An 84,144-nucleotide genomic window follows, 5' to 3' on the forward strand; every position below is an offset into this window, starting at 1 on the left:
TTTATCATCGGGATACGTTCAACATATCTAACAAAGATAGAAATAATCATGGCGGCATAGTTCAACTCTTCAGGTGCACCAAGTCGGGACTTTTTCGTTACTGCATGATAAATTTTATCCAAATTTATCGTAGAAATAATGGCATCATATTTTTGGGGAGGTGCCATGTCATATAATTCCTGGATGCCAAATAAGCTTGGTTGTCGTATAATGGTCATAAGAAGCACTCCTTCAGTCTTTTTATGGTTTGTTCGTCAACTACCATTATACAAGATTTGGGGAGGTGCTTCTTTTTTTAACTCTCAAAACTGTTGGGAGACATGGGGTTAGAATTATGAAATTCATTCAATTAAATAAATTTATCGTTCAATTATATTAGCTAATTGAAAATGTACATTATCCCAGTCTTTCGTAAAATCAATGGTACTAATATCAACAACTAATTCAGGCTTTAGGTTTTTGAATGATTCTTCTCTGTAAAATACTTTTATAAATGTTTGAATAAATTCCTTTAATTTTTCTGGTGACTCTTCTAAATCCAAAAAGTTACTCTTACCATATGCCTCTGAGATATTAAGCTCACACCATATAAATTCACATAACTTCAACACATATTCATATGACTTATTGTATTTATGCATAATCAACCCATCAAAAATAGCTTCGTTGTCAATTTTCACATAACTTACTTCTCTTAGATGGTTGTAAATTTTTACCAAAGCCCATTCATATTCATCCTTGAGATTTTTATAGTTTATTAGTAAATTTATTGTTCGTTTTATAATTTGGTTATAAATATTATCATAAGTCAAAAAGTCATTCATATATGAAAAGTGAGGGTTTATATCTTTCGATTGCTGTATCACTTCAAAGTCAATTATTTTAGTTTGCATATCATCATTTTCTATAAGATCTTTTAGGTAATTATCAGAAGCGCTTCTTTTAATTTGGGTATCTAGTTTTTGAATTATAACTTTACTCAGCAGATTAATAAAATCTCCATCATAATTTTTGGCTATCTCTATCTTATGAATTTGATTTGGAAAACCTGTGACATAGGTGAGCATGTAATATAAATTTCTTGGTGGTATATCCGAAAGATATTCGTTTTTCTCCATACCTTTTCCTCTTTTCTAGAAATTTTATATAATTACAGTACGATCCCCTATCTCAAAGTTGAATACTCATATTTTTAGAAAATAAATATAATAAATTAAAAGATCAGGCCATATAGCTTTTTGAAAAATACATGTTAAGTAAGACTCTCAAAATACCTAAATATCCCGTACTCAACAGGATTTTCCAATATAAAGTTCATCTTTGCTACTTTATCTCTATTGTTTCCTATTCCATCTTTAACATTTTCAGCTGAGTTTAGATCAATTTCAACTTCGCCCAAATAATAATGTTCCACTTCTTCTTCATCTTTCTTCACAAAAAGATATAATGTCACGTCGTCATTTTTATAATCCCGTATGATCTCTCTGTTAATTTTAGAATTTAAATCAGTGCCTTTCCTCGTAAACCACTGAAATACATGTGAATCCAAAAATTTGTCATTATATTTAACTGATTCATCGATATTCTTACTCTTATTGTAATTAATAAAAATCGGAACTGTATTATGCTTATTTTTATATCCATACATCGTACTCGACTCATCTTTCTCCCAGTTCATCACCCGGCAAACATCTTTCCTGCTGTACTTCTCATTTAATGTCAGAGGTTTCTGCTGATTATATTGCTCTGATTGAAGCTCTGCTAAATTCAATAGATCATTTATAAACATTTCATAATAATCATCTTTCAGAGCATCTTTGAATTCTTTACTTAAAGATATTTGGGAATCTTCTACTTCAATTAATGGGTACTTATATTTCTTAACTGAGGCACTTGTATAGAACTCCAATGTCATCATTCTTAAAATAGAATCCATTGTCTCATCAGTCATATAATAACCTTTTTCGTATATATCCAATTGGAAGTCAGGTTTATTTACAGTACCTTTCGAAAGTAATTCTTTTAATAAAAATACTTCCTGCACTCTTTTTCCATCGACTATTTCTTTCGACAGGAAAGTTAATATTCTATCCTGTCCATTTGTCAGTGAGTCGATCTCTTCCTTCATCTTGCCAAGAAATTCTGGATAGTGATTAAACTTATTCAGCACCAGCATCGGACTCATGGCATCCTGGTCATTATGTAAATCCACTAATGACGGAATATGCCCCAGCTTATCTTTTGTATAGAAATACATTCTTCTTAAATTGACCAGATCACTCGCACGATTATTAGAAATCGATTTAAAAATACGATCTTGTGCAATACGTTCAAAATTAATTGTGGATTCTCCGGAAATCATATTCCGATTCATCATATTACGTCGCATTATATCTTTATTGAAAGATTTATCTCCGGTCAAAGCGACAGGAATCAAATAGTTATTTTTATAATTACCGATAAAATCGATAACTGTTAAGAATTCTTTCCCTGGATGTTTCCTGAGTCCTCTGCCAAGCTGCTGTACAAAAATAATACTCGATTCTGTCTGCCGCAGCATCACAACTTGATTTACAGAAGGAATATCCACACCTTCGTTAAAAATATCTACGGTAATCAGATAATCTAATCTGTTATTTTCAAGCTGTCTGACCGCTTCTTCTCTATCTTCTTGAGCGTCCAGGCCAGTAAGTGATTTTGTTTTATAACCTTTATCGTTTAACAGATCAGATAACTTTTTTGCTTCTTTTCTGTTTGATACAAACATCAACCCACGAACCTTTTCACCTGCATGTGAGTAATAATAGAGTTTGTCTATTATATGATCAATTCTGTCTTCATGGATCAACTCAGTCAGCACACTATCTTCAGAAATTGTCTTTCCGTTATGTTCCAGATCAGTCACACCAAAATAATGAAATGGAGACAAAATTTCTGCTTCCAAAGCCTTTTGTAGTCTGATTTCATAAGCAATGTTGTAATCAAATAAACTGAATATCTCAGTATTATCTGTTCTCTCCGGAGTTGCAGTCATACCCAGCATAAAGTCCGGATTAAAATAATTCATGATTTTATTATAAGTTTCTGCTCCACTTCTATGGGCTTCATCGATAATAATATAATCAAAATCATCATGGTTAAACTGATAGAGATGATTTTGCCTGGATAAGGTCTGTACTGTGGCAAATAAAAATTTGGCGTTCCTATCTTTCGCTCTGCCACTATAAATTCCAAACTGTTCTGGAGGTAAATCTATTAAATCACGATAATCTTGAAGTGATTTATGTAATATCTGTTCACGGTGAGCGATGAATAAAACTCTTTTTGGTTCAGCTTGCTTAACATCAAACGCTGAAAGATAAGTTTTCCCCGTACCTGTTGCAGATACCACAAGACCCTTCTTCTCTCCGGTTAATCGTAAGTTTTTTAAAGATTCCAGTGCTTCCTGCTGCATTATATTTGGTGTTATTTCTTTAGGATTATTATTGGTGTAACGATACGGCCGCTTATTTTCGATAAGATGCAGCACTTTATTGTCATGATCCAGTTCTACATACAATGACTCATACTCTCTGACCCACTCTTCTGAAAGCTTAGTTGAATTCTCCCAAAGAGAATCGAACTGCTCTTTAAAATTTTGAATGACTTCACCGTTATCCAATGATGTCAGCTTTAAGTTATATTCATAATTTTTCTTCAGAGCTGCATCGGTTAAATTGGAACTGCCGATAAACATCGTTGAGTAACTTTTATTATCAAATATATAACCTTTGGCATGAAAACCAGCCTGATCTGTTATCTTCACATCCAGATTAGGTATCTTCAAAAGTTCTTTGAAAACTTTAGGTTTATTAAAATTTAAATAAGTAGAAGTAATAATCTTACCTCGTACTCCGCGCTTGTTTAATTCATAGAGTGCAGTTTTCAATGAAGCAATTCCGCCCTCAGTAATAAAAGCAACAGAAATGACAAAAGACTCACATGATTCCAATGCGTCCAGCATTGGTGCGAGTACATTTTCGTCTTTTGAATTTATAATCAGTTCAGGTGGATGATGAGATACTTTACCAGTGTATCGATCTATAAATCCACGTTCGTATGCGTTCAATAAATTATCCTGTAAATGCTCCATAGATTCACACCTAATAAAAATGATATTTACAATATTTTACCATATAAGTTAACAGAATTTTATATAAATATCTTTTCAATCAAACTTTTTCAAATTTTTATAATTCCCCACAGCAAGTATTCCTTTCCACTGCTGTCTTGCTACATAATAATCTTCCATATACTGTCCCCACTCCCAGGTGATATCCCATACTCCTTCGGAATTCACGGTTTCCTTCAAATACCGGACATTCTTTTCAATCAGATCTTCATACTTCCCGTACAGCTCATCTTCTTTACTGAATATCATATTAAGCGACAGTGGTTTATAGCTCTTACCCCATGATTTGGGATCTGTGTCCATGGAATCTTCTATCAATTCGTTCAGTTTCACCCTGACTTCTTTCGGCGCATCTCCTGTGATTTCATACGCTTTTTGAAAATTATTCACTTCATGAAAATCCATCTCTGAACTGTTTAACAAATGAATAGTCGCCCGTTCCATAACTTCAAGTCCCAACTCATATGCCTCACTGTCCGCTTCGCACCAGTGGATGAGATAGCTGGCGAGCTCGACAGTCGGATTGTACATCCAGTTTTCCTGTGCATCTTCTGAGTAATGCCACCACGGGGCATGAGGGTAATTGTTATGTTCAGGAACGACCGTCTTCCATAGTGCATTCCCACGGTCATAGGACTGCATTAAATAATCCATTGCAGCCCGGACGATTGGATCATCGCCGTACGCATCCACTTCCATCAAAATTTGGCACGCTGCCCACGTATCGATTGCATTCGATTCCGGCAGCATAGAGTCTGGTTCTAAGCCATGTGCGAAACCACCGTCGCTGTTTTGAAATGCACTCAGATTATCGATTACTTTTTCTTTGGAACCTCCTTCAAACAAATACGCCCATCTTGCATATTCCAGCGGTCTTGTATTTCTTTTCATCCAGCCTGCTGTTTTGTGAAATAACTCGTTTTTCATCGTTGCACCCCTTTTACTTTAATTATACATCTTTAACCGCTCCAAACCTTATACTAAAGTCGGATGTAATTATATTTTTCTTCTATATTAATTCAGTATTTTACATATTTTTGGTATGATTAAAGTGAAAATTGTTTCTTTAGGGGGATGTTCATAATGTCTGAAAACCAGGAACAGAAACAAAAAGAGGATAAAGGAAACGAAGAACAAACCGGAGGGGATGAAAAGCTCGCGACGGATATTGCCCTCGGCATATCGTTCGGACCGGTTTTCGGCATAATCATCGGCATGCTGCTTTTCGATAATATCGGCCTCGGGGTTGCATTCGGCATCTCGTTCGGGGTGCTTGCAGGTGTCATCATCAACCAGCTCAGACAGCATAGCAGCAATGAAGATTCCGGGGGTGGAAAAAATGGCTGAAAAGAAGGATAAGAAGAAAAATTCTTCGAACATGGGCAGCGGAATCGCGATTGGAATGGGCGTCGGCGTCACTTTCGGTGTGGCCATGGACAATATCGCCATCGGACTAGCCATCGGTGCGGCAATCGGTGTGGCGCTCGGAGCAGCCGGTGAAAATAAGAAATAATGCCGATTTCCGGCAACCTTACAAAAAGGATCTGATAATATGTGGATACTGATCATCGTCCTCGCCGGCATCCTGGCCGGTGTCATTAACAACTATATGCATCATAAGCGGAAGATGGAAAAGATAAAACTCGATCACATCGACAAGGAGATTGAGCTGGAACGGCTGCGACAGGAAAATTATCTGCTTGAAAATGAAGAGATGCAGGTGGTCCTGGACCGTATCAAAGCAGACAATAAACGGCTCGAAGAACAGAAGAACAGCAAGTGGCTGATCCAGGAGACTCGTGAACGTCAGGTGGAGCATCGTGATGAATGACCAGTTCCATAAGTTGAAATAATTCACTTTTTCATATATCATTATAGATTGCCTTTTATATATTACATAAGAAAGAGTGGATATTTTGCTGGAATTTTTAAAGCGCCAGTCCCGCCATCTGTTTCCGGGCTATTTTGCGATGGTCATGGCAACCGGCGCCCTGTCACTGTCATTGTGGTATGTGGGTCTCGGGATCGCTGCTGAACTGCTTATTTACTTGAACATTTTCATATATATCATTCTGCTCTCACTGAATGTCATCCGGCTTTTATTGAATACGGATGAATTCATCCGGGATATCGCCGATCACGGCAAAGGACCCGGATTTTTCACTTTGATCGCGGGCACTGAAGTGCTCGGTACACAGCTCGTGGTCATCAAAGGCTTGATCGTGTGGGGCTTTTTCTTCTGGAGCATCGCATTTCTGCTCTGGATCATACTGATGTACACCTTTTTCACACTGATCATCGTCAAAAAGGTCAAGCCGATGATTGACGAATCCATAAACGGCGGCTGGCTGCTGGTCGTGGTGTCGACTCAGTCGATTGCTGTCCTCGGAACACTGATTGCACCGGGTATGGGCATGTTCGGTGAGATTATTCTCTTTATCTCATTGTGTCATTTCCTGCTCGGATGTATGCTGTATCTGAATATCATCGCCTTTATAATTTACAGGCTGATGTTCGTCCATATTGAAGAGACATCATTAAAACCGCCGTACTGGATCAATATGGGGGCACTTGCGATTACGACACTCGCCGGCTCGATACTTTTGATTCACGGCATGGGGTCCGGCATCATCATGGACCTTGAAATCTTCATTAAAGGATTCACTTTATTTTTCTGGGTGCTCGGCACTTGGTGGGTGCCGCTGCTGATCACGCTCGGCATCTGGCGCCATATCGTGCGCCGCTACCCGCTCTCCTACACACCTGAAATGTGGGCGATGGCCTTTCCTGTCGCAATGTACACCGTAGGCACAATCCACCTGTCCATCATGCTGGAAATGGAATTTTTAATGCTGATTCCATACATTACAATATTCGCAGCCGCGGGTGTATGGCTGGCTGTCATGACAGGTATGGCCGTCCACCTTGGTAAAAGACACCTGGCATACATTAAAAACCTCGTCGGTGTGGGGCATTCGAACAACGAGCGTATCGGCTGATGCAAAATGCCCAAAGTTGCTTTGTTCACTCAAAGTTAACATTTCATACAAACAAGATGCATTATTTTATATGAATGATATTGTATAATAACATTAAAAGCATGAGCAGGAGGACTGTAAATGAGCAAGTTTGAAGTGTTTGATGATGAACAGCAGTTGTCCAGACGTATCGATCAGCTGCGTCTTGATGATATAAAAGATGAAGATATCACAGTCGTTGCAAACGACCGTCCGGACAAACACTCCATCATCTACTACACGTCTGTCAACTTCATAATATCCCATGGTACATTATGGGACCGTTTCGCTTCAAAATTCGGTGATGAAGACACAAGCGACCGTGTCATGGACAAACTCGATCTATCCGGAGCAGATAAAGCCAAATATGACAAAGCTCTGGATGATGGCAGTATTTTATTGTTCGTCAAAGGTCTGTCACATGCCGAAGAAGTAGAAGAGGCAAGTGAAGACGATACGAACACTGCCATGGAAGAATCCAGTGAAACGGCCGAAGACACAGAAAATAACACTGACAATATTTCAGATGATGAAGAAAAGGGGTCGGATGAAATGATAGTAACCACAGAAGGTCCTACACTGACAAAAGAGTATGACGGTATCACCGTGACTACGGAAGCAGTGGAGAATAAAGAGACGCCCGTCAATGAAATCAGAACAGACGGTGACACTCACCGCATTGATATGAGCACTTATGTCACACAGTATGATGAAACGCTCGATCTCGAAGAAGAAGAAATTCAGCATGCCAAAGTGGAAGAAGTCATCGAAGAGGAACAGGAAGAGCAGGAAGAGGAAGAACAGTATCATACAGTCAAAGATAATGTCGTAAATATGAGTCCTGAAGCAGACGAAGAAGGAATCAGGCAGGGCTGATCACAAAACCGTTCCCCGGATAGATGTACCGGGGAATTTTTTTATATCATCAAAGTTTATGCGTTGTGAAAATGGGTAAAAAGATACAACGGTATCACTATATTAATTAACCTGGAGGGTTGATAATGAGCCGCTTTGAAAAATTTGCCACGGAACAGGATGTAATGGAAAGAATTGAACAGCTGCGTACGGAAGGCTTTGAAGAATCAGATATTACAGTGATATCCAGTCAGAAACTTGAAGATGCCTATTTGAAGTACAGAAGTGTGAACTTTAAAAATTCCGAAGGAACGACATGGGATAAATTCATTTCAATGTTTTCCTATGATGATCCGAAAGACAAAGTTCTCGGCGCGTTCGACATCACCGACAGTGAAAAAGAGCATTTCAAACATGCCCTGGACAGACGGGAAATTTTATTGCTTAAGGAAAATCATGCGGTGGATGAAAAAAGAGATGTCCAGAATGAACCCCGTGAATATCATGAAACCCAGCAGCAGGACACCCAGGCGATGGAGGATGAAGCCGCTCAGAATGAAAGGCTCGATGCCCGGAACACGGCATCTGCAGGCCGAAAATCATATGACCACGGTTCGGATGCTGAAAGTGCCAGACTGCATACGGCGGACGAAGATGACAGATTCGATTCCATCCATTCTTCCAAAGCTTCCGCTAAAGCAGCAGGCGGCAGCAGACCCGGCGGCCCGACCTACGCAGAGCAGGCAGACCGTGCCATCCGGGACGACATCACCCTGGACTCGGAACGTGATGATGTCGAAGCCGATAATGACATCACCCTTAAAGATACAGAGAACGCTGATGAATATGATTATACCGCTTCAAAGAATGATAAAGACAAAGATACGGCGGGCAATGGCCCCGCTGTAAGTGAATACGATTATGAATCCGAGAAAGAAGAGTATGGCTATAAATCATGAATGTAAAAGCACCGCGTGCCGGTGCTTTTATTTTTAATACATATGTTTTTTCAAGGGTGTGATGAATTTGAAACTGGATGCGGTCGATGTGCTGTACATGCATTACATCACGGACAGGACCACAGAAGAAGTGGACACATACGATTTCTGGGTCCGTCAATATGACAGGAATCCTGTGCAGCTGCTCCGCCACCTTCTGGATGAAGGTGTGATCTATGAAGATGACAGTCTGCATGTGACATTATGGAAGCTGAGGGTATTCGAGCTGAAAATCATTCTGAAGTCTGCCGGTCTGAAGGTTTCAGGCAATAAGCCGTCACTTGTCGAGCGGATCATCCTGAACGAAGAAGATATTGATTTTACATCCGTACCTTTGAAGAATGTATACAAAGTGAATGCCGGGCATGAGGATTTTTATCAGCAGACACATTTCATCGACTTCTTCCACTTCAACGGCAATATCGATCTGCATGAAGTATATGACTTTTATCTGTCACATGATCATTTGGCCAATCATGATATCGCTGTTAAGTTTTTAGAGAAAAAAGCCCGTGACCATATCCACCATGAAAACAAATATACAGCAGTCAAATGCTATTATCTGCTTGCGAATTACGCACAGGATGAAATGGGAGACCCGTTACTGTCCATCTATTACCTGAACCATTTCACCATGCTTGTCGTCCTTCAGTCAGCTCATCACCGTGGTGCGGTCCACTTCGATCTGGACGGCTATACAAAAGACAGGTACAGGGCGTTCATAGAATCTGAAAATATGGGTTTGGATGCATTCGCAGGCTGTTTGGCTGAATCGGTAAAACAACTGCCCTATTCCTCTCACGAACTGAAATCCGCTGCGGCATTCATCATAAAACTGATAAACGAAAAGGCTTAAATCCTCTCAATGGGATATAAGCCTTTATTTTTAGTGGGCGTGACCGTGGTGGTGACCGGATTCCGTCTGGAAAGCCATGTCACAGATGACTTCCTCATCGTGACTGTGGTCTTTACATTCTACCTGGATCGTCACGTGTCCGATATTGTTCTCTTCCAGTTCTTCTTCAATTTCATGCAGCAGTGCCTGACTTTCATGCACTGTCATTTTGCCGTCAACGACGACATGTGCCGACAGGGCGTTCATACCGCTTGTGATTGTCCATGCATGGAGGTCATGTATGCCTTTCACTTCATCAAATGACTTTATCCTGCTGACGATATCTTCGAGGTCTACATTGACCGGTGTCCCTTCCATCAGGACATGGAGCGCATCTTTCGTCACCCGCCATCCGCTGATCAGGATGAGTACGGCGACGATGACACTGGCAAGCGGATCGGCGATGCCCCAGTTAAAGAATATCATCAGGAGCGCCGCAACGATGGCACCGACGGAGCCGAGCAGGTCGCCGAGCACGTGAAGGAATGCCGCTCTGATATTCAGGTTATCCTGGGTGCTGCCGCTTCTCATCAGCATCCATGCGACAACGATATTGACAACGAGACCGATCGCTGCAATGCCCAGCATGCCGAATGATGCGACTTCCGGTGGATTCTGGAATCTGCCGATCGCTTCATAAAATATGAACCCTGAAATGAGTATTAAAGTGACACCGTTAAAGACGGCGGCGAGTATTTCAAACCGCTTGTATCCGTATGTCTTACTGTAGTTCGCGACCCTTTCCCCGAGCGTCAGGGCGACGACCGCGACACCGAGTGATATCGCATCGCTCAGCATATGCCCGGCATCCGCGAGCAGTGCCAGACTGTTCGTCAGAAAACCGCCGACGGCTTCTACAATCATAAAGAATGTAATGATGATAAATGCGATGAAAAGCGTCTTTTTATTCGTATTATGCGAGTGATCGTGGCTCATAGCCTCACCTCCTGAAAATTAGTGGTTAATCGTGTTTTATATGACTGATCATCTGATCCAGCATCAGCATGACGTGCGCGTCATCGTGGGAATAGTAGATCGTCGTTCCGTCCCTGCGGGATTTGACCAGCCTTAAGTTTTTAAGCGTCTTCAGCTGGTGGGAAACCGTCGACTGCTTGATATCGAGTGTATCCGAAATATCGCCGACTGAATGTTCATTGTTGAACAGATAGGTCAGTATACGTATCCTTGTCGGATCCCCGAGCGCTTTGAACGTCCGGGTGACCGTATCTATCGTCTCTGCATCCAATTTTTTATAATCCATATGCCCACCTCTTATTTTTCATTCATCTATATATTAACATCTGTTCATATATTAATCTAATGGAATAAAAAACTGCAGACCGTTTGAGATCTGCAGCCTGTTTGACAGTTACCTACTCTCCGCTCAACATCCAGTTGACGCCGTACTTGTCCCTGAATGATGCGAACATCGATGTCCACTCGGTTTCATCCCTCGGCATCTGTACGTCCACTCCGGATGCGACCGCCTGTTCATAAAATGAGACCATCTGTTCCTTTTCGGTTTCCAGATCGAAGACGAACGCCATCATCGCCCCTTCGTTATTGATGGATTTTCCGTTCCAAGTATCACTGATGAAGAAACCGTGCCCTAAAATCTCGATTTCGGCATTCATGACGAAATTCTCTTTGACTTCGGCCGGAACATCCTTGAATTCTGATGTGTCCTCAAACATCGCATCGTCCATCATCTGGATGGACACCAGGGACGCATTGAAGTTGTCCTTGTAATAGTCGATCGCTTCACGTGCATTCTGGAAATTAAAATACTGATAATGCTTGACCATATGATTCCCCCTTAACTGTTGACTCTTAAAATCGTACCCGCCGGATCTGAAATCCAGTAGCCGTCCGAATTTTCACGAACCTCCACTTCATCTCTCCGGCTGACACCATGTGTTTCGAAATACTCTGCTGCTTCCGTCACGTCGTCCACTTTAAGCTCCAGCCACACATCCTGCTGTGAATAGTTGTCCATGCAGTCCAGCCACAACGTCATCTCTCCGAACTGAAATGCATGGGAATCGGACATGAAACCCAGATAAGGCAATTTGAGCGTTTTCTTGTAAAAATGAACGGTGTCATCATACTTGTACTTCGGAATCTTGATCGCAATATTGCCGCTGCCGGTTATTTTACCTTCCAAGTGTCCCACCAACTCTCCTGTGAATTTTATTCAACTCGATTATATAATCATCCGCGGTTGATTTATTATTCTAATCCGCCCTGTATTCACTTTTGCTTTCTTTTAAAATATTGATGAATAACAGGGGCAGGTTCAGAGTGATCGGGGGATCTTCGGGTAACGGGAGCCGTAAATTTAAATGTTTCTTGTATTTCCCGGGAAAAGTCATTTTGCCTTCCACTTTGCCTCTTAAATTATCTTTATGGACAAAGATTTTGAGCGGGTTGTAAGTCTTATGAATGACACATGCCAGACAGTAATACCCGCCCGGCGGCACATCATTAAAATACACATCCCGCTCTTTATCAAATTTCAATATCGCTTTGCCCACGACGGGAGACTGGTTCGGTATCGGCTTTTTGAACAGCCCGATGAATATGATGCCTTCAAATTGTTCTTCACATGTCAGATGGACGGTAAGGTCCGCTTCTTCGCAGGATTCTTCTATCAGCTCATCATCTTCATGCAGTTTATAGTCGCTGTAAATCTTATTGTACTGCGTCGTCAGCTGTTTCGGGGACAGTATCATCGATTTTTTGATTCTGTTTGTAAAAGTGCCTTCGCTCAAGTAACCGGATTTCAACTGGATATTGAGCACGGAAGCGTTCGTCTTCAAAAGTTCTTCTACACTGTTCTGTACTTTCAGGCTCACCAGATAGTCCTGCGGCGTCACACCGGTCTCCTTTTTGAAAACACGGTAAAAATGCGACTCACTGTATCCGAAATAGTGAGCCGCTTCTTTTACAGTCGTATGGTTGTAATGGGTTTTGAAGTACTCGAGCACTTTATTGATATCCATGGTTATCACCACCAGTTATTTATCATACTTCCTTTTCATCTTATTCAAGTATTGTTCCGACTGCCCTTTCGGTATCGTCAAAGTATCAAAATCGTCGCCTTTGATCTGCTTGCCGATATAGACAATCTGTCCTATGTGATAGGAATAGTGGGACATCTGTCTTTCAATTGCTTCAATGACAACATGCTCTTCACTTCTGATACGGACGGTTTTTCGAAGGTCTTCCCCTTCAAGATTTGATAATGTGCCGAGAAGCGTTTCCCAGCCGAGCTCCCAATGTTCAAGCATTTCCTGTCTGGATGCACCGTCATCTGTGAATTCCGAATCTCTGTCCCTCGATTCTTTTTCTCCGTCTGAAGTTAAAAAATCCGACCATCTTGAAATCATATTGCCGCTCAAATGTTTCATGATGACTGCAATGCTGTTTGACTCCTCATTCATTGACCACTGCAGTTCTGACTCAGTCAATTGTTCAATCGTCCTGTCACCGAGATTTTTAACATCTTTAAATTTTTCAATGACTGTATTTAAATATCTTTCTTCAATATTCATTCTGAAATCACCTTGATTTGATATTTGACGGGTGTCTCCCGCCATGATCGTTTGATTGCCCTTCGGTCATTGTTTCACTCGTCTTTCCGGATACTCTTCCATCGCTGAATACCTGATTTCCACACGTTTTCCCTTGCAATCCATACTTTTATATCCCCTTCCAGTTTAACGAATATTGTGACTATTTTCCACTTTAAAATGTAAGCCTTTTCTTTTGCATAATCCTGGTTTTTTAGGGTAGAATAGTCATATGCGTTTTCCCGCAATAATTTTATTTTTTAGGAGGAATTTTTAATGGTATTGCCTTACAAAGCAGAGGCTGCGACTGATTTTACACAAGAATCAAACAAGCAGGCATTCAAACAAGCATTGGAGCAGGTAAAGGAAGACTTTGGTGTTGAACGTCCACTCGTCATCGGTGGCAAACAAGTGATGACAGATGATAAGACAACTGTCATCAATCCTGCGGATAAAGAGCAGATTCTTGGTCGTGTTTCAAAAGCGAAACCTGAACACATCGAGCAGGCTTTCGAAGCTGCCGAAGAGGCATTTGAATCATGGAGTGCGTGGACTGCAAAAGAACGTGCAGACTTACTTTTAAAAGTTTCAGCAATCATCCGCCGGAGAAAACATGAGTTCTCCGCACTGATGGTATACGAAGCAGGTAAACCTTGGAATGAAGCTGATGGAGATACTAATGAAGCAATCGACTTCATCGAATACTATGCACGCTCAATGGTGGAATTGGCAGACGGTAAACCGACACTTGACCGTGAAGGTGAAACGAACAGCTACTTCTATCAGCCAATGGGTGTCGGTGTAACGATTTCACCTTGGAATTTCCCATTCGCGATCATGGCAGGTACGACACTTGCACCGGTTGTTGCAGGTAACACAGTACTGTTAAAACCATCAGGAGACACTCCTCTGATTGCATATAAACTGATGGAAGTCCTTGAAGAAGCAGGACTCCCTGCAGGTGTAGTCAACTTTGTCCCTGGTTCATCAAGAGATATCGGTGACTACATGGTAGACCACCACAAGACACACTTCATCACATTTACAGGTTCTAAAGGCGTTGGACTCCGCATCACTGAAAGAGCGGCGGTTGTTCAAGAAGGACAGCACTTCCTTAAACGCACAATTACTGAAATGGGCGGTAAAGATACAATTATCGTAGATAAAGATGCCGACCTTGATGTGGCGGCTGAATCCATCGTCACTTCAGCTTTCGGATTCTCAGGACAGAAATGTTCAGCATGTTCACGTGCTGTTGTTCACGAAGATGTTCATGATGAAGTACTTGCAAGATCAATCGAACTTGCTAAAAAACTGACTGTAGGCAACACAGTGGATAACACTGATATGGGGCCTGTTGTCAGCCAGAAACAGTTCAACAACATTAAAGAATATATCGAAACAGGTAAAAAAGAAGGTAAACTGGAATTTGGCGGAGAGACAGACGACTCCACCGGATTCTTTGTACACCCTACAATCTTCTCAGACCTTGATCCTGAAGCTGTAATCATGCAGGAAGAAATCTTCGGACCTGTTGTCGGCTTCACTAAAGTCAAAGACTTCGACGAAGGTCTTAAAGTTGCAAACAACACTGAATACGGCCTGACTGGCGCAGTAATCACGAATACACGTGAAAACTGGCACCTGGCAGTACGCAAATTCGATGTCGGCAACCTTTACCTGAACCGCGGCTGTACTGCAGCTGTAGTTGGCTACCACCCATTCGGCGGTTTCAAACTTTCAGGTACAGACCAGAAGACAGGCAGCCCGGACTACCTGCTGAACTTCTTAAACCAAAAAGTCGCTTCAGAAATGTTTTAATTGATAATACAAAATGCCTCCCGCATCAACTGATGTGGGAGGCATTTTGTTATTTGAAAAGTTCTTCCAGAGAATATGCAGTTTCTCTTTCAGGCAAAAATACTTTATGACCTTTTTCTTTTAATATACTGCCCTGTAATTCAGGCTTAAAAGTATGCCAGGGGATGACTGTCCCAGGGTTGATATCATTCACAATATCGATAATATCGTCGGGAGACGCATGGCCTCCCACCCCGATATTGATATATTTGATTTCATGCTTTTCCAAAATTTTCTGCAAGTGTGTGAATCTCGGGTCATAATCACCCAGAGGCACACCATTCATATGAAGATATATGCCGCCTTTGTATTCCTCCGCCAGATCAAGGTTCTCATGATCCAAATGCACGATATGCGGCAGTTTTTCATTATACCCGCTGATTTTATATACTTGACGATTCGTATACGCGGATAACAATACTGCTGTATCATGCTGCCAAAGTATCGGTACTCCTTGCTCCAGTGCCATATTGTTAATCTGGATCAATCTTTCGATGTTTCTTGGGTAGGGGTTGATGATCACCGCACCTTTTTTCTGCTCTATTTCTTTTTTTAAATCCAAAAGCAGATTGATTTCTTTTCTCTGAGGTGCTGCGCCGGCATCCAGTCCGTCCATAAAGCTGAATTCCGTACCTTCGATCAACAGCAAATCTACAGGGGCAGATTTTTTTATTACCCGGGTGACATTATTCGGATGATAGCCGTTTTTCCTGATATCTCCGCTGTGCAGTATGCGTCTTTCCCCGGTGTCGATCAGAATGCTGGCCGAACCCTTTATATCGTGGTCGTTTTCAATGAATACCACTTTATAATCACCGACTGATACCGGCTGTTCAAAAGGTATGCCGATTATTTCGGCTTCGATGGATACTTCCATTCCGGCATGCACCAGATTATCAAACAATACCTTCGATTCCATTGACATGTAGACTGGAAAATCTTTCGGCAGATACTTCAGGCCGCCTATATGATCGATATGCAGATGGCTGATGAACACTGCATCATCATAAGGACTTTCTCCATCGTATAAAAATGGAATATCCGGCAGTTTTTTTTGGCGTATAAAATACTCAATCTCTGTAATTTTTATGCCTTCCGGAACATGTTCATCCGGCATTCCGAAATCCATGATGACTCTGTTCCTGCCATCATCAAGCGAAAAGACGTTGGAGCCGATGGTATCGAGTCCACTCCAAAAAGTGATTTGCTCCATGAAATCAGCCCCCTGTACAATATCAGTTGTTTTCTTCAATAATCTGAACTGTCTCTTCTTCAAGTGTCTGCATCGTGTCCTGGACATCCTCACCATCGATCAGCATGTTGTCCTGGGCCTGCGTCATCAGATCCCAGTATTCACCCGAACCGACAAACAGCGGTGAAGCTGTTGCATATTCAGTTTCAAGTGCAGCCGCTTCGGCTCTTGGATTTTCTTCAAGATATTCCTGGTAATCTTCTGATTCAACCCCTGCATTCGTCACAGGAACATATCCTGTGTCCATTGCCCATTTCGCAGTATTTTCAGGCTGCAGCAGAAATTCCATGAATGCCATTGCACCCTGCTGCTCTTCATCAGATGCCGACGAGAACACTGTCAAGTCATTTCCTGCCAGCAATGTCAACGGGTCTCCACCGCCATACACCGGAAGTTCAGCAGTGGACCATGATACATCATTTTCTTCGGCTGCCGGTGCAACGTGTGCAAGACCTGCGGATGAACCGATATAGAATAAAATTTCTCCCTGACTGAACGGGCCGGACATGAAGCCATCTTCACCTGCTGTACGCATCCAGCCTTCTTCCACACCATCCGCGATGAACTGCATGGGTTCCACTGCTGCTTCGCCTCCGATATCCACAGTCGACAAGTCATCGGATATCCATTCCGCGCCATTTTGACGCGCCATGGTTTCAAGCTCCATATGAACAGTGGCTTCAAGACCCATTGCGAATCTTTCATCACCATCTTCAGACATCTGACTGCCGATTTCCTGGATTTCCTCCCATGTTTCAGGAACTTCCACGCCAAGTTCTTCAACAATATCATCATTTACATAAAGTACACGTACAGACTTGGAAAACGGCATTGCCATAATTTCATCCTGGTATGTTGCACCTTCAAGAAAGCCCTGGAAAATATCTTCCTGGATTTCCGGGTCAAAGTGTTCGGATAAAAGGTCATCAAGGGGTACAATCAGGTCATTCGACGCCCAGTCCGGTATATTGGATGACGTTGCCTGGGCAAGAGTCGGAAGATCATCGGAAACGCCTGAAGCCATGATGCTCTGATTCAATGTTTCATAGTCACCCTGGTTTTGTTCAACAACTGTATAATCATCCTGTGACTCGTTGAACGCATCCGTCAGTTCCGTAATTGCGTCCTGGTGAGGTCCGCTCATCGCATGCCAAAAAGTAATTTCCGTTCCGTCATCTGACGCTTCGCCATCTTCACTGCCTTCCGTATCTCCTGAAGAAGCTTCACCTGTGTCTCCATTTTCTTCTCCCGCTCCGTCTGAATTTCCGGAATCCCCATTACATGCTGCGAGTACGACAGTGACAACGATCAACATCAAAAATGATAATAGTTTTTTATTCATTAAATACTATCCTTTCGTTCCTGTATTTGTAATGCCCCGAATGATATATTTCTGGAATATCAGGTAGAAAATGACCATTGGTATAATGACGAATGTCGAGGCGGCCATTAATAATTCAAAGCGTGTGCCTGCTTCTGTGGTGAATGCCTGGAGTCCGACCGGCAAAGTGCGCATCGATGTATCGTTCGTTACAAGGAGCGGCCATAAAAATGCATTCCATGATCCGACTGCTTTCAATACGACCATTGTGATAATGGCTGACATACTCATCGGAACAAGGATCCTCCACAAAAACATGAAGTCCGAACATCCATCCACCTTCGCCGCGTAATAATAATCATCTGAAACAGATTGAAACTGCTGTTTGACTATAAATACCGAGAATACACTTGCCAGCCACGGGACGATCAGTGCCATATATGTATTGATCCACTCCAGATTTGCAAGTGTCACAAAGTTCGGAATGATGAACAGTTCCCCGGGCACCATCATAGTCGCCAGTAAGACAGCGAATATTACATCTTTTCCATAAAAATTTAACCTCGCAAATGCAAATGCTGCCAAAATTGCTGTGATTGCTTCACCGAATGTGCTTAAACCGGTGACTATGACACTGTTGAATAAATACTGTCCAAACGGAGTCACTTCAAAAGCTTCCAAATAGTTGCCGAACTGAAATGGGTCTGGAATCCAGGCCGGCGGCATTGCTACAGCCTGTCCGGCAGTTTTCAGCGATGTTGCGATCATCCAGTAGAATGGAATAATCATGGTGACCGCTCCGATGGCGAGCAGTATGTATGTGGCCGTTTTTCCTGTCAGATACTTCATGATTCCCTCCTATCTGTAATGGACAAAACGCTTATTCAGCCATAACTGGGCGAGCGTAAATATCAGAATAATAACAAATAATACAATACCCGAAGCTGCAGCGACGCTGTAGTCAAATTCTGTATAGAACTTTTTATATAAATAGTATACGACTGTAATTGTCGAGTTCGACGGCCCCGGCTGTCCATTGAATAATGCATAGATTTCATCGAATACTTTAAAGTTGTTGATGAAAGATATGATTGACACGAGAAATATTGTCGGACTGAGTAAGGGGACAGTTATATTTCTGAACCGCTGCCACGTTGATGCACCGTCTATTTTTGCTGCATTGTAGTAAGTCTTACTGATTGTACCGAGACCGACCAGGAACAACAGTATGTTAAATCCAAGACTTTTCCAGATTGACATGATAATCGCCGCCGGCATTGCCCAGTCGGGGCTGGTCAGCCAGTTGATCGATTCTATACCGAAAAGACCCAGAAAATAATTGATCAGTCCGTAATTCGAATGATACAGCCATCTCCAGACAATCGATATTGCGACTGTACTCGTTACAAACGGCAAAAAGTATATCGATTGGAAAACCGGTCTTAAAAACTTTATGTTATTCAGCATGATCGCGATGAATAACGAAATGATAATTGAAATCGGCGTGACAAACAGTACATAAACAAACGTGTTCGTCAGTGCTTCATGAAACTCTTCATCTGAAAACAATATGTTGAAGTTCTCCAGAGTATAGCCGTCATTTTCACCAGAAAACATATTGTAGTTTTCATAAAAAGCCATAGCAAATGACTTAAATATCGGATAGATATTAAAAACGCCTATGATGATAAGCATCGGCAGAAGATACAGAAATGCTCTGAAGGTCACCTTCCAGGTTTTCTTATTCTGCATCGGAGATCACCATGCGAATCCCTTCGCTGTCAAAGTAAAACAAGCTGGCAGGTTTCGAACCGAATGATACTTGGTCACCTACATCGAACACCACCGGAATATCCGCGATGATAACTTCTGTACCGTCAGCGGTCTTCACCTTGACTGTGCGTTCTTTCCCGACAATCTCGATATGTGTAACTTCACCGGTGAAGAGACCTGCTCCAGGTTCTGTCTGTGTGAGCGACTCCGGCCGGATGCCGATGGTCTCGACGTCTTTCTTTTTAAGTTGTGCCACCAGACGCTCCGGCAATGCATCAGCTATCTGGTCCAGTGAAAATGTGTTAATCGACGGGCTGCCCAGAAATTTCGCCACAAAAAGATTTTGGGGATTTTCATATAAATCCATTGGTGTACTGCTCTGCTGTATAACCCCCTGATCGAGAACCATCACTTTATCGGAGATGCTGAGTGCTTCTGCCTGATCATGAGTGACAAATACTGTCGTCACACCAGTCTGCTGCTGAATCCTTCTGATTTCCTCCCGCATGACTGTACGTAATTTGGCATCCAGATTGGACAGTGGTTCGTCCATCAGGAGAATGGACGGTTTTTTCGCCAGTGCACGTGCGATTGCCACACGCTGCTGCTGTCCGCCTGATAACTGATTCGGTTTTTTATTCAAATGATCAGAAATCTGGACAAGATCCGCAAACTCACGTGCCGTCTCCATACGCTCTTTTTTGGATACTTTCGCCATTTTCAGCGGGAAAGCAATATTGTCGATCACGGATAAATGGGGGTAAAGTGCATAATTTTGAAACACCATGCCCACTTTACGTGAGACTGCATCCAATCTCGTAACATCCCTATCATTAAATGTGATCTTTCCGCCACTTGGAAAAAGCAAGCCGGAAATCAGCATCAGAGTCGTAGATTTACCACATCCCGAAGGTCCAAGAATGGAGACTAGAGAATGATCTTCTATAGTGAAACTCATATCATTCAGTACAGTCCTGCTGCTGCCATCGTACGTCATCGAAACATCATTGAATTGAACTTCCATTTACAACCTCCTCACCCCGTGCAGTCTCAGGGTAATTTCAGTCTATCAATCCATTTTTAATTGTTTGTTAATATTCAAATAAATTATTGTGTAATTCATATTATTGTAGTACTGTAGAGTACTGGAAAATTATATTCATGGATACGCACCGTCCGAAAACATCTCAGTTCAAAGGCTCTGTATGCCGTAATATATATTTAATCATCTTATTATTCTGTGTATTTTGTTAAAATTGTGTAAAAGATAAAAAAGAGTCACCAGAAAATAAATTCCGGTGACTCTTTTAGTGTGGTTTTTAATTTGTATTCAGCATCCGGATGGAAACCATGAATGAGCTGTTTCTGTCCGGATAAAAACTCGAATTCCGGATGGAATTCAAATTTGGTCACTTTCCATCCGGATTTTCACTGATATTCCGGATAGAAAACTGATTTCTCTTAACCTGTCCGATTTCCGAGTAGGAATCCGGATAGAATTGTGATTGCAGCCAAATCTGTCAGGTTCCAGCAGAGATTCTTCGTAAGCTCTCACTAATTCTGACAGAAGCTTACGTTTCCAACAGCCGGCACGCTTCTCCAAAGGCTTGACCAACCTTTATTTTCCTACGATCAGCTCGTTATGGTCCTTGGTAAACGGCGTTAAATATTCGAAGCCGTCTTTTGTTACCAGTATGCTGTCGCCGACCTGGGTGCGGTAGTCATCTGAGTCGGCGCCGCCGTCGACGGCGAAGGTCATGCCTTCTTCGAGTACTGCCTTGCTGCCCTTTTCAAGCGCAGGGTACGCATTGTATGAGAATCCGATTGAACGGCCTGCTCTGAATGGAATCGGATAGCCATTTTCTTCAATCACTTCTGCATATGCTTTGAATACGTCTTCAGCCATTGCTCCCGGCTTAATCTGCGACAATGCAGCTTTCTGTGCTTCTTCTGCAACGTTAAGCATTTCAGCCACTTTGTCATTCATGTCTCCGACAAATAAAATACGGTCGAAGCCGACAAAGAAGTTCTTGAACTCCGCAGTACCGCAGTGGCAGATGAATAATGGCTCACCTTCGATGAGTTTGTTCATACTGCTTCTGTGGTGGCACATCGTAATATCCGGGCCGGAAGCCATGACCTGCTTGTTTCCGATGCCGGGGTAGTTGAACACCTGCCAGTCCTTATAATGTTCTTCCATAAGTTTCGCAGCGTGACGTGTGCCCGCTTCTTTGGAAGCGAGTTCCACTTCATATTCATAAACGCCCGGTGCAGCGACATCCATCGCACCTTTCAGCATTTCGACGGCCACTTCTCCGGCATGTCTTGCAATTTGAATTTCCTGAGGGTCTTTAACACTTCTCAGTTTGTCAATTTCCCCGCCGATATCTGAAATACGATCTTTCGGAATCACATCTCCGATGAAATCCCAGATCATTCTTGGAATCCACATATAGTCTACACTGACTTTGTAATCTTTGTACTTATCAAGGTATCCCTGCAACGGAGGACGCCATTCTTCATCAATACCGTCCGTCCACGGCACCACTTTCGTCACATCTGTCTGCCTGTTTGCCATTTCCTCTTCCATGACCGGCACAATCAGTACAGAGTCACCATCCACTGTCTGGACAAATATATTCGGCCTGCCCCATTCTATACCAAGCGCACCGTGGTAGCCCGTCAGATAATAAACATAATCTGGATTTGTAATAATCGCTACTGCATCGTCCTGTTCCCGCAATTTGTCCATGACGAGTGATCTTCTTGATTTGAAATCAAACACTGTATCCCTGCTTTCATATAGATTATAAGTCTTCCCCTGTCAGACCTTTGACAGAGTCCACCAATATTTCCTTACCGTCTATCTGCGAGAAGAAAAATGCTTTGTATACTTCCTGCTGCTGTACAATTTCTATTTCCGGGTTTCTGAATGCATGAAATTTATGCATCACCCACCTGATCACCAGTTTACGTGCCTTATTGACAGCTTCTTCCGAGGTCAGTACCGGCGGCACCAATGCTGATGCATCAATATCGATCTCATTCGTTTCAGGGAACATATTTGAACGGAGCGGCACACCTTTTACAAGATCCACCGTAATGACCGTCCATGCCGTTCTCGGCTTCATCAATATCCGCGGCATCGTCACTTTGCATAAGACGATCAAATACGGATAACCGACCAGCTCTCTATCGTTTAAATCCATTGGTGTATTTATGATGGAGACCTGTTTGTTCTGAACGTCATCCATATACTTTCATCCCTTTATCCATTCGCTTCGCTCGATCTTGTCAGTCTGAATGTACCCGCCGATTTATACTCGCGGTCAACCAGGTCCATGATGATCTCTTTTTCAGTCTTATTGTCCAGATTGCTCGCTTTCAGATTTTCAATGACATGTTCATCCGAAGGCAGGAATGTGAATCTGCCAAGTTCGTTCTTCTCGGTGAAATCATCCCATAATTGATCAAAGTCATCGTCTTCAGGCGGTCTTGTGAACAGGCTGACCACTACGATTGCAACCAATGCTGCAATAAATGCCGGTCCGCCTTCATAAATATCAACCGGCGGCCAGAAGTACCATACTACAGTAACAACCGGTCCGACGATCATACCTGTGATCGCGCCGATTTTAGTCACACCCTTCCAGAAAATTGAAAGGATCATCGGCGGTCCGAAACATGTCGCAAGACCCGCCCAAGCAAATACTGCAAGCCAGAAGACCGAATCCAGCGGATTCAGAGCGATGGTGATTGCGAACGCACCGAGTACAGCCGTTGCAACACGTGAGATGAGAATCGTCTTATCTTCTCTGAGTTCACCTTTATTGAAAATTTTATTCCACATATCTTCAGCAATTGTTGAAGATGCGATTAAAAGCATGGAGTCGATGGATGACATCATTGCTGACAATGCTGCCGACACAATGATACCTGCAAGCCACCAAGGCAACAGTTCAACAGTCATTGTCGGGAAAATATGTTCCGGATTATCAATGCCCGGAAATAATGCAAGACCGGACATACCGATCAGTACAGCACCGTAGTATGCAATCATCATCCAGACGATACCGATCAGTGCAATACGTTTTACATCACGCGTATTTCTAAGTGCCATATAACGCACTAAAACGTGCGGGGAACCGTTGAATCCGATTCCGATGAATAAGTAACTGATGATCGCAATCAGGCCGGCAACAGTCAGTGCAGAGTTACCAAAGAATGGTGCCAGGAATTCCTCGCCCATCATGTCTGACAGCTGGTAGCCCATTTCCGTGAAACCGCCAATTTCTATAATACCGAGAATCGGCAGTACGAAAAATGCAAATGCCATAAGTAAACCTTGTATAAAGTCGGTCAGGGACACCGCTAGGAAACCGCCCATCAACGTATAGATGATCGTAACGATACCGCCGACGATGACACCCGTTGAAAAGCTGACCCCGAGTACGACTTCAAATAAAACACCGAATGCCACGAACTGAGCCGTAACGTATACAGTCATGAAGACTGTCATGACAACGATGGATACCCATCTCATCACATGTGTGTCATCTTTGAAACGTGCGGACAGAAAGTCCGGCACTGTAATTGAATTTTGCAGCTCTGATAAACGGCGTATTCTCTTTGCGAAGAACAGCCAGTTGAAGATTGAGAACACACTTGATACTGCGTTCCATGCTGCACTCATACCTGTCGAGTATGCCTCACCAGGCAGACCGACCGTCATAAAACCACTTGATTCCGATGCTTTTTCACTCATGGATAAAACCCATGGTCCAAGATTCCTTCCTCCTAAAAAGTACTCGGAAGAACCCTTGCTGCTCAGTCTGGCAGACCACATACCGAGGCCCAACAGAAATACGAGATAAAGGATTACGATTAATAATATACCAGTACCACCCATTGGTTAGACCTCCTCATTTCTTTTTTGTTTATAAAAAAGTTCGTTTTCCAATTTTTCCATTTTAACTTCCCGGATATACCAGATGACGACTGAACCGATGAAAAGTATAGGCGGCAATATTAAAATCAGCCACCCTGATATTGGAAATGCGTCCATATTGAAAATCTCCTTCCCGTCAGAATTTTTTATGAAAAAATTACTTGAACGTCGAGCGAAATTATTCAGATAATTATAAAAAGCTTAGCATAGTAAAATTGGATAGTAAACCGAGTTGGCGCGGTTTTACGGATGAAAAAACGCTTACCCCGTATATATAAGGGATAAACGTTTTTAAATAATTTTATTCTTCCCCGGCTCTGTATGCATCCTGGATGTCTGCAAATTTCTGTGCCGAGTATTCACTCATGCCACGGTCTTCCACATCGTCGGCATAGAGACTCAAAACCATATCTTTAGAATCCTGGTCATAGCCGATGAACCATCCCGTTTCAGAACCGCGGGTGTCCTGGGACATTTTATTCTCACTGGTGCCGGTCTTGCCTGCAAAAGATGCATAATCCCTCTCCATGTCGTCTGCATGATAGTCGGTGACTACACTTCTCATTGCACTTTCAAGATAGTCCAGGTCATCCTCGCCTGCGATATTCCCCACCTGGACTTCATCTTCCGAGTCTGCGAGTATGTGCGGTACGTAAATATCACCGCCGTTTATCACACCTGCATAGATCGAAGTGATCTGTATCGGTGAAATCAGCAGCTCGCCCTGGCCGTATGCACTGTCGGCAAGGAGCACTTCATTTTCAATCGGTTCTTCATTTGCAACCTGGCTCGTGTATATCGGATAGTCGGTATCATACTCTTCGCCGATACCGAGCGCCTGCATGCCTTCAGTGAACCGTTCGCCGCCAAGTTCCAGCATGGTCTGTGCAAAGTAGATGTTGTCGGAACTTGTAATGGCACGGTCGAGGTCGAATTCACCATCTTCCACATGATAGCGGTTGACGTTGTAGCCGCCCCATGAATCGTCCTTCTGCCAGCTTTTTCCTGTAATTTCACGGGTGGCATCACGTTCAAAACCATCGGTGTTCAGTGCCACCAGCGCGGACAGGATCTTCTGTGTCGAACCCGGTGAAGTCGTCCGGTTGAATTTACCGACCAGTGGATTTTCATCATCATTCTGGAGTTCTTCCAGGTCATTCTGGCTGATGCCGAACATGAAATCGTACGGGCTCGGGCTCGGATAGCTGACCGTAGCAAGCATATCTCCATTGTCAGGATCCAGTGCCACGCTTGAGCCAGAATCTTCTTCCATCTCGCTGTAGATGATCTCCTGCAGTTCGCTGTCTATCGTCAGGACGATATCCGAGCCGTCCTTCGCCTCTTCGCTGAATAACGTTTCGACGACATTGCCATTGTTATCCGTAATCGCGATTTCATAACCGCTTTTCGGCTGCAGACGCTCATCGTATAACTGTTCCAGACCACGCTTACCGGTCATGTCACCCTCACTCAAATAATCGGATGCTTCAAGTTCTTCCGCATTCACGCCGCCGACATAGCCGAGGAGGTGGAATGCCGCTTCATCGAGGACATATTCACGGGCAGGCTGCTCGCGGACCTGCAGATTATGCTCTTCAAAGTCCGATTTGTCCTCTTCGGAAAAACGATGGGTTTCCTTTACAGGTACAAACATCCCTTCACCGATCCAGTCCTGATTGAAAGTGCTCTCCAGTGATTCTTCGCTGATTCCAAGTTCATCGCTTAGGGCGGTCAAGTCATCTTCATCCACTTCGCCCGCAACAAATCCGACCACTTCCTTATGCCCGTTGAATGCCAGCGGTTCACCCGACTGATCCTGAATTTCGCCGCGTTCTCCGTTAGTAAAATTAAAGTCCAGAACATGACTGCCAAGCCCCGGGATGATCATGTCAGGGGTCCACTCCAAATGCCAGTCATTTTCATCTTCATCATAGAGCAGACTGAGTTCAATATCACGGTTCAGTTCACCATAGCCTGTAGCGAGTGACCAGTCACCTTCATAAATTTTATGGAAGTCGGTGGAACTTTCCTCATTCAGTTCAAGATTGCTGATTTCCCGTGATTCCACACCGAGATCTTCATATAGATTTTCATAGCGCTCCGTGACATCTTCAGCACTGTATTCCGCCTGCGTCTCTTCGCTTAAACTTTCATAAATCTCTGCGTATTCCCCGGATTCATACTGTGAAACATAATTATTGAGTGATTCATCTTCACCCGCCTGAAAAACATTTGTAAAGTTGAACAATACAAATACTGCAATGCCTAATAGAGCTAACACACTGATACTTATTCCTATCCATTTTTTCATCTTTACACCTGCAATTCCATGATTTAAAAAGAATAAACGAACAGATCATTGACAAAGAGCGTCAACAAATCGTCCGTTCATTCAGATTTTATTATTCCATATTCAATCTTGAATCTGTACGTTCAAGTGAGCGGTCGAGACGTTCCAATATACTGTCCGGCAGGTTTTCGTCATCCTGGAAATCCTCAACAGGAAGTATCTCGTAGTCAAACGGCCGCTCGCCGGTTTCACTGTGGCGGTACACCCATGTCGGTGTGTAATGTATGTCTGCCACTGTCGTTTCGCCGGACGCCGTATCCTTTTCAATGTCGAAGTTCATGATCACACCGTCTTCATTCGGCTGGAAGTCCTCACCGATTGTTTCAAGCCGCTGGTTGGAGACGAAATTCCCCAATGAATAAGCGACGAATGCTTCATGTTCACCATCGCTGGATTCAATACTTTCCCCGCGCTGAAGCACGTGCGGGTGTGAACCGATGATGAGGTCCACGCCCTGATCCGCTAAAAACTGTGCGTAATGTTTCTGGCTGTCACCCGGCTCCTCTACATATTCAGGGCCCCAGTGCATGTATGTGAGAATGATGTCCGGATCGTCCTCTTTAGCCGCATCGATAGCCTCCGTCAAATTCTCTTCAGACATGACATCGATCATATTGTATATTTCTTCGTCGGTATACGGTTCTCCCATACCATTCATGCTTTCAGTAAATGCCAGCAACGCCACTTTGACACCGTTGACATCCTTAATGACATGGCGCTCCTCCGGTGCTTCCTCATATGTACCGATAACATCCATACCTGCCCCCTCAATCATCCGGACCGTCCGTTCGACGCCCTCGGCGCCCATATCCAGGCTGTGGTTGTTCGAAGTCACCAATGCATCAAACCCCGCATAATCCACATCTTCTACAATTTCATCCGGTGTATTGAACAGTGGAAAGCCTGCATACCCCCGGTCTTCTCCCGCAACTGTCGTCTCGAAGTTGCCGATCGCAAGGTCCGCTTCTTCAAGATATGGCTTCACGTGCTCGAAGACCGGTTTAAAATCGTATGAATCCGTCTCTTCGACGTAGGCTCCCCAATACTGCTCATCGTGCGCCATGATATCACCGACTGTCGAGATTGAAATCTCCGTCGTTTCAGGTTCTGTTGCTGCTTCGCCATTCTCTTCCGATTCGTCATCTTCCGAACCGTCACTTTCCGAATCACCTTCGGTTGCATCTTCAGTATTTTCACCACTTTCCGATTCTTCACCCTGTTCATTGTCATCGCTTAAAAAAGTGAAAGTGCCGTATGCCGCACCGATGACAATAATGAGCAACAATACAGGAACCAGTATTTTAAATAAGATTGAATTGTTTTTATTCCGCTCGGTTCTCTTCAATGTCTATCCCACTCTCCAAAATATATTCTTCATAAGTCAGACCGCTTTCTTTTATATCATGAGCCAGCTCTTTACCGACATATCTCAAGTGCCAAGGTTCATACATGTAGCCGGTAATATCTTCCTTGCCTTCATGATAGCGGATGATGAATCCGTAGACGTGAGCATTGTTTTTTACCCACCCGCCTTCAGCCGTTTCACCGAAAGATTCCAGCAGTTCATAACCGACACTTTCACTCGTCACATCCATTGCGAGACCGGTCTGATGTTCACTGGCCCCCGGAGGTGCGCTGAAGCGGCTCGCCGCCTCCTCACCGTGCGTTTCAACAAAACTGCCGTATTGTATCTCCTGTGTACCGTATGAACGGTAGCCGGACCTTGCATGTAAATAGATGTCTTCTTCCTCTGCCGAATCGAACATTTCTTTCAGTGCCTCAGCTGCCGGCGCCCGGAGCTGGTTGATTTCCGGATGGTCCGGGAATATGAGCGGTACTTCGACACGCACCAGATCATCCGGTACATAATCTTCACTCAGCAGGTACTGCCTGTTTACCAGCGCTTCAATGCTGCTTTCATCAAACACTTCCTCCTCAGTTACAATCTCATATTTATGTGACTCGGCCTCTTCATTTTCAGGTGTCGTTTCTGCAGAATCTTCCTCTTCCTCAGAGTTTTCCCCGTCTACATCCGGTTCCTCTGTCACTTCAGATGTTTCCGATTCTTCAGGCTCTGCCTCCGGTTCAGAATTGCATGCTGTGAGTACCACTGCCGCAAACAACAGACAAATGAACTTTCCCTCTATAATATGTTTCATTGCATTCACCTTAAATATATATGTATTTTTCTTAGTTTAATTTAACCACAGTACGGCTTTCTATACCATCACTTAGGTAAAAAAAGACCCGGTTTTTTTCGGGCCTTCATAAAAATTCTATTCATCAAAATCATACATCCTGCCGTCGTAATCCTGAATATGCCAGCCTTTTTCATAGTTCCATTCTGCATAATAAATATCGCCAATCTGTTTGCCAATGCCGGCTAAAGCACTTTCCAGCCAGTTTTTGTCCCTATCCAGTTCCTCCAGCTGATAACCGATGACTTTGCCGTCACCGATCAGTGTGTAAGAAGGTGTATCGAGCGGCTGATTCTGCTCCGACTGTTTTTTAAGTACAGTGAGCTGACCGCTGTTTTCAAACATTACATAGTTGACTTCCCTGAGAGAAAATATACCTTCCACTCTGAGCAGCTGACCGAGCTCTTCTATTTCCAGGTTGAGATTCTCCATTTTATGATAGAGCAGTTTTCCCTCTTTAATGAGCGTTACCGGTTTGCCTTTGACCACATGCCGGATAGCGCCTGACTTCTGTGTGACTTTTTCGAAAAGATAGATCAGCACACTCCAGATGGCGAGAACAAAAATCATATTCGGAATTGTCACCGTCGGGTCATACATCGCATCCTTGATAACACCGCCGAGCACCAGTGCATAAACAAAGTCAAGCAGCGTCACCTGGGCCATCTCTTTTTTACCCAGCAGTCTGATGACGATGATGACACCAATCAGGCCGACGATCAGTTTTGAAGCCATATGAAGATACTCTGTCACTACATCCATTACATTCATTCCTTTACCTGATATGATTGTTCAAATACACCGGAGCTACTCTTTGACCCAGCTCCAGCCGGCATCAATATCCGGTTTGTTAAACTGTTTTACATTTATGCCCGGCAGGATATCAGCCAGTGACGCACTTTTCTTCAGCACTTCATCATCCGCGACAAGCGCAATTTTCCCATACTGATTCCAATGCTTCGCATCGATGAACATGCCTTTCATCACAGCACCGGCATCCACATCATCGAGCTTTTTCAAATAGACCAGTGCATTGATTTCATCACTGTCACCGTAATGATCGTTTAAAAAGGCGTCTGCCTTTTCCATATCCTCTTTTGTAATTCCGCCGTCAACTTCCATGTAGACCACATTCTGATAATCACTTTCATTTATTTTCAGCATATTATGTGCATTCCTCCTTAAATGGATATACAGTCATCCGCTATCCTTAATCGCATGTCAAAAACATGATTTACATGAAAAATGAATATAAAAAAAGAAACCCTGCAGGGTTTCTTCTGAATAGAGCCGGTTTCACGACCCTTCATAGGCCGCTTCCAATTCAGCAACATCAAACTTTTTCATCTTTAAGAATGCTTCGGTCACCCGTTTCAGCTGTTCGGGTGTCCCTTTTTCAACCATGTCATCCATCATCTTAGGTATTATCTGCCACGATACACCGTATTTATCTTTCAGCCAGCCGCACTCTTCAGCTTCCGGTACATGTGAAAGTTTATCCCAGTAATAATCAATTTCAGCCTGATCTTCACATTTGACCATCAGCGAAACACCCTCGCTGAAGTTGAATTCATGATTCATCGCGGAATCCATCAGTGCAAAACATTGATTTTCCAGTTCAAACTGTCCCTGGGCGATATGCGTCGTTAAATTCGGTTCCATATTTCCCGGGTAATAATAAACACCGTCCACTTTTGAATCCTTGAAAATATCAATATAGAAATTCATTGCTTCTTCCGCTTTTCCGAGGTTGTCATTGATGAACATCAGAGCGGGTATGACTCTGTTATCAATTTCTTCTGCAGCTTCTTCCGTCTGGTACAGCTGCCACGAAGTGCCATACTTATCTTCGACCCAGCCGTACAGTTCACTGAAATCATATTTCTGAAACGGCATCACGGCCCTGCCTTCTCCGGCAAGCGTTTCCCATATTTTCTTAAATTCATTCTGTTCATCTTTGGTGAAAACGAGCATAAATGAGATGGATGGATTTTTAGTGGCGTAAGGGCCCGCACTGATACCCATAAAACGGTATCCCATCACTTCAAAGTCAACCTGTTCGGCATCGCCGGAAGGTGTTCCTTCAAAAACATCCGAATAGAGCACTTTGGAATCTGGAAATAAATCTGCGTAAAATTCTGCTGCCTCCATAGCTTCTGTATCAAACCATAAATGCGGTACGATTTTTTGATATGACAAAATGATTCACCCCTTAGATTTGTTACTCCATTTTACAATGGAACCGGTTTTTATTTTTATTCTAATCTGTCATGTTCATAAAAAAGACGGCACATCATCGTGAACCGCCTTTCATCATCAATTATTCCACATTTTGAACATCTGCAATCATCTGCGCTACATCGTGTTCTTCAATGTTTGTGATCTGATTGTTCTCATCCATGAAAACGACTTTCGGTTTCAAGTCCTGAATCTCTTCTTCGGACATTTCTGCCATGCTCAAAATTATCACAAGATCACCTTTTGAGAACAGGTGGGCAGGCGGGCCGTTCAGACAGATCTTTCCGCCGCCAGCTTCAGCAGGCAAAGCATACGTCTTCCACCTTGCCGCATTACTCAAATTTGTAATCTGAACCATTTCGTATGGGTGGATATTTGCCTCTTTCATCAGTTTCGCATCGATCGTAATACTGCCTACATAATCCAGGTCAGCCTCCGTTACTGTCGCGCGGTGCAGCTTACCTTTACACATCATTCTTTTCATTTGAAATTCTCCTCCCGGCCCCGGCTCATGACTGATCAGCCGGATTGAATACCATATCTTTTATTTAAGATTACACTAACATAAAACATCTGGGAAATAAAAACATAAAAAAGCGCCTGTGACCGAGTCACAGACGCTTTACACACATTTTATATTAAACATCCACACACATTGGATGCTTATTTGATTACACACACAGTTCACACACGTAATACGAAATTATTTCTATACTTTGATTAATTATGGTTAAATCTTAAAACGGTAAGTCATCATCACTGATATCTACCGGGCCATCTGCGTTTGCGAATGGATTTTCCTCAGTTCTATCCTGTTTAGGTGATGATTGAGCAGGTCTGGAGCCAGTTGACTGGTTGCCAGCGCCTCCACCGTACGCATTTGCATAATTATCTGCTGAGTTATAATTATTTTGAGATTGATTACTACCTTGTTGTCCTTTTGGCTCTAAAAACTGAACACTGTCACATACAACCTCGGTCACGTAAACTCTCTGGCCATCTTTATTCTCATAGTTTCTGGTCTGAATTCTGCCATCAATACCTACAAGACTGCCTTTTTGTACATACTGGTTAACGTTTTCCGCCTGTTTACGGAAAGTAACACAGTTTATAAAATCCGCACCACGTTCACCATTTTGTCCTGTAAAAGGACGATTGACTGCCAGGTTGAAAGTTGTAACAGATATATTGTTCTGACTGACTCTAAGTTCCGGGTCACGCGTCAGGCGACCGACCAATACAACACGGTTTATCATGCAATCAACTCCATGTCATTATTTGACTAAATTATTTGCTTGCTTTTTCTTCTGCCTGCTCATCACGGACAATGATATGACGAATGATATCATTGTTGATCTTAGCAAGACGCTCGAATTCTTGAGTAGCTGTGCCATCATCATTAACTTTGATGATTTGATAATATCCATCTGTGAAATCATTGATTTCATAAGCTAAACGACGTTTACCCCACTCTTTTGATTCGACGATTTCCGCACCGTTTGTAGTTAAAAGGTTATCAAAACGCTCTACTAAAGCTGTTTTTTCTTCCTCATCAATGTTTGGGCGGATTACATATAAAATTTCATATGCTCTCATCTTCTGCACCTCCTTATGGTCTTTCGCGGCTAATAACAAATCGTTATTAACAAGGAATAATTTTCATTACTCACAATCAATTATTATATCAGCAAAGTGGAGTTATTACAATAATTTAAAGTGGTTTTTATTTTAAATTTCTTGGGGGAGCAGGGTGTGTCATATGTCGTGACACGAAACGTCAGATTTCAGTAAGATTGTGTCAAAATCACGATCAAAACCGCACGAAACGCCAAAATTTACGGACTTTGTGCCGAAACTCCGATCAAAACCGCACGAAACGCCAAATTTCACGGACTTCGTGTCGAAACCCAAGCCAAATCGGCACGAAAAGCCAAAATTCACGGACTTCGTGTCGAAATCCAAAACAATTTGGCATAAAATATGCCACCCGGGGAAACCGGATGGCACTCTTATAATCAACCTATACATTAAATCTGAAATGGACAACGTCGCCGTCTTTCATGATATATTCTTTACCTTCAAGGCGGACTTTGCCCGCTTCTTTCGCCTTCAGTTCGCTGCCTGCTGCAACAAGGTCGTCGTAGGCCACGGTCTCTGCACGGATGAATCCTTTTTGGAAATCGGTATGGATGATGCCCGCGCATTCAGGGGCAGTCATACCTTTTTTAAATGTCCACGCACGGACTTCCTGAACGCCTGCAGTGAAGTATGTGGCAAGGCCGAGCAGATTGTACGAGGCACGTATCAGCTTATCGAGGCCGGACTCTTCAAGACCGAGCTCTTCCAAAAACATTTCCGTTTCATCGTCATCCAGTGCAGCGATCTCTTCTTCAACTTTTGCAGAAATGACAATGACTTCGGACCCTTCATTTTCAGCATATTCCTTGATTGCTGTCAGATGTTCATTCGCAGACAGATCCATCAAATCATCTTCTGCTACATTGGCCACATATAACATCGGTTTTCCAGTCAGCATGTGGAAGTGTTTCACTGCGTCCTGCTCTTCTTTTGAAAATTCAAGTGCACGGACCGGCAGGCCTTCTTCCAGTCCTTCTTTGATGCGTGTCAAAACGGCATATTCCGCCATCGCTTCCTTATCTTTCTGTTTTGTCATCTTTTCCACTCTCGGCAGTCGCTTTTCAACACTTTCAAGGTCTGCCAGAATCAATTCCATATTAATGACTTCAATATCTTCAATCGGATTCACATTGCCTGAAACGTGCGTTACGTTGTCATCATCGAACGCACGGACGACCTGCGTAATTGCATCCACTTCACGGATGTTTGCAAGGAATTTATTCCCCAGCCCTTCACCTTTTGAAGCACCTTTTACAATACCCGCGATATCCGTGAACTCGAACGCTGTCGGGATGGTCTTTTTAGGTTCGACCAGTTCTGTCAGTTTGTTCAGACGCTCGTCAGGCACTTCAACGATGCCGACGTTCGGGTCAATCGTTGCGAACGGATAGTTTGCAGCAACTGCACCTGCTTTTGTGATTGCATTAAATAAAGTGGATTTACCGACGTTTGGTAAGCCAACAATTCCTGCTGTTAAAGCCATGTTATTTCTCCTTTAATTACCATTAGATTTTTTTACGATGCGCTTCATGCGCTTTTCAAAATCCCGTCGCGCCATCATAATCGTGCGTGCGCATTCGGTACATTTTATTTTAATATCCGCCCCCATGCGGGTGATCTGGAAATTACTGCTGCCGCATGGATGCTGTTTTTTCATTTCAACTATATCATTTAAATCATATTCTTTTTTCATCATTCTTCACCTTTTCTCACTGATTCGTCAAAATCCTGAATATCCATTGACGGGACGGAAATATATACGCCGTTTTCAGCAAGGTGATTCTTGATTGCTTTTCTGTTGCGTCTTGTCGCACCGAAATGTTCCATCGGTTGTGTAATCAGCATCACTCTCATGATTGCTTCACCGTTCACGATATCGTTAAGCCCCAGAACCTGCGGTTTCTCGACAAGTGAATCATCCGCATCCATCGCTGTTTCAGCATAACTGTTCAACAGATCCTCCACATGGTCCAGATCTTCTGTCAGTGACAGATTGATATCAAGGAATGAGATTGAATTGTATTTGGAAAAGTTGATTACTTCATTGATTGTACCATTCGGGATGATGAACAATTCGCCTTCATACCCCTGGATTTTTGAAATACGCAGTCCCATGGAAAGGACTTCACCTTCTGCAACTGTCGTGCCGGATGTATTGATCCGTACAAAATCACCAGTATCAAACTGGTTTTCCAGTAAAATAAAGAACCCGGTCAACATGTCTTTGACTATGCTTTGTGCACCGAAACCGATGGCCAGACCAACGACACCGGCACCGGCAAGTAATGTCGCAACAGGGACGCCAAATGTTTCCAGCACCATGACGAACACGACGAACCAGATGAAGATGCTCACTGCATTCTGCAGTACATTGATCAGTGTTTTATTACGCTTGGCATTGCCCGGTTTTGGATTTTTACCTTTCAACTCTGCCTTTGATTTGAACGTAAAATAATTTTCAATGATGCGGTTCAATACTTTAACGATAATTCCCGCTACAATGATTAAAGCTACCGCGAATAATACATCTGTTCCTATACCGATCCATAAATCCGGATCTTTCAGTTCAGCAACAAGGCTCTCTATGAGCCCCAAAGTTTCTTCCACGTCGTTTCCAGTATTGAATAAGTTCGATAAACCCAATTTTAAGCCTCCTATGATTCTTCAAATAATTTCATCAATCGGTTGAATTCTTCTTCATTTTTAAATTCGAATGAAATCAGCCCTTTATTACGGGTCTTTTTTATTTCTACGGCTGTGCCGAATCTCTCTTTTAAATTACCTTCATGTTTAAGCAGGAAGTTCGGTTTTTCCTTCGGTGCCTTCTTTTTCGGCAACCGCATACTTCTCACATATTGTTCGAGTGCACGTACGCTCATACTTTCAGACACAGCTTTCTTTGCCGCTTCTTCCTGTGCAATCGGGTCTTTCAGACTGAGCAGCGTGCGCCCGTGTGCACCGGACAATTTCTTTTCATTGATCAGTTTTTTAACTGCATTCGGCAGATTGAGTATGCGCAGCATATTTGCGATGTACGGTCTTGACTTACCGAGTCTTTCAGCCACTTCTGACTGTGTCAGTTCCCGTTTTTCCATCAGCTGCCTGTAGCTCATCGCTTCTTCCAGCGGATTCAGATCCTCGCGCTGAAGGTTCTCGATGATGGCAAGTTCCATCATATCATCGTCCGACAGCTCTTTGACGATTGCCGGAATCGTTTTTCTGCCGGCAATTTTCGAGGCACGGAAACGTCTTTCTCCGACAACGATATCATATCCTTTGACCGATTTTCTTAAAATGATCGGCTGCAGTACACCATGTGTGCCGATGGAGTCCGCTAGTTCCTCCAGTTTCTCAGGATTGAATTCCACTCTTGGCTGATATGGATTTTTACGGATTTCCGACAGACTGACGTCGGTCACCGATTCTTCTTCGACACTTGTATTGAACAAGGCATCCAGACCTTTGCCGAGACGTTTTTTATTACTTGTCACGTGCAATCACCTCTTTGGCCAGCTTCGAATAGTTTTCGGCCCCCTGTGATTTCGGATCGTAGACGGTGATCGGCTGACCGTAACTCGGCGCCTCACCCAATCGGATGTTTCTCAAAATCACCGTATCATACACCTGGTCTTTGAAATGGGCTCTCACTTCTTCTGAAACTTGAGAACCGAGGTTCGTGCGGGCATCGAGCATTGTAAGCAGCACACCTTCAATGACGAGACCGGTATTCAGATGGCGTTTTACGAGATCGATCGTATTGATCAGCTGGCTCAGTCCCTCCAGTGCATAATATTCAGCCTGCACGGGGATGAGTATGCCGTCTGCTGCGGTAAATGCATTGATCGTCAGCAGGCTGAGTGACGGCGGACAGTCGATAATGCAGTAATCATAGCTTTTGGATAATTTCTCAAATGCCTTCTTTAATCTGAGTTCCCTGCTCATCGCGGAAACCAGCTCGATTTCGGCGCCGGCAAGTGAAATATTCGCCGGGATGATATCCAGGTTCATATTGGATGTTTCATGGACCACATCATTGATATTTTCATCATCAATCAGTATGTCATATATCGATTTTTCCAAATCACTCTTTTCGATTCCGAGTCCGCTCGTCGCATTCCCCTGCGGATCGATATCGACCAGCAGCACCTTTTTCCCGTACTCCGTTAAGGAAGCACTCAAATTCACTGCGGTTGTCGTTTTTCCTACGCCGCCTTTTTGGTTGGCAATGGCAAAAGTCTTCATGAAGATTCGCTCCTTACTTAAAAATCACATAAATATATTATATCAATCAGATTGACAAAAGTAACACAAAATATGAAAGCACCCAACGGTAGTTGAGTGCATTATTTATAGATCTTTATCGATACTTCGACATAGTCCTCATTATCTGTACTGTTAAAAGCGAGCGAATGTCCTTTGCCTTTAAGCTTTTCCACCTGGCTCGTCAGATCATTGACGACAAACGAAACTTCATTGTTGAAGTTTATCTGCTCGGTACTTTTATCGGAACACTTTTTGACGAGCTGCTCCGTATCTTTGACCGTCAGTTTTTTATCCTTGATATCCGTCAGTACTTCGCCCTGGTCACTATCTTCCAGACTCAATAAACTTCTTGCATGCCTTTCGGTGATTTCACCTGAACCCAGCGCCTCGATGACGCTGTCTGAAAGCTTCAAAAGCCTCAGTTTGTTCGCAATGAAAGACTGGGATTTACCAAGATTCAGAGCAAGATCCTTCTGTGTGATGTCTTCCATTTCAAGCAGCTTCTGGTATGCACGCGCCTCTTCGATGCTGGACAGATTTTCACGCTGAATATTTTCTATCAATGCCACCGCTGCGGTTTCCTGGTCCGTCAAATAACGCACCAGCGCTTCAGTCTCTTCAAAGTTTAAAAGCTTCATCGCCCGGAAACGTCTTTCTCCGGCGATGATTTCATACATGCCTTCTTCTATCGGACGGACGGTGATCGGCTGAAGCAGACCGTGTTCCTGAATGGAATCACCAAGTTCACGTATCCGTTCATGATTGAACACGGTTCTTGGCTGATAACGGTTGGGAACAATATTTTCAAGCGGCAGCTTCTGAAGGCTCTCCGTATCCGGCTTGGCCTCACTGCTTTTATCTATCAGATTGAATAATTTTGAAAATGGTTTTTTCAATGTTCCACCGTCCTCTCAGTTTATTTTAATGGTGATTTGTTTGGTGTGCCCGGCTTTCTCGGATATTTCTTTGGTGTTTTATGCACTTTTTCAATTTCCAGTATATAACGCTCACTGTCTTCTTCGGGCAAAGTGAACTGATGTGTTTCCAGTATTTTTCCGCCGAGAAGATCGAGTGCAAACGTGCTGTCTTCAAGTTCCTCAAGACCTCTTTTGCCTTTCAGGACGATGAACTTCCCGTCTGTACGGACGAGCGGCAGACACAGTTCCAGTAAAGTGTTCAAATTAGCAACAGCCCTCGCTGTCACCATATCAAACATGTGCCTTGCCGTGTGGCGCCCGAAATTCTCTGCCCGGTCATGCACGAGGTGCATATCGCCGAGCGACAGTTCCGCTGTCAGTTCATTCAGGAAGTTGATCCGTTTATTCAGCGAATCAACAATCGTCACTTTAATATCCGGTCTGACAATCTTCATAGGAATACTCGGAAATCCTGCGCCCGCACCGACATCGCACAGACGCGTCCCTTCAGGAATGTCCTTATAAAATAACGGTGTCAATGAATCATAAAAATGCTTCAAATAAACTTCTTCTTTGTCCGTGACCGCTGTCAGGTTAATTTTTTCATTCCAGTGAATCAGCATCTCGTAGTACTTGTCGAACTGGCTGATCTGTTCTTCGGTCAGTTCTATGCCATGTCCTTTAAGTGCGTCTATGAATTGTTGTGGGTTCATGCTTCTACTCTTTTCACATTGCCCTGTTCAATATAAACAAGGAGTATTGAGATATCCGCCGGATTAACACCTGAAATCCTTGAAGCCTGGGCGATATCCAGAGGTTTCACTTTCTTCAGTTTATCGCGTGCTTCTGTTGCGAGTGAATGAATCGCATCGTAATCGATGTCTTCAGGTATTTTCTTTTTCTCCATGCGTCTCATCTTATCCACTTGGATCAATGATTTTTTAATATAGCCATCGTATTTCGTCTGTATTTCAATCTGCTCATATTCAAGCTTGGAAAGCTGTACTTCTTCATCCAGAATTTCAAGAATGGACATGTAGTCCATCTCCGGACGTCTGAGAAGATCAAGCGCAAGTATACCATCTTTCAATGGTGTGCCGCCGCGTTCTTTGATGACGCTTTGAGTATGTTCATTCGGCTTGATGCGTATTTTTGACAGACGGTCGATTTCAACATTGACGTTGTCTCTCTTCCGGTTGAATCTGTCATAGCGCTCTTCAGAGATCAGGCCGTTTTCGTAACCGATATCCGTCAGTCTCATATCCGCATTGTCATGTCGGAGCAACAGGCGGTGCTCGGCTCGGGACGTCAGCAGTCGGTACGGTTCATTCGTTCCTTTTGTGATCAGGTCGTCGATCAGTACACCGATATATGCATCTGCGCGGCTTAAGATCAGCGGCTCCATACCGAGTATTTTATTTGCAGCGTTAATTCCTGCGACGATACCCTGTCCTGCCGCTTCTTCATAACCGCTCGTACCATTGATCTGGCCAGCGGTAAATAAATTCTCGATCTTTTTGGTTTCAAGTGTCGGCCAAAGCTGTGTCGGATCCAGTGCGTCATATTCGATCGCATAGCCCGCACGCATCATACGTGCGTTTTCAAGCCCCGGTATTGATGACAGCATTTCACGCTGGACATCTTCCGGCAGGCTTGTTGACAGACCCTGTACATAGACTTCTTTCGTGCCGCGTCCTTCCGGTTCAAGGAAAATCTGATGGCGCGGCTTATCGTTGAAACGTACAATTTTATCTTCGATTGACGGGCAGTATCTTGGACCCGTACCCATCTTCATACCCGAATACATCGGGGACAGATGAAGGTTTTCATTGATGATTTCATGTGTGTGATTTGAAGTATATGTCAGCCAGCAAGGCAGCTGATCCATTATAAAATCAGTCGTTTCGTAACTGAAGGCACGCGGAACATCATCACCCGGCTGTATTTCAGTTTTTGAATAGTCGATGGAATCCGAGTTGACACGCGGCGGTGTACCCGTCTTGAATCTGACGATATCAAAGCCGAGATCTCTGATCTGATCGGCTAAAGCGATCGACGGCATCTGATGGTTCGGGCCGCTTGAATATTTCAGCGGGCCGAGTACGATTTCACCGCGTAAAAATGTGCCGGTCGTTATAATGACTGATTTCGCATTATAGACGACACCGATATTCGTTTTGACACCTTTGACTTCGTTATCTTCAATGATCAGTTCATCCACCATGCCCTGTAATATATCCAGGTTTTCTTCCTGTTCCAATATGCTCTTCATTTCCTGCTGGTAAAGCACTTTATCCGACTGTGCACGAAGTGCACGGACCGCAGGGCCTTTACCTGTGTTCAACATACGCATCTGGATATGTGTTTTATCCGTCACTTTGGCCATTTCACCGCCGAGTGCGTCCACTTCGCGGACGACGATACCTTTGGCGGGGCCGCCGACTGACGGGTTGCACGGCATGAATGCGATATTATCCAGATTGATTGTCAGCATCAGTGTTTTCAACCCTTTACGGCTTGCAGCAAGTCCCGCTTCGACACCTGCATGCCCGGCACCGATGACAACAACATCATAATTTTGTGCGTTCATAATTTTCCTCCTATTATTATTTTCCTAGACAGAACTGGCTGAACAGCTGATCGATGAGCTGTTCGCTCACATCTTCCCCGATGACTTCACCGAGCAGTTCCCATGTTTTCACTAAATCGATCTGTACGATATCGATCGGTACATCCATATGTGCGGATTCGATCGCATCGCTGATTGCACTGTTTGACTGTTCCAATAAGCTGATATGGCGGTTGTTTGAAAGGTACGTCGAGTCGGCGCTTGAAACCTGGCCGCCGAAAAACAGCTCGGCGATTCTGTCTTCCAGATCATCGACACCTTTGCCTTCCGTAATCGATGTTTTGACGATCGGGAAATCGTACCGGTTTTCAAGTTCCGCAACATCCAGCTCACTGTCGAGATCCAGTTTGTTGATGATCACAATAACGTTCTCATCTCTGACTGAATCCAGAAGTTCCATATCTTCTGATGTCAGCGGCTCATTATTGCTGAGCACATACAAAATCAGTTCCGCCTCGGTCAGCGCCTGACGGCTTCTTTCCACACCGATCTTCTCAACGATATCATCCGTATCCCGGATGCCGGCAGTATCCACCAGTTTCAGCGGTATGCCGTTGACGTTGACATATTCCTCTAAAATATCGCGGGTCGTTCCCGCGACTTCGGTGACGATCGCTTTATTATCCTGAATCAGGTAGTTGAGCAGCGAACTTTTACCCACATTCGGTTTACCGACGATTACGGTGCTTAAACCTTCCCGCATAATCCGGCCCTGGCGGCTCGACTTGAGTAGTTTTTCTATTTCTGTTTTTACTTTTTCTGCTTCTTCCAATAAAAGTTCCGTCGTCGCTTCTTCAACATCATCATATTCCGGATAATCGATGTTGACCTCGACCTGTGCGAGAATATTCAGGATGCTCTGTCTTAAACTTTCTATATATACTTTCAGACGCCCCTGCATCTGGCCGCTTGCGACTTTGGATGCTTCATCCGTTTTCGAACGGATGAAATCCATGACGCCTTCTGCCTGTGACAGGTCTATGCGTCCGTTTAAAAATGCGCGTTTTGTAAATTCCCCCGGCTCTGCCATGCGTGCGCCGTGTTTTAAAGTCAATTGCAAAATTCGATTGATAGTGTTGATTCCACCATGACAATTAATTTCTACAATATCTTCACGTGTATAAGTCTTCGGTGCACGCATCACAGCCGCCATCACTTCTTCTACTACTTCATCTGTATCCGGATCAATGATATGCCCGTAGTTAATCGTGTGGGTATCCACTTCATCGAGCGTTTTTTTGCCACGATATAACTTACCTGCAATCTCTAAAGCATCAATACCGGATAATCGCACAATGGCAATTGCCCCTTCTCCGACTGGAGTGGAGATACTGGAAATTGTTTCTAATTGCATGATGGTATAACTCCTTTATTTCTTTTCAATGACGAGATAACGGTTCGGCTCGTTCCCTTTAGAATGTGTACTGATATTTTCCAAATCACTTAACACATTATGCATGATTTTTCTCTCAAATGAAGGCATCGGCTCAAGTTTTACCGGCTGTTCCGTCCTTAGTGCTTTTTTCGACATATTTACCGCCAGATTTTCAAGTGTCTGACGGCGTTTTTCACGATAATTTTCTATATCCAGTACGATGACACCGTAACTTCTGTATATGGTATTCAAATAGTTCTGGCCGATTTCCTGAAGTGCATTCAAAGTCTGGCCGCGCTTGCCGATCAGTTTGGCTGCAAGTCCGGATTCGAGTTCGATGTGTCCCGTATTATTATCCACTTCATAAGTGACAGTATTATCAATATTCATACCTTCAATGACGTTATGGAGATAATCCGCCGTTTCGGAAATTGCCGCGTCAAATGTAAATTCGTCTTCCGGCTTCCCACTTGTGTCTTCAACCGGCTCTTTTGCTGCAGCCGGTTTTTCTGTTGTGACCGCTGCTTCTTCTGCAGGTGCCGCTTCCTGTGTCTTTGTTTCATCTATCGTTTCAGTGTCGTTATGTGTCTCTGTTTCTTCTTTTGGTTCTTCTGTTTCTTCTTCTGCATTTCTTTCTTCAAGTACTTCATCGACCATCGATTTTTCCTCGCCCGGGTGATCGCGGTTGATTAATGCATCGATTGTGTCATAACTTTTCAATTCCGGATTAATAACAGTGAGCGTTACTTCTGCATCTTTTTTGCCCAGCCCTAAAAAGCCTTTAGAGCCGCCTTCAATAACATCAATTTTAATATCTTCTTCTGCTACTTTCAGCTCTTCGAGTCCGAGTGCAATTGCCTGATCTACAGTTTCTGCTTTGTAATTTTTGTACATTTAAAGTACCTCCGCGTTATTTTATACATTTTGCTATTTTTAACACGTGTAATAATGACTTTTCAATCTGATGATAATCCATGCTGCTGACCGGGTTTCTCGCTATTACAATATATTCATGCGGTTTTAAACTGTCTTTATGCTGCTGAAAAAATGCTCTGATGCGGCGTTTGATCTTATTGCGCATCACTGCGTTGCCCAGCCGTTTGGATACACTGACGCCCAGCCTTAAATGTGTAATATCGGGATGGTCACTCAAATAAACTACAAACTGCCTGTTGGCATATGATTTTCCTTTTTTGAAAACAAGCTTGAAATCCTGCTCTTTTTTTATCCTAAATCGCTTTTTCATCATTATTACGCTCTTTCACAGTATGATATATTATTATAACAAAATTTACACTAATCTAAAATTATCTACTTTAAACCACAAAAAAAGATCACCTATTCATAGATGATCTCGAATTATTATGCAGAAAGTACTTTTCTTCCTCTTCTTCTACGGCGCGCTAGAATCTTGCGGCCATTAGGTGTGCTCATTCTTTTACGAAATCCGTGCACTTTGCTGTGTTTACGTTTATTTGGTTGGTAAGTACGTTTTGTCATATTTAAACACCTCCGTAGACCATTGAATTACTTACATTCATTTTCTTCTCTGTGATTGCAACTATTAAAGGATAACAGAATCACCAACTGATTTCAATAAAATTTGTAATGTTTTTATAGCAAAAAATGTGGATTATTAAGAAACTGTGGATAACTTTTGTGCGAAAATACGTTATTCACATGTTAATTCATCTCTTTTCCTGATTATTCACAGCTGTTAATTCAAAAATTGTGGATAATTGTGAGTTCTGTGTATAACTTTTAAAGAATTGCGTAACAATCATTGTTTTTTAATGTTAAATACTTTAGAATTTGAATGTATCTCTGTGGAAAAACAGTATTGGCTATGCAGTTATCCACAGACTGTGTGTAACTTGTGGATAGTTTATTCAGTGCTGTGGTAAACTTTATCCACAGCATGTGATTTTTGTGAAGAGAGAGGATATTTATGAGTTCGATTAATGATATTTGGCAAAAAACTTTAGATGCGATCCAATCAGAAATACCGATTACCAGTTTCAAAACGTGGTTCAATGACACGACGATGATCCATCTGGATAATAAAGTCGCAGTCATCAAAGCAGAAACCGAATTCCAGCGTGACTGGCTGGAAAACCATTACAGTGACCTGATCCAAAAAAAGATATATGAGTCCATCGGCGAACAGCCGGCCATCCAAATTACGATTCATGATGAGGTCCAGGATAATGAAAAGCCTGCACCCGAGAGTGAAGTTAAAGATGCTTTCCCGCAGACGCACGTGCCCGCACAATTGAATATGAACAATACTTTCGAAACATTTGTTATCGGCAGCGGCAACCGCTTCAGCCATGCCGCTTCACTCGCAGTGGCTGAAGCGCCGGCAAAAGCTTACAATCCGCTCTTTATTTACGGCGGTGTCGGTCTCGGGAAAACTCATTTAATGCATGCGATCGGCCATTATGTTCTTGAACATAAACCGAATGCTAAAGTGACCTACTTATCAAGTGAAAAATTCACCAATGAATTCATCAACTCCATCCGTGATAATAAAACCGAGGAATTCCGTAATAAATACCGCAATGCAGATGTTTTGCTGATTGATGATATTCAATTTTTAGCAGGTAAGGAATCGACGCAGGAAGAGTTTTTCCATACGTTCAATGCGCTGCATGAAGACAATAAGCAGATTGTCATCTCCAGCGACCGCACACCTAAAGAGATCCCGACGCTCGAGGATCGTCTGCGCTCGCGTTTCGAATGGGGCCTGATTACGGATATCACGCCGCCGGACCTGGAAACGAGAATCGCAATCTTAAGGAAGAAATGTGAAGAGGAAAATGTTGAGATTCCGAATGAAGCCATGATCTATATTGCAAGCAACATTCAGACGAACATTCGTGAACTTGAAGGGGCACTGACACGGGTTGCAGCATATTCCAAGCTGTCCAACCAGCCGATGACTTCCGATACGGTGGCCGAAGCGCTGAAAGATATCGTTTCACAGAAGAAACCGAAAAAAATAACCATTCAGGACATCCAGGAAATCGTTGCTTCGTACTACGGCGTGCAGATTGAAGAATTCGCATCGAAAAAGCGGACGAAATCAATCGCATTTCCAAGGCACGTCGCCATGTACTTATCCCGTGAACTGACGGATAACTCCCTGCCTAAAATCGGAGAGGTTTTCGGCGGCCGGGACCATACGACAGTCATTCACGCGCATGAGAAAATCTCCAAACTCGTAACCGAAGATGCGCTGTTCAAAGATGAACTGGAAGAGATAGAGAAAAAACTCAATTAATCGCTCCAAATCTGATAAAATAATTAATGTGTACAGTGTGGATAAATGATACACTTGGCCTAACAGTTTATACACATGTGGATAAGTAGAGACCATTGTGCTTAATCGAGTTATCCACATATTCACAGTGCTTATTACTATTATTACTATCTTTTTATAATTTATTAATATATAAGGAGTTATGAATCGTGAAAATAAACATCAATCGTCAATATTTCATTGAACAATTAAATCATTGCTTAAAAGCTATTTCTCCAAGAACGACTTTACCTATTTTGAACGGTATTAAAATTGATGTAAAAGATGACCATATGATTTTAACCGGCAGTGATTCAGAAATTTCTATTGAAATTACAATACCTGTTGAAGTGGATAACGAAGAAGTTTTGGAAATTCATGAAGCTGGCGCAGTCGTACTATCAGGACGCTTCTTTGTGGACATCATCAAAAAGCTTTCAGGTGACTTTGTTCAATTGGAAACGAATGATGCATTCCAGACTAAAATCACAGCATCAAAATCAGAATTCAACTTAAGCGGGAATAATCCTGACCAGTATCCTTTACTTCCGGATGTAAGCGACGAGGAAAGTCTCGTCATTTCCGCTTCAGTATTGAAGAACGTCATCAATCAGACGAACTTTGCAGTATCTTTATCAGAAACAAGACCAGTCCTGACGGGTGTGCACTGGCAGTTTGACAACGACGAGATCACGTTTACTGCAACCGACTCACACAGACTCGCACTCCGCCGTCTGACAGGTGAGCAGTTCAATAATGACAACAGTGATGCGATCATCCCAGGGAAATCACTTACAGAACTGAATAAAATCATCAATGATACCGATGAAGAAGTCGAGCTGCATCTGTCACAGAACCAGGTGCTGTTCAGCTATGGCAATATGCGCTTTATTTCAAGACTGCTTGAAGGAAACTATCCGGATACGTCAAGATTGTTCCCGGAAAACTATGAAACGAAAGTGACTGTGAACAATGCTGAGTTCTATCATGCGATCGACCGTGTATCTTTACTTGCACGTGAAGGCGGCAATAACGTCATCCGTATGAGCGTCAACACAGACAGCGTTGAGTTATCATCCAACTCGCCTGAAGTCGGTACGGTGAACGAAGACATCAATACCGGTGAAATTGAAGGTGAAGGATTGAAGATCTCCTTCAACTCCAAATATATGATGGATGCACTGAAAGCCATCAATAACGAAGATGTCACCATCGAATTTTACGGCACGATGCGCCCATTCACTTTAAAATCCAGTGAGTCCGATGAAGTTGTCCAGCTCATCCTGCCGATCAGAACGTATTAATCATCAATTAAAAGCATTAAAAACTGAATAAAATGCAGACTGTCCTCTATTTTTTACGATAAAAACGATGGACAGTCTTTTTTTGATTATCAGTAGGTTGACCCTATTTAAGGTGAAATACGCTATAAAGGCCGATTTTTGGCTTTTTAAATGAAAATTAAAGAAAAATAGTGTATAATATAATAGTGTGAAGTTTTAGGAGGCTGTGTATATGGAAACTAAAATTTTCGGCGATATCATCACATTGGGCCAATTTTTAAAGCTTGAGGGCATCATTGGAAGCGGTGGCCAGGCAAAGTGGTTTTTAAGTGAAAATGTCGTCTATATAAACGACGAAGTCGAAGATCGACGAGGTAAAAAGCTGCAGCATGGCGATGTGATCAAATCAGATGAATTTGGTCAGTATAAAATAGAGTACAAACAATGATTTTAACAGATATCAGTATCGGCAATTTTAGAAATTATGACTCTCTCGAGCTTGAATTTCATCCAAAGCTCAATATTTTTATCGGTGCAAACGCTCAGGGCAAGACCAATCTGCTTGAGTCCATTTATTTTCTTGCACTCGCTAAAAGTCATCGGACTTCCAAAGACAAGGAGCTCATTCGATTCAACGAAGAAGAAGCTTTTGTAAATGGTCACATCAATACAACTTACAGTACCCTCCCCCTATCGATCAGTATTAACAAAAAGGGAAAAAGAGCAAAAGTGAATCACTTGGAAGTTTCCAAATTGAGTCAGTACATCGGACATCTGAATACCGTTCTATTTGCGCCGGAAGATTTGAATATCGTCAAAGGGTCTCCGCAAATCAGAAGAAAGTTCATCAATATCGAATGTGGACAGATATCAAAGGTCTACCTGAGTGCGCTGAGCAGTTATCAAAAGGTGCTGGCCACTAAAAATCAGTACTTGAAACAGCGCAGTCCGGACAAGATGATGATTGAAGTATTGAATGTCCAGCTTTCTGAATACGCGAGTATCGTGATTTTAAAGCGTGCGGAGTTTATTGAAAAGATAGAGAAATTCGCAGCGGAAATCCATCATGACATATCAAACGGCAGTGAAAATCTGAAAATAAAGTATGCACCGAATATAAAATATGAAAGCAGCATCCAGGAAGAGCTGCAAAAAGAACTCGAACTTTTATTCGAAGAGAACCTGGCAAAAGAAATGGAACGCATGCAGACATTAATCGGACCGCATCGTGATGATATCACTTTCAGTATTAATGATTTTGACGTGCAGACTTACGGTTCACAGGGCCAGCAGAGAACGACGGCCCTCAGTGTGAAACTTGCTGAACTTGAATTGATCAGACAGGAAGTCGGAGAATATCCGGTGCTGCTCCTTGATGATGTATTGAGCGAGCTTGATGAAAACAGGCAGGCACATCTGCTCACATCAATCAGGGACCGTGTCCAGACATTCGTTACAACCACTTCAATCAGTGATATCAACCACGCCATCATGAATGACATGAAGACATTTGCTGTTGAACAAGGTCAAGTTAAAGCTTAATGGAAGGTGAGAACATGGAAGATAATAATATAGAACAATATGGTGCCAGTCAGATACAAGTACTCGAAGGTCTTGAAGCGGTAAGAAAACGGCCGGGAATGTACATCGGTTCGACGGCTTCAAGAGGTCTCCATCATCTGGTGTGGGAAATCGTCGACAACAGTATCGATGAGGCGCTCGGCGGTTATGCAGATACTATAAATATTACAGTTGAAGAAGATAACTGGATTAAAGTGACGGATAACGGCCGCGGTATTCCGGTGGATATACAGGAGAAGATGGGGCGCCCGGCAGTTGAAGTCATCTTGACTGTACTGCACGCCGGCGGTAAATTCGGCGGCGGCGGCTATAAAGTTTCCGGCGGTCTGCACGGTGTCGGTTCGTCGGTCGTGAACGCACTCAGTGAAACGCTTGAAGTATACGTTCACCGGGACGGCAAAGTCCACCACCAGTCATATACCCGCGGTGTGCCTGATTTTGATCTGAAAGTCATTGGCGATACGGATAAGACTGGGACAATCATACGTTTCAAGGCGGATCCGGAAATCTTTACAGAGACGACGGAATACGAATATGAGGTATTCAAGCATCGTACAAAAGAACTCGCTTTCCTGAATAAAGGCCTGCAGCTTAATTTATCTGATGAGCGCGGAGAAGAGACAATCAGTGATGAATACTACTATGAAGGCGGTATAAAATCATACGTCGAGCAGATTAATGAATCGAAAGAAGTGTTGCATGACGAAGTGATTTATATGGATAAGGAAAAAGAAGATGTTGAAGTGGAAATCGCAATCCAGTACAACAAAGGTTTCTCTTCCACGCTCCTTTCCTATGCAAACAATATCCACACTTATGAAGGCGGGACACACGAAGAAGGTTTCAAGCGTGCGCTGACAAAAGTGATCAACAATTATGCAACGAAAAATAATATGATCAAGGCCGGCGAAGAGCGTCTGAGCGGTGAAGATGTGCGTGAAGGCATCACTGCCATCGTATCCATCAAACATATGGATCCGCAGTTCGAAGGTCAGACGAAAACGAAATTCGGAAATTCCGAAGTGCGTCTCATTACAGACCAGCTGTTCACAGAAGGATTCGAAAGATTTTTACTTGAAAATCCGACTGTTGCGAAAATCATCATTGCAAAAGGCGTAACGGCACAGCATGCGCGCATGGCAGCGAAAAAAGCGCGTGAAATGACGCGCCGAAAATCAGCACTGGAAGTTTCCAGCCTGCCAGGTAAACTCGCAGACTGTTCAAGTAAGGATCCGGCAGAAAGTGAGCTCTTCATCGTCGAGGGTGACTCCGCCGGAGGTTCTGCAAAATCCGGCCGTAATTCAACGACACAGGCGATCCTGCCGCTCCGCGGTAAGATTCTGAACGTTGAAAAAGCACGTCTCGACAGAATATTGAACAACAATGAAGTCCGTTCGATGATTACGGCACTCGGTACCGGAATCGGCGAGGAATTCGACTTGTCGAAAGCGCGTTATCATAAGATTGTCATCATGACGGATGCCGACGTGGACGGTGCGCATATACGGACACTTCTGTTGACATTCTTCTACCGTTTTATGAAACCGCTGATTGAAGCGGGCTATTTGTATATTGCACAGCCGCCTCTCTACAAAGTGGAACAGTCGAAGAAAAAATATTATTTGTTTGATGATGCGGCACTCGATGAATTGAAGGGGACGCTGCCTGAAACACCTAAAATTTCTTTATCGAGATATAAAGGTCTGGGTGAGATGAACGCAGATCAGCTGTGGGAGACGACGATGGATCCGGAATTCAGAACATTGCTGCAGGTGCGCCTGACCGATGCAGTGGAGGCCGATCAGACATTTGAAATGCTGATGGGTGACATTGTCGAACACAGGAGAAACTTTATCGAAGAAAATGCTTTATATGTTCAAAACCTGGATATTTAATGATGGAGGTCAGTATGAATGGCAGATAACCAAGATAAGCTGCAGGAAATTAATATAAGTAAAACGATGCGTACATCTTTCCTGGATTATGCAATGAGTGTTATCGTTTCTCGTGCCCTGCCGGATGTCAGAGACGGTATGAAACCTGTACACCGCCGTATTCTTTACGGAATGTACGACAACGGTATGACCGCTGATAAACCTTATAAGAAATCAGCGCGTATCGTCGGTGATGTAATGGGTAAATATCACCCGCACGGTGACTCATCAATCTATGAAGCGATGGTCCGCATGGCCCAGGACTTCAGTTACCGCTATCCCCTCGTGGACGGTCAGGGTAACTTTGGTTCGATGGACGGCGACGGTGCTGCGGCAATGCGTTATACAGAAGCGAAAATGAGCAAAATTTCCGCTGAACTGATGCGGGATATCAATAAGGATACAATTGACTATATCGACAATTACGACGGCAACGAGAGAGAACCTGCTGTGCTGCCGGCCCGTTTCCCGAACCTGCTTGTCAACGGTACAAGCGGTATCGCTGTCGGTATGGCTACAAATATTCCGCCGCACAATCTGATTGAAATCATTAATGCAGTGCTTGAAATTTCAAGAAATGACGAAGTGACATTGGCAGAACTGATGGAACATGTGCAGGGACCGGACTTCCCTACTGCAGGGCTCATCGTCGGCAAAAGCGGCATCCGCCGTGCATATGAAACCGGCCGCGGTTCGGTCATGATGCGCGCAAGATGTGAAATTGAAATGATGAAAAACGGCAAAGAACGCATTGTCGTGTCGGAAATACCGTATCAGGTCAACAAAGCAAGACTGGTCGAGAAAATCGCCGAGCTTGCGAGAGATAAGAAGATTGAAGGCATTACGGATCTCAGAGATGAAACGAGCTTAAAAGAAGGCGTCAAAATCATCATAGAAATCCGTAAAGACAAAAATGCGAATGTCATTTTGAACAACCTTTATAAACAGACACCGCTTCAGACATCATTCGGCGTCAATATGCTGGCGCTTGTGAATGGTGAACCGGTCACCCTCGGCTTGAAAGAAGCACTCGTCCACTATCTGGATCACCAGAAAGTGGTCGTCAGACGCCGCACAGAGTTCGATCTAAAACGTGCCCAGGACCGTGCGCATATTTTGGAAGGTCTGCGCACTGCTTTAGATCATATTGATGAAATCATTTCATTGATCCGCGGCTCCTCCAATGATGAAGAGGCGAAAAACGGGCTGATGACGAAATTCGAACTGTCCGACCGCCAGGCTCAGGCGATTTTGGATATGAGACTGCGCCGCCTGACAGGACTTGAACGAGATAAGATTGAATCGGAATATACAGAAATTATGAAGACGATCGAAGAATTGAAAGCGATTCTTGCAAGTGAAGAACGTCTTCTGGACATCATCCGTGAGGAACTGATAGAAATCAGAGACCGTTTCGGTGATGAGCGACGTACGGAGATCACAATCGGCAATATGTTTGATATTGAAGATGAAGATCTGATTCCTGAAGAGCAGATTGTTGTCACACTGAGTCATAACAGTTACATCAAACGTCTGCCGTCATCGACATATCGTGCACAGCACCGCGGCGGCCGCGGCATACAGGGCATGAATACCGTCGAAGATGATTTCGTCAGCCAGCTTGTGGCGATGAGTACCCACGACTATATTCTGTTCTTTACGAATAAAGGCCGTGTATACAGGCTGAAAGGTTATGAAATCCCTGAGATGTCACGTCAATCGAAAGGTATGCCGATCGTCAATATGCTCGAAATTGATAAGGATGAAAAAATCAGTACCATCATCGGTGTGAAGGATAAAGATACAGAAGGTATGCATCTTGTCTTTGCAACGAAAAAAGGGATTGTCAAACGTTCTTCGCTGGATAATTTCGACCGTATCAACAAAAACGGTAAAATTGCGATCACATTCAAAGAAGATGATGAATTGCTTGCAGTCAGATTGACAGACGGCTCCAAAGAAATCATTTTGGGTACACAGAAAGGTTCACTCATCCGTTTTGAGGAAACTCAGATCAGAAATATGGGCAGAACAGCTGCCGGTGTCCGCGGTATCAGACTGCGCGGCGACGATGAAGTCATCGGCCTTGATGTACTGAGCGAAGATCAGGAGATACTGGTCGTCACTTCAAACGGTTACGGCAAACGGACTGTGGAGTCAGAATACCGCAGTGCAAACCGCGGCGGTATGGGTGTGAAGACTGCAAACCTGAATGACCGTATCGGTGATCTGGTGTATATCGGCTCTGTCAACGGCGATGAAGATCTGATGATTGTTACGGACTACGGTGTCATCATCCGACTGATCATGGAAGAAGTTTCTATGACTGGACGTAATACACAGGGTGTGCGTCTGATCCGTTTAGCGGATGAGCAGAATGTCGCGACAGTCGCCAAAGTGAAAGAAGAACTTGAAGAAGAGGACCTGACCCTTGATGACGATGAAAAGATAGAAAAACAGATTGAGGGCGAAATGGAAGAAAGACTCGATGAAGATGATCACGAGTTGAATGATGAAGTCGAAGCACCGCTCGACGATGAAGATCATCCGGAAGAATAAATAACACTTCAGGGGCTGAGACATAAATATATCCAGAAAAAATAATCCGTACGTTAGCTTTCCTGGGGCATCGCGTAAGCCTTTAGTCTTACGCTGATGCTTTTCCCCAAGGAGTCTAACGTACGGATTTCATCTGTTCTGCATGAAATATAATCTTTTTTAAGGACCTATGTCCCAGCCCCTGATATTTATTTGGTCGGGAAAATATGCTCATTTGTACGGTTCAATACTTTTAAAAAATCTGTTTGTTTGATACGTGTTATCTGATTAATATAAGGAAAATAAGGGAGGGTTTATATGGAATTTACTATTTGGGATGTTTTAATCGACTTCTCCATCATCTCAGGGCTGCTGCTTATGGGTGTTCTCTTGAGGGCGAAAATTGTTTTTATTCAAAGGACGTTTATGCCTGCCAGTATCATCGCTGGGATTTTAGGGTTGATTTTGGGACCCTATGCGCTTGATATTTTACCTTTTACAGAGTTGATCGGCTCTTATCCGGGCTTGTTGATCGCATTTGTTTTTGCGGCGCTGCCATTCTCCACAGGCAAATTTAAAGTGAAGGAAGTTATCGGGAAAGTCGGCGGATTGTGGTCATACTCACAGACGATCATGTTATTGTTCTATGGTCTCGGCCTGTTATTCGCACTTGTCTTTCTGGCACCTTTTTTCTCTGATTTACATAATGGTTTCGGTCTTCTGCTGGCAGCCGGCTTTGTCGGCGGTCACAGTACAGCAGCGGCAGTCGGTGATGCGTTTGCCCAGCAGGGCTTTGAAGAAGCGACCTCGATCGCAATGACTTCAGCGACCGTCGGAGCACTGACGGCTATCAGTATCGGACTTGTCCTGATCAAACGCGCGGCAGCCAAAGGTCAGGCAAACTATATACAGGACTTTAAGCAGCTGCCTCATGGTTTACGCTCCGGCCTTTTACCCGACAGTGAATGGGATTCAATGGGTGAAGGCAAAGTTTCATCAATTGTCATCGATCCATTAATTTATCATGTCATGTTTATCGTGATTGCGACAGGCATCGGTTATTACTTAAGCGTACTTGGTGAAGAGCTGATGCCGAATGTTGCAATTCCTGCATTCTCCCTCGCCTTTATCGTTGCTTTGCTCATCAGGCTGGCGATAGAAGCATTCGGTGCCGATAAATATCTTGATAAAGAAATATTTTCTAAAATCAGCGGCGGCGCAACAGATTATCTGGTTGCTTTCGGTATCGCATCGATCAACTTGACCGTTGTCGCACAAAATATGGTGCCATTCATCATTCTGATGATTTTTGGTATCGTTCTGGCGTATTCATTCTACCGTTTCCTGTCCGGTTACTACTTCCAGGAAAACTGGTTTGAAAAAGGAATATTCACATTCGGCTGGATTACAGGTGCCGTGGCGATGGCCATCGCCCTCATCAGAGTGGCCGATCCAAGGCAGGAAAGTGAAACACTGGATGATTTTGGGCTCGCCTATGTGCCGATTGCACCGGTTGAAATCGCGTTGATCACTTTTGGGCCGTTGTTTATAGCGAGCGGTCAGCACTGGCTTTTCGTCGTCATTACATTACTCATCACAATTGCGATTCTATTATTCTCATACAGCCAGGGCTGGATTAAAAAATCACGCACATAATAAATGTATTTCCAGAAGAACGGTATTTGATATCGTTCTTCTTTTTTATCCCTTTACAGTGGATTGAAATCTTTTCATGAAAGCGCTATAATTAAGAGTAGACATTAGTTAACAGAAGATAAAAGAGGTAGACGGACCAATGGCAAATGAACATTCATCAAATAAGGACAATGCGTTCGGCAAATTTGCCACACTCGTTGCTCTGACAGATAAAGAAACAGCACTCGGCATCTGTCCGCAGTTTGAATCTTATAAAGTGGTCACAGGTAAAGTGGGATCCATGGATTTGAAGAAAGTCATTTCTTCAGTGGAAACGGCCGCAAAACGCGGTGACCTCATCCATCCGGATACATACCGTGAAACGCACGCCCTATACCATGCGATTGTTGAAGCGGCGGAAGGCGTGACCAGGGGCAAGTTGAGTGTCGGTGATATTATGCGTACAGTCGGGCTGTCATTCTCGGTAGTGAGAGGCAATCCATATGGGGATGAGCGCGAAGGTGAATGGCTCGCAGTCTGTTTTTACGGAACGATCGGTGCGCCGATCAAAGGCAAGGAACACGAGACACTCGGTCTCGGTATCAATCACATATAAAATATAATTGTCATAGATATCAGTTAATAGAGACATTGTTACTTCGTGTAACTGTGTCTTTTTTTAATGGAAAAAGGAGGAAAAGCGCATGTCAATTTTAAAATTAACAGGGGAAAATCTGTCCATTGAATCCATAAAAGATTTCCTGGGAAATAGTGAATCGACAGTGGAAATCACGGATGCAGCCTATGAAAAATTGAAAGCATCACGGAAAATTGTTGAAAATATCATCGAAGAAGGCAAGACGGTTTACGGTATTACGACTGGTTTCGGGTTATTTTGCGATGTGTTGATTTCGACAGAAAAGACGATTGATCTGCAGGCGAATCTGATCCGTTCCCACTGCTGCGGCATTGGAAAGCCATTTTCAGAGAATGCGGTGCTGGTGATGATGATTCTCCGACTAAATACGCTGGTCAAAGGTCATTCCGGTGTGACGACGGAACTTGCAGACCAGTTGAAGAAATATATCAATTACAAAATCATACCGAAAGTGCCTGAACAAGGTTCGCTCGGGGCGTCGGGGGACCTCGCCCCGCTGTCGCATATTGCGATTACATTGATGGGAGAAGGAGAAGTTTATTACGAAGGGGAATTGAAAGAGACGGCCGAAGTGCTGGATGCACTCGGGATTGAACCGCTCGTGCTCCAGGCAAAAGAAGGGCTTGCTCTGATCAATGGCACGCAGCCGATGACCGCACAGGGGGTGCTGAACTATATTGAAGCGGAAAGTCTGATGGAAGCGTCGCTGTGGATAGCTTCCCTCACCCACCAGGCGCTTAACAGTATTACGGATGCATATAACCTCAACATCCATGCTTCAAGAGGATACGAAGAACAGATTTACGTGGCCGGGAAAATGCTTGAGTATCTGGAGGGGTCTGAACTCACTACGCATCAGGGGGAAGTGCGCGTGCAGGATGCCTACTCCATCCGCTGCATTCCGCAGGTTCACGGCGCCTCGTTTCAGACATTGGTGTATGTAAAGGACAAGCTTGAAATCGAGATGAATGCGGCGAATGACAATCCGCTCATATTCAGCGAGGAAGAAGTATTTTCAGGAGGGAATTTCCACGGCCAGCCCATTGCGATTGCAATGGATCTGCTTAAAATCGGTGCAGCAGAGATTGCCAATATCTCAGAACGCCGCATCGAGCGTCTTGTAAATCCGGCATTGAATGGGGACTTGCCGGCGTTTTTAAGCCCGGAAGAAGGTCTGCAGTCCGGCGCGATGATTCTGCAGTATGCTGCTGCAAGTCTCGTTTCTGAAAATAAAACCCTCGCCCACCCTGCGAGCGTCGATTCGATACCGTCTTCAGCGAACCAGGAAGATCATGTATCCATGGGGACCATCGGTGCGAGGCATGCGAGGGATATCATCGGCAATATGAGAAATGTGCTGGCGGTCGAGCTGTTGATTGCACTGACTGCAGTTGAACTGAAGGGGAAAGAAAAGCTGTCGCCGAAAACACGGGAGAAATTTGAAGAATACAGAGAAATCGTCGATTTCATAGGACACGATCGTAATTTTAGTGATGATATAAAAATTTTATCAAGTAAACTGGAACGGGTTTATTGATTCATATTATTTAAAGGCGCTTTACCGAAATATTCAAGAACCAAATCTATGAATTCTTTTGTAAATGGGGATAAGTATCTCTTATTGTCATATGCCAGATAGACTGTTCTGAGAGTGACAGAGTCCTCGATTTCACAAATATGAATCTTATTGTGATCGAGTGATTCTGCGTATTTTTCGGGCATTATGGCGACGCCCAGTCCACTTTTAACAAAGTCAGAGACAAAATCAAAGCGGCCGATTTCAAATTTGATATTTGGTGTGATACCAAGTTTATTGAATGATTGAAGAATATCTTTACGTGTTTGGTATCCTTCATGAGAAATAATCAACTCCGCCTCCTTTAAGTCACGAATTTGTATGAACTTTTTATTTTTTAGAGGATTGTCTAAAGGTAATACAGCTACAAGTTTTTCTTCATAAAGTGGGACGGATGTGATTGTTTTGTCGTTAATATACTGATTGGTGATTGCTACATGGACATCAAAATCTTCGAAGGCTTTGATGATTTCTTCAATGCTAAGGACGGGTTCGAGTTCTATGAATACATCCGGATAGGACAGTTTATATGATTTGACCACCTGGGCAGTCCAATGTTTTGCACTTTCTATCAATCCTATCGAAAGATGCGGCGGTCCATTTTCTTTAAGTTTCAAGGCGGTGTCTTTTACCTGATTGAAATGCATGACGAGTTTTTTGGATTCATTGTAAAGAAGCTCACCTTCTTTGGTCAGCTGGATATTACGGTGAGAACGGTCGATGAGCTTGAACCCTATTTCATCTTCTAAACGTTTTATGGATGTGCTGAGTGAAGGCTGTGATATGTGAAGTGCATAGGCAGCAGCTGTAAATGATGCTTTTTCGATGACGGTTACAAAATGCATCAATTGATTAATTTGCATGTTTATCATCCTTTTTATAAATGTTATTTACTATTATCTCGCAACTTCCAATCGTATTATAACTAAAAGCTATCAAGTCATTGAATATAGGTATTTGTATTTTATATATTCACACCATAAAATTAAACTCATAGAGATGTAAACGCTTTCTAAAAGTGAGTACAAAGGGGTGAAATTTTGACATACGTAACAAAAGGGGAAATGAAAAAGCAGAAAGGAAAAAGTATGTGGCGCTTTTTCCTTTACAGTGCGATAGGAATTATCATGTTTTTTATTCCCGTAACACTGTTTGGTGAGAGCTCTATACTGTTAGATCATTTTGTCACATTTGTAGGCAATGTTTTTGGAGATTCCATTAAATATTATACATTACTCGTAATCATAGCTGGAGCGATTTATCCTTTCATAACAAAAGAGTGGAATAAAAGTCTGATTGAAATTGTTATTACATTCTTCAAGATTGCAGGTGTTGCCGTTGGTGTCATGGTGGTATTTCAGATTGGCCCGGCTTTTGTTCTTAGAGAAGATATCGGACCATTTCTGTTCAATTCACTCGCAGTCAATCTTAGTATATTGATCCCTGTCGGCGGCGCTGTTTTAGGTCTGCTGGTGGGCTACGGCATGCTTGTATTTATAGGTGTCATTATGGAACCTGTCATGAGACCGTTATTTAAAACACCAGGAAAATCTGCTGTGGATGCTGTAGCATCATTCGTTGGAAGTTATTCAATAGGACTGCTGATTACGAACCGGGTGTATAAAGACGGGCAGTACAGCAGAAAAGAAGCAATGATTATCGCGACCGGTTTCTCGACTGTTTCTGCAACGTTCATGATTGTGGTTGCAAGGACATTGGACTTGATGGATCACTGGAATTTATACTTCTGGACTACTCTTATTGTGACATTTGCCGTCACCGCAATATCAGTCAGAATACCTCCGCTTCGGACAGAAGAAGACTATTACTATGAAGGAGTAGATAATACCGAGAAAGAGAGTTTCGAAGGAACCCGGTTTGAATATGCGTGGTTTAAAGCAAAACAGCAATCTTTTGAAAGCGAACGTCTGTGGAAAAATATTGCTGAGAATTTAAGGGACGCTTTTAAAATGACAATGACTGTTGTACCAACAATACTTTCAATTGGTTTGCTGGGGATGATAATAGTCGAGTTTACGCCTCTCATTTCATGGGCATCATACATCTTCTACCCGGTACTTTATTTGTTCCCGCTCGACAATATTTCATTGCTGGCCGAAGCGGTTACAGTATCGATCATTGAAATGTTTCTGCCGTCCTTGCTGGTAGTTGATGCTGCTATAGAACTTAGGTTCATTACAGCAGTTTTATCGATTTCATGCATCATCTTCTTTTCAGCGGTGGTGCCTTGTATTCTGGCTACAGATATAAACATGAAAATATGGAAGATGGTAGCTGTTTGGTTCATCAGAGCAGTACTGTCCTTGTTGATTGTAACACCCATTGCATTACTGATATTTTAAAAGGAGTGGATAATATGTCTAGAAAAATTACTGCTAAAAAAGGTTTGGAAATTGAATGTAAAGGCTGGGAACAGGAAGCGGCGCTCCGTATGTTATATAACAACCTGGATCCGGAAGTGGCGGAACGGCCTGAAGACCTTGTCGTATACGGGGGGATCGGCAAGGCGGCGCGTAACTGGGAATCGTTTGAAGCGATTGAAAATACGCTGCGTAAACTGGAAAAAGATGAAACAATGTTGATTCAGTCGGGCAAGCCGGTGGCGGTTTTTAAGACGCATGATGAAGCGCCGAGGGTTTTATTATCGAACTCGGTTCTCGTACCGAAGTGGGCAGACTGGGAGCATTTCAACGAACTCGATAAAAAAGGCTTGATGATGTACGGCCAGATGACTGCGGGTTCATGGATCTATATCGGCTCACAGGGAATTGTCCAGGGGACTTATGAAACGTTTGCGGAACTTGCCAACCAGAATTATGACGGGTCGCTTAAGGGAACGATAACTCTGACGGCAGGGCTCGGCGGCATGGGCGGCGCTCAGCCATTAGCTGTGACGATGAACGAAGGTGTCGCAATCTGTGTGGAAGTGGATGAATCACGGATAGATAAACGTCTGGAAACGAAGTATCTGGATGTAAAGGCTTATTCTCTAGATGAAGCGAAACAGATGGCTGAAGAGGCACGGGATGCAGGTAAAGCGTTATCCATCGGACTGCTTGGCAATGCGGCGAAAGTCCTGCCTGAAATTCTTGAGAGTGATCTTAAAATCAATATCGTCACAGACCAGACGTCCGCCCATGACCCGCTGAACGGTTATGTACCGGAAGGTTATTCACTGGAGGCTGCTGCTGAACTGCGCGAAGCGAATCCGGTGGAGTACGTCAAACTGTCGTCTGCTTCAATGGCGAAGCATGTGGATGCGATGCTTGAATTTAAAGATGCCGGTGCCGTCGTCTTCGACTATGGTAATAATATCCGCCAGGTTGCTTTCGATGAAGGAGTAGAAAATGCTTTTGATTTTCCGGGGTTCGTTCCGGCGTATATCAGACCTTTATTTTGTGAAGGGATGGGACCATTCCGCTTTGCAGCACTGAGCGGAGATCCGAAGGATATTGAAGTGGCCGATAAAAAGATGCGGGAACTGTTTCCCGAGAACGAAAAGTTATTGCGCTGGCTGGATATGGCGAGTGAGAAGATTGCATTCCAGGGGCTGCCGTCCCGTATCGCCTGGCTCGGTTACGGTGAGCGCGCGAAGATGGGGCTCGCTCTGAATGAACTCGTTGCGAGCGGTGAGATTTCAGCGCCGGTCGTCATCGGACGTGATCATCTGGATTCCGGTTCCGTTGCGAGCCCGAACCGTGAAACGGAAAGCATGAAGGACGGCAGTGACGCAGTCGGTGACTGGGCGATTTTAAATGCTCTCGTCAATACCGCAGCCGGCGGTTCATGGATCAGTGTGCATCACGGCGGCGGTGTCGGTATGGGTTATTCACTGCATGCCGGTATGGTCGTTGTTGCTGACGGGACTGAAAATGCAGCCCGCCGTCTGAAACGTGTGCTGACGTCGGATCCGGGCATGGGCGTTGCGCGTCATGCGGATGCCGGATATGAAATCGCAGTTGATACAGCGAAAGAACGCGGCGTAAATATTCCAATGCTGGAGGAGAATGAATAATGAATGATGTGATGATTAAAAATATAAAATCTTTAATATTGCCTAAGAAGTCGGATAAGCCTTTAAAAGGCAAAGAGATGGATGAACTGAAGATTGTCGATGATGCTGTGATTGTTGTGAAGGACGGCAAGGTCGTCTATGCAGGTGAAAAGACGGATGAGTACGAAGCATCTGAAGTGATTGATGCAGAAGGCAAGATTGCCTCCCCTGCCCTCGTTGAGCCGCACACGCATGTGGTGCACGGCGGATCGCGCGAACATGAAATGTCGTTGAAGCGCCAGGGAGTCGACTACTTGAAGATTTTGGAACAGGGCGGCGGCATTTTAAATACTGTGGAACAGACAAGAAAGGCCGCGTTTGACGAGCTGCTTGAAAAAGCGTCAGTGAACATTACACGGATGATCCAGCACGGTGTTTTGACTGTTGAAAGTAAGAGCGGCTATGGACTGGATAAGGAAAATGAACTGAAACAGCTGAAAGTGTCGAAGGCACTGGAAGAAAAATTTCCGATTACGATGCGTCATACTTATCTCGGCCCGCATGCGATTCCTAAAGGTCGTGAGGCCGGTGAATTTATGGAAGAGATGATCGAGCTGCTGGATGATGCCAAAGAATATGCGGATTTTGCGGATGTCTTCACTGAGACAGGTGTATTTTCAGTCGAGGAATCCAGGAAATACATGGAAGCGGCACGTGAGAAAGGTTTTCGCGTAAAGATTCATGCGGATGAAATCGATCCGCTCGGCGGACTCGAACTTGCGATTGAACAAAAAGCGGTCAGTGCCGATCATCTGGTGGCAGCAAGTGAGGAAGGCAAAAAGCAGCTGGCTGATTCGGATACAGTGGCGGTATTATTGCCGGGGACGACGTTTTATTTGGGCAAAAATGAATTTGCCGATGCCCGCGGCATGATTGAGGGCGGCGGTGCTGTGAGTCTGGCCACCGACTATAATCCGGGCAGTTGTGTCACCGATAATCTGCAGATGATTATGGCGATTGCAGCATTGAAGCTGAAGATGACGCCGAACGAAATCTGGAACGCGGTGACTGTCAATGCGGCGCATGCGATTGATGCGGCAGACCGTGGTACGCTTGAAGCGGGTGATGATGCGAATATCGTGATTTGGGATGCGCCGAATCATGAGTACATTCCCTATCACTACGGCGTCAACCACGCATACAAAGTAATTGCGGATGGCAAGCTGCTGTATGAGAGACCGGGACTGAAGTTTTAGTTTTGGCTCTCGCGCTATAAGCCTATATCAAAATCCCAAAGTATAGCGTCTGGACCTTGTGTACGCTATAATTCCATCAAATTGGCATGAGATATAGCGCAGCGGCCCGTCTTACGCTATAACTACACATCAAAAAGTTAAGATATAGCACAGACACCTGCTGTACGCTATAACTTGCTAAATTCCACTCAAGTTGTAGCGCCAGTCATCAAATGGCATACTCAAGCTTTGAATCAGTGACATGACACCGTCAACTAAGGCCGGTTGGTGTCATAAATCTCATGAAAATGGCACGAAGTGCAGTTTATTCCGGATTTCATGACGCCCGGGCCAGACACACCCGCCTCATAAAACTTGCATTTTTTATAATCGCGTTATAAAATGACACCAAGTCAGTTTAATAATCACTACTTTGAGGGAAGCAGTAGCATCATCTAATTTCAGAGAGACCATGGTCGGTGTGAATGGTCGGCAGATAATGTGAATTTCTATCCTTCGTATAAAAAGTAGCCGGCATGTAAAAATGTCGTTATGTAAATGAGATAGTGCCGGAAACCGGCGCTAATTTAGGGTGGCAACGCGTAATCAAAACCACGTCCCTTCAACAAGGGATGTGGTTTTTTTATTTTCTAAAAAATAAAAACATGGAGGTTTGAGAATATGTTGGATATAAAAATGATTAGACAGGAAACGGATTTGGTGAAGGAAAAAGTTACGAAGCGCGGCATGGATCCGGCGGTCATTGATGAGATTTTGAATCTGGATCAGGAACGTCGTGATCTGATCAAACAGACCGAAGAGCTGAAGAGCCGGAGAAACAAAGTTTCCGGTGAAATCGCACAGAAGAAAAAGAACAAGGAAGATGCAGAGGATGTCATCAAGGAAATGCGTGATGTCGGTGAAGAGATCAAGCAGATTGATGCCCGCCTGAACGAAGTCAAAGAAAAATTCCATGATGAGATGAGCGGTATTCCGAACCTGATCCATGAAGATGTCCCTGAAGGTGCGGATGATACTGAAAACGTCGAAGTCCGCAGAACCGGAGAAATCAGGACGTTTGATTTCGAACCGAAAGGCCATTGGGATATTTTAGAAGCGCTTGAGCTGGCCGATTTTGAACGTGCTGCGAAAGTATCCGGCGCACGCTATGTTTATCAGACGGGTGACGGTGCACGTCTTGAGCGCGCGCTGATGAACTTCATGCTGGATGTGCATAATAAAAACAGCTACCGTGAGATGATGACGCCGCAGATTGTCCGTGCGGAGGCGATGTACTCAACCGGCCAGCTGCCGAAGTTCGAAGAGGACCTGTTCAAAATTGAAGGGATGGACATGTACACCATCCCGACTTCTGAAGTGACGCTGACGAATTATTATAAAGATGAGACCCTGACGGATGATATGCTGCCGGTCAAATTTACGGCCCAGACGGCATGTTTCAGAAGTGAAGCGGGTTCTGCAGGCCGGGATACAAGAGGTCTGATCCGTCTGCACCAGTTCAACAAAGTCGAAATGGTACGCATGGAGCGTCCGGAGGATTCATGGGCGGCGCTTGATGAGATGACCGGACACGCTGAGAACATTTTGGATCTGCTCGAAATTCCATACCGCACAGTGATTTTATGTACAGGAGATATCGGCTTCGGCGCTTCTAAAACATATGATGTTGAAGTGTGGCTGCCGAGCTACAGTGACTACAAGGAGATCAGTTCTGTTTCAAACATGACAGACTTCCAGGCGAGACGCGGGAATATTAAATTCAAGCGCAGCAAAGATTCAAAGCCTGAATTGCTCCATACTTTAAACGGCAGCGGACTTGCTGTCGGCAGAACGATGGCTGCGATTTTGGAAAATTACCAGAACAGTGACGGAACTGTCACAATCCCAGCAGTTCTACAGCCCTATATGGGTGGTCAGGAAGTACTTAAAAAGGTATAATAATAATATTAAATGCTCCTATTTTTACGTAGGAGCTTTATTGCGTATTGGAAAGGAAAGGGTGTTTATTTGAAACAAAACGTTTCACTGGGTCAAACATTTCTTGCGATACTGGTCATATTTGTGTTCATCGCAATCACATCGTTGAGCGTTTTACTCGGTGCAGTTATTCTGCCGCTCGTCGTCTATTACCTGCTTAAAATCAAACATAAATCGAACTATCATTTCTGGCTGATATTCATCAGTTTCATGTTTCCTGCACTGCTGTTCCTCTCCCCTCTTCTATGGATATGGGTTGTGGTACTATATATACTGACTGCAGTGATTCATCATACACTGGCTAAAGGGTTCTCACAGGAGTTGACCCTGTTCTACGGTACTTTTGCATTGATGCTGAGTGTCGTCGGCGGTTTGAACATGCTCGTGTTCATGGGTGTCATCAATCCGCTGTCTGAAACATTTTCAACATTCAGAAGCTGGTATATGGAACAGATTGAAAATATGGGCGGACTGAACGTCGGATTTGTAGATGCTGAAATGTTCAGTGCAGCGCTTACCCAGATGTTCGCGCAGCTGCCGGCATATATTACAGTCATCTCATTTTTTGTTATTCTATATACTGTATTGATGTTAAGATTGTTATTACAAAATAAAGAACTTCCGGCATGGTCATACATGTCGTTCAGCGAATGGGCGTTCCCGCGATTCATATTATATTTATTTTTCATTCTGTATATCGTTTCGCTCTTTACTACAACTGAAGACACATTCGGTACGATTATCAGCAACTCATATGTTTTAGTGGAATGGGCAGTATTCCTCCACGGGCTGAGCTTCTCCTATTTCTTCCTTCTGGAAAAAAAGGTGAACAAAGTTTTATCAGTCATCATATTGATTCCGCTGGCAATCATCAGACCATTGACACTCGTAATCGGACTGCTTGAAATGGTATTAAGATTCAGACTGTTGATGAAACTAAAAAGGAAGTGAATCAGATGTTCAACATTATCGATAAAAAACTAATTTATATCCCGTTTGGAATTGCAGCATTCCATGTATTAGTGTTGAATATCTTTGTCATGGCCAATCACGTGCGATTAGGCCTTATCGTGTTATTATTCAGCATCATTTTAATGCTGGGTCTGTTTTTGTACCTGATGCGTTCAATTACAAGCAGTGAGGAACGATCAAGAAAAATTGTATATGGGATAGCCGGCTCGAGAAAATATGCTGTGGATGAGCTTCCTGCAGGCTTGATTTTATTGAACGATGAAGATGAAATTGATTATATGAATCCGCAGATTTTAAATGTATTGACGGATGACAGTATCGGGGAACCGATTAACAAAGTGTTCTCCAATATCATGACGTCGCTCAAGGCGAACAATATGAAAGTCATCGAGTCCACGTACCAAGATAAAAATTATCGTATCTTTTGGGAAGAAGAGCACAAGGCGCTTCATCTGCTTGATATTACAAAAGAACGTCAGCTACAGAAGCGTGTTGAAGAAAAGACACCGGTCATCGGAATTTTATTCCTCGATAACTATGACGATGTCACACAAAACATGAGTGAAGCTTTAAAGAGTGAGCTGAACAACACGATCACGAATACGATCAATGACTGGGCCAACCGTCATAACGTCTATATCAGACGTTTTTCACAGGATCGTTTCATCATCGTCCTAAACTCGAAAATATTGAATGATATTGAAGATACAAGGTTCAATCTGCTGGATGAAGTGCGGGACCGTTCCCAGGAAATCGGCGTACAGATTACGCTCAGCATCGGTATCGGTGAAGGGACCAACGAATATATCGAAATCGGTGAACTTGCCCAGTCATCTCTTGACCTCGCGCTTGGCCGCGGCGGTGACCAGGTGGCAATCAAAGCTGCAAACGGCAATGCCAGGTTTTACGGCGGTAAGACGGATCCTATGGAAAAACGGACACGGGTCAAAGCACGGGTTGTTGCACATGCGCTCAGAGATATTCTGCTCGAAGGCGACAATGTGCTGATCATGGGTCATAAACGTCCGGATATGGACTCAATCGGTGCATCACTTGGTGTCGCAAGGCTTGCTTCGATGAACGGCATCCAGGCACACATCATTTTAAATGATGAGGATATCGATGATACGATGCAGAGGGTGATGGATGAAATCACCGAACGTGAAGAGCTGATGGAACGTTTTGTGACAAGTGAAGATGCATGGGATCTGATGAATCCGAAGACGACCATCGTCGTTGTAGATACCCACCGTCCGGGCATGGTGCTGGATGAAGACATTCTGAACAAGTCGACGCGTAAAGTTGTGATCGACCACCACAGACGCGGTGATGAAATCATCTCGAATCCTCTGCTCGTCTATATGGAACCTTATGCATCAAGTGCCAGTGAGCTTGTTGCCGAGCTGATCGAGTATCAAAATGTCGAGAAGAGATTGTCACGTATCGAAGCGACGGTCATGCTGACAGGGATCATCGTTGATACGAGAAACTACACATTGCGTACAGGATCGAGAACGTTTGACGCCGCAAGCTTCCTGAGAAGCCACGGTGCTGATCCGGTGCTTGCCCAGACATTCCTGAAGGATGATATCGATACGTTCATCGCACGCAGTGATTTAATCAAATCCGCAGAGATTTCAGAGAACGGCATAGCAATCGTCAAATCGGATGAAACAATGAGCTACCATCCGGTGACGGTTGCCCAGGCGGCAGATCAGCTGCTGCAGATTGAAGGTGTCAAAGCGTCGTTTGTCATGGCTTACCGTGAAGACGATTCGGTCGGCATTTCCGCCCGGTCATTCGGTGAAATAAACGTCCAGATCATTATGGAACAGCTTGGCGGCGGCGGTCATCTGACAAATGCGGCAACTCTCATAAAAGACCGCTCGATCGATGAGGCATATGAAGATTTGAATGAAGTAATTGATGAAGCTTTAAAAAACAGGAGTGAAGAATAATGAAAGTAATTTTCCTAAATGATGTTAAGAATCAGGGTAAAAAAGGTGAAGTTAAAAATGTTGCGACCGGTTATGCACAGAACTTTTTGATTAAAAAAGGACTTGCAGAGGAAGCGACACCCGGCAACCTTCAGAAATTGAAAGAGCACAACGAACAGGTTGCAGAAGAAAAAGAACAGGAATTGGTCGATGCCCAATTGCTGAAAAAAGAACTTGAGTCCAAAGAAGTTGAAATAAAAACCAAATCCGGTGAAGGCGGACGTTTATTCGGCTCAATCAGTTCAAAACAGGTGGTCGAAGCCTTCAGCAAGCAGCACGACCTTAAAATCGACAAGAGAAAACTTGATATGGAACAGCCTTTGAAGAGTCTTGGCTACCATAAGATAAATGCAAAACTTCATCCGAAAGTAACTGCTGAAATAAAAGTTCATGTAGCAGAAAAATAAATGATGCATATTGAAGGGAAGGATTGATTATGAATGGCAATAACCAGATGCCGCATGATGTTGAAGCAGAACAATCGGTATTGGGTGCGATCTTAGTCAATCCCGAAATTTTTATATCGATCTATGAAATACTGGATCCCGAAGATTTCTACCGTAATGAACACCAGCAGATTTTTCATGCGATGGCGCTGCTCAGTGAAGAGCGGACACATATCGACCTCGTGACGCTGACCAATCAGCTGCGCACGATGGATCAGCTGAACGTTATCGGCGGACCGAGATATTTGGGTGAACTGTCAGAGTTTGTGCCGACGAGCTTGAACTGGACGTTCTACAGCAATATCGTCGCCAAATATTCACTGCGCAGAAGACTGATTGAAACAGTAAGTGAAATTGCGACGGACGGTTTTTCCGAAGAATTTGAAATCGAAGATATTTTGAATGAAGCCGAATCCAAAATCATGTCCATTTCAGAAGCACGCCGGAATGAAGGGTTCAAGTCGATGAAATCCGTCGTCCATGAAGTGTACGAGCAGGTCGAGGAAAGAGCCGGCCAGAAATCGATGACGACCGGTATCCCGACGGGCTACAGAGACCTTGACTTCATGACTTCCGGGTTCAACCGCAACGATCTGATCATTCTTGCAGCCCGCCCTTCCATGGGTAAGACGGCATTTGCACTGAATATTGCAGGTCACGTGGGGACGTCCCAGGACAAATATACGGTCGCAATTTTCTCACTGGAGATGGGTGCCGACCAGCTTGTCACAAGAATGATCTCTTCCAAAGGGATGATTGATGCCACCAAGCTGAGACAAGGTAACCTTGAACATCAGGACTGGGATAATTTCACGACCGCAATCGGTCAGCTTGCAGACTCTAAAATATTCATCGATGACAGCCCGGGTATCCGTGTCAGTGATATCCGCTCTAAATGTATGAGACTGAAACAGGAATACGGTCTGGATATGGTCATCATCGACTATCTCCAGCTCATTCAAGGTTCCGGTACACGCAGCAGCGACAACCGTCAGCAGGAAGTATCGGAAATTTCACGTATGCTGAAATCATTGGCGCGTGAAATGCACTGCCCGGTCATCGCCCTGTCACAGTTATCAAGAAGTGTGGAATCACGTCAGGACAAGCGTCCGATGATGAGTGACCTGCGTGAATCGGGTTCGATTGAACAGGATGCGGATATTGTCGCATTCCTATACAGAGAAGACTACTATACCCGGGGCGACGGCGAGGAAGAAAGTGCAGGCGCACAGAAGGAACAGGATGAAATTGAAATCATTCTGGCCAAGCACCGTAACGGTCCGACAGGTACGGTTAATTTAATATTCAATAAGTCTTATAGTACCTTTTTTGACCAGGATAATAGAGATTTCGGGGATGGATACATCCCTCCGAACTAAATTTACGAATGTTTTTATATGGTGTATATAAAAACGTTCGTATTTTTTGTTGCATATTATTTAGTATATTGGTAAAATGTAGACGGTATTTCTATTGAATAAATTGGAGGCTCTTAAATGTCTGGTACAGTAATAGTTGGAACGCAGTGGGGAGACGAAGGCAAAGGTAAAATAACGGATTTCTTATCGGAAGATGCGAATATCATCGCACGTTTTTCAGGTGGAAATAATGCAGGCCACACGATTCAGTTTGGCGGCGAGACTTATAAATTGCATCTGGTACCATCAGGAATTTTCTATAAAGATAAACTGTCCCTGGTGGGTAACGGTGTCGTAATCGATCCACTGTCCATCATTAAAGAATTGGATGGTCTGATCGAGCGTGGTATAGATGTTGACAACCTGCGCATATCCAACAGAGCTCAAGTTGTTCTGCCGTATCATCTTGCTCAGGACGAATGTGAAGAGGAAGAACGCGGTGAAAACAAGATCGGTACAACAAAACGCGGCATTGGTCCGTGTTATGTGGATAAAGTCCAACGTATCGGCATCCGTATGGCTGATTTAATAGATGAAGAAGTATTTAAAAAGCGTCTGGATGAAAACTTGAAAATTAAAAATAAAACGCTCAAGGCATTATATGATCACGAAGGCTTTGAATTCGATGATATTTACATTCCATACATGGAAGCAGCGAAACGCCTTGCGCCGTATGTTACAGATACTGCAAAAATTTTGGACGACGCATTCCAAAATGGCGAAAAGGTTTTATTTGAAGGTGCACAGGGTGTCATGCTCGATGTGGATCATGGTACGTACCCGTTCGTTACGTCCAGCAACCCGGTTGCAGGTAACGTGACTGTCGGCTGCGGCGTCGGTACTGCAAATGTGAAAAACGTGGTCGGCGTCTGTAAGGCATATACATCCCGCGTCGGTGACGGCCCCTTCCCTACCGAGCTGTTTGATGACAACGGGGAACACATCCGTGAAATCGGCCGTGAATACGGTACGACGACAGGCAGACCGCGCCGTGTCGGCTGGTTCGACTCTGTTGTCGTCCGCCATTCAAGAAGAGCGAGCGGCATCACTGATCTGTCCCTGAACTCAATCGACGTATTGAGCGGACTGGATACGGTGAAAATCTGTACCGCCTACGAAATTGACGGTAAGGAAATTACAGAATATCCGGCAACTTTAAGTGCATTGAACCGTGCAAAACCGGTTTATAAGGAACTTCCGGGCTGGAAAGAAGACATCACAGGTGTGAAGCACCTCGATGAACTGCCTGAAAATGCTCTGAATTACTTGCGTGAAATTGAAAGATTATGTGACGTCAACGTCTCAATCTTCAGTGTCGGTCCCGACCGCAACCAGACAAATTTATTAAAAGACTTCCGGGCATAGATAGAATTTGAATTGATGAAACCGCTGCAACCTTCGGGTTGTGGCGGTTTTTTGATGGGAAGTGCGAGCTGAAAACTGAGGTGCGATAAACTGCGCCTTATTTAACAGCTGGCAGCAATATCGGCATGGGCAGCCTGAACACATGGATGACGTGCTCCGCCCGCCCCTCCACTCTCAAATAAAAGACCTTCTTAAATTCAACTCACGCAATAAAATTCACTTCGGATAAAAAACTTTCATAAATAAGTTGAAATTAAAAATGTTCTCATGGTATACTATATCTTGTGCCATATCCCACATGGCCCGTTGGTCAAGCGGTTAAGACACCGCCCTTTCACGGCGGTAACACGGGTTCGAGTCCCGTACGGGTCACTTTTTTTATTTAATTTAATATCATTATGGTCCTGTGGTGTAGCGGTTAACATGCCTGCCTGTCACGCAGGAGATCGCGGGTTCAATTCCCGTCAGGACCGTCATCTAAAAGTCATCAACATCTTTGTTGGTGACTTTTTTGCAGTCTCGAAACTGTAGGATAATGGATAATTTTGCTCAAAAATGATACATTAAACTTGGATTATTATAATATTTGATTATAATTATGAACGAAATTTATACAGAATGGACGAGAAAAGTGAGGGAAGATAATGGCTAAGAAAATTGTAGTAGTCGATGATGAACGACCGATTGCAGATATATTGGAATTTAATCTGGAAAAAGAGGGTTATGAAGTTCACAGTGCTTATGATGGCAACGATGCCCTGGAACTCATACTGGAAGTTGTGCCTGACATAGTGCTGCTGGATATCATGCTTCCGGGAATGGACGGTATGGAAGTATGCCGTGAAGTGAGAAAGAAGTATGATATGCCTATCATCATGCTCACAGCCAAAGATTCAGAAATCGATAAGGTGCTGGGACTGGAGCTTGGAGCGGACGACTATGTAACCAAACCATTCTCTACCAGAGAACTGATTGCGAGAGTAAAAGCGAATCTGCGCCGCAATACTGCTCAGGCAAAGCAGGAAGAAGAACCGGATAATAATAATATACAAATAAAAAATATTACGATCATACCGGATTCCTATGCGATTAAAAAGAATGGTGAAAGCATAGATCTGACACATCGGGAATTCGAACTGTTTCACTATTTGACCAAACATATTTCACAAGTGATGACACGCGAACATTTGCTTGAGACAGTGTGGGGTTATGACTATTTCGGCGATGTGCGGACTGTGGATGTTACTGTACGGCGTCTGCGGGAGAAGATCGAAGATGATCCATCTCATCCCGAATATTTAATGACACGTCGTGGTGTGGGGTATTTCATCCAGGGCGACGAATAAAGGGGCATTTTATATATGAAGCAGTTTTTAAGAAATCTGCAATCCTTGCATATTAAATTAGTGATTATATATGTGCTCCTGATTGTCATTGGGATGCAGATTATAGGCTTATATTTCACAAACACGCTTGAACGTGAACTCACTGAGAACTTTCAAGATAATATTGAAACTCAGGTCGATCTGATCGATACCCGGGTTAAAGAATTACATACAGAGTATGCCGATGATCAAGAAGGCATGAATGAGGAAGTTCAAAGTTTGCTGACGGAGTTCGGAAACCGTCCTGAAATTGAAGAGATACGTTTTGTGAATACCGACAATATTTTGATCGGTACCAGCCGTATTTCCAATGAACCGAACATCGGTTCACGTATCAATCAGCCATTGACAGAAGAAGCAATCACGACAGGTTCGAGGAATGAAGAGATATTCGTTAACGTAAATCAGGATAATCAGCGCACATGGCTGCTCAATCACCCGGTAGTCAATGAAGAACAAGTGCTGGGTGCTATTTATGTTGCGTCGAATATTGAAACGGTCTATCAGCAGCTGGAAGCCATCAACAATACTTTCATCATAGCGACGATCATTTCCCTGATCATTACAAGCATCCTCGGAATCTTTATTGCGCGGACGATTACCAAGCCGATTACGGATATGAGAAACCAGGCGCTGTTAATGTCCGAAGGTGACTATACTTCCAGAGTTAAAATATACAGTAATGATGAAATCGGCGAACTTGCCGGCTCATTCAACATTTTATCAAAACGTGTGCAGGAAGCTCAGGCAAACACCGAGAGTGAAAGAAAACGTCTGGATTCGGTCATCACGAACATGTCCGAAGGTGTCATCGCAACGGACCGTAAAGGCCGCATCACAGTAGTGAACGATATGGCACTGGACATGCTGGGCATTTCGAAAGATACGAATGTTCACGGTAAAAATATGCTTGAAATATTACAACTGGACGGCGAGATGACGCTGGAGGACGTCCAGGAAATCAATGAAAGTCAGCTGTTGTTTACGGATGCCGACTACGAAGCGGCCATCCGTGTGAATTTCTCGACGATATTCAAAGATACAGGGTTTATGAATGGTTATATCGCGGTGCTTCATGACGTGACGGAGCAGGAGAAAATCGACAGCGAGCGCCGTGAATTCGTTGCGAATGTATCACATGAACTGCGTACGCCGCTCACTTCGATGCGCAGCTATTTAGAGGCACTGCAGGAAGGTGCCTGGAAAGATACGACACTGGCGCCGCGTTTCTTAAGCGTGACGCGGGACGAGACGGACCGGATGATCCGTCTGGTTGAAGATCTGCTGCAACTTTCAAGAATGGATAATGCAGCCGAGGAGATAAATAAAGAGATTGTCGACTTCAATCTCTTTTTAAACCGGATTATCGACCGTTTTGAAATGACGCACAAAGGTGAAATGGAATTTATCAGAAACATACCTGAAACCGCGATTTTCTCTGAAATCGACATGGATAAGATGAGTCAGGTGCTCGATAACGTCATCTCAAATGCGATCAAATATTCCAACAGGGAACATAAACGTGTTGAATTCCATGTTAAGCAGAATTCACTCTATAACCGCATGACCATCCGCATCAAAGACAACGGCATGGGTATACCCGGCAACAAAGTCGACCGTATATTCGAACGTTTCTACCGTGTGGACAAAGCCCGTGCGCGTAAAAAGGGAGGTACAGGTCTCGGACTTGCGATCTCCAAAGAAATTGTCGAGGCACATAACGGTCGTATATGGGCAAACAGCCTAGAAGGAGAAGGAACGACAGTATTCATCAACCTGCCTTGTGAAACGCTCGGGGAGGATGATTGGGATGAATAAAGAGAATATCAAATCAGCCGCACTTTTCCTTCTTGTGGTGACGAGTGCCGTGCTGACGATAATGGTCTGGAGCTATCAGCCGGAATTCTCTGAAATAGATACAGATATTGAAAGAACGTCGAATATCGGTCCCGGTGAACCCGTGGCCTTCAATTCGATCATGCGTGCTTATCAGCTCGTCTGGGTCGATGATACTGATATACAAGGAACGATAGAAGAAGAAGCTGTTGTCGGTATTCGTGAATATATAGACGGTACTGAAATAACGGATATCAATGTTTATAACAGCATAAGCAGGCTGACCCCGAGCATCGATGAAGACAATGGAGAAGAGTTCCTGATTGTTGATTATGCTTCCGATATGCCGACCAAATCATTGTTCAAAGTGCTGGACTTCACGTATGAAGGTGACTATCCGGATTACAGTTATAACCGTATTATCGTTGATCTGGTCGATGAGCATGTGACTTTTTATTTAATAAATGAAGATCTGGACAGAGTTGCGGTAGCAACGACGAATCTTGAAAGTTCTTATTTGAAATCACTGCTGTCTGCTCACGATCATCTGTTTGAAGAATATTCAGGTGTCATTACCAACCAGCAGACTTCCAACAATAAAACGGCAATATACGGCCCGACAGAACCTGAGGATATGCCGGTGGAAAGCTTTTTATATAATGTGTTCAGTGCGGATGCGGTGAACAATATGCTGTTTTTAAATGACAGTTTCGAAACGGAAGTCAGCGAAGAGACTTATGTCTATGAAGGCGATACGAATATTGCGACTTACAACAGTGAAACATATGCCTACTCCTACAATAATTTAAGGGAGTCCCTGACCGGCAACAGCAACCCGCATCAGACGATACAAAACAGTTTCCATTTTCTGAACTCACATATCGGACTGGATCAGACGCATATATTGTTTGATTACTTTCCTGATGAAAATAATTCTGTATTCCGGTCTTCGATGAACGGATATTTCGTATTCAGTGATACCATACCGACGACAATGTCTGTGAAGTACGGACAGAATGCCGTTTATGAATACAACAGACCTTTAATCAGGGTGACTGCCCGGGTGCCCGGCGGCGAGGACCAGACTTTACCGCCGCTTGAAAGTGTCCGGTATGAAATTGCATTGAATGAAAATTATGACCTCCAGGATGTCACTAAAATAACGATCGGCTATAATATGGCCTTCTCTATAGATCAAAATGAGATAAATGTTGTGCAGTATACACCATCATGGTATATCAAGTATGACGGAGAATGGATGCGGTTTGACGAAGGGGGTCTTGAGTAATGGATTGGAAACTGACAAAATCCTTATACATCATTGTGTTCCTCCTGATGAATGTTGCGCTCATCTATATGTATTTGAATGAACGGCAGGAATCCGTCGAGGAAATTCAGGAATCGCCGGATGTTTTGAGTACGACGGATATCGATATGAGTAATATCGAAAAGTATGAACCGGTCGAAATGAACGTATTGACCGGTGCCGTCCAGGATTTCTCAGATGAAGATAATCAGAATTCCGAAGTGGACGAAGATACTGTATCAGGAACAAAAATTACAGAAGAATTTGAAGAAGACGGTCCATCAATGACGGAACAGACACTTCAAACCTATATAGACGAGAATGTTTACAGAGGGCATGATTACCAGTATGATAATGTAATGAGCACTTCGGACCAGGTGATTTTCAACCAGTTATACGAAAACTTTCCAATCTTCAATCATGAAACTGCGAGAATCATATTCCATGGTGAAGGCAGCCAGGTGAATTCCATGGAACAGACGCGATTGATGAATTTGGAAGAAAATGAATACACACTGAGTCTGACGGCGAAATCACCGAAAGAAATCGTTGAAGAATTGTATGAGCGTGAAAGTATTTCTTCAACGGCGGTCATCAATGCAGCGAGACTCGGTTATTACATCATTCTGACCGAAGAAAATAATGCCATACTAAGACCGAAATGGGAAATGCATGTTACAGATCAGGATATATCCAAAACGATTTATGTAGATGCAACAACAGATTCAGGTGAAATAATTGAAAGTGAGTGAGTAGCATGAGAATGAGCGTGTTGGCCAGTGGGTCTTCGGGCAACAGTACTTATATCGAAACAGAAAAAGGCAGCCTGCTCATCGATGTAGGGCTTACGTGCAAAAGGATAGAAGAAGGATTGAACCATATCGGAACATCCTTGAAAAATATTGATGCAATTTTGATTACCCATGAGCATTCAGACCATATAAAAGGGTTGAAAGTCATTGCGAAAAGATATGATATTCCAATTTTTGCGAATGCGCAGACATGGCAGCAGCTGGACAGAAAAAATATAGAAGTGCCGGGAGAACAGCGGTTCCACTTCAATCCGATGGAGACGAAAGAAATCGTCGGCATGGATATTCAGTCATTCAACGTATCGCATGATGCGATCGACCCGCAGTTCTACACCCTTATGAGAGACAATAAAAAACTCTCCGTCATTACAGATACAGGTTATGTATCAGATCAGATGAAAGGCATCATCAAAGAAAGTGACTGCTTCATCTTTGAAAGTAACCACGATGTGGATATGCTCAGAATGGGCAGATACCCATGGGTGACGAAGCAGCGTATACTTTCCGATGTCGGCCACGTATCGAACGAAGATGCAGCACATGCGATGCGGGATGTGATTACTGCCAATACTAAACGCATCTATCTGAGCCACCTCAGTCTGGATAACAATATAAAAGAACTGGCAAAAATGAGTGTCGAACAGGTATTGAATCAATATAACATCGATACGAAAAATGAGATTCAGCTGTATCACACCGATAAAGATACACCGACAGAAATATATACAATTTAAGTTATGCACAACTGTGGATAAATTTTGTGGATAACTGTGGAAAACATTATACAAAAAATGAGCTGTGTCTCTTAATGAAGATGCAGCTCTTTTTGTTTGCCTGATATTTATTTTATGTGCTATAAGCGTGAGATTTTCAGGTGAGTGACAGCATCTGACTGACCTCCGCATTATAAGCGTTAAAATTTCAACCGGGTGACAGCTTCAAATCCCCCATCACGACCTCCTGCAGTCGGGTTTCCTGCATCCCACACTTTCATACAGACTGTATCGCATCATATAAAATGCATGAATGAATAGTTATCCACACTTTGTAATATACTTTGTGGATAACATGTATTTATTGTGAATAATTTGGTAAAATTGTGGATAAGCAAGGTGATTATCTTGAATACTGGAGGAAATTTTAAATGACGACATTACCGAATTGTCCAAATTGTAATTCAGAATATACTTATGAAGACAGCGGCCTGTTAATCTGCCCGATGTGTGCCCATGAATGGACGAAAGCCTCGGAGCTTGAAGAACAGGCAGCCGCCCTCGTCAAAGATGTGAATGGCAATGTTTTGAATGACGGTGATAATGTTGCGATCGTTAAAGATTTGAAAATAAAAGGCTCTTCGAACGTTATCAAGTAGGGAACGAAAGTTAAAGGGATTAGAATCGTTGACCCTGAAGATGGTCATGATTTAGATTGTAAAGTACCCGGCTTCGGGAAGATGGCTTTAAAATCATCTGTAGTGAAAAAAATAGATTAATCAATACTAAAGTTATGGAGTGGGAGTATGACTAAAATATTAGTTGCGGATGACGATCCAAATATCTTGAAATTCATCACAATCAATTTAACGGAGGCCGGCTTCGAAGTCATCGGTGCAACAGACGGCAGGGATGCGCTCAGAAAGCTTGAAAATGAAGTGTGTCAGCTCGCGGTTGTGGATATCATGATGCCGTATATGGACGGATTGTCTTTGATTAAAGAGATGCGTAAAACATTGGATATCCCAATCATCATATTGACCGCCAAAGGCCAGATTGATGATAAGGAAAAAGGATTTGAAGCAGGCACTGATGATTACTTAGTCAAACCATTTGAAGCAAAAGAACTTTTATTCAGAATCGAAGCACTGCTCAGACGTTATAATATCGATACGGACAAACAGGTGATTCAAGTCGGCGATGTCCATATAGATATTGATAGATATGTAGTGACGGTGAATAAAAAAACATTGAAACTGCCGTTGAAGGAATTTGAATTATTACAGGCACTCGCCACCCACCCGGATCAGGTGTTCACCCGTGAACAGCTGATAGACAGCATATGGGGCATTGATTTTGAAGGGGACAACCGCACGGTGGATGTCCATATAAAAAGACTCCGTACACGTTTCAACAATTTGACCGATGCGATTAAATTTACGACTGTCAGAGGTGTCGGCTATACATTGGAGACGGTGGACACATGAAGTTGAGATCGCTGTACTCAAAATTTGCTGCGACCACCATCGGCATTATGATTGTGAGTTTCCTGTTTGCGTTTTTTATTTCCAATACTTATTACCAGCATTATCTGAAACCTGACAATGATGCGAAAAATACTGAAATAGCACAAAATATTTCAAGTTTCATAGAAGCGAATCCTGAAATGGATATCAGTGATTACTTGACCAGTGTGGCGGATGCCGGCTATCAGTTCTATTTGGCGGACGGTGATGCAGATGGCCGCTTTTACGGTGCCGACTTCAGGGAGACTGACCTTTCAGACAGTACGGTTGAAAGTGTGCAGAACGGCAATGTGTACCACGGTATGCTGGAGTTCCCGCGGGAAACTTTCGTGACCGGCTTTTTTGCGAATGAACTGGAAAATACGATCGGGGTGCCGGTGGAAACTGAAGACGGCACACACGCCCTATTTATGAGACCGGACATATCAATGTTATTCAATGAAATGCATCTGCTGTTCGGCTGGCTGCTGATACTGACGATTGTCATCAGCATCATTCTCGTTCTGATCAGCACGAAATATCTGGTGAACCCGGTGACCAGACTGAACAAAGCGACCGACACACTGGCCAAAGGCGATTACAATGTCAGTGATCTGAATACGAACCGGAATGATGAAATCGGCCAGCTGTCGAACAGTTTTGTGCATATGGCTGAAAAGATCGAACAGAATGAAGAGATGAGGAAAGATTTTATTTCCAACATCTCTCATGATATTCAGTCTCCCCTCTCCAATATCAAAGGATATAATGAATTGCTGAAAACGGCTGATCTGAGTCCGGAAGATGAGAAAGAGTACTATAATATCATCGACCAGGAAGCGGCCAGAATCAGTACGATGACGAATCAGCTTTTGATGCTGTCGTCATTGGACCAGGAAGCGCATGCTTTAAACATTTCAGAGTACCGGATCGATAAACAGATCGAGCGGCTGATCCATTCATATGAATGGAAGATAAACCAAAATGACATGATGTTGTCCTATGATCTGCCTGAAGTGAGAATCTTTGCAGATGAAACGATGCTCAATATGGTATGGGACAATCTGATCTCAAATGCGGTCAAATATAACAGCGAAGCGGGCAATATTGATATTACCTTATCTGAAGCTGACGGATGGATAACTGTCAAAATCTCAGATACAGGCATCGGATTGTCTGAAGAGGAGAAGAATCATATATTTGACCGCTTTTACAGAGTGGACTCATCCAGAACATCGAGTGTTAAAGGTTCCGGCCTGGGTCTGTCGATCGTTCACGAAATCATCCAGCGGCATGACGGCACGGTTAAAGCGGCGTCCGAAATCGGAACAGGCACGACATTTATCGTTGAATTACCAAAAAATCATAAATAAATAAAAAAGTCCTCCTTGTTCATTCTGCGTTCATATTCGAAGTAGAGAGTATGAATTACAGATGAAACAGGGAGGATTTTTTAAATGAATAAACCAGTTAAATTATTATTAGTTTTTGCAGGAATATACGGATTACTCGGTACAATCATGGGCGCTCATATGGCAGGTTCAGGTTCATACGCACTCAGACCGATACACGCCCACGTACTTGTCGTCGGATGGCTCAGTTTATTTTCATGGTCGGTATTTTATCAGGCATTTGATGTGAAATATAATGCGTTGTCGAAGTTCCATGTGTGGACGGCAATCATCGGTACAACAGGATTGATACTCGGTATGTTCATCAATAATGTTGACTCACTCGGACTTCCGGATGTCGTGACATTGATCGCATATATCGGCGGCGGTGTCATACTGTTACTCAGCTTCGCGGCATTCTTCGTACAAACGGTATTATATAAATCTGATAAATAAAGGACGGTGTGACCATTGAAAATGGCATGGAAAGAAATGATGAAGTACAAGACAAGATATTTGATTCTCGGCTCTATTATATTTTTAATCAGCTTTTTAACGTTGATTATTTCAGGCCTGGCGAATGGCTTGTCCTTCGATAATGCGTCCCTGGTCAAAAATATGCCTGAGGGCACATATTATATGGAAAGTAAAGCTGAAGAGCAGTATAACTTTTCAGAGATCAGTGACAGTCAGCGGGAAACAATAGAAAATAGCCACGGTGATGCGGTCTTCATGTCAATCCAGATGGGAGAACTTGAAGACGAGGATGGACAGAAACACGGTATTACCTACGTTACGGCAACAGATAATGAATTTTTCCCTGATGTGGAAAAAGGAGAACTTATTTTAGATGAATCGATACAGGAAGACGGCATCGAAGCGGGAGATGAATTATCTACCAATTTGATGGATGATTCGTTTACTGTGAGAGACTTTGCAAAACAGGAGAAATTCAGCCACTCGGCCGTCGCCTTCATCCATCCGGATGATTTCATGAATATGTACCAGTCAGAGAAATATCAGCTGGCATTTACAGAAGATGAGGAAGAAGATATCGATGAGATGTCAGCATTCAACCAGAACCAGTTTTTAAATACGATTCCGAGTTATTCTGCAGAGATGTTATCACTGAATATGATTATCGCATTCTTGTTCGTCATCAGCGGGATGTTATTCGCAATTTTCTTCTACATGATCAACGTTCAGAAACTCGGCACTTACGGCATATTAAAGGCTGTCGGTGTAAAAACCATTACGCTGCTCAGACTGATGTGGGTGCAGATGATACTCATCACTTTAATATCACTCGTCATTGCCATATCCTTGAGCCAGTTGATTACACTGGTATTGCCTGAAGAAATGCCGTATCAGCTGGCGCTTGAAACGTCGGCAATCATGGCTGCCGGATTCTTTATTATCGGATTTATCGGAGCGACATTGTCCGGAGTCCAGATCAGTAAAGTGGAACCGATGGAAGCAATCAATCAGGGAGGTGCATAATATGTCATCACTACAGATCAAAGAATTGGAAAAGTCATTTAAGATCGGCAGAAATGAAGAAAAGATTTTAAAAAGCATCGATTTTGAACTTGAAGAAGGTAAAATCACTGCGCTCGTCGGCACTTCAGGCTCTGGTAAGAGCACACTTTTAACAATCGCAGCAGGCCTTCAAAAATCAAGCGGCGGTAAAATAAAATTCAATGATAAAGATTTGACTGACATGAGCAGCAGCAAAGTGAGGGATGTCAGAGCAAAAGAATTCGGCTTCGTCTTCCAGCATGCCCATCTCGTGCCGTTCCTGTCAGTGAAAGATCAGCTGAACCTGATGATCGATACTGCTGAATTGAAATGGCGCAAAAAAGAAAAGCAGCAGCGTATACAGGATATACTGGAAACCGTGGATATGTGGAAACACAGAGACAGCGACCCGGACCAGTTATCAGGCGGAGAAAAACAGCGTGTCGCAATCGCAAGAGCAATCATTCATGAACCGAAACTTCTCTTTGCAGATGAACCGACGGCAAGTCTGGACTCCAAGCGTTCAGTGGAAGTCATGGAATTGATACGCAGTTTGTCAATAGAGAGAAACATCACCGTACTGATGGTGACCCATGATGAAGATATGCTGGTGTATGCAGACCGGACTGTTGAAATGAAAGACGGTAAAATTGAAAAATAAATTTTTATCCACATAAAACTGTGCATAACTTGTTGATAACTGTGGATAACTATGAATAATCAGTAGATAAAAAATGAGTGAGAACCTGAATAATAGGGTTTTCACTCATTTTTATGTTTTAATATACCGCTTCGCTGAATACGATGCTTGAAGTCATACTCATTGCAGGCGGTGTTGCAGTTGGACTGCTGTTTGCAGATCAGCTGGCGAAGATGTTCATTCATAAAAATAAGAACTATGCGGATGCCAGAGCGAGGAAAGTCAATTGATATAGGATATACTACTTTATGAAAAGTTGGTTAATTTATCATATAACAGGGAAAAGGATAGAAAAATGAGAACCCAAAAGGAGATGTGAAAAGAATGAGTCCTGAACAGATAGGGTTTGCATTGATATACTTAGGGATTTTTCTTTAGATAGGTAAATGGATCAGGATGCACTCTGAATGGATGCAGAACTTGTTCCTTCCCGCTTCGGTCATCGGCGGGTTTCTGGCATTGATTCTTGGACCGGAGGCACTGGGTCTGCTTCTTAGGAATTTTACCGGAGACGACTCATTTTGGGCGAACGGCTTTGTGACAGAAGAAATTATGGAAGTATGGTCAGAACTGCCGGGTCTTTTAATCAACGTCGTGTTTGCCACCCTGTTCATCGGTACGGTCCTGCCAAACTTGCAGAGGGTCTGGGATGTTGGTGGACCGCAGCTCGCTTTCGGCTGGACGCTCGGCTGGGGACAGTATGTCATCGGTCTGCTGCTGGCGATGCTTATACTGGTGCCTTTCTATGATATGCCGGTTTGGGTCGGAACGCTTATTGAAATCGGTTTTGAAGGCGGACACGGCACTGCTGCCGGCCTGCAGGGCACTTTTGAGGAACTCGGGTTCCCTGAAGCATACGACCTTGCTATCGGCCTTGCGACAGTCGGTATTTTAACGGGTGTCATTGTGGGTATTGCATTCGTCAACTGGGGTGTACGAAAGAAACATGCAAAGGTCATCAAGGATGTAGAAGGTATGTCAGCCATTCAAAAATCAGGTGTTGTTGAGCCTGACAGCCGTGGAGATGCCGGAAAATTGACAGTCAGACCCGAATCGATTGATACATTGAGTTTCCACTTCACTATAGTCGGTGTGTCCATTCTTGTAGGCTATATCATACTGCAGAGCATCACCTGGCTCGAGATGACTTTATTCGGCTCTGATTTTATGACGTATGTACCATTGTTCCCGCTGGCGATGATTGGCGGTCTCATTGTACAAGTCTTCGTCAGCAGGTTCGATAAATTGAAACTGATTGACAGGGAGACCGTTATCAGAATCCAGGGCTTTTCTCTTGATTTCCTGATTGTGAGTGCAATCGCGACTGTTTCGCTACAAGTCATCGGCGAATATCTAGTACCATTTCTGATACTGGCTGCCGGCGGAATCATGTGGAATGTGATCGGGTTCTTCGTATTCGGCCCGTGGATGCTGCCGGATTATTGGCTGGAAAGAGCGGTCGGTGATTTCGGGCAATCCACAGGTGTAACCGCAACCGGTCTGATGCTGATACGTGTGGCCGACCCTGAGATGAAATCACCTGCAGTCGAAGGTTTCGGTTATAAGCAACTTGTTTTTGAACCGTTCCTTGGCGGCGGTCTCGTCACAGCATTATCCGCCCCGCTCGTATTCATGTGGGGACCATGGCCATTCCTTATCTTCTCATCTGTCATGCTGCTGATCGGTTTACTTGCCGGACTGCTCTACTTCGGTAAAAGAAAACCAAAGTATGATTAATCATTAAAAAAAGAATATATTAAATGCACAAGGACGCTCCCCGGGTCGATGAGATAAATCCGGAGAGCGTTCAATTTATTTTGGAAAAAGCATGGTAAAATAAAAAATGATATAACATGACTGGATAGATGGCAGTCGATGAACGGAAGGACGATGAGCAATGAAAATCACTATGATCACAGTGGGAAAGCTGAAAGAAAAATACTGGGTCCAGGCAGTGGATGAATATAAGAAGCGGATCAGCAAGTATGCGAAGATCGAGCTGATTGAAGTCAATGATGAAAAAGAACCGAACAATGCCGGCGAGAAGGATATCGAGCTGATTAAAAACAAAGAAGCAGAAAAGATTCTGACTAAAATAAAAGACAACCAGCATGTAGTGACCTTGGAGATACACGGTAAGACATTTAACAGCGAGAAATTTGCCAAGGAATATCAAAGATGGATGAACACCGGAAAAAGCGACGTTGTATTTGTCATCGGTGGCAGCAACGGGTTGGGAGAAGCGGTTAAAAAACGAAGTGACCAGGAAATCAGCTTCGGTGCCCTCACCTATCCCCACCAGATGATGAAAGTGATGTTGATGGAGCAGATATTCAGGGTGAATAAGATATTGAGGCATGAGAATTATCATAAGTAAAATCACGCAATATAATGATAAAATTGTAACTCCTTAAGGAGAGGTAATTTTACAGCGTAAAATTTAGGAGATATTTCTCGCAGTTTCTTATCTACAGTATAAAAACGGTTCTGTTGCAAAGTTGAATTTATAGTATAATTTTAACAAAAAGGAGTCTTCTGTATGAACTATTTCAGATATAAACAATTTAACAAGGATGTTATCACTGTAGCCGTTGGCTACTATCTAAGATATGCATTGAGTTATCGTGATATATCTGAAATATTAAGGGAACGTGGTGTAAACGTTCATCATTCAACGGTCTACCGTTGGGTTCAAGAATATGCCCCAATTTTATATCAAATTTGGAAGAAAAAGCATAAAAAAGCTTATTACAAAT

80 protein-coding genes, 2 tRNA genes and 3 pseudogenes are annotated in these 84,144 nt (G+C 43.5%); 43 read left to right on the forward strand and 42 right to left on the reverse strand.

Annotation, left to right across the window (positions count from 1 at the left end; genetic code table 11):
* The 4 genes and pseudogenes from BLR15_RS06525 to BLR15_RS06540 all read right to left on the reverse strand — a co-directional run.
* Positions 1 to 218: pseudogene (locus tag BLR15_RS06525) on the reverse strand (IS5/IS1182 family transposase); the annotation flags it as partial.
* 141 nt (positions 219 to 359) lie between these two features.
* Positions 360 to 1,118: a 5-methylcytosine restriction system specificity protein McrC gene (locus BLR15_RS06530; protein ID WP_092985861.1), complete on the reverse strand. Its 759-nt coding sequence runs from the start codon at positions 1,116 to 1,118 to the stop codon at positions 360 to 362.
* A gap of 134 nt (positions 1,119 to 1,252) precedes the next feature.
* Entirely contained in the window at positions 1,253 to 4,132 is a 2,880-nt protein-coding gene (locus BLR15_RS06535; RefSeq protein WP_092985863.1) for a DUF3427 domain-containing protein, read from the reverse strand.
* Positions 4,133 to 4,207: 75 nt separating this feature from the next.
* Positions 4,208 to 5,098, reverse strand: a complete 891-nt coding sequence (locus BLR15_RS06540) for a hypothetical protein (protein WP_092985865.1) — start codon at positions 5,096 to 5,098, stop codon at positions 4,208 to 4,210.
* Between the two features lie 156 nt (positions 5,099 to 5,254).
* Between BLR15_RS06540 and BLR15_RS06545 the strand changes: the two genes are divergently transcribed.
* The 7 genes from BLR15_RS06545 to BLR15_RS06570 all read left to right on the forward strand — a co-directional run bounded on the left by BLR15_RS06545 (position 5,255) and on the right by BLR15_RS06570 (position 9,897).
* On the forward strand, positions 5,255 to 5,518 hold the full coding sequence (locus BLR15_RS06545; protein ID WP_218118661.1) for a glycine zipper domain-containing protein: 264 nt from the start codon (positions 5,255 to 5,257) through the stop codon (positions 5,516 to 5,518).
* The gene (locus BLR15_RS14000; RefSeq protein ID WP_176754075.1) at positions 5,511 to 5,684 is read left to right on the forward strand and encodes a glycine zipper domain-containing protein; all 174 of its coding nucleotides are present in this window, start codon (positions 5,511 to 5,513) and stop codon (positions 5,682 to 5,684) included. The genes BLR15_RS06545 and BLR15_RS14000 overlap by 8 nt, the downstream gene beginning before the upstream one ends.
* Positions 5,685 to 5,723: 39 nt before the next feature.
* Positions 5,724 to 6,002: a hypothetical protein gene (locus BLR15_RS06550; protein ID WP_092985867.1), complete on the forward strand. Its 279-nt coding sequence runs from the start codon at positions 5,724 to 5,726 to the stop codon at positions 6,000 to 6,002.
* Between the two features lie 85 nt (positions 6,003 to 6,087).
* Positions 6,088 to 7,170 carry a tellurite resistance/C4-dicarboxylate transporter family protein gene (locus BLR15_RS06555; protein WP_092985869.1) on the forward strand — a complete coding sequence of 361 codons (1,083 nt, stop codon included), beginning with the start codon at positions 6,088 to 6,090 and terminating at the stop codon, positions 7,168 to 7,170.
* Between the two features lie 120 nt (positions 7,171 to 7,290).
* Positions 7,291 to 8,064, forward strand: coding sequence for a general stress protein (locus BLR15_RS06560; RefSeq protein ID WP_092985871.1), 774 nt, complete (start codon positions 7,291 to 7,293; stop codon positions 8,062 to 8,064).
* Between the two features lie 125 nt (positions 8,065 to 8,189).
* Positions 8,190 to 9,002 carry a general stress protein gene (locus BLR15_RS06565; RefSeq protein ID WP_092985873.1) on the forward strand — a complete coding sequence of 271 codons (813 nt, stop codon included), beginning with the start codon at positions 8,190 to 8,192 and terminating at the stop codon, positions 9,000 to 9,002.
* A 67-nt stretch (positions 9,003 to 9,069) separates the two neighbouring features.
* Positions 9,070 to 9,897 carry an SAP domain-containing protein gene (locus tag BLR15_RS06570; RefSeq protein WP_092985875.1) on the forward strand — a complete coding sequence of 276 codons (828 nt, stop codon included), beginning with the start codon at positions 9,070 to 9,072 and terminating at the stop codon, positions 9,895 to 9,897.
* 30 nt (positions 9,898 to 9,927) lie between these two features.
* On the opposite strand, the gene BLR15_RS06575 is transcribed toward BLR15_RS06570, so the two are convergent.
* The 6 genes from BLR15_RS06575 to BLR15_RS06600 form a co-directional block, all read right to left on the reverse strand.
* Positions 9,928 to 10,872, reverse strand: a complete 945-nt coding sequence (locus BLR15_RS06575) for a cation diffusion facilitator family transporter (RefSeq protein ID WP_092985877.1) — start codon at positions 10,870 to 10,872, stop codon at positions 9,928 to 9,930.
* Between the two features lie 25 nt (positions 10,873 to 10,897).
* Positions 10,898 to 11,197 (reverse strand): ArsR/SmtB family transcription factor, encoded by a 300-nt coding sequence (locus BLR15_RS06580; RefSeq protein WP_092985879.1) that lies wholly within the window; start codon positions 11,195 to 11,197, stop codon positions 10,898 to 10,900.
* 112 nt (positions 11,198 to 11,309) lie between these two features.
* The gene (locus BLR15_RS06585) at positions 11,310 to 11,741 is read right to left on the reverse strand and encodes a VOC family protein (RefSeq protein WP_092985881.1); all 432 of its coding nucleotides are present in this window, start codon (positions 11,739 to 11,741) and stop codon (positions 11,310 to 11,312) included.
* An 11-nt stretch (positions 11,742 to 11,752) separates the two neighbouring features.
* On the reverse strand, positions 11,753 to 12,109 hold the full coding sequence (locus BLR15_RS06590; protein WP_092985883.1) for a VOC family protein: 357 nt from the start codon (positions 12,107 to 12,109) through the stop codon (positions 11,753 to 11,755).
* A gap of 61 nt (positions 12,110 to 12,170) precedes the next feature.
* A complete protein-coding gene (locus tag BLR15_RS06595; protein ID WP_092985885.1) occupies positions 12,171 to 12,938 on the reverse strand; it encodes a helix-turn-helix transcriptional regulator in 768 nt (255 codons plus the stop codon).
* Between the two features lie 15 nt (positions 12,939 to 12,953).
* The gene (locus BLR15_RS06600; RefSeq protein ID WP_092985887.1) at positions 12,954 to 13,490 is read right to left on the reverse strand and encodes a DUF1572 family protein; all 537 of its coding nucleotides are present in this window, start codon (positions 13,488 to 13,490) and stop codon (positions 12,954 to 12,956) included.
* 294 nt (positions 13,491 to 13,784) lie between these two features.
* Here BLR15_RS06600 and pruA point away from each other — a divergent pair, with 294 nt between their 5' ends.
* The gene (gene pruA / locus BLR15_RS06605) at positions 13,785 to 15,329 is read left to right on the forward strand and encodes an L-glutamate gamma-semialdehyde dehydrogenase (protein ID WP_092985889.1); all 1,545 of its coding nucleotides are present in this window, start codon (positions 13,785 to 13,787) and stop codon (positions 15,327 to 15,329) included.
* A 49-nt stretch (positions 15,330 to 15,378) separates the two neighbouring features.
* Here the strand turns inward: pruA and BLR15_RS06610 are convergent, their stop codons facing one another.
* The 31 genes from BLR15_RS06610 to rpmH all read right to left on the reverse strand — a co-directional run bounded on the left by BLR15_RS06610 (position 15,379) and on the right by rpmH (position 43,770).
* Positions 15,379 to 16,581, reverse strand: a complete 1,203-nt coding sequence (locus BLR15_RS06610; protein WP_176754076.1) for an MBL fold metallo-hydrolase — start codon at positions 16,579 to 16,581, stop codon at positions 15,379 to 15,381.
* Positions 16,582 to 16,603: 22 nt separating this feature from the next.
* Complete coding sequence (locus tag BLR15_RS06615) at positions 16,604 to 17,962, reverse strand: ABC transporter substrate-binding protein (protein WP_092985893.1); 1,359 nt, start codon at positions 17,960 to 17,962, stop codon at positions 16,604 to 16,606.
* Between the two features lie 6 nt (positions 17,963 to 17,968).
* Complete coding sequence (locus tag BLR15_RS06620) at positions 17,969 to 18,790, reverse strand: carbohydrate ABC transporter permease (RefSeq protein WP_092985895.1); 822 nt, start codon at positions 18,788 to 18,790, stop codon at positions 17,969 to 17,971.
* 9 nt (positions 18,791 to 18,799) lie between these two features.
* Positions 18,800 to 19,693 (reverse strand): carbohydrate ABC transporter permease, encoded by an 894-nt coding sequence (locus BLR15_RS06625; RefSeq protein WP_092985897.1) that lies wholly within the window; start codon positions 19,691 to 19,693, stop codon positions 18,800 to 18,802.
* Entirely contained in the window at positions 19,683 to 20,738 is a 1,056-nt protein-coding gene (locus BLR15_RS06630) for an ABC transporter ATP-binding protein (protein ID WP_092985899.1), read from the reverse strand. The genes BLR15_RS06625 and BLR15_RS06630 overlap by 11 nt, the downstream gene beginning before the upstream one ends.
* A 254-nt stretch (positions 20,739 to 20,992) precedes the next feature.
* Positions 20,993 to 21,127: a hypothetical protein gene (locus BLR15_RS14380; protein ID WP_281182363.1), complete on the reverse strand. Its 135-nt coding sequence runs from the start codon at positions 21,125 to 21,127 to the stop codon at positions 20,993 to 20,995.
* A 205-nt stretch (positions 21,128 to 21,332) separates the two neighbouring features.
* Positions 21,333 to 22,499: a M24 family metallopeptidase gene (locus BLR15_RS06635; RefSeq protein ID WP_092985901.1), complete on the reverse strand. Its 1,167-nt coding sequence runs from the start codon at positions 22,497 to 22,499 to the stop codon at positions 21,333 to 21,335.
* Between the two features lie 22 nt (positions 22,500 to 22,521).
* Positions 22,522 to 22,968, reverse strand: a complete 447-nt coding sequence (locus BLR15_RS06640) for a hypothetical protein (RefSeq protein WP_092985903.1) — start codon at positions 22,966 to 22,968, stop codon at positions 22,522 to 22,524.
* A gap of 14 nt (positions 22,969 to 22,982) precedes the next feature.
* On the reverse strand, positions 22,983 to 24,623 hold the full coding sequence (locus BLR15_RS06645) for a sodium/proline symporter (protein WP_092985905.1): 1,641 nt from the start codon (positions 24,621 to 24,623) through the stop codon (positions 22,983 to 22,985).
* A 3-nt stretch (positions 24,624 to 24,626) separates the two neighbouring features.
* Positions 24,627 to 24,779 carry a hypothetical protein gene (locus BLR15_RS14005; protein ID WP_176754077.1) on the reverse strand — a complete coding sequence of 51 codons (153 nt, stop codon included), beginning with the start codon at positions 24,777 to 24,779 and terminating at the stop codon, positions 24,627 to 24,629.
* A 184-nt stretch (positions 24,780 to 24,963) separates the two neighbouring features.
* Entirely contained in the window at positions 24,964 to 26,973 is a 2,010-nt protein-coding gene (locus tag BLR15_RS06650) for a penicillin-binding transpeptidase domain-containing protein (RefSeq protein ID WP_092985907.1), read from the reverse strand.
* Positions 26,974 to 27,064: 91 nt separating this feature from the next.
* Positions 27,065 to 28,357, reverse strand: coding sequence for a CapA family protein (locus BLR15_RS06655; protein WP_092985909.1), 1,293 nt, complete (start codon positions 28,355 to 28,357; stop codon positions 27,065 to 27,067).
* Positions 28,335 to 29,171: a M15 family metallopeptidase gene (locus BLR15_RS06660; RefSeq protein WP_092985911.1), complete on the reverse strand. Its 837-nt coding sequence runs from the start codon at positions 29,169 to 29,171 to the stop codon at positions 28,335 to 28,337. The genes BLR15_RS06655 and BLR15_RS06660 overlap by 23 nt, the downstream gene beginning before the upstream one ends.
* Positions 29,172 to 29,288: 117 nt before the next feature.
* Complete coding sequence (locus BLR15_RS06665) at positions 29,289 to 29,972, reverse strand: DUF421 domain-containing protein (RefSeq protein ID WP_176754078.1); 684 nt, start codon at positions 29,970 to 29,972, stop codon at positions 29,289 to 29,291.
* Between the two features lie 45 nt (positions 29,973 to 30,017).
* Positions 30,018 to 30,374 carry a SpoIIAA family protein gene (locus BLR15_RS06670; RefSeq protein WP_092985915.1) on the reverse strand — a complete coding sequence of 119 codons (357 nt, stop codon included), beginning with the start codon at positions 30,372 to 30,374 and terminating at the stop codon, positions 30,018 to 30,020.
* A 132-nt stretch (positions 30,375 to 30,506) separates the two neighbouring features.
* Entirely contained in the window at positions 30,507 to 31,409 is a 903-nt protein-coding gene (locus BLR15_RS06675; RefSeq protein ID WP_092985917.1) for a VOC family protein, read from the reverse strand.
* Between the two features lie 121 nt (positions 31,410 to 31,530).
* Positions 31,531 to 31,932 (reverse strand): aspartate 1-decarboxylase, encoded by a 402-nt coding sequence (gene panD, locus BLR15_RS06680; protein ID WP_092985919.1) that lies wholly within the window; start codon positions 31,930 to 31,932, stop codon positions 31,531 to 31,533.
* Between the two features lie 253 nt (positions 31,933 to 32,185).
* Entirely contained in the window at positions 32,186 to 32,704 is a 519-nt protein-coding gene (ssb, locus tag BLR15_RS06685; protein ID WP_092985921.1) for a single-stranded DNA-binding protein, read from the reverse strand.
* 31 nt (positions 32,705 to 32,735) lie between these two features.
* A complete protein-coding gene (rpsF, locus tag BLR15_RS06690; RefSeq protein WP_092985923.1) occupies positions 32,736 to 33,044 on the reverse strand; it encodes a 30S ribosomal protein S6 in 309 nt (102 codons plus the stop codon).
* 424 nt (positions 33,045 to 33,468) lie between these two features.
* Positions 33,469 to 34,569: a redox-regulated ATPase YchF gene (gene ychF, locus BLR15_RS06695; protein ID WP_092985925.1), complete on the reverse strand. Its 1,101-nt coding sequence runs from the start codon at positions 34,567 to 34,569 to the stop codon at positions 33,469 to 33,471.
* Positions 34,570 to 34,581: 12 nt separating this feature from the next.
* On the reverse strand, positions 34,582 to 34,779 hold the full coding sequence (locus BLR15_RS06700) for a DUF951 domain-containing protein (protein ID WP_052255227.1): 198 nt from the start codon (positions 34,777 to 34,779) through the stop codon (positions 34,582 to 34,584).
* The gene (locus BLR15_RS06705) at positions 34,779 to 35,729 is read right to left on the reverse strand and encodes a mechanosensitive ion channel family protein (RefSeq protein WP_052255228.1); all 951 of its coding nucleotides are present in this window, start codon (positions 35,727 to 35,729) and stop codon (positions 34,779 to 34,781) included. Before BLR15_RS06705 ends, BLR15_RS06700 begins: the two co-directional genes overlap by 1 nt.
* 11 nt (positions 35,730 to 35,740) lie before the next feature.
* Positions 35,741 to 36,544: a ParB/RepB/Spo0J family partition protein gene (locus BLR15_RS06710; protein ID WP_052255783.1), complete on the reverse strand. Its 804-nt coding sequence runs from the start codon at positions 36,542 to 36,544 to the stop codon at positions 35,741 to 35,743.
* 22 nt (positions 36,545 to 36,566) lie between these two features.
* Positions 36,567 to 37,328, reverse strand: coding sequence for a ParA family protein (locus BLR15_RS06715; RefSeq protein WP_052255229.1), 762 nt, complete (start codon positions 37,326 to 37,328; stop codon positions 36,567 to 36,569).
* A gap of 101 nt (positions 37,329 to 37,429) precedes the next feature.
* Complete coding sequence (locus tag BLR15_RS06720) at positions 37,430 to 38,245, reverse strand: ParB/RepB/Spo0J family partition protein (RefSeq protein WP_052255230.1); 816 nt, start codon at positions 38,243 to 38,245, stop codon at positions 37,430 to 37,432.
* Between the two features lie 20 nt (positions 38,246 to 38,265).
* Positions 38,266 to 38,979: a 16S rRNA (guanine(527)-N(7))-methyltransferase RsmG gene (gene rsmG / locus BLR15_RS06725; RefSeq protein ID WP_052255231.1), complete on the reverse strand. Its 714-nt coding sequence runs from the start codon at positions 38,977 to 38,979 to the stop codon at positions 38,266 to 38,268.
* Complete coding sequence (gene mnmG, locus BLR15_RS06730; RefSeq protein WP_052255232.1) at positions 38,976 to 40,856, reverse strand: tRNA uridine-5-carboxymethylaminomethyl(34) synthesis enzyme MnmG; 1,881 nt, start codon at positions 40,854 to 40,856, stop codon at positions 38,976 to 38,978. Before mnmG ends, rsmG begins: the two co-directional genes overlap by 4 nt.
* 16 nt (positions 40,857 to 40,872) lie before the next feature.
* Positions 40,873 to 42,249 carry a tRNA uridine-5-carboxymethylaminomethyl(34) synthesis GTPase MnmE gene (gene mnmE / locus BLR15_RS06735; RefSeq protein ID WP_052255233.1) on the reverse strand — a complete coding sequence of 459 codons (1,377 nt, stop codon included), beginning with the start codon at positions 42,247 to 42,249 and terminating at the stop codon, positions 40,873 to 40,875.
* 15 nt (positions 42,250 to 42,264) lie between these two features.
* Positions 42,265 to 43,164: an RNA-binding cell elongation regulator Jag/EloR gene (gene jag, locus BLR15_RS06740; protein WP_092985929.1), complete on the reverse strand. Its 900-nt coding sequence runs from the start codon at positions 43,162 to 43,164 to the stop codon at positions 42,265 to 42,267.
* Between the two features lie 16 nt (positions 43,165 to 43,180).
* On the reverse strand, positions 43,181 to 43,516 hold the full coding sequence (gene rnpA, locus BLR15_RS06745) for a ribonuclease P protein component (protein ID WP_176754079.1): 336 nt from the start codon (positions 43,514 to 43,516) through the stop codon (positions 43,181 to 43,183).
* 116 nt (positions 43,517 to 43,632) lie between these two features.
* Complete coding sequence (gene rpmH / locus BLR15_RS06750) at positions 43,633 to 43,770, reverse strand: 50S ribosomal protein L34 (RefSeq protein ID WP_082238368.1); 138 nt, start codon at positions 43,768 to 43,770, stop codon at positions 43,633 to 43,635.
* 448 nt (positions 43,771 to 44,218) lie between these two features.
* Between rpmH and dnaA the strand changes: the two genes are divergently transcribed.
* The 9 genes from dnaA (at position 44,219) to hutH (ending at position 56,737) form a co-directional block, all read left to right on the forward strand.
* The gene (dnaA, locus tag BLR15_RS06755; protein ID WP_092985931.1) at positions 44,219 to 45,553 is read left to right on the forward strand and encodes a chromosomal replication initiator protein DnaA; all 1,335 of its coding nucleotides are present in this window, start codon (positions 44,219 to 44,221) and stop codon (positions 45,551 to 45,553) included.
* A 185-nt stretch (positions 45,554 to 45,738) separates the two neighbouring features.
* Positions 45,739 to 46,875: a DNA polymerase III subunit beta gene (dnaN, locus tag BLR15_RS06760; protein WP_231634366.1), complete on the forward strand. Its 1,137-nt coding sequence runs from the start codon at positions 45,739 to 45,741 to the stop codon at positions 46,873 to 46,875.
* A gap of 211 nt (positions 46,876 to 47,086) precedes the next feature.
* The gene (gene yaaA / locus BLR15_RS06765) at positions 47,087 to 47,302 is read left to right on the forward strand and encodes a S4 domain-containing protein YaaA (protein ID WP_052255238.1); all 216 of its coding nucleotides are present in this window, start codon (positions 47,087 to 47,089) and stop codon (positions 47,300 to 47,302) included.
* A complete protein-coding gene (gene recF, locus BLR15_RS06770) occupies positions 47,299 to 48,396 on the forward strand; it encodes a DNA replication/repair protein RecF (RefSeq protein WP_052255239.1) in 1,098 nt (365 codons plus the stop codon). The genes yaaA and recF overlap by 4 nt, the downstream gene beginning before the upstream one ends.
* 14 nt (positions 48,397 to 48,410) lie before the next feature.
* Positions 48,411 to 50,330, forward strand: a complete 1,920-nt coding sequence (gene gyrB / locus BLR15_RS06775) for a DNA topoisomerase (ATP-hydrolyzing) subunit B (protein ID WP_092985971.1) — start codon at positions 48,411 to 48,413, stop codon at positions 50,328 to 50,330.
* Positions 50,331 to 50,348: 18 nt separating this feature from the next.
* Positions 50,349 to 52,928, forward strand: coding sequence for a DNA gyrase subunit A (gene gyrA / locus BLR15_RS06780; protein WP_052255240.1), 2,580 nt, complete (start codon positions 50,349 to 50,351; stop codon positions 52,926 to 52,928).
* 297 nt (positions 52,929 to 53,225) lie between these two features.
* Positions 53,226 to 54,563, forward strand: a complete 1,338-nt coding sequence (locus tag BLR15_RS06785; protein WP_092985933.1) for a sodium/glutamate symporter — start codon at positions 53,226 to 53,228, stop codon at positions 54,561 to 54,563.
* A gap of 139 nt (positions 54,564 to 54,702) precedes the next feature.
* The gene (gene hutP, locus BLR15_RS06790; protein ID WP_052255242.1) at positions 54,703 to 55,158 is read left to right on the forward strand and encodes a hut operon transcriptional regulator HutP; all 456 of its coding nucleotides are present in this window, start codon (positions 54,703 to 54,705) and stop codon (positions 55,156 to 55,158) included.
* 88 nt (positions 55,159 to 55,246) lie between these two features.
* On the forward strand, positions 55,247 to 56,737 hold the full coding sequence (gene hutH / locus BLR15_RS06795) for a histidine ammonia-lyase (RefSeq protein ID WP_052255243.1): 1,491 nt from the start codon (positions 55,247 to 55,249) through the stop codon (positions 56,735 to 56,737).
* Here hutH and BLR15_RS06800 read toward each other — a convergent pair.
* The gene (locus tag BLR15_RS06800; protein WP_176754080.1) at positions 56,731 to 57,639 is read right to left on the reverse strand and encodes a LysR family transcriptional regulator; all 909 of its coding nucleotides are present in this window, start codon (positions 57,637 to 57,639) and stop codon (positions 56,731 to 56,733) included. The genes hutH and BLR15_RS06800 overlap by 7 nt on opposite strands.
* A gap of 177 nt (positions 57,640 to 57,816) precedes the next feature.
* On the opposite strand from BLR15_RS06800, the gene BLR15_RS06805 reads away from it, so the two are divergent.
* The 26 genes and pseudogenes from BLR15_RS06805 to BLR15_RS06925 form a co-directional block, all read left to right on the forward strand.
* The gene (locus BLR15_RS06805; RefSeq protein ID WP_092985937.1) at positions 57,817 to 59,139 is read left to right on the forward strand and encodes a YjiH family protein; all 1,323 of its coding nucleotides are present in this window, start codon (positions 57,817 to 57,819) and stop codon (positions 59,137 to 59,139) included.
* A gap of 14 nt (positions 59,140 to 59,153) precedes the next feature.
* A complete protein-coding gene (gene hutU / locus BLR15_RS06810; RefSeq protein WP_092985939.1) occupies positions 59,154 to 60,812 on the forward strand; it encodes a urocanate hydratase in 1,659 nt (552 codons plus the stop codon).
* A complete protein-coding gene (gene hutI, locus BLR15_RS06815) occupies positions 60,812 to 62,047 on the forward strand; it encodes an imidazolonepropionase (RefSeq protein ID WP_092985941.1) in 1,236 nt (411 codons plus the stop codon). Before hutU ends, hutI begins: the two co-directional genes overlap by 1 nt.
* A gap of 660 nt (positions 62,048 to 62,707) precedes the next feature.
* The gene (gene serS / locus BLR15_RS06820) at positions 62,708 to 63,985 is read left to right on the forward strand and encodes a serine--tRNA ligase (RefSeq protein WP_092985943.1); all 1,278 of its coding nucleotides are present in this window, start codon (positions 62,708 to 62,710) and stop codon (positions 63,983 to 63,985) included.
* A gap of 69 nt (positions 63,986 to 64,054) precedes the next feature.
* A complete protein-coding gene (locus BLR15_RS06825) occupies positions 64,055 to 64,975 on the forward strand; it encodes a DUF2232 domain-containing protein (protein WP_245696655.1) in 921 nt (306 codons plus the stop codon).
* 5 nt (positions 64,976 to 64,980) lie between these two features.
* Positions 64,981 to 66,954, forward strand: coding sequence for a DHH family phosphoesterase (locus BLR15_RS06830; RefSeq protein WP_092985947.1), 1,974 nt, complete (start codon positions 64,981 to 64,983; stop codon positions 66,952 to 66,954).
* Positions 66,954 to 67,400, forward strand: coding sequence for a 50S ribosomal protein L9 (gene rplI, locus BLR15_RS06835; protein ID WP_052255250.1), 447 nt, complete (start codon positions 66,954 to 66,956; stop codon positions 67,398 to 67,400). Before BLR15_RS06830 ends, rplI begins: the two co-directional genes overlap by 1 nt.
* Positions 67,401 to 67,429: 29 nt before the next feature.
* Entirely contained in the window at positions 67,430 to 68,818 is a 1,389-nt protein-coding gene (dnaB, locus tag BLR15_RS06840; protein ID WP_092985949.1) for a replicative DNA helicase, read from the forward strand.
* Between the two features lie 117 nt (positions 68,819 to 68,935).
* Positions 68,936 to 70,222, forward strand: coding sequence for an adenylosuccinate synthase (locus BLR15_RS06845; RefSeq protein WP_092985951.1), 1,287 nt, complete (start codon positions 68,936 to 68,938; stop codon positions 70,220 to 70,222).
* Between the two features lie 300 nt (positions 70,223 to 70,522).
* A tRNA-Glu gene (locus BLR15_RS06850) sits at positions 70,523 to 70,594 on the forward strand.
* 28 nt (positions 70,595 to 70,622) lie between these two features.
* Positions 70,623 to 70,695: transfer RNA gene (locus BLR15_RS06855), tRNA-Asp, on the forward strand.
* Positions 70,696 to 70,866: 171 nt separating this feature from the next.
* Positions 70,867 to 71,568 carry a response regulator YycF gene (gene yycF, locus BLR15_RS06860; RefSeq protein WP_052255253.1) on the forward strand — a complete coding sequence of 234 codons (702 nt, stop codon included), beginning with the start codon at positions 70,867 to 70,869 and terminating at the stop codon, positions 71,566 to 71,568.
* Positions 71,569 to 71,583: 15 nt separating this feature from the next.
* On the forward strand, positions 71,584 to 73,425 hold the full coding sequence (gene walK, locus BLR15_RS06865) for a cell wall metabolism sensor histidine kinase WalK (RefSeq protein ID WP_092985953.1): 1,842 nt from the start codon (positions 71,584 to 71,586) through the stop codon (positions 73,423 to 73,425).
* Positions 73,418 to 74,731: a YycH family regulatory protein gene (locus tag BLR15_RS06870; RefSeq protein ID WP_092985955.1), complete on the forward strand. Its 1,314-nt coding sequence runs from the start codon at positions 73,418 to 73,420 to the stop codon at positions 74,729 to 74,731. The genes walK and BLR15_RS06870 overlap by 8 nt, the downstream gene beginning before the upstream one ends.
* Positions 74,731 to 75,501: a two-component system regulatory protein YycI gene (gene yycI / locus BLR15_RS06875; protein ID WP_092985957.1), complete on the forward strand. Its 771-nt coding sequence runs from the start codon at positions 74,731 to 74,733 to the stop codon at positions 75,499 to 75,501. Before BLR15_RS06870 ends, yycI begins: the two co-directional genes overlap by 1 nt.
* A gap of 5 nt (positions 75,502 to 75,506) precedes the next feature.
* Positions 75,507 to 76,295: an MBL fold metallo-hydrolase gene (locus BLR15_RS06880; protein WP_092985959.1), complete on the forward strand. Its 789-nt coding sequence runs from the start codon at positions 75,507 to 75,509 to the stop codon at positions 76,293 to 76,295.
* Between the two features lie 410 nt (positions 76,296 to 76,705).
* Positions 76,706 to 77,053, forward strand: a pseudogene (locus tag BLR15_RS06885) (zinc ribbon domain-containing protein YjdM).
* A 27-nt stretch (positions 77,054 to 77,080) separates the two neighbouring features.
* Complete coding sequence (locus BLR15_RS06890) at positions 77,081 to 77,761, forward strand: response regulator transcription factor (RefSeq protein WP_092985961.1); 681 nt, start codon at positions 77,081 to 77,083, stop codon at positions 77,759 to 77,761.
* Complete coding sequence (locus BLR15_RS06895) at positions 77,758 to 79,152, forward strand: HAMP domain-containing sensor histidine kinase (RefSeq protein ID WP_331465672.1); 1,395 nt, start codon at positions 77,758 to 77,760, stop codon at positions 79,150 to 79,152. The genes BLR15_RS06890 and BLR15_RS06895 overlap by 4 nt, the downstream gene beginning before the upstream one ends.
* Positions 79,153 to 79,236: 84 nt before the next feature.
* The gene (locus tag BLR15_RS06900) at positions 79,237 to 79,626 is read left to right on the forward strand and encodes a hypothetical protein (RefSeq protein ID WP_092985963.1); all 390 of its coding nucleotides are present in this window, start codon (positions 79,237 to 79,239) and stop codon (positions 79,624 to 79,626) included.
* Between the two features lie 21 nt (positions 79,627 to 79,647).
* Entirely contained in the window at positions 79,648 to 80,670 is a 1,023-nt protein-coding gene (locus BLR15_RS06905) for an ABC transporter permease (RefSeq protein ID WP_331465673.1), read from the forward strand.
* A gap of 1 nt (position 80,671) precedes the next feature.
* Positions 80,672 to 81,349: an ABC transporter ATP-binding protein gene (locus BLR15_RS06910; RefSeq protein WP_092985965.1), complete on the forward strand. Its 678-nt coding sequence runs from the start codon at positions 80,672 to 80,674 to the stop codon at positions 81,347 to 81,349.
* 143 nt (positions 81,350 to 81,492) lie between these two features.
* Positions 81,493 to 81,618, forward strand: a complete 126-nt coding sequence (locus BLR15_RS14385; protein WP_255350814.1) for a hypothetical protein — start codon at positions 81,493 to 81,495, stop codon at positions 81,616 to 81,618.
* Between the two features lie 160 nt (positions 81,619 to 81,778).
* On the forward strand, positions 81,779 to 83,125 hold the full coding sequence (locus tag BLR15_RS06915) for a sodium/glutamate symporter (protein ID WP_331465674.1): 1,347 nt from the start codon (positions 81,779 to 81,781) through the stop codon (positions 83,123 to 83,125).
* A 160-nt stretch (positions 83,126 to 83,285) separates the two neighbouring features.
* Positions 83,286 to 83,765, forward strand: a complete 480-nt coding sequence (rlmH, locus tag BLR15_RS06920) for a 23S rRNA (pseudouridine(1915)-N(3))-methyltransferase RlmH (RefSeq protein ID WP_092985967.1) — start codon at positions 83,286 to 83,288, stop codon at positions 83,763 to 83,765.
* A 162-nt stretch (positions 83,766 to 83,927) separates the two neighbouring features.
* Positions 83,928 to 84,144: pseudogene (locus BLR15_RS06925) on the forward strand (IS6 family transposase); the annotation flags it as partial.

This window comes from Lacicoccus qingdaonensis (assembly GCF_900101075.1).
Classification (GTDB): domain Bacteria; phylum Bacillota; class Bacilli; order Staphylococcales; family Salinicoccaceae; genus Lacicoccus; species Lacicoccus qingdaonensis.

Bases quoted from the DNA above. Each gene is read 5' to 3' on its own strand.
- BLR15_RS06530 (WP_092985861.1), bottom strand. From the start codon at position 1,118: ATGGAGAAAAACGAATATCTTTCGGATATACCACCAAGAAATTTATAT.
- BLR15_RS06535 (WP_092985863.1), bottom strand. From the start codon at position 4,132: ATGGAGCATTTACAGGATAATTTATTGAACGCATACGAACGTGGATTT.
- BLR15_RS06540 (WP_092985865.1), bottom strand. From the start codon at position 5,098: ATGAAAAACGAGTTATTTCACAAAACAGCAGGCTGGATGAAAAGAAAT.
- BLR15_RS06545 (WP_218118661.1), top strand. From the start codon at position 5,255: ATGTCTGAAAACCAGGAACAGAAACAAAAAGAGGATAAAGGAAACGAA.
- BLR15_RS14000 (WP_176754075.1), top strand. From the start codon at position 5,511: ATGGCTGAAAAGAAGGATAAGAAGAAAAATTCTTCGAACATGGGCAGC.
- BLR15_RS06550 (WP_092985867.1), top strand. From the start codon at position 5,724: ATGTGGATACTGATCATCGTCCTCGCCGGCATCCTGGCCGGTGTCATT.
- BLR15_RS06560 (WP_092985871.1), top strand. From the start codon at position 7,291: ATGAGCAAGTTTGAAGTGTTTGATGATGAACAGCAGTTGTCCAGACGT.
- BLR15_RS06565 (WP_092985873.1), top strand. From the start codon at position 8,190: ATGAGCCGCTTTGAAAAATTTGCCACGGAACAGGATGTAATGGAAAGA.
- BLR15_RS06575 (WP_092985877.1), bottom strand. From the start codon at position 10,872: ATGAGCCACGATCACTCGCATAATACGAATAAAAAGACGCTTTTCATC.
- BLR15_RS06580 (WP_092985879.1), bottom strand. From the start codon at position 11,197: ATGGATTATAAAAAATTGGATGCAGAGACGATAGATACGGTCACCCGG.
- BLR15_RS06585 (WP_092985881.1), bottom strand. From the start codon at position 11,741: ATGGTCAAGCATTATCAGTATTTTAATTTCCAGAATGCACGTGAAGCG.
- BLR15_RS06595 (WP_092985885.1), bottom strand. From the start codon at position 12,938: ATGGATATCAATAAAGTGCTCGAGTACTTCAAAACCCATTACAACCAT.
- BLR15_RS06600 (WP_092985887.1), bottom strand. From the start codon at position 13,490: ATGAATATTGAAGAAAGATATTTAAATACAGTCATTGAAAAATTTAAA.
- pruA (WP_092985889.1), top strand. From the start codon at position 13,785: ATGGTATTGCCTTACAAAGCAGAGGCTGCGACTGATTTTACACAAGAA.
- BLR15_RS06610 (WP_176754076.1), bottom strand. From the start codon at position 16,581: ATGGAGCAAATCACTTTTTGGAGTGGACTCGATACCATCGGCTCCAAC.
- BLR15_RS06615 (WP_092985893.1), bottom strand. From the start codon at position 17,962: ATGAATAAAAAACTATTATCATTTTTGATGTTGATCGTTGTCACTGTC.
- BLR15_RS06620 (WP_092985895.1), bottom strand. From the start codon at position 18,790: ATGAAGTATCTGACAGGAAAAACGGCCACATACATACTGCTCGCCATC.
- BLR15_RS06625 (WP_092985897.1), bottom strand. From the start codon at position 19,693: ATGCAGAATAAGAAAACCTGGAAGGTGACCTTCAGAGCATTTCTGTAT.
- BLR15_RS06630 (WP_092985899.1), bottom strand. From the start codon at position 20,738: ATGGAAGTTCAATTCAATGATGTTTCGATGACGTACGATGGCAGCAGC.
- BLR15_RS06640 (WP_092985903.1), bottom strand. From the start codon at position 22,968: ATGGATGACGTTCAGAACAAACAGGTCTCCATCATAAATACACCAATG.
- BLR15_RS06645 (WP_092985905.1), bottom strand. From the start codon at position 24,623: ATGGGTGGTACTGGTATATTATTAATCGTAATCCTTTATCTCGTATTT.
- BLR15_RS14005 (WP_176754077.1), bottom strand. From the start codon at position 24,779: ATGGACGCATTTCCAATATCAGGGTGGCTGATTTTAATATTGCCGCCT.
- BLR15_RS06650 (WP_092985907.1), bottom strand. From the start codon at position 26,973: ATGAAAAAATGGATAGGAATAAGTATCAGTGTGTTAGCTCTATTAGGC.
- BLR15_RS06660 (WP_092985911.1), bottom strand. From the start codon at position 29,171: ATGAAACATATTATAGAGGGAAAGTTCATTTGTCTGTTGTTTGCGGCA.
- BLR15_RS06665 (WP_176754078.1), bottom strand. From the start codon at position 29,972: ATGGATGTAGTGACAGAGTATCTTCATATGGCTTCAAAACTGATCGTC.
- BLR15_RS06670 (WP_092985915.1), bottom strand. From the start codon at position 30,374: ATGCTGAAAATAAATGAAAGTGATTATCAGAATGTGGTCTACATGGAA.
- panD (WP_092985919.1), bottom strand. From the start codon at position 31,932: ATGAAAAGAATGATGTGTAAAGGTAAGCTGCACCGCGCGACAGTAACG.
- ssb (WP_092985921.1), bottom strand. From the start codon at position 32,704: ATGATAAACCGTGTTGTATTGGTCGGTCGCCTGACGCGTGACCCGGAA.
- rpsF (WP_092985923.1), bottom strand. From the start codon at position 33,044: ATGAGAGCATATGAAATTTTATATGTAATCCGCCCAAACATTGATGAG.
- ychF (WP_092985925.1), bottom strand. From the start codon at position 34,569: ATGGCTTTAACAGCAGGAATTGTTGGCTTACCAAACGTCGGTAAATCC.
- BLR15_RS06700 (WP_052255227.1), bottom strand. From the start codon at position 34,779: ATGAAAAAAGAATATGATTTAAATGATATAGTTGAAATGAAAAAACAG.
- BLR15_RS06715 (WP_052255229.1), bottom strand. From the start codon at position 37,328: ATGAAGACTTTTGCCATTGCCAACCAAAAAGGCGGCGTAGGAAAAACG.
- rsmG (WP_052255231.1), bottom strand. From the start codon at position 38,979: ATGAACCCACAACAATTCATAGACGCACTTAAAGGACATGGCATAGAA.
- mnmG (WP_052255232.1), bottom strand. From the start codon at position 40,856: ATGAACGCACAAAATTATGATGTTGTTGTCATCGGTGCCGGGCATGCA.
- mnmE (WP_052255233.1), bottom strand. From the start codon at position 42,249: ATGCAATTAGAAACAATTTCCAGTATCTCCACTCCAGTCGGAGAAGGG.
- jag (WP_092985929.1), bottom strand. From the start codon at position 43,164: ATGTACAAAAATTACAAAGCAGAAACTGTAGATCAGGCAATTGCACTC.
- rnpA (WP_176754079.1), bottom strand. From the start codon at position 43,516: ATGAAAAAGCGATTTAGGATAAAAAAAGAGCAGGATTTCAAGCTTGTT.
- rpmH (WP_082238368.1), bottom strand. From the start codon at position 43,770: ATGACAAAACGTACTTACCAACCAAATAAACGTAAACACAGCAAAGTG.
- dnaA (WP_092985931.1), top strand. From the start codon at position 44,219: ATGAGTTCGATTAATGATATTTGGCAAAAAACTTTAGATGCGATCCAA.
- yaaA (WP_052255238.1), top strand. From the start codon at position 47,087: ATGGAAACTAAAATTTTCGGCGATATCATCACATTGGGCCAATTTTTA.
- recF (WP_052255239.1), top strand. From the start codon at position 47,299: ATGATTTTAACAGATATCAGTATCGGCAATTTTAGAAATTATGACTCT.
- gyrB (WP_092985971.1), top strand. From the start codon at position 48,411: ATGGAAGATAATAATATAGAACAATATGGTGCCAGTCAGATACAAGTA.
- gyrA (WP_052255240.1), top strand. From the start codon at position 50,349: ATGGCAGATAACCAAGATAAGCTGCAGGAAATTAATATAAGTAAAACG.
- BLR15_RS06785 (WP_092985933.1), top strand. From the start codon at position 53,226: ATGGAATTTACTATTTGGGATGTTTTAATCGACTTCTCCATCATCTCA.
- hutP (WP_052255242.1), top strand. From the start codon at position 54,703: ATGGCAAATGAACATTCATCAAATAAGGACAATGCGTTCGGCAAATTT.
- hutH (WP_052255243.1), top strand. From the start codon at position 55,247: ATGTCAATTTTAAAATTAACAGGGGAAAATCTGTCCATTGAATCCATA.
- BLR15_RS06800 (WP_176754080.1), bottom strand. From the start codon at position 57,639: ATGCAAATTAATCAATTGATGCATTTTGTAACCGTCATCGAAAAAGCA.
- hutU (WP_092985939.1), top strand. From the start codon at position 59,154: ATGTCTAGAAAAATTACTGCTAAAAAAGGTTTGGAAATTGAATGTAAA.
- hutI (WP_092985941.1), top strand. From the start codon at position 60,812: ATGAATGATGTGATGATTAAAAATATAAAATCTTTAATATTGCCTAAG.
- serS (WP_092985943.1), top strand. From the start codon at position 62,708: ATGTTGGATATAAAAATGATTAGACAGGAAACGGATTTGGTGAAGGAA.
- BLR15_RS06830 (WP_092985947.1), top strand. From the start codon at position 64,981: ATGTTCAACATTATCGATAAAAAACTAATTTATATCCCGTTTGGAATT.
- rplI (WP_052255250.1), top strand. From the start codon at position 66,954: ATGAAAGTAATTTTCCTAAATGATGTTAAGAATCAGGGTAAAAAAGGT.
- dnaB (WP_092985949.1), top strand. From the start codon at position 67,430: ATGAATGGCAATAACCAGATGCCGCATGATGTTGAAGCAGAACAATCG.
- BLR15_RS06845 (WP_092985951.1), top strand. From the start codon at position 68,936: ATGTCTGGTACAGTAATAGTTGGAACGCAGTGGGGAGACGAAGGCAAA.
- yycF (WP_052255253.1), top strand. From the start codon at position 70,867: ATGGCTAAGAAAATTGTAGTAGTCGATGATGAACGACCGATTGCAGAT.
- walK (WP_092985953.1), top strand. From the start codon at position 71,584: ATGAAGCAGTTTTTAAGAAATCTGCAATCCTTGCATATTAAATTAGTG.
- BLR15_RS06870 (WP_092985955.1), top strand. From the start codon at position 73,418: ATGAATAAAGAGAATATCAAATCAGCCGCACTTTTCCTTCTTGTGGTG.
- yycI (WP_092985957.1), top strand. From the start codon at position 74,731: ATGGATTGGAAACTGACAAAATCCTTATACATCATTGTGTTCCTCCTG.
- BLR15_RS06880 (WP_092985959.1), top strand. From the start codon at position 75,507: ATGAGAATGAGCGTGTTGGCCAGTGGGTCTTCGGGCAACAGTACTTAT.
- BLR15_RS06890 (WP_092985961.1), top strand. From the start codon at position 77,081: ATGACTAAAATATTAGTTGCGGATGACGATCCAAATATCTTGAAATTC.
- BLR15_RS06895 (WP_331465672.1), top strand. From the start codon at position 77,758: ATGAAGTTGAGATCGCTGTACTCAAAATTTGCTGCGACCACCATCGGC.
- BLR15_RS06900 (WP_092985963.1), top strand. From the start codon at position 79,237: ATGAATAAACCAGTTAAATTATTATTAGTTTTTGCAGGAATATACGGA.
- BLR15_RS06905 (WP_331465673.1), top strand. From the start codon at position 79,648: ATGGCATGGAAAGAAATGATGAAGTACAAGACAAGATATTTGATTCTC.
- BLR15_RS06910 (WP_092985965.1), top strand. From the start codon at position 80,672: ATGTCATCACTACAGATCAAAGAATTGGAAAAGTCATTTAAGATCGGC.
- BLR15_RS14385 (WP_255350814.1), top strand. From the start codon at position 81,493: ATGCTTGAAGTCATACTCATTGCAGGCGGTGTTGCAGTTGGACTGCTG.
- rlmH (WP_092985967.1), top strand. From the start codon at position 83,286: ATGAAAATCACTATGATCACAGTGGGAAAGCTGAAAGAAAAATACTGG.